The sequence below is a fragment of the Mucilaginibacter gossypii genome (assembly GCF_017569325.2).
In the GTDB taxonomy this organism is placed as follows: domain Bacteria; phylum Bacteroidota; class Bacteroidia; order Sphingobacteriales; family Sphingobacteriaceae; genus Mucilaginibacter; species Mucilaginibacter gossypii.
Map to the genome: position 1 here is coordinate 6972988 of NZ_CP071878.2, position 115343 is coordinate 7088330.

The 115343-nt window shown below is 42.5% G+C and carries 115 protein-coding genes and 1 tRNA gene (1 of these 116 running past the window's edge); 70 read left to right on the forward strand and 46 right to left on the reverse strand.

All coding sequences use genetic code 11. The annotated features are described in order from the left end of the window. The 6 genes from J3L18_RS30015 to J3L18_RS30040 form a co-directional block, all read right to left on the reverse strand. Positions 1-627, reverse strand: the 5' portion of a protein-coding gene (locus J3L18_RS30015) for a hypothetical protein (protein ID WP_091165277.1). 429 nt of this gene lie to the left of the window's left edge; 627 of the gene's 1056 nt are visible here — the first part of the coding sequence; the start codon lies at positions 625-627; its stop codon lies off the left edge, out of view. 132 nt (positions 628-759) lie between these two features. After that, the gene (locus tag J3L18_RS30020) at positions 760-1713 is read right to left on the reverse strand and encodes a bifunctional helix-turn-helix transcriptional regulator/GNAT family N-acetyltransferase (protein WP_129569193.1); all 954 of its coding nucleotides are present in this window, start codon (positions 1711-1713) and stop codon (positions 760-762) included. A gap of 302 nt (positions 1714-2015) precedes the next feature. Beyond that, positions 2016-4571, reverse strand: a complete 2556-nt coding sequence (locus tag J3L18_RS30025; protein ID WP_129569192.1) for a phosphocholine-specific phospholipase C — start codon at positions 4569-4571, stop codon at positions 2016-2018. A gap of 197 nt (positions 4572-4768) precedes the next feature. After that, positions 4769-5905, reverse strand: a complete 1137-nt coding sequence (locus J3L18_RS30030; protein WP_129569191.1) for a TIGR03364 family FAD-dependent oxidoreductase — start codon at positions 5903-5905, stop codon at positions 4769-4771. A gap of 53 nt (positions 5906-5958) precedes the next feature. Further along, on the reverse strand, positions 5959-7296 hold the full coding sequence (locus J3L18_RS30035) for a DUF5690 family protein (RefSeq protein ID WP_189549185.1): 1338 nt from the start codon (positions 7294-7296) through the stop codon (positions 5959-5961). Between the two features lie 3 nt (positions 7297-7299). Beyond that, positions 7300-7986, reverse strand: a complete 687-nt coding sequence (locus J3L18_RS30040) for an HAD hydrolase-like protein (RefSeq protein WP_129569190.1) — start codon at positions 7984-7986, stop codon at positions 7300-7302. Positions 7987-8240: 254 nt separating this feature from the next. Between J3L18_RS30040 and J3L18_RS30045 the strand changes: the two genes are divergently transcribed. Together J3L18_RS30045 and J3L18_RS30050 are read left to right on the forward strand one after the other, a co-directional pair. Next, a complete protein-coding gene (locus tag J3L18_RS30045) occupies positions 8241-9212 on the forward strand; it encodes an aldo/keto reductase (RefSeq protein WP_129569189.1) in 972 nt (323 codons plus the stop codon). 102 nt (positions 9213-9314) lie between these two features. After that, on the forward strand, positions 9315-10070 hold the full coding sequence (locus J3L18_RS30050; RefSeq protein WP_223266155.1) for a helix-turn-helix domain-containing protein: 756 nt from the start codon (positions 9315-9317) through the stop codon (positions 10068-10070). Positions 10071-10170: 100 nt separating this feature from the next. Here J3L18_RS30050 and J3L18_RS30055 read toward each other — a convergent pair whose 3' ends face one another. Beyond that, positions 10171-10749, reverse strand: coding sequence for a helix-turn-helix domain-containing protein (locus tag J3L18_RS30055; protein WP_129569187.1), 579 nt, complete (start codon positions 10747-10749; stop codon positions 10171-10173). A gap of 286 nt (positions 10750-11035) precedes the next feature. Here J3L18_RS30055 and J3L18_RS30060 point away from each other — a divergent pair, with 286 nt between their 5' ends. The 7 genes from J3L18_RS30060 (at position 11036) to J3L18_RS30090 (ending at position 20527) form a co-directional block, all read left to right on the forward strand. Further along, positions 11036-11620, forward strand: coding sequence for a phosphonate degradation HD-domain oxygenase (locus tag J3L18_RS30060; RefSeq protein WP_129569186.1), 585 nt, complete (start codon positions 11036-11038; stop codon positions 11618-11620). Positions 11621-11797: 177 nt separating this feature from the next. Next, a complete protein-coding gene (locus tag J3L18_RS30065; protein WP_129569185.1) occupies positions 11798-15076 on the forward strand; it encodes a SusC/RagA family TonB-linked outer membrane protein in 3279 nt (1092 codons plus the stop codon). 13 nt (positions 15077-15089) lie between these two features. Beyond that, a complete protein-coding gene (locus J3L18_RS30070) occupies positions 15090-16664 on the forward strand; it encodes a SusD/RagB family nutrient-binding outer membrane lipoprotein (protein WP_091166924.1) in 1575 nt (524 codons plus the stop codon). A 76-nt stretch (positions 16665-16740) separates the two neighbouring features. After that, positions 16741-17829, forward strand: a complete 1089-nt coding sequence (locus tag J3L18_RS30075) for an alkaline phosphatase family protein (RefSeq protein WP_189549183.1) — start codon at positions 16741-16743, stop codon at positions 17827-17829. 6 nt (positions 17830-17835) lie between these two features. After that, positions 17836-18657 (forward strand): glycerophosphodiester phosphodiesterase family protein, encoded by an 822-nt coding sequence (locus J3L18_RS30080; RefSeq protein ID WP_091165313.1) that lies wholly within the window; start codon positions 17836-17838, stop codon positions 18655-18657. Positions 18658-19019: 362 nt separating this feature from the next. Continuing rightward, the gene (locus J3L18_RS30085; RefSeq protein ID WP_129569183.1) at positions 19020-19586 is read left to right on the forward strand and encodes a cupin domain-containing protein; all 567 of its coding nucleotides are present in this window, start codon (positions 19020-19022) and stop codon (positions 19584-19586) included. Positions 19587-19681: 95 nt separating this feature from the next. Next, a complete protein-coding gene (locus J3L18_RS30090; protein ID WP_129569182.1) occupies positions 19682-20527 on the forward strand; it encodes a metallophosphoesterase family protein in 846 nt (281 codons plus the stop codon). Positions 20528-20638: 111 nt separating this feature from the next. Here the strand turns inward: J3L18_RS30090 and J3L18_RS30095 are convergent, their stop codons facing one another. The 5 genes from J3L18_RS30095 to J3L18_RS30115 all read right to left on the reverse strand — a co-directional run bounded on the left by J3L18_RS30095 (position 20639) and on the right by J3L18_RS30115 (position 25568). Beyond that, on the reverse strand, positions 20639-21604 hold the full coding sequence (locus J3L18_RS30095) for a Gfo/Idh/MocA family protein (protein WP_208102363.1): 966 nt from the start codon (positions 21602-21604) through the stop codon (positions 20639-20641). A gap of 266 nt (positions 21605-21870) precedes the next feature. Beyond that, the gene (locus tag J3L18_RS30100) at positions 21871-22944 is read right to left on the reverse strand and encodes a DUF4148 domain-containing protein (RefSeq protein ID WP_129569180.1); all 1074 of its coding nucleotides are present in this window, start codon (positions 22942-22944) and stop codon (positions 21871-21873) included. A gap of 120 nt (positions 22945-23064) precedes the next feature. After that, positions 23065-23955: a class I SAM-dependent methyltransferase gene (locus J3L18_RS30105; RefSeq protein ID WP_129569179.1), complete on the reverse strand. Its 891-nt coding sequence runs from the start codon at positions 23953-23955 to the stop codon at positions 23065-23067. A 132-nt stretch (positions 23956-24087) separates the two neighbouring features. Next, positions 24088-24840, reverse strand: coding sequence for an ABC transporter ATP-binding protein (locus J3L18_RS30110; protein WP_090529341.1), 753 nt, complete (start codon positions 24838-24840; stop codon positions 24088-24090). Beyond that, positions 24837-25568 carry an MlaE family ABC transporter permease gene (locus J3L18_RS30115; RefSeq protein ID WP_090529338.1) on the reverse strand — a complete coding sequence of 244 codons (732 nt, stop codon included), beginning with the start codon at positions 25566-25568 and terminating at the stop codon, positions 24837-24839. Before J3L18_RS30115 ends, J3L18_RS30110 begins: the two co-directional genes overlap by 4 nt. A 166-nt stretch (positions 25569-25734) precedes the next feature. On the opposite strand from J3L18_RS30115, the gene J3L18_RS30120 reads away from it, so the two are divergent. The 4 genes from J3L18_RS30120 (at position 25735) to J3L18_RS30135 (ending at position 28947) form a co-directional block, all read left to right on the forward strand. Further along, positions 25735-26439 carry an SDR family oxidoreductase gene (locus tag J3L18_RS30120; RefSeq protein ID WP_091165331.1) on the forward strand — a complete coding sequence of 235 codons (705 nt, stop codon included), beginning with the start codon at positions 25735-25737 and terminating at the stop codon, positions 26437-26439. A 33-nt stretch (positions 26440-26472) separates the two neighbouring features. Then, positions 26473-27072, forward strand: a complete 600-nt coding sequence (locus J3L18_RS30125) for a PspC domain-containing protein (RefSeq protein WP_129569178.1) — start codon at positions 26473-26475, stop codon at positions 27070-27072. Positions 27073-27076: 4 nt separating this feature from the next. Then, a complete protein-coding gene (locus J3L18_RS30130; protein WP_129569177.1) occupies positions 27077-28054 on the forward strand; it encodes a toast rack family protein in 978 nt (325 codons plus the stop codon). Positions 28055-28263: 209 nt separating this feature from the next. Then, on the forward strand, positions 28264-28947 hold the full coding sequence (locus tag J3L18_RS30135; RefSeq protein ID WP_091165341.1) for a carboxypeptidase-like regulatory domain-containing protein: 684 nt from the start codon (positions 28264-28266) through the stop codon (positions 28945-28947). A 68-nt stretch (positions 28948-29015) separates the two neighbouring features. On the opposite strand, the gene J3L18_RS30140 is transcribed toward J3L18_RS30135, so the two are convergent. After that, the gene (locus J3L18_RS30140; RefSeq protein WP_208102362.1) at positions 29016-29681 is read right to left on the reverse strand and encodes an NUDIX hydrolase; all 666 of its coding nucleotides are present in this window, start codon (positions 29679-29681) and stop codon (positions 29016-29018) included. Between the two features lie 138 nt (positions 29682-29819). Further along, positions 29820-30566 (reverse strand): hypothetical protein, encoded by a 747-nt coding sequence (locus J3L18_RS30145; RefSeq protein WP_129569176.1) that lies wholly within the window; start codon positions 30564-30566, stop codon positions 29820-29822. Positions 30567-30696: 130 nt separating this feature from the next. Here J3L18_RS30145 and J3L18_RS30150 point away from each other — a divergent pair, with 130 nt between their 5' ends. Beyond that, positions 30697-31956 (forward strand): prephenate dehydrogenase, encoded by a 1260-nt coding sequence (locus J3L18_RS30150; RefSeq protein WP_129569175.1) that lies wholly within the window; start codon positions 30697-30699, stop codon positions 31954-31956. A 273-nt stretch (positions 31957-32229) separates the two neighbouring features. Here J3L18_RS30150 and J3L18_RS30155 read toward each other — a convergent pair whose 3' ends face one another. Together J3L18_RS30155 and J3L18_RS30160 are read right to left on the reverse strand one after the other, a co-directional pair. Next, entirely contained in the window at positions 32230-32637 is a 408-nt protein-coding gene (locus J3L18_RS30155; RefSeq protein WP_129569174.1) for a hypothetical protein, read from the reverse strand. A 26-nt stretch (positions 32638-32663) separates the two neighbouring features. Next, a complete protein-coding gene (locus J3L18_RS30160) occupies positions 32664-33221 on the reverse strand; it encodes a hypothetical protein (protein WP_129569173.1) in 558 nt (185 codons plus the stop codon). 176 nt (positions 33222-33397) lie between these two features. Between J3L18_RS30160 and J3L18_RS30165 the strand changes: the two genes are divergently transcribed. Together J3L18_RS30165 and J3L18_RS30170 are read left to right on the forward strand one after the other, a co-directional pair. Then, positions 33398-33829, forward strand: a complete 432-nt coding sequence (locus J3L18_RS30165; protein ID WP_129569172.1) for a MarR family winged helix-turn-helix transcriptional regulator — start codon at positions 33398-33400, stop codon at positions 33827-33829. Between the two features lies 1 nt (position 33830). Then, complete coding sequence (locus tag J3L18_RS30170) at positions 33831-34799, forward strand: S41 family peptidase (protein ID WP_129569171.1); 969 nt, start codon at positions 33831-33833, stop codon at positions 34797-34799. Positions 34800-35178: 379 nt separating this feature from the next. Here J3L18_RS30170 and J3L18_RS30175 read toward each other — a convergent pair whose 3' ends face one another. Further along, positions 35179-35646, reverse strand: a complete 468-nt coding sequence (locus tag J3L18_RS30175) for an SRPBCC family protein (protein ID WP_129569170.1) — start codon at positions 35644-35646, stop codon at positions 35179-35181. A gap of 255 nt (positions 35647-35901) precedes the next feature. Here J3L18_RS30175 and J3L18_RS30180 point away from each other — a divergent pair, with 255 nt between their 5' ends. The 4 genes from J3L18_RS30180 (at position 35902) to J3L18_RS30195 (ending at position 41276) form a co-directional block, all read left to right on the forward strand. Then, positions 35902-37080 (forward strand): hypothetical protein, encoded by a 1179-nt coding sequence (locus J3L18_RS30180; RefSeq protein WP_129569169.1) that lies wholly within the window; start codon positions 35902-35904, stop codon positions 37078-37080. A gap of 205 nt (positions 37081-37285) precedes the next feature. Then, the gene (locus tag J3L18_RS30185; RefSeq protein WP_129569168.1) at positions 37286-37705 is read left to right on the forward strand and encodes an OsmC family protein; all 420 of its coding nucleotides are present in this window, start codon (positions 37286-37288) and stop codon (positions 37703-37705) included. Positions 37706-37980: 275 nt separating this feature from the next. Beyond that, a complete protein-coding gene (locus tag J3L18_RS30190; RefSeq protein ID WP_129569167.1) occupies positions 37981-39693 on the forward strand; it encodes a hypothetical protein in 1713 nt (570 codons plus the stop codon). Positions 39694-39809: 116 nt separating this feature from the next. After that, on the forward strand, positions 39810-41276 hold the full coding sequence (locus J3L18_RS30195; protein ID WP_129569166.1) for a hypothetical protein: 1467 nt from the start codon (positions 39810-39812) through the stop codon (positions 41274-41276). 157 nt (positions 41277-41433) lie between these two features. On the opposite strand, the gene J3L18_RS30200 is transcribed toward J3L18_RS30195, so the two are convergent. Next, a complete protein-coding gene (locus tag J3L18_RS30200) occupies positions 41434-41640 on the reverse strand; it encodes a hypothetical protein (RefSeq protein ID WP_129569165.1) in 207 nt (68 codons plus the stop codon). Between the two features lie 416 nt (positions 41641-42056). On the opposite strand from J3L18_RS30200, the gene rplC reads away from it, so the two are divergent. The 29 genes from rplC to rplQ all read left to right on the forward strand — a co-directional run bounded on the left by rplC (position 42057) and on the right by rplQ (position 57391). Beyond that, the gene (gene rplC / locus J3L18_RS30205; protein ID WP_090529696.1) at positions 42057-42674 is read left to right on the forward strand and encodes a 50S ribosomal protein L3; all 618 of its coding nucleotides are present in this window, start codon (positions 42057-42059) and stop codon (positions 42672-42674) included. 1 nt (position 42675) lies between these two features. Then, a complete protein-coding gene (gene rplD, locus J3L18_RS30210) occupies positions 42676-43308 on the forward strand; it encodes a 50S ribosomal protein L4 (RefSeq protein ID WP_090529285.1) in 633 nt (210 codons plus the stop codon). Between the two features lie 2 nt (positions 43309-43310). Further along, a complete protein-coding gene (rplW, locus tag J3L18_RS30215; protein ID WP_090529282.1) occupies positions 43311-43601 on the forward strand; it encodes a 50S ribosomal protein L23 in 291 nt (96 codons plus the stop codon). Positions 43602-43609: 8 nt separating this feature from the next. After that, positions 43610-44437, forward strand: coding sequence for a 50S ribosomal protein L2 (gene rplB, locus J3L18_RS30220; RefSeq protein WP_090529279.1), 828 nt, complete (start codon positions 43610-43612; stop codon positions 44435-44437). Continuing rightward, entirely contained in the window at positions 44437-44703 is a 267-nt protein-coding gene (gene rpsS / locus J3L18_RS30225; RefSeq protein ID WP_022832979.1) for a 30S ribosomal protein S19, read from the forward strand. The genes rplB and rpsS overlap by 1 nt, the downstream gene beginning before the upstream one ends. 6 nt (positions 44704-44709) lie before the next feature. Next, on the forward strand, positions 44710-45138 hold the full coding sequence (gene rplV / locus J3L18_RS30230) for a 50S ribosomal protein L22 (RefSeq protein ID WP_091165379.1): 429 nt from the start codon (positions 44710-44712) through the stop codon (positions 45136-45138). A 6-nt stretch (positions 45139-45144) separates the two neighbouring features. Continuing rightward, positions 45145-46017 (forward strand): 30S ribosomal protein S3, encoded by an 873-nt coding sequence (gene rpsC, locus J3L18_RS30235; RefSeq protein ID WP_090529273.1) that lies wholly within the window; start codon positions 45145-45147, stop codon positions 46015-46017. Between the two features lie 50 nt (positions 46018-46067). Beyond that, on the forward strand, positions 46068-46490 hold the full coding sequence (rplP, locus tag J3L18_RS30240; protein ID WP_090529269.1) for a 50S ribosomal protein L16: 423 nt from the start codon (positions 46068-46070) through the stop codon (positions 46488-46490). Positions 46491-46614: 124 nt separating this feature from the next. After that, the gene (rpmC, locus tag J3L18_RS30245; RefSeq protein ID WP_090529266.1) at positions 46615-46824 is read left to right on the forward strand and encodes a 50S ribosomal protein L29; all 210 of its coding nucleotides are present in this window, start codon (positions 46615-46617) and stop codon (positions 46822-46824) included. 25 nt (positions 46825-46849) lie between these two features. Further along, positions 46850-47104 (forward strand): 30S ribosomal protein S17, encoded by a 255-nt coding sequence (gene rpsQ, locus J3L18_RS30250; protein ID WP_091166929.1) that lies wholly within the window; start codon positions 46850-46852, stop codon positions 47102-47104. Between the two features lies 1 nt (position 47105). Further along, the gene (gene rplN / locus J3L18_RS30255) at positions 47106-47474 is read left to right on the forward strand and encodes a 50S ribosomal protein L14 (protein WP_090529260.1); all 369 of its coding nucleotides are present in this window, start codon (positions 47106-47108) and stop codon (positions 47472-47474) included. 1 nt (position 47475) lies between these two features. Next, a complete protein-coding gene (gene rplX / locus J3L18_RS30260; RefSeq protein ID WP_090529257.1) occupies positions 47476-47805 on the forward strand; it encodes a 50S ribosomal protein L24 in 330 nt (109 codons plus the stop codon). Beyond that, positions 47805-48368 (forward strand): 50S ribosomal protein L5, encoded by a 564-nt coding sequence (gene rplE / locus J3L18_RS30265; RefSeq protein ID WP_090529254.1) that lies wholly within the window; start codon positions 47805-47807, stop codon positions 48366-48368. The genes rplX and rplE overlap by 1 nt, the downstream gene beginning before the upstream one ends. Next, complete coding sequence (gene rpsN, locus J3L18_RS30270) at positions 48361-48630, forward strand: 30S ribosomal protein S14 (RefSeq protein ID WP_090529250.1); 270 nt, start codon at positions 48361-48363, stop codon at positions 48628-48630. The genes rplE and rpsN overlap by 8 nt, the downstream gene beginning before the upstream one ends. A 148-nt stretch (positions 48631-48778) precedes the next feature. Further along, entirely contained in the window at positions 48779-49177 is a 399-nt protein-coding gene (gene rpsH, locus J3L18_RS30275) for a 30S ribosomal protein S8 (protein ID WP_090529247.1), read from the forward strand. 17 nt (positions 49178-49194) lie between these two features. Beyond that, positions 49195-49752, forward strand: coding sequence for a 50S ribosomal protein L6 (gene rplF, locus J3L18_RS30280; RefSeq protein ID WP_090529244.1), 558 nt, complete (start codon positions 49195-49197; stop codon positions 49750-49752). A gap of 5 nt (positions 49753-49757) precedes the next feature. Continuing rightward, positions 49758-50108: a 50S ribosomal protein L18 gene (rplR, locus tag J3L18_RS30285; protein ID WP_090529241.1), complete on the forward strand. Its 351-nt coding sequence runs from the start codon at positions 49758-49760 to the stop codon at positions 50106-50108. Positions 50109-50120: 12 nt separating this feature from the next. After that, the gene (gene rpsE, locus J3L18_RS30290; RefSeq protein WP_090529238.1) at positions 50121-50639 is read left to right on the forward strand and encodes a 30S ribosomal protein S5; all 519 of its coding nucleotides are present in this window, start codon (positions 50121-50123) and stop codon (positions 50637-50639) included. A gap of 6 nt (positions 50640-50645) precedes the next feature. Further along, positions 50646-50825: a 50S ribosomal protein L30 gene (gene rpmD / locus J3L18_RS30295; protein WP_022833274.1), complete on the forward strand. Its 180-nt coding sequence runs from the start codon at positions 50646-50648 to the stop codon at positions 50823-50825. A 4-nt stretch (positions 50826-50829) separates the two neighbouring features. After that, positions 50830-51276, forward strand: coding sequence for a 50S ribosomal protein L15 (rplO, locus tag J3L18_RS30300; RefSeq protein ID WP_090529235.1), 447 nt, complete (start codon positions 50830-50832; stop codon positions 51274-51276). A 5-nt stretch (positions 51277-51281) separates the two neighbouring features. After that, positions 51282-52625: a preprotein translocase subunit SecY gene (secY, locus tag J3L18_RS30305; RefSeq protein WP_129569164.1), complete on the forward strand. Its 1344-nt coding sequence runs from the start codon at positions 51282-51284 to the stop codon at positions 52623-52625. A gap of 6 nt (positions 52626-52631) precedes the next feature. Beyond that, the gene (gene map / locus J3L18_RS30310) at positions 52632-53423 is read left to right on the forward strand and encodes a type I methionyl aminopeptidase (protein WP_129569163.1); all 792 of its coding nucleotides are present in this window, start codon (positions 52632-52634) and stop codon (positions 53421-53423) included. A 64-nt stretch (positions 53424-53487) separates the two neighbouring features. Continuing rightward, positions 53488-53706, forward strand: coding sequence for a translation initiation factor IF-1 (gene infA, locus J3L18_RS30315; RefSeq protein WP_022833270.1), 219 nt, complete (start codon positions 53488-53490; stop codon positions 53704-53706). 4 nt (positions 53707-53710) lie between these two features. Beyond that, a complete protein-coding gene (gene ykgO / locus J3L18_RS30320) occupies positions 53711-53827 on the forward strand; it encodes a type B 50S ribosomal protein L36 (RefSeq protein ID WP_022833269.1) in 117 nt (38 codons plus the stop codon). A gap of 99 nt (positions 53828-53926) precedes the next feature. Then, positions 53927-54304, forward strand: a complete 378-nt coding sequence (rpsM, locus tag J3L18_RS30325; protein ID WP_090529226.1) for a 30S ribosomal protein S13 — start codon at positions 53927-53929, stop codon at positions 54302-54304. A gap of 142 nt (positions 54305-54446) precedes the next feature. Next, complete coding sequence (rpsK, locus tag J3L18_RS30330) at positions 54447-54836, forward strand: 30S ribosomal protein S11 (RefSeq protein ID WP_090529224.1); 390 nt, start codon at positions 54447-54449, stop codon at positions 54834-54836. Positions 54837-54903: 67 nt separating this feature from the next. Continuing rightward, on the forward strand, positions 54904-55512 hold the full coding sequence (gene rpsD / locus J3L18_RS30335) for a 30S ribosomal protein S4 (RefSeq protein ID WP_090529221.1): 609 nt from the start codon (positions 54904-54906) through the stop codon (positions 55510-55512). Between the two features lie 178 nt (positions 55513-55690). Continuing rightward, positions 55691-56683, forward strand: coding sequence for a DNA-directed RNA polymerase subunit alpha (locus tag J3L18_RS30340; protein ID WP_090529218.1), 993 nt, complete (start codon positions 55691-55693; stop codon positions 56681-56683). A gap of 156 nt (positions 56684-56839) precedes the next feature. Continuing rightward, positions 56840-57391 (forward strand): 50S ribosomal protein L17, encoded by a 552-nt coding sequence (gene rplQ, locus J3L18_RS30345; protein ID WP_129569162.1) that lies wholly within the window; start codon positions 56840-56842, stop codon positions 57389-57391. A gap of 111 nt (positions 57392-57502) precedes the next feature. Here rplQ and J3L18_RS30350 read toward each other — a convergent pair whose 3' ends face one another. The 4 genes from J3L18_RS30350 to J3L18_RS30365 form a co-directional block, all read right to left on the reverse strand. Further along, entirely contained in the window at positions 57503-57997 is a 495-nt protein-coding gene (locus J3L18_RS30350; RefSeq protein WP_189549181.1) for a GNAT family N-acetyltransferase, read from the reverse strand. A gap of 398 nt (positions 57998-58395) precedes the next feature. Next, the gene (locus tag J3L18_RS30355) at positions 58396-58656 is read right to left on the reverse strand and encodes a Txe/YoeB family addiction module toxin (RefSeq protein WP_129569160.1); all 261 of its coding nucleotides are present in this window, start codon (positions 58654-58656) and stop codon (positions 58396-58398) included. Further along, positions 58644-58850, reverse strand: coding sequence for a DUF2683 family protein (locus J3L18_RS30360; RefSeq protein WP_091165417.1), 207 nt, complete (start codon positions 58848-58850; stop codon positions 58644-58646). Before J3L18_RS30360 ends, J3L18_RS30355 begins: the two co-directional genes overlap by 13 nt. Before the next feature lie 96 nt (positions 58851-58946). Then, the gene (locus tag J3L18_RS30365) at positions 58947-59237 is read right to left on the reverse strand and encodes a 6-fold beta flower protein (RefSeq protein ID WP_129569159.1); all 291 of its coding nucleotides are present in this window, start codon (positions 59235-59237) and stop codon (positions 58947-58949) included. Between the two features lie 259 nt (positions 59238-59496). Between J3L18_RS30365 and dnaK the strand changes: the two genes are divergently transcribed. From dnaK to J3L18_RS30385, 4 genes are all read left to right on the forward strand, one after another. Then, positions 59497-61398 (forward strand): molecular chaperone DnaK, encoded by a 1902-nt coding sequence (gene dnaK, locus J3L18_RS30370; protein WP_091165423.1) that lies wholly within the window; start codon positions 59497-59499, stop codon positions 61396-61398. A gap of 432 nt (positions 61399-61830) precedes the next feature. Further along, positions 61831-64635, forward strand: a complete 2805-nt coding sequence (gene leuS / locus J3L18_RS30375; protein ID WP_129569158.1) for a leucine--tRNA ligase — start codon at positions 61831-61833, stop codon at positions 64633-64635. A 319-nt stretch (positions 64636-64954) separates the two neighbouring features. Beyond that, positions 64955-65446, forward strand: coding sequence for a hypothetical protein (locus J3L18_RS30380; RefSeq protein WP_129569157.1), 492 nt, complete (start codon positions 64955-64957; stop codon positions 65444-65446). Between the two features lie 31 nt (positions 65447-65477). Next, on the forward strand, positions 65478-66410 hold the full coding sequence (locus J3L18_RS30385; RefSeq protein WP_091165434.1) for a bestrophin family protein: 933 nt from the start codon (positions 65478-65480) through the stop codon (positions 66408-66410). A 42-nt stretch (positions 66411-66452) separates the two neighbouring features. Here J3L18_RS30385 and J3L18_RS30390 read toward each other — a convergent pair whose 3' ends face one another. The 4 genes from J3L18_RS30390 to J3L18_RS30405 all read right to left on the reverse strand — a co-directional run bounded on the left by J3L18_RS30390 (position 66453) and on the right by J3L18_RS30405 (position 70524). Continuing rightward, positions 66453-66656: a helix-hairpin-helix domain-containing protein gene (locus tag J3L18_RS30390; protein WP_129569156.1), complete on the reverse strand. Its 204-nt coding sequence runs from the start codon at positions 66654-66656 to the stop codon at positions 66453-66455. Between the two features lie 295 nt (positions 66657-66951). Continuing rightward, complete coding sequence (locus J3L18_RS30395) at positions 66952-67905, reverse strand: acetyl-CoA carboxylase carboxyltransferase subunit alpha (protein WP_090529188.1); 954 nt, start codon at positions 67903-67905, stop codon at positions 66952-66954. Between the two features lie 47 nt (positions 67906-67952). Continuing rightward, complete coding sequence (locus tag J3L18_RS30400) at positions 67953-68456, reverse strand: hypothetical protein (protein WP_129569155.1); 504 nt, start codon at positions 68454-68456, stop codon at positions 67953-67955. A gap of 313 nt (positions 68457-68769) precedes the next feature. Next, positions 68770-70524, reverse strand: a complete 1755-nt coding sequence (locus J3L18_RS30405) for a family 43 glycosylhydrolase (protein WP_129569154.1) — start codon at positions 70522-70524, stop codon at positions 68770-68772. A 186-nt stretch (positions 70525-70710) separates the two neighbouring features. Between J3L18_RS30405 and J3L18_RS30410 the strand changes: the two genes are divergently transcribed. Further along, positions 70711-72795: a beta-galactosidase gene (locus tag J3L18_RS30410; protein WP_208102361.1), complete on the forward strand. Its 2085-nt coding sequence runs from the start codon at positions 70711-70713 to the stop codon at positions 72793-72795. Here J3L18_RS30410 and J3L18_RS30415 read toward each other — a convergent pair. The 3 genes from J3L18_RS30415 to J3L18_RS30425 all read right to left on the reverse strand — a co-directional run bounded on the left by J3L18_RS30415 (position 72792) and on the right by J3L18_RS30425 (position 75419). After that, complete coding sequence (locus J3L18_RS30415; RefSeq protein ID WP_129569153.1) at positions 72792-73163, reverse strand: hypothetical protein; 372 nt, start codon at positions 73161-73163, stop codon at positions 72792-72794. The genes J3L18_RS30410 and J3L18_RS30415 overlap by 4 nt on opposite strands. A gap of 204 nt (positions 73164-73367) precedes the next feature. Further along, positions 73368-74735: a HAMP domain-containing sensor histidine kinase gene (locus J3L18_RS30420; protein WP_129569152.1), complete on the reverse strand. Its 1368-nt coding sequence runs from the start codon at positions 74733-74735 to the stop codon at positions 73368-73370. Then, positions 74736-75419: a response regulator transcription factor gene (locus J3L18_RS30425; protein ID WP_091165466.1), complete on the reverse strand. Its 684-nt coding sequence runs from the start codon at positions 75417-75419 to the stop codon at positions 74736-74738. Positions 75420-75529: 110 nt separating this feature from the next. On the opposite strand from J3L18_RS30425, the gene J3L18_RS30430 reads away from it, so the two are divergent. Next, a complete protein-coding gene (locus tag J3L18_RS30430) occupies positions 75530-76648 on the forward strand; it encodes a hypothetical protein (protein ID WP_129569151.1) in 1119 nt (372 codons plus the stop codon). Positions 76649-76748: 100 nt separating this feature from the next. Here the strand turns inward: J3L18_RS30430 and J3L18_RS30435 are convergent, their stop codons facing one another. After that, the gene (locus tag J3L18_RS30435) at positions 76749-79886 is read right to left on the reverse strand and encodes a glycosyltransferase family 117 protein (RefSeq protein WP_129569150.1); all 3138 of its coding nucleotides are present in this window, start codon (positions 79884-79886) and stop codon (positions 76749-76751) included. Positions 79887-80099: 213 nt separating this feature from the next. On the opposite strand from J3L18_RS30435, the gene J3L18_RS30440 reads away from it, so the two are divergent. The 7 genes from J3L18_RS30440 (at position 80100) to J3L18_RS30470 (ending at position 88349) form a co-directional block, all read left to right on the forward strand. Next, a tRNA-Gln gene (locus tag J3L18_RS30440) sits at positions 80100-80170 on the forward strand. Positions 80171-80323: 153 nt separating this feature from the next. Then, entirely contained in the window at positions 80324-81268 is a 945-nt protein-coding gene (locus tag J3L18_RS30445; RefSeq protein ID WP_091166935.1) for a ribose-phosphate pyrophosphokinase, read from the forward strand. Positions 81269-81440: 172 nt separating this feature from the next. Next, positions 81441-82025 (forward strand): 50S ribosomal protein L25/general stress protein Ctc, encoded by a 585-nt coding sequence (locus J3L18_RS30450; protein ID WP_091165479.1) that lies wholly within the window; start codon positions 81441-81443, stop codon positions 82023-82025. 150 nt (positions 82026-82175) lie between these two features. Then, positions 82176-82736, forward strand: coding sequence for an aminoacyl-tRNA hydrolase (pth, locus tag J3L18_RS30455; protein WP_090529151.1), 561 nt, complete (start codon positions 82176-82178; stop codon positions 82734-82736). A gap of 104 nt (positions 82737-82840) precedes the next feature. Continuing rightward, positions 82841-85279 carry a TonB-dependent receptor domain-containing protein gene (locus tag J3L18_RS30460; RefSeq protein ID WP_129569149.1) on the forward strand — a complete coding sequence of 813 codons (2439 nt, stop codon included), beginning with the start codon at positions 82841-82843 and terminating at the stop codon, positions 85277-85279. Positions 85280-85394: 115 nt separating this feature from the next. Continuing rightward, positions 85395-87866, forward strand: coding sequence for a TonB-dependent receptor domain-containing protein (locus tag J3L18_RS30465; protein WP_189549179.1), 2472 nt, complete (start codon positions 85395-85397; stop codon positions 87864-87866). 132 nt (positions 87867-87998) lie between these two features. Then, positions 87999-88349 carry a Spx/MgsR family RNA polymerase-binding regulatory protein gene (locus tag J3L18_RS30470; RefSeq protein ID WP_129569147.1) on the forward strand — a complete coding sequence of 117 codons (351 nt, stop codon included), beginning with the start codon at positions 87999-88001 and terminating at the stop codon, positions 88347-88349. A gap of 133 nt (positions 88350-88482) precedes the next feature. Here J3L18_RS30470 and J3L18_RS30475 read toward each other — a convergent pair whose 3' ends face one another. Next, on the reverse strand, positions 88483-89445 hold the full coding sequence (locus J3L18_RS30475) for a phytanoyl-CoA dioxygenase family protein (protein ID WP_129569146.1): 963 nt from the start codon (positions 89443-89445) through the stop codon (positions 88483-88485). A 229-nt stretch (positions 89446-89674) separates the two neighbouring features. Here J3L18_RS30475 and J3L18_RS30480 point away from each other — a divergent pair, with 229 nt between their 5' ends. Next, positions 89675-91669 carry a M1 family metallopeptidase gene (locus J3L18_RS30480; protein ID WP_129569145.1) on the forward strand — a complete coding sequence of 665 codons (1995 nt, stop codon included), beginning with the start codon at positions 89675-89677 and terminating at the stop codon, positions 91667-91669. A gap of 142 nt (positions 91670-91811) precedes the next feature. On the opposite strand, the gene J3L18_RS30485 is transcribed toward J3L18_RS30480, so the two are convergent. Next, positions 91812-93020, reverse strand: coding sequence for an IPT/TIG domain-containing protein (locus tag J3L18_RS30485; protein ID WP_189549177.1), 1209 nt, complete (start codon positions 93018-93020; stop codon positions 91812-91814). Between the two features lie 176 nt (positions 93021-93196). Between J3L18_RS30485 and J3L18_RS30490 the strand changes: the two genes are divergently transcribed. The 3 genes from J3L18_RS30490 to J3L18_RS30500 all read left to right on the forward strand — a co-directional run bounded on the left by J3L18_RS30490 (position 93197) and on the right by J3L18_RS30500 (position 96007). Further along, on the forward strand, positions 93197-94039 hold the full coding sequence (locus tag J3L18_RS30490; RefSeq protein WP_129569143.1) for an oxidoreductase: 843 nt from the start codon (positions 93197-93199) through the stop codon (positions 94037-94039). 228 nt (positions 94040-94267) lie between these two features. Continuing rightward, entirely contained in the window at positions 94268-94585 is a 318-nt protein-coding gene (locus tag J3L18_RS30495) for an NIPSNAP family protein (protein ID WP_129569142.1), read from the forward strand. A 12-nt stretch (positions 94586-94597) separates the two neighbouring features. Then, positions 94598-96007, forward strand: a complete 1410-nt coding sequence (locus J3L18_RS30500; RefSeq protein WP_129569141.1) for an ATP-dependent DNA helicase — start codon at positions 94598-94600, stop codon at positions 96005-96007. Positions 96008-96210: 203 nt separating this feature from the next. Here the strand turns inward: J3L18_RS30500 and J3L18_RS30505 are convergent, their stop codons facing one another. Then, entirely contained in the window at positions 96211-96945 is a 735-nt protein-coding gene (locus J3L18_RS30505) for a LytR/AlgR family response regulator transcription factor (protein WP_129569140.1), read from the reverse strand. Then, positions 96942-98057 (reverse strand): sensor histidine kinase, encoded by a 1116-nt coding sequence (locus J3L18_RS30510; RefSeq protein ID WP_129569139.1) that lies wholly within the window; start codon positions 98055-98057, stop codon positions 96942-96944. Before J3L18_RS30510 ends, J3L18_RS30505 begins: the two co-directional genes overlap by 4 nt. Positions 98058-98293: 236 nt before the next feature. Between J3L18_RS30510 and J3L18_RS30515 the strand changes: the two genes are divergently transcribed. Further along, positions 98294-98605, forward strand: a complete 312-nt coding sequence (locus J3L18_RS30515; RefSeq protein ID WP_129569138.1) for a hypothetical protein — start codon at positions 98294-98296, stop codon at positions 98603-98605. A gap of 489 nt (positions 98606-99094) precedes the next feature. Here J3L18_RS30515 and J3L18_RS30520 read toward each other — a convergent pair whose 3' ends face one another. The 4 genes from J3L18_RS30520 to J3L18_RS30535 form a co-directional block, all read right to left on the reverse strand. Then, positions 99095-100093, reverse strand: coding sequence for an ABC transporter ATP-binding protein (locus tag J3L18_RS30520; RefSeq protein WP_129569137.1), 999 nt, complete (start codon positions 100091-100093; stop codon positions 99095-99097). Between the two features lie 124 nt (positions 100094-100217). Beyond that, positions 100218-101048 carry an outer membrane beta-barrel protein gene (locus J3L18_RS30525; RefSeq protein WP_091165522.1) on the reverse strand — a complete coding sequence of 277 codons (831 nt, stop codon included), beginning with the start codon at positions 101046-101048 and terminating at the stop codon, positions 100218-100220. Positions 101049-101080: 32 nt separating this feature from the next. Next, positions 101081-101869 (reverse strand): hypothetical protein, encoded by a 789-nt coding sequence (locus J3L18_RS30530; protein ID WP_208102360.1) that lies wholly within the window; start codon positions 101867-101869, stop codon positions 101081-101083. Continuing rightward, positions 101859-102431: an RNA polymerase sigma factor gene (locus J3L18_RS30535; RefSeq protein WP_375339173.1), complete on the reverse strand. Its 573-nt coding sequence runs from the start codon at positions 102429-102431 to the stop codon at positions 101859-101861. The genes J3L18_RS30530 and J3L18_RS30535 overlap by 11 nt, the downstream gene beginning before the upstream one ends. A 77-nt stretch (positions 102432-102508) precedes the next feature. On the opposite strand from J3L18_RS30535, the gene J3L18_RS30540 reads away from it, so the two are divergent. After that, the gene (locus J3L18_RS30540; protein ID WP_208102359.1) at positions 102509-102763 is read left to right on the forward strand and encodes a type II toxin-antitoxin system VapB family antitoxin; all 255 of its coding nucleotides are present in this window, start codon (positions 102509-102511) and stop codon (positions 102761-102763) included. Then, positions 102763-103167 (forward strand): type II toxin-antitoxin system VapC family toxin, encoded by a 405-nt coding sequence (gene vapC, locus J3L18_RS30545; protein WP_091165528.1) that lies wholly within the window; start codon positions 102763-102765, stop codon positions 103165-103167. The genes J3L18_RS30540 and vapC overlap by 1 nt, the downstream gene beginning before the upstream one ends. A 3-nt stretch (positions 103168-103170) precedes the next feature. On the opposite strand, the gene hemJ is transcribed toward vapC, so the two are convergent. The 8 genes from hemJ to hemC form a co-directional block, all read right to left on the reverse strand. Then, positions 103171-103704, reverse strand: coding sequence for a protoporphyrinogen oxidase HemJ (gene hemJ / locus J3L18_RS30550; protein ID WP_129569135.1), 534 nt, complete (start codon positions 103702-103704; stop codon positions 103171-103173). A gap of 112 nt (positions 103705-103816) precedes the next feature. Continuing rightward, complete coding sequence (hemE, locus tag J3L18_RS30555; protein WP_129569134.1) at positions 103817-104842, reverse strand: uroporphyrinogen decarboxylase; 1026 nt, start codon at positions 104840-104842, stop codon at positions 103817-103819. A gap of 200 nt (positions 104843-105042) precedes the next feature. Continuing rightward, positions 105043-105573 (reverse strand): hypothetical protein, encoded by a 531-nt coding sequence (locus J3L18_RS30560; protein ID WP_129569133.1) that lies wholly within the window; start codon positions 105571-105573, stop codon positions 105043-105045. Next, positions 105573-106280, reverse strand: coding sequence for a response regulator transcription factor (locus tag J3L18_RS30565; protein WP_091166941.1), 708 nt, complete (start codon positions 106278-106280; stop codon positions 105573-105575). Before J3L18_RS30565 ends, J3L18_RS30560 begins: the two co-directional genes overlap by 1 nt. A gap of 15 nt (positions 106281-106295) precedes the next feature. Beyond that, positions 106296-107171: a sensor histidine kinase gene (locus J3L18_RS30570; protein WP_090529091.1), complete on the reverse strand. Its 876-nt coding sequence runs from the start codon at positions 107169-107171 to the stop codon at positions 106296-106298. 87 nt (positions 107172-107258) lie between these two features. Then, a complete protein-coding gene (gene hemL, locus J3L18_RS30575) occupies positions 107259-108626 on the reverse strand; it encodes a glutamate-1-semialdehyde 2,1-aminomutase (protein WP_129569132.1) in 1368 nt (455 codons plus the stop codon). A gap of 275 nt (positions 108627-108901) precedes the next feature. Next, positions 108902-109873, reverse strand: a complete 972-nt coding sequence (gene hemB, locus J3L18_RS30580; protein ID WP_129569214.1) for a porphobilinogen synthase — start codon at positions 109871-109873, stop codon at positions 108902-108904. A gap of 129 nt (positions 109874-110002) precedes the next feature. Continuing rightward, positions 110003-111577 carry a hydroxymethylbilane synthase gene (gene hemC / locus J3L18_RS30585; RefSeq protein ID WP_129569131.1) on the reverse strand — a complete coding sequence of 525 codons (1575 nt, stop codon included), beginning with the start codon at positions 111575-111577 and terminating at the stop codon, positions 110003-110005. Positions 111578-112351: 774 nt separating this feature from the next. Between hemC and J3L18_RS30590 the strand changes: the two genes are divergently transcribed. Next, positions 112352-114721, forward strand: coding sequence for an ABC transporter permease (locus tag J3L18_RS30590; protein ID WP_129569130.1), 2370 nt, complete (start codon positions 112352-112354; stop codon positions 114719-114721). The last annotated feature ends 622 nt before the right edge of the window (positions 114722-115343 follow it).

A 115343-nucleotide genomic window follows, 5' to 3' on the forward strand; every position in this document is an offset into this window, starting at 1 on the left:
CGCACCGCCTTCCAACATTAACAGTTCATTAGCTGATAGTAGCCTGGTCGCGGTAAGCTTAATATCGGAGCCCATATCAACAAACCTGGTGCGTGCAATAATCGACCATAATAATATCTGGATGCTATGCTGGTCAACCTCGGGATGAGTTTCAGCATGTTTTAATATCAGTATCACCACATCGCGCTTTGGCCCAAGCACCGGGGCAAGCATATACCCATCGCCTGTACTGGGGCCACGGGTACCAGCATGCAGACAATAGCTTTTGCTGGTCATTTCATAAAAACCGGCGCAAAGCTTAAAACCGCCCCCGGGTGCTTTGGGCAAAAGGTATAAAGGCTCGGCTACCTGCCCTTCCATAAACGATGGTGGTTTGGAGCCTGCCTTGTTAACGTCATTAAAACTGGTGGTAATGGCCTGCGGCTGTTTCAGCAATTTATTAAGGCTGCCGCCCGATACCATATCGGCTCCTTTATCCAATATGGCTTTGCCAAAACCGCCAAACTGGGCTTGTACAGCAGTGCTGCAAAATAGGCAGATACCCAGACAAATGATAAGATGTTTTTTGAAGTTTTTTAAAGATAATAGGTATATTAGTGTAGGGAGCAGGAGTTTTTTATGTTTCATATAGATATAGTGTTTAAGTTTCAATTGCAAGGAACAAAAAATACTATAAACTGTTTGTTGAATTTATTCACAATTGTTATACAATAGTTAAAATATTTATTAATGGAAGCAATAAGCCCGTTAACTGGCTATTTATTTCAACTCAAGCTCCATTTGGATATTAGCACGTTCGTATGGTGAAGGCCTGCCTGCTACCTTAACAAAGCCCAATTTATGATACAGGCTGATGGCCGGCTTTAAAATGGTGTTACTCTCCAGGTAAAGTTTATGGCTGCCAAGGGCTTTGGCCTTTTCGATAATAGCCTGTCCGAGCAAAAAGCCTATATTTTTTCCCTGCGCCTTTGGCGAAACGGCCATTTTAGCAAGCTCATAGTCATAATCAGGGTCATCCATTTTTAAAAGGGCGCATACACCAACGGGCTCATCATTATAAAGGGCTATCAATATATGGCCTCCGTTGTTGATGATATAGCCGTCGGCATTATCAAGGGCTTTATAATCGGCCTCTTCCATTACAAAGTATTTGGAGATCCATTCTTCATTCAATGCTTTAAAAGCCTGCGCATAGCGCGGTTCATACGGCACTATCTGTACTTTATTGCTCTCCCTTATTTTTTGATGTGCCTGTACCCGGCGCAACAATGATTTTTGTTCCAGCAGGTATTCCCATTCTTCAATAGCCTTCCATAGGTCATGATTCGCCTGGGCTAAAAGTTCTTCAACGGCGTTAGTCACATCTGCATACTGGTCCTGGATTTTTTTTCCAACCTCAATCCCTTTAGCCGACAGGCTTACCATGTTGCGCCTGCCATCAGCCTTATCCTTTTTCTCAATAACAAAACCGTTCTTCACCATTTCGGCAATGATCTTACTTACAGAAGGGTGCGAGTGGCCGATCTCTCTGGCGATAGCAGTGATGGTAAATTCGCCACTATTCTGTAATACATAAAAAACCGGGAACCATTTAGGCTGAAAGTCGATATCATATAACTTGTAAATGCGTGCCGCGTCTTCGCTGATAGCTTCGGTTAGCATCCTTAATCTGCTACCTATGGCCATCTTACCTACTTTATTAAAAAATTCCATATTAATAAGTAATTAATTATGTAACTGATTACACAAATGTATAGTGTTGTTTTAATAAGTGCAATAGTGGGTTACAAAATCAATGTCATCGGCAATTCATAAAACCGGAGCTACTGGCGATTAAAAGAAGTTTTATCTGAACCGTTTCTGAAAGATTGCTTAAATTTTTTTCGAATGTAGAGACGCATAATTGCGTCTCCCGCTTGCAATTTACGGCGATTGGGGCACTTTTAAATCGACTTGTCCTCCGGGAGACGCAATTATGCGCCTCTACATTTTTTGTATTTTAGTAAGTTTAAATATTATACTAATGCTTTACCCATTAATGGATCGCTGAAGCTTGACCTTCCTGTTTCAACTCTGCCGGCAAAACGTTTCGCGAATTTCTCAAACCCGTCGACTTTTGCACTGAAGTCATACCAGTTATGGCTTTTGCTTAAGTTTAGCGCTATGGTTGCGTTGGCTCCTGCTTTTACAGCAACTTTATGGTCACCGGTTTTATAACCGTTATCTGTTACTGCAATGGTTTGGCCTTTATTGGTATGGTTTGTTATTTTCAGCGCGATATTACCTGTCAGCTTACCGGCAAGCTGCTCATATTCGCAAATAATATCAACTAACGGATCGGTTGCGTTACCCCGGTACTCGCGGAAGAAGCCGTTAGGGCCATAGGTGCGCAAATGGTATTCGCTGTTTTCAAACTCATGTAAAGGCCAAACATCCGCCAGGGTATCACCGGCTTTAACGGTATAGGCCCAGGTACGCAGGTCTTCCATTTTCTGCGGATCATTCATCGTAGCATATTTGCCGGGAGCATATACGTTAAATGGCGAGCCCAACGTTTTTGCACCAAAGGCTTTGTTACTCGCAGTAAATTTAATTTCGAATGATTTTTTATCTGCACTCAGTTTGCCATCTGCATAAAGCTGGTAAGGCAATGCGGATGATGGTTTGATCCCTTTTTCCTGTTGCGGCATGTACGGTGACAAGTGCGGATCTTTATTGATCTGCGCAATTTCATCGGGAGTCAGCAGCTTATAGTCCGAAGGGAGTTTTTTGAATTGAGCTTTATGAATACTCTCCAAAAATGCTTCCCTTGCAACAAATTCCGGATTCTCGATCTTCTCGCCATTATATGGACGGAAAACGCTTGAAAGATCACCGCAAACTGTACGGCGCCATTGGCTGATATTAGGTTCGGTTACTTTTTTACCGGTTTTGTGGCTTAAAAAGTTCTCTAAAAATTGCAGGGTTGAAGTATGGTCAAACACTTCCGAATTTACCCAGCCGCCGCGGCTCCATGGTGAAGCAATTACCAACGGCACACGGAAGCCTAAACCGATCGGGCTTTCACGATCAAATACTTCCGGGAAGTTATTGCGCGCTTTTTCCTGTTCTAAAGTAACGAATTCAACGCTTGGGTCGATACCTGCTGATACCTTGCCGGTACCCGGTTTATGCGGATTAGGCGCGGTGAAAGGAGGGACGTGGTCGAAGTAACCATCATTTTCATCATAAGCTAAAATGAAAACAGTCTTTTTCCAAACTTCGGGGTTTTGGGTGAGGATGTCCAGCACTTCAGATACGTACCATGCACCGTACCAGGCCGAACTTGGATGGTCAGAAAAATGCTCGGGCGCCGATAGCCAGCTTACGGTAGGTAATTGACCTCCTTTTACATCGGCACGGAACTGGTGTAATACATCTCCTTTAGGTACTAAAACTTCGCGTTCGGTGCCATCATCATTATATTTCAGCGGACTTAGAGTACGATAGTGCGGATCATTGGTATTGGTTACAAAACCTTTCTGGTGAAGGTTTTTTTCGCGCTGCGACAGGCTTGCAAACTTGTTAGGATCGAGGCTTGCCATGTCCTTTTTCGTATTCTCCAGGTCGCGCTGTTTTTGTTTAAGCTGTTTTTGCAGGTGATCAATATGGGCATCGCCTGCAGGCAAAGCAGCAATCTGTTTTTCAACGGCTGCTATTTCATCAGGCAAAACAGTTGACTTTTTTTGTAGATGGGCTATGTGTTTATCGTAAAGTTTGATGTTGTACTGGCCAAAAAACTCAAGTGGATTATCCTGGAAATTTGATAACCATGGATCTTCTTCGCCCTCTAAACCGGTATCAATAGCAATTTCGTTTTGGTAATGTTTCCATGATATATTATGATCCTCCAAACGCTCAGGGAAGGTAGCCCAGTTGAGGGTGCCATAATCCATATCGTCATTCCAAACGTGTGCAAGTGAATTTTCATGCTGCTCGGCACGGATAGTACCGCTCCAGAAATACAGCCTGTTTGGATTTGTACCTGTCAGGGATGAGCAAAAGTTCTGATCGCAAACGGTAAAGGCATCGGCCAGGGCATAGTAAAATGGGATATCCTCGCGATTGTGGAAACCCATAGTTAATGGCATGTTGGAATATTCCTTAATACCATTACGTTTAACGTTAAGCCATTGGTCAAACTTGCCATCGTTACGGGCATTAACCTGGTTGCTCCATGAATGCGGCAGCGAGCTCATCCAGGTTGCTTTGGTATTCTTGATATCAAGGTGGAAAGGGGCATAAGTTTCGCCTTTTTTGTTCGATTGCAGCCAAACCTTGTTTTTATTCGGCAAATCAATAGCCCGTGGGTCATTATAACCACGTACCCCTTTCAGCATCCCGTAGGTATGATCAAACGAGCGGTTTTCCTGCATCAGGATCACAATGTGCTCAGCATCCAGGTAAGTACTGCCCGGTGCGGGGTTAATGGCCATTGCTTTTTGAATAGATTGGGGTAAAACGCTGGCGAGGCCGGCTGCACTGGTTAATAGGGCTGCTTTTTTAAGAAAATCTCTTCTTGAATCAGACATAGTTTTATTTTTAGTCCATGGTCGATAGTCCATAGACCATGGTTTTTTGTTTTTAGTCTATGGTCGAAAGTTCATAGACCTGGTTATTGTTTTTGTCAATAGTTATAGCCAATAAGCTATGGTTGGCTTATTGAAAAACCAAGATATGTAGTTTTTTCAATCCATGGACTATCGACCATGGACTATGGTCTAAAAAACTAACCGTCCTTCCGGCTGGCAATCTGCTGCTCGCATAGGCCAAATGACAGGGTCATGCCGTTACCGCCGAGGCCATTGATAAGGGTTACCCCAGGCTCAATGTCGATTATAAGTTCGTACGCGCCGTTGGTCATTTTAGGGTAGATGCCGTGCCATGACTGCAGCATTTTCCAGTCTTTAAAATTGGCGAATGTATGTAAGTACTCAATTATCAAATTATTAATAAATTCTTTATCGAAGGGATCATGAACCAAACCATATTCGTGCGAATCGCCGATGGTAAGCTCGCCGCTGCCATTTTGGGATACCATTACGTGGATGCCCCATTTAAGGTGTGTGGCATATTGTTCTTCATAGCGTTTGCGCAAGGCTGGCAATGAAGCTGCGGCCTGGAACCCCGGGTAATGAATCATAGACAAGCCACCACATAACGACGGACCTATGCGCCATTCATCGGGCTGGGTAACTAAACGCATCATTTGCAGTTTGCATTTGGTGATCTGTGTTTGTGCGAATAGTTCCGGATATAAAGTTTCAAAATCGGCGCCGCTGCATACATAGATCTCGTCGGCTTCCCAGCTTTGGTTGCCCGAACTAACTTTGGGATGTTGGATACGGCTGATAGCAGTGTTCCAGTGAAATTCGACACCAAATTTTTCGGCAAGATAAGCTGCCACCTGCCCGATGGCTACCCGCGATTCAACAATCATTTCCTCGCCGCTCCACAGGGCGCCTTTCAAGCCATCGGTATTAATTGCCGGCGATTTTGAAACAGCTTCGCCCGGAGTTAGCACAGCGCAATCACGGTATTGCTTGTTTACATCTACATACTCTTCAATTACCTGCAGTTCATCATCATGATAAGCAAGGTGTAGCGAGCCAACCTCATTATGCCAGATCTTAGCCTCGGTACAAACTGTTTTCCAAATGCTTTTTGATAGCATGGCGCGCTCAAACATTGGTCCGGTAGCCTGTCCTATAGGCCATACCATACCAAAGTTCCGGATGGAAGCACCCACCGCGCGTTCGTTACGTTCAAATACGGTTACCTGATAGCCGCGAACGGCCAAAGCGCGGGCTGTAGCCAAACCTGCAATGCCTGCGCCTATGATTATTGCACTTTTGTTATTGTTCATTGGTTCAATAGTTCATTGGTTCATCGGTTTGAATTGTTCAAACCTCAATTGATTTAATTGGCTGGATTGAAAGTTAGAGTTTGTTGCTCATCAGTTTCATCTGCAATTATCTTTTTTTTATCACGGGCAGCGCTTTGCAAAAAGTAAATGAGCGATAAAATACCGCAAATTCCGCCAACAATGGCTACCGTCATTGCGCCTTCCCGAAAAAAGGCACCCCAGCTTATTGAGGGGCGACCAAGTTCTTTTACCAGCAAAACACTAACACTGCCAAGGTAGCCCATCGAATCGGCAATGTACATGATAAAGCCCACATTGCTTTTATAGTGGAACGATGCTATCATCCGTTCAAAAAATATAGCATTGTAAGGAACGTAGCCCATGTATAAGCCAAGGCCTACCAGGGTCATCCATAAGGTTGGGCTTATCATTTTAAAGGTAAACATGATGGTTGATATACCCACCAGTACACAACCGGCAATGATCATTAAATGAATAATACTAAAGGCACGGATATTTTTCCTGACAAGGATAAGCAAGCTCATGGCTACTAATACCACCAGCGAAATTTTTATATCCGTAGTGGTAAAAATGCTGTTATCCTTAATGCCCAGGCTTGCCCAAATCTCTACCTCGAAATTATCGCGTACGTCGCGCATAATAGTAAGTAGCACATAAACAATCAGGGTGAGGATAATACCCGGTAAAAAACGGATAACGAATTGTTTGCGCTCTGTGGCGTTCATGGGGGTACGTTCGGAGCGTAAACTTATGTCTTCGGCGGTAGGTGCTGGGATAAGCTCCATACAACCTACAAAAAATAACAGCGGCAATGCGAATACAGCACCTGTTAAAAAAGGCATGTAATATTCATTTACATGAAGACTGCTTATAAGTGTACGCCCTATTGTTTTTACAAAGCCCGATGCAAAGATGAGACTGATGGATAATACCGAAGCCATGAACTCAGTTGAGCGGCGGCCTTCCAGGTAACCAAAAACCAGGCCCCAGATAAGGCCCAGTGGGAAACCGTTGATGAAAAGGAACGCAATATTCCACGGGGCCGGTACAAAAGCAAAGGCCAGCAGCGCCGCCCAGGCAATGCCGATAAGGGTTAAAATATATCGTGCACGGGTTTTGCCGTTTACTTCGGCTATAAATTTTATGCCGTAAAACTTGCTGCTCATATAGCCGATAACCTGCGCTATAACCAGCCAAACCTTATAATCAACATGAAAGTACTCGTGACCAGTGAAAGTTGCCGCTGCAAATGCCTTACGGAAAGCATACATGGATGTATACGTTCCAAAAGCCGAAACCGCTGCCAAAACTGAAATCAGTGCATAAGGCCATTGGGCTACTTTTGCACGTAAACTTTCAATCAGCCTCATGTTTTATTGATTTATGATGTCAACTACTTGTGCAATATCGTCAATAATATGGGTAGGATTATAGGTTTCCAGCTCGGCCCGGGTAAAAATGCCGGTGGTTACGCCTATTGAATATTTGCAGCCGGTGTTTTGGCCCTCGCGTACATCAACCTCAGTATCACCTACTTTAGCAACTTCCAAAGCATCTGTTATGTCGGCCTCAAGCATCATTTTTTGGATCATGAAAGGATGCGGGCGGCCAAGTTCTACCTCGTCTGATCCAACAACGTAATCGATCAGCCCTTTCTCGTGCCATTGCAGGCGGTTAACAATGGTATCAGCTATATCGCGCGAGAAGCCGGTATTGATACCAACTTTAATACCCTGCTCATGCAGTTTTGCAAATGTTTCCTCTACGTTTGGCAGGGGTTCAATGCCAGGCTCAAACTGGTAAAAGTTAATCATTTGCTGTACAAATTCTTTATGGATAGTGGTTACGAGCTCATCGGTAATAACTGATTGATCGGCTTCATGTTCAACAAGCATTTTACGAATGGCCAGGGTTTTCTCATAGCCCATCAAAGGGTCTATTTTCTCCAGTTCAACCTCGTAACCAGACTTTTGCATGGCAGCTCTGAAAGCCTTGCTAACTTCATGATCATCTTTAACCGTAGTGCCGGCTATATCAAATACCACTAATTTTATGCTCATAATAACAAATATAATTGTTTAGCAATACTAAACTTTTTTTATTAAAATTAAACTAAATTAGTGTTAAAGTTTGGTTAAGGGGAGGTTTGTGGTTGGTTTTGTTCCCTTAATTTTCAAACGGGAAACGTATGTACGGGGTTTCTAAAAAAAAAATATCGTAAAAACTTGAGCCATACAGACAAGTAAATTGAGCCATGCAAGAAATTCCGTCATGAACAAGATGTCTGATATTTGTTTTAAATTAAATATCAACTATGGAGAACATAACGAAAATAAATTTGGGCAAAAACGGCCCGCTGGTTTCAAAACTGGGCCTGGGTTGTATGCGCATGTCATCAGTTTGGGGCAGCAAGGCCAATGATGAAAATGAAAGTATCGCTACCATACAGGCAGCTTTAGATAGTGGCATCAATTTTTTAAACACCGGCGATTTTTATGGTGCCGGTCATAATGAGTTATTGGTAGGCAAGGCCATCAAAGGCCGCAGGGACAACGCGTTTATCAGCGTTAAATTTGGCGCTATTTTTTATAATGGTCAATGGCTTGGCTTAGACCTTCGCCCTATAGCCATTAAAAACTTCATCAATTATTCGTTAGTGCGATTAGGTATCGACAATATCGACCTGTATCAGCCTTGTCGCCTGGATAACAGCGTACCGGTAGAGGATGTAATAGGTACCGTTGCCGACCTGATTAAGGAAGGAAAAGTACGCCACCTTGGTGTTTCTGAAATTACTGCGGAGCAATTGCGTAAAGCCAACAGCATACACCCGGTAACCGCGTTGGAAATTGGCTACTCATTAGCCGACAGGCAAATTGAAAACGATCTGCTGCCTACTGCTAAAGAACTGGGCATTGGCGTAGTAGCATTTGCCAATACCGCCGAAGGTTTACTTACGGGCGATATGAAAGCGCCGCTTCCGGCGGATAGTTATCATAATCACTTTTCACGTTTTCAGGGAGACAACCTGGTAAAGAACCTTGAAAAAGTTGAAGTATTAAAGCAAATGGCCAGCTACAAAGGCTACACGCCTACCCAACTTGCTATTGCATGGGTAAACGCCCAGGGCGATAACATTATGCCACTGGTGAGCATGAGCCGCAGATCGCGCCTGCCTGAAAATATACAGGCGATGCAAATTGAATTTAGTGCCGATGAAATGAATACACTTAAAACTGCTTTTACCCAGGGGGCAATATTAGGTGGTACATACCTGCAACGATAAATGGACGGGGCTGCATAAGCCCCTCCTATTTTATATATTTACATAGTGACCAATCCAACCGAAATAATTCCAGGCGTAATCTTTTATTCTTTTTTCTCGAGGATGAGAAAGGAAAAGGTAGGTTTTTTTGAGCATAGCACCCTGGTATTACAGGTTTCAGGGCAATTCAGCATCGAAACCGCTAATCAAAAAATTTCGATGAAAGGCGGCGAAATGATGTTGATCCGCAAAAATCAATTGGGCGAACTCGTCAAAATGCCCGTTGATGGCGGTGACTATCAAACCATCATCATTTGCCTGAAAGAAGATATGCTGCGGCAGCTTGCCCTGGAAGAACAGATAGAACCGGGACGGAAATACATTGGTCAACCCAATATCAGGATCCCCGAAAATGAATTTCTTCGGGGCTTTTTTCAATCAGTGATTCCTTATGTGCACCATCCCAACGAAAAAATAACCAAACAACTGGGCATGCTGAAAGTAAGGGAAGCCGTACACTTATTACTACATACTATGCCCGAGCTTAAAGATTTCCTGTTCGATTTTTCTGAGCCGCATAAAATCGACCTGGAAAAATTTATGCTGAGCAATTTTCATTTCAACGTACCTGTCGAGAAATTCGCGCAACTTACCGGCCGAAGCCTTGCGGGGTTTAAACGCGATTTTCAAAAAACTTTTGATACTTCGCCCCGGCATTGGCTGCAAACCAGGCGGCTTGCAGAGGCGCGCCATCTCATCGAAAACAAAAACCGTAAACCATCTGAAATTTACCTCGACTTAGGGTTTGAAAGCCTGGCCCATTTTTCTCATTCGTTTAAAAAAGAATTTGGCAGAGCACCTACAGAGTGGGCGCACTAACCGGATTTTTTTGTTGATAAGGATTGAATTTGTTATAGCCTCTGAAACAAAAGTGGCACCCTCCACTCAATTAACCATTCATTTGATCAACCCAATCAAACTACTTCTTCTCTTCAAAAAAGTATACCACCAGCATACTGGCCGTGGTATCGCCCATGTTTTTTGGGGTATGGGGGATGCGCCCGTCAAAGAGCATGCTATCGCCCTGGTTAAGAGTTACGGTATCGTCATTAAACTGGTAAGCAACCTGCCCGGAGAGGATATACTTATATTCAAACGCTTCGGTTTCAACAAGCGGACGGGTTGCATCGGGCTCAAGCTCCAATATCACAATATCAACAGTACTTTGACTTATCGATTGTGTAAAGATGCGCTGGTAATGAAAGCCATCGGCATATTCTTTTTCAAAATGATCGTATTCGTGTTTGCGCTTTACTAAAACTGGGAGATGATCGCTTTTTGAACGCATATCTTTAAAAAACTCGTTCAGGTCTATCTCCAGTGCTTTAATAATATCTATCAGTACGATAAGCGATGGGATAGTGCGGCTATTTTCAATTTGAGATATCAGGCCTTTGCTTACGTTAGCCCTCATGGCAAGTTCCTGTACGGTTATATTTTTTTCCCGGCGGCGTTCTTTTATGCGGTTACTGATCTGTATCAGTATGTCTTCTTCCATTTAATTAAAGCTGGTTATTTGGTGCGCAAAGTAATTAATCAGGCTATTTATCCAAAATGATTTTTTTGTTACGCTTTGAACAGCATAGTGTAAATGTTAACGGATATCTATGTAATATTGTTGTATTAGTTAAGTTTCAATAAACAGTAAGTGAGCTTTGAAATTGTCTGTCTAAGCGTTCTGTAAGAAATTAATGTTAAATATGGGTTCTGATAATATATTTCATGAATATTTAATAATTACCTAACCTGTATGCTGTTTATTTGCAACTAAAAATTTTAATAACATGGTACCATCTCATTATAATCCGAAAGCCGTAGTTGCTGAAGTGTTTTCTTTATACGAAAAATTTGGCGATGCCGATTATATAGGGGAGCCTGTTTCTCAACTGGAGCATATGTCGCAGGCGGCTTCGCTTGCTGAGGCTGAGGGCTATGACGATGAGGTTGTACTTGCTGCGTTTTTTCATGATATAGGGCATCTTTGTGCTGATGCTGAAGAAGCAGGAAGTATGGATGGCATGGGCAATGTTGACCATGAGCGCCTGGGTGCCGATTACCTGTTGGAGCGTGGGTTTTCTGAAAGGATTGCCAATCTGGTGCAGGGCCATGTAATTGCCAAAAGATATCTTACCTATAAATACCCCGAATATTATAACCGTTTATCGGATGCCAGTAAAGCTACCCTCGAATTTCAGGGAGGCGTGATGACTGAGGCCGAGGCTGCAGAATTTGAATTAAACCAGGATGCTGAACTTATCATCAGACTGCGGTACTGGGATGACATGGCCAAGGAAATGCATGTACCCGTAAATAACCTTGATCATTTAAAAGCTATTGCCCTGGCGCATCTGCAAGTGGTAAATGAATAATATAATATTAAGTTTTTGTGATTAATATATAATCTGCCTGTTACAAAAATCACCTGCTTAACACAGGGTGAACATCAAGTTAAGTATAGCTTAATACTAAATTAGTTTACTAATAATAAACAAAGTTTAGTATTGCTGCATGAAAAATTTGACTGTTTCACCCTTAAACTTTAGCAGATGAACAAGATTTACCAGAGATTAAAAACCGTAATAACGGTTTTGTTATTTTGCGTAGCTCCATCTATTTTATTCGGACAAACCAAAATAAGCGGTACTGTTACCGATGACAAACACTTGCCCCTGCCGGGCGTAAGTGTAAGAATTAAAGAGCAAAATAAAGGCACTGTTACCGATATTGATGGCCGTTATATAATAAACGCCAGCGCAGGTCAAACCCTTGTTTTTTCTTTTATTGGTTATACCTCGCAATCCGTTGTTGTAGGTGATAAACCAATTATAAACGTAAGCCTTACCGGCGATAATAAATCACTTAATGAAGTTGTTGTAACAGCTCTTGGTATCAAAAAAGAAACCAGGCGAGTTGGCTATGCAATTCAAACAGTGCAAGGCGACGCGTTGACCACTGCTCGCGATCCTAATCCTGTTACAGGTTTAATAGGTAAAGTTGCAGGTGTATCGGTAGGCCCATCAGCCGAATTATTGGGTAACCCTAATGTATTGATCAGGGGTAACCAGGTATCTTTATATGTTGTTGATGGTTTCCCTATTAATACAGATACTTATAACATCAGTCCTGATGATATTGAAACATATACAGTATTGAAAGGCCCGGCCGCCGCAGCCCTGTATGGCAGCCGCGCACAGTTTGGTGCTATATTGATCACCACCAAAAATGGTGCTAAAAACAAGAAAGGCTTAACCATTGATATAAACAGCAGCACGGTATTAAACACAGGTTTCCTTGCATTTCCTCGTATACAAAGTTCATTTGGTCCGGGCGAAAATACTTTTTACCAGTTTGTTGATGGTAAAGGCGGTGCACCTGGTGGTGTAGACGGCGACTACGACGTTTGGGGTCCTTACTTTAACGGACAGCTTATTCCCCAGTATGACAGCCCTGTTGTTAACGGCGTTCGCCAGGGAACACCGTGGGTTGCCCGAGGTAAAGACAACCTGAAGCGCTTTTTGCAAGTTGGTAGCCAAACCAACAATAACGTTTCTATTGGCGCTGTTGGCGATAATTATGTAACCCGTTTTTCGGTGTCGCAGCAACATCAAACAAGCTATATTCCTTCACAATATTTGAATATAGCTAACGCTAATCTTTACGCTTCGTTTACTCCAATTCCTAAATTAACTTTTGAAGGTAATATAGATTTCAACAGGCAGTCAACTGATAATTTCCCTGATGTTCAGTATGGCCCTAACAGTATCATCTATAATATTGCTGTTTGGACTGGGGCTGACTGGAATATCGACGCGCCTGATATTAAAGCGATCTGGCAGCCAGGTAAAGTCGGAGTTCAATCGGTATTTGCCGAATATCAACGTTACCATAACCCATACCTGTTAACAAAGGAGTGGACCCGTGGTCATTACAAAAACGACGTTTATGGCTATTTAGGTGCTACTTACAAATTCAATGATAACTTGAATTTGAGGTTACGTTCACAAATTGATACCTATGATCTGTTACGTACAGAAAAACTTCCTTTTAGTGCCCACCCTTACGGACGTGAAGGTAACCAGGGCGACTACCGCGAAGACCGCAGGAACTTATTTGATAACAACACGGAGTTGATCTTGAACTATAACTACACCATCAAGAAATTCTTAAATCTGTCGGGTTTAGTTGGTTCTAACTTACGTGAGATGTCATATAACTCAAGCTGGACATCAACAGATTATTTGAACGTACCTGAGGTTTATGCGTTCAGCAACTCAAAAAACCCTATTCAGGCAACCAGCTTCAACGCATCAGAGAGAGTATTTAGTATTTATGCTTCATTGGATATGTCATTTGGTAAATATGCTACCTTATCTGGTACTTACCGTCGTGACAGGTCAAGCGCTTTCCAAAACGCTACAACTTACACTTATCCAAGTGCTTCTTTGGCTACAGTAATTTCTGATTATGTTAAAATGCCGGAGTTCATTTCATTTTTGAAAGCGCGTGGTTCATATGCTAACGTAAAAGCAGATGCTTCAAGCTCAACTATAGGTCCTGCTCCATTTAGCTCGATCACTGCGTTTGGTGGTAGCACAGGTGCTTCGTTATTTAACAATCCGCTGGGGTATGGTTCAACTTATACTTCGCCATATAACGGACCGGATTATTCTTTAAATACATCCTATTCAACCAGCAAACCATACAATAATACAACTGCTGGTTATGCAACCAATTACTTATACATTAATAATATCAAAACTTCAACCCGTGTTAACTATGAGGAAGGCTTTGACATTAAATTCCTGCAAAACCGTTTAGGTTTAAGCGCTACAGCTTTCCAATACATCGATGGTCCGCGAATTTTAGCTAACCCAATTTCTACCGCTTCAGGTTACAGTATTCTTTATCTAAATGCCCTAAAAACTAAAAGGTCAGGTTATGAAGGAACTATCGAAGGTACTCCTATCAAAAACCTGGGTGGGTTTACCTGGAACGTGTTAGTAAACGTAGCTACAAATAAGGAGGTTTACAAAGAATTGCCTGCTGGTCAGAATACTTACAATACCTTCTTTAAAGTTGGCGACCGTACCGATAAATTATACGGATCGGCATTTGTAAGGACTCCTGATGGCCAGGTCATCAACGATGCTGCCGGCAAGCCTTTAGTTAAACCGGTTGCTCAATACCTGGGTAACGAGAATGCTAAATACACCTGGGCTGTATCTAACAAATTACGGTACAAAAACTTTACCATGGGTTTCCAGTTTGACGGTTCGGTTGGTGGTGTAATTATTGATTACATGCACAACAAAACCATGCGTGGCGGTGCAAACATCGAAACAGCTACCGGCGCCCTTGGCGATGCACGTTACCAGGATTGGAAAAACTTTGGCGTAACTGGTTACAATGGTACTTACGTTGGCCAGGGTGTGGTAGTATCTAACGGTACCGCTATCAACTACGATTCAAAAACAGGTGCAGTGTTAAATTACAACGCTCTGCAATATGCTCCTAACAAGCAAACTGCCTTTGTACAGGATTATGTTAGTAAATATTACGGTGTTGACGAATCAAACCTGATGAGCAAAACCTTTAGCAAATTGCGTGAAGTTAGCTTTGGCTTTGATTTTCCTAAAGCCTGGTTGCAGAAAAGCTTTATACAGAAAATATCTGCATCACTTTATGGCCGTAACTTATTGTACTTCTACGGTGACAAACGCTTTAAAGACGTGGATCTTGACCAATACAACGGTGCCCAGGCGCAAACCGTATTGCAATCACCAACAATTCGTAGCTACGGATTTAACCTGAATTTATCATTCTAATTAACAGATGGATATGAAAAAGATATTTTTAATTTACTTATTGCCGGTATTTATGATACTAACGGTAACGGGTTGCAAAAAAAGCTTCCAGGAGTTAACCGTTAACCCTAACGTACCTAATGCTGTGCCAGCGTCGTTGCTTTTCAATGGCATTTTAAACAGCATGGTCGATATGCCTGATGGCTCCGACGAAACTTATTCGCAATACTATATCAATAATTACGATTACTACGGAAATAACCGTTATGATTTTGGCAGCGGCGACAATTATTACAACGCCTTGAAAAATGTTGCGGCTATGGAAAACCAGGCTGTTAAAGGCGGAGCCAAAGCAGTTAACCCATATAGCGCCTTAGGCAAATTTTTCAGAGCTTATTTTTTTAGCAAAATGAGTATGGAAGAAGGCGATATCCCAATGACACAAGCTTTACAGGGATTAACTAATCTAACTCCTACTTATGATACTCAAAAAACAGTAATGACCCAGTCATTAAGCTGGTTGGAGAGCGCCAATGCTGATCTTACCACATTAATTGCCGCAGGCGACAATACGCTTGCCGGTGATATCTACCTTAGCAATAGCTTAACTGCGTGGCAAAAAGTGGTAAACACATTCAGGATCAGGTTGCTTGTACAGTTAAGCAAAAAAACTGCTGATATTGATGTTGTAAATCAATTCGCTACGATTTTGGGTAATCCAACAAAATACCCTTTAATGACCAGTGCGACTGACAACCTGCAATACACCTTTGTTTCGCCAACTAACTATTATCCGCAAACACCTGATAACTTTGGTCAGAGTGGTTCACGTAAAAACACCTCGGCTACTTACATCGGTTTATTAACAAGCTTAAAAGATCCGCGCGTGTTTGTAACGGCTGAGCCTGCGCGGTACAATGTTGACAACCTGAAAGAAAGTCCCACTGCATTTTCATCATTTATTGGTGCAGATCCGGGCCTGGATTTAGGTGTAATGTATAACAATGCAGGCTTGCAGAAATATTCTTTCCTTAACAGGAAACGTTATTACTCAACTTATACCGGCGAGCCTTCTATACAAATAGGCTACCCCGAGCTGATGTTTAACATAGCCGAAGGTATTAACAGAGGTTGGGCTACAGGCAATGCGGAAGACTATTATATCAAAGGAATACAGGCTTCGTTCGCTTTCTACAGTATCCCAACTGGTACAGGTACTTTCACCGCTTATTTTTACCGCCCTGGTTCAACCAACGTAGCTGCTTTATCTAACTACGATACTTACACCATCAACGTTGATTGGGCTACCTACTATTCGCAAAGCAGTGTTAAATATACTACCGGTACAACTGGTTTAACTAAAATATTGCAGCAAAAATACCTGGCGTTATTCCGTCACTCGGGTTTGGAATCATATTTTACATACCGTCGTACCGGTATACCAACCTTTACAACAGGGCCAGGTACTGGTAACGGTGGTCGTATAGCAACCCGTTTCCAATATCCGCAATCAGAGCGTACTTCAAATGCCGATAATTATAACAAAGCGTTAGCCAGTCAGTATGGCGGTAACGATGATATTAACGGTGTTATGTATATACTTAAATAACCTCAGCTTATACGTTTTAATTAATCTGCATAAAGGCCCCGCTAATCAGGGGCCTTTATCATTAAATACAAAAGCCATGAAAAAAGTTATCTTATTTGCATTATTCACTTTGTCGTTTTCGGCCTTAAGCGCCCAGCATAAAACCCAAAACGTAGTTATCGTCACTATCGATGGTTTACGCTGGCAGGAGGTTTTCCGTGGTGCCGATTCGGCCATTATCAACTCAAATGATACGCATGATAAGAATGATGTGCGTAAAAAATTCTGGACGGAGGCCGCAGCCGATCGTCGAAAACTGCTGATGCCTTTTTTTTGGAACACGGTAGTTGAAAAAGGACAACTGTATGGAAACCGTGATCTGGGCAGCAAGGATGAAGTAGCCAACCCGTATCATTTTTCATACCCGGGATACAATGAAATATTTACCGGTTTCCCCGATAAGCTGATGAACACCAACGATGGTATCTATAACCCAAACATGAATGTGCTTGAGTTTTTGAACAAACAAAAAGGTTTTGAAAACAAGGTGGCTGCATTTGCATCATGGGAGCGCTTTTCACAGATCCTGAGCCCTCAGCGTGCCGGTATTTTAGTTAACGCGGGTTTTATGCCTTTAGAAATTGCGGGGATGAATGACCGCCTGAAACACCTGAATGAACTGCAATTGGAAGCACCGCGTTATATCAGCGATTCAACCCGCATCGACTTCCTGACATTTGAGTTTGCCAAAAATTATATGATGCAATACAAGCCGCGTGCTTTATATGTATCGTTTGATGAACCGGATGATATGGCCCATGCAGGCAATTATAAGTTTTACCTTGACCGTATTAAACAGGAAGATGGCTTTATAAAACAACTTTGGGATTATATCCAGTCAGAGCCTGCTTATAAAAACAAAACTACCCTGATCATCACCTGCGACCATGGCAGGGGTGATGAGCCAATGAAAAAATGGCATGACCATGGGTCGGACGTGTTGCATTCAGAGCAAACCTGGTTTGCGGTAGTCGGCCCGGATACCCCGGCATCAGGAGAAATGAAACAAGGTGAAACAACTTATCATAAGCAACTGGCTCAAACCATAGCCAATTTATTGGGCTTTGATTTTAAAGCCAGTCATGAAGTGGGGGAGGCGATAAATAGTGTTACAGGTAAAAAATAAAATACGATGCGTTTTCAACTATTAACAATTTTAGGGTTACTATGGCTGCTGCCCGGTGATGGGTGGCAGGCCAACCCGGCTCCCGTTTCAAGGCATAAGTTTATAGTCGCTGCCCACCGCGGCGATCACGTCATTTATCCTGAAAATACACTTGAAGGATATAGAGAGGCTATAAAAAATGAGGCCGATTATGTAGAGATAGATTTGCGTACCACCAAAGATGGTGAACTGGTAAGTATGCATGACGGCAGTATCAACCGCATGACTGATGGTAAAGGGCAACTGAAGGATTTTACTCTTGCCGAGTTGCTGCAGTTAAAGGTTAAAAGCAAAGATACAGCAAGTAAACAGGCATTCCGGATCCCAACCTTTAAGCAGATTCTGCAATTGTGTAAAAACCGGATAGGCATCTACCTTGATTTTAAGGCTGCAGACCCCGAACAGGCTTATCAGATGATCAAAGAGTATGGTATGGAAAAACAGGTATTGGTTTATATCAACAGCGCGGCTCAGTTTACAGGCTGGCGTAAATCTGCACCGAAAATGCCGCTGATGCTGAGCCTGCCCGATAGTGTTAAAAATACTGCCGGCATGAAAAGCTTCATTGATCAGTATCACCCCGATATTCTTGACGGATCTTATAACCAATACACTGCTGATATGGTAGCCTTGGCCGGAGAATATCACATCCCGGTTTGGCCTGATATTCAAAGTGCAGGTGAAGGCCCTGCGGATTGGAGCAAAGCTCTTGCAGTGGGCCTGAAAGGTTTGCAAACTGATCATCCCGCGGCACTGGTGAAGTTTTTAAAAGAGAAGGGGTTGAGATAAATTGTCTGAATCAGAATTTAAGAATGTCCGGAATGTGATATGTTTAATTCTGAAAATTCAAGCATTCTGAAATTCTGATTCAGATAGTTTCTTAACTTTTATTTAACATCACAAGGCAACGTTTATAAATAAAATAATATCCTATGACCTCGCCCCCCGAGCTTTTCGGTATATGCCCATCTAACCAGTAAATGTTTGCGGGCAATATTAAAGCCCTCAAATATATATCAACTAAAACGGCACCCCAATTACCTAAGAATATTTAGGGATTAGCGTAACTGAATAATTATAACTACTTTTATATCAATAAGGTAAGATATTAACGAGTTTCTTTTTATAAACCGATATAAAAGCGCTTCGCCATGAAAAGAAATAATTTCATTACTGCCATGTTAGCTTTTGCTACAATGCCTTTAACATCCTTTTCTACAGGTGTAAAGAGATTTATGCGGGTAAACAAAGGATTTAAAATAAGTGCGGGAGAAGGCCGTATACATGGGCATATTAAATTAAAAGGGGTCAATTCAAATATAATGGATGTGAAAGTATCTGGCAGTGATACCGACGGCGACCTGGCTATTTTTGAACAAACAAGTTTATCGCAAGGCCGCGGTACTCCATTGCATGTGCATCCCTTGCAAGACGAGATATTTTATGTTTTAGACGGCGCCTACTACTTCCAGGTTGGTGAAGATAAGTTCCATTTAAGTACAGGCGATAGTGTTTTTTTACCCCGAAATGTACCACATGCATGGACGCAAGTATCTGAAAAAGGAAAAATGACGGTTATATTTCAACCTGCCGGTAAGCTTGAAGATTTTTTTGTAACAATGCAAGCGTTAGATCATGAACCAACAAAACAGGAACTCGCCAAAATTTTTAACGACCATGATATGCAACTTGTAGGTCCGCCGTTAAAACTGGAGTAAACTTCATACGGTCTATAACAGGGCACGTCAAATTAGGTGTTTTCTTAACTTTCATTTAACACCTCAAGCCTACCTTTGCCGTAAAATAATAGCCTATGACCTCGCGCCGCGAATTTTTTGGCACTGCCTTAACAGGTGTGGCCGCTTTAAGTCTTTTACCTGCTGTTAACAGTTTTGCTGCCGAAAATAACCAGTATAATCGTAGTACCGGTGCTAACCTTAAATTGCGGTTTGCTTTGGCCTCTGATATCCACTACGGTCAACCGGATACCGATTTTTCTTTACATACCGGCAATATGATTAAATGGCTAAACGAGGATCATAGCAAAAATCACCTTGATTTTGTTATCGTGAACGGCGACCTGGTACACAATCGCCCGGACCTGCTCCCGGAGATCAAAACAAAATACCTTGATAAATTAAATGTCCCCTACCATACCATCCCCGGCAATCATGATTTTGCGGATGCCACAGTTTGGAAGAATGCTTTTGGTTATGAAGATAAATACACGGTAGAGTTTGGCGATATAGGCTTCGTACTGGCCCACACTGCCGATGCCAAAGGTGTTTATACCTGCCCTAATAATGCTTTCCTCAAGGTGTCGTTAGATAAATTTGCCGACAAAAAAATTGTTTTTGTGATACTGCATATCCCGCCTACCAAATGGGTTAAGAATGATGTATTTGTTGATTGTCCTGAAACTATTCAATTGCTGCATGCTTATCCTAACGTTAAAGCTGTTTTTCACGGGCATGATCATTTGTTAGATGGCGTACGCTACACCGATAAGCTCCCGCATTTTTTTGATTCGCATATAGGCGGCGACTGGGGTACTGAATACAAAGGCTACCGCATAGTTGAAGTTGATGAGCAAAATGCTATCTACACCTACCAGGTAAACGCCAGTCAAAACCCCGTGCTTAATTCGGCTAAACTGTAATTAGCATACCGGATTTCGGAATTTTAATTTTGGGGTAAAACGATAAGATAAATTAAAAGCCCATGTCATTGCCGCACTTCGCTCAATGACATTTTTTGTTTACTATATATTTTACTTTTCCACCGGATATTTTAAACCTATTTGTGCCCTCGCCTGATCTATCATAGCTATCATTTGTCTCGACAGTTCGTGTGGCAGTATCGGGCTTTCGGTTTTGCGCTGCTTTATGAGTTCACAGAAATGGATGATCTCATAATTTAGCCCTCCGGCGATGAATGGTTCATTCAGTTCTACTGTGCGGCCATCAAGGTAGCTGATAGTTGCCTTTGCAGGGTTCCACCAGTTTTTGTGGATGGTAATATGTCCCAGCGTGCCCACTATTAGCGCGTCGCCTTTTCCATGCATATCAAAGCCACAATATAGTTGTGCGTAACCGTTTTGATGCAGTGTTTGAAAAATGGCAAACATATCGATTCCGGTTTCACCAAACCTGCCCATGGTTTGAATATCTTGCATGGGACCGAGCCAGTCGAGTGCTAAAAAAGCTTCGTAAATGGCAATGCCCATCAGACTACCGCCAACAAGTTCAAGATTATAATTTGGATGACCCGGCGGACAATCGGCCACGGCAGATCCGGCTCTTACATAACCCACCGGGCCGATAGGGTCATTGGCAATATGTTCTTTTAATTTGCCGTATAAAGGGTAGAAGGGCGGTTTCATTCCTTCCATAAAAAGTAAGCCGGTTTGTTTGGCAACGGCAAGTACATTATCCAACTCGGCAAGGTTTACGGTAACCGGTTTTTCGCAAAGCACATGTTTACCTGCTTTAAGCGCGGCAATGCTATAGGCGGCATGGCTGTCAGGCAGCGTAGCTATATAAACCGCATCGATATCACTGGCGAGTAATTCATCGATACTTCTACAAGCTATACCACCATATTGTGCAACAAAGGCATCAATAGTTTCGGCTCTACGCGAATAGGATGCTGCAAGTTCAACGCCATCAACAACTGCGAAACCCTGCATAAATCTGTGTGCAATACGCCCGCATCCAATAATGCCCCATTTTATCATAAGTATCTCTTTTGAGTTCATTTACGATCGTCATTGCGAGGAACGAAGACAACCAACCGAAGGGAGCTTATTAATACCTATAGAAAACAAATTATAGCTATTAATAATCCCCTCCTGGCAGAACCGCCCTGTATAGTTCGCGATTGCTTCGTTCCTCGCAATGACGTCTTTTTGCTTGTCGTCGAAAATATAGCTTTAAAAACAAAAGTCCTGAGTAAATAACGTTTTATTACCTACTCAGGACTTTCCGGCTTAAGACTTCCGACTTATTGATACTGGATATAAATCGGGTATGGTTTGTATCTTGATAAAACCTCCTCAGGGGTTAACATGTGGTGAGGTGGTTTTTTGATGTCGTTTTTGTAAAACAATTTAAAGCCTGTAAACTGTACCGGCTCCTGGTTAATGAAGTAGCGGTAAGTGCCGGTTTTCAGATCAGGTTCGCCCCAGCCATCCATGTTCATTACCAGTTGAATTTCCGGGTGCAATTTGATACTCTTGTAGTTGGTTACCATTTTTTTAGTAAAGCGGTGCACTACCAGGATCTTTGGCGGCAGGCCATTTTTCTTAACAATTTTGGCAAGATAGTCTGATACGTAGTTGATATCATCAGCATCATAAGTGCCAATCTTTTTACCTGGGTGGGTTCCGTCTTTCATCGAAAATTCAGGGTCCATACCAAAATGTACTTGTGGCAATTCCAGGTATTTTTCAAGTAGTGGTAATTCCGCGCGGATGTTGCTTAAAGCTACCTGTACATCTAAAAATACAATAGCATGGGCTTTTTTAGCCAGTACCAATACACTGTCGATCTGTTTAAATGGCATACGGTAACGGAATTTGCCATCTTTACCGCCATCGCCCTGGGCTACAACGGCAATGTAATGCAACGCAGGTTGAACAGGAGTTTTAGGATCTGCCTTTTCCCAGTGTTTTACTTCGGCTTTTAATTTGGCAAGCATTTCTTTTGGCGGCAATTCGCCCAAAATGCCCATTCTTTTTGAGTATAGGTTACCGTAATAAGCAACTACACGTTTGAATGGTAAAATAGCTCCACCAATTGGATAAGGTGTATTTTTTACTGGCCATCTGCCTGTAGTATCACCGTGCGCGTTGAATTTCATCAACGAATCGTACAACTTTTTATCGACAGGAGGGTAGGTAGATTTTTTAACGCTTAAGGTATCTGCTGTTTCAGCCTGGGCCGAATCACCTTTAACTGCAGCGGCGGTTTTTTTACCGTCGGTTTTGGCATTGCTGCCGTTTTGAGAGCAGCTGTTTAAAAGCAAAGCTGCCGATGCCACAAATGTAGCGGATAGTACAAGCGTTTTTAATTTCATTGTTTTAACGTTCAATATAATGCAGGTGTATGTAAGGCGTGTTTAATTAATTTAATTTCCAGCTACTTATAAAGCAGCAATTGTGTTGGTTTGGTCGCCGCCAAAGATAGATATTGGAAATTAATTACTTTTAATTTTATGAAACTTTCCAAAAACCCCTAAAGGTAGTTTTGGCCCGGCTGTTGCCTGCAGGTAAAGCTCGCCAATTTCGAGGTTTTGCACCTGCGGGAACGAGCTTTTAATGAGGTTTTCAACTATTACAGATGAAAATCCAAGAGAGTAAGTGTTCAGGATCAGGAAATGCTCTTCAGGGTCGAGCAGTTGGGTTACATCACGCATCATTTCGGTGATATTATCTTCCAGTTTCCATTTTTCGCCGTTTGGCCCATTGCCGTAAGCTGGCGGATCGAGAATGATGCCATTGTATTTTTTACCGCGTTTCAATTCGCGTTTAACAAACTTCAGGGCATCCTCAACAACCCAGCGTATGTCTTTAAGTCCTGAAATTTCCTGGTTTTCATTGGCCCAGGTAACTACTTGTTTAATGGAGTCAACGTGAGTGGTATCGGCACCTGCGGCGCGCGCAATTAATGAAGCACCGCCGGTATAGGCAAACAGGTTAAGTACTTTAGGATCTGGCGTTTTGAAGCGTTTAACGTTTTGGCTAATGTAATCCCAGTTTACAGCCTGTTCCGGGAAGATACCAACATGTTTAAACGAGGTAAGGCCCAGCCTGAATTTAATGGCGGCTTCCTTGTTTTTATATTCGATATGCCAGCGGTCGGGAGTTTTAGGATCTTTTTTTAACCACTCGCCTGATGTTGCCGAACGGCCTTTAAACTTGATATGGTACAAGCGCTGCCACTCTGAAGCGGGCAGGGTTTTGTTCCAAACGGCCTGCGGTTCGGGGCGGATGAGTATGATATTCCCAAAACGTTCCAGCTTTTCAAAGTCGCCGCAATCAATCAGTTCGTAATCTTTCCAGTGCGTTGGGGTAAGTAATTGGATCATTCTTATTCAGTTTGCAGTATGCTGTTGGCAGTTTGCATGCCCCAGTCAATAAATTGGTTGCAAATATAGTTATTATAAAAATACATGCAGATAACTCTGCACACACTGCTTACTGCCACTGAAAACCGTCAACTACAAAGTAGCCTTCGCTGCCCGCATAAACGGACTGGCAAATACAAATTCGTTGAGCTCTTTGTTGTCGGTTTTGGCTATCTCCTTATTCGATCCTTCCCACCATTTTTTACCCTGGTGAAGGAAAATGATGTGATCGCCAATCCCCATTACCGAGTTCATATCGTGGGTTACCACTACGGTAGTAATGCTGTACTCTGCCGTAAGTTCGGCAATCAGTTCATCTATCAGGATAGATGTTACCGGATCAAGACCCGAGTTAGGTTCGTCAACAAACAGATATTTAGGTTGCATGGAAATGGCGCGGGCGATACCCACACGTTTTTTCATACCTCCTGATAGTTCGGATGGATATAATTTGTTTTTGCCGGCAAGGTTAACCCTTTCGAGACAAAAGTTGGCGCGGTCAAGTTTTTCGCTTTTTGATTGATCGGTGAACAGGTTAAGCGGAAACATGATATTTTGCTCAACCGTCATGGAGTCAAAAAGGGCCGAGTTCTGAAAAAGCATCCCTATTTGAGTACGGATGGGCACGCGTTGCTCAAAATTCATATTGGTAAAATTCTCGCCATCAAAAATCACATCGCCCTTAGTAGGTTCATGCAGCCCAACAATGCATTTAAGCAAAGTGGTTTTACCAGAACCAGACCCACCGATGATCAGGTTGTTTTTTCCGGGATGGAAAATTGCAGTGATGCCCTTCAGTACTTCGTTTTCGCCGAAGCTTTTATATACGTCTTGTATTTCGATCATAGTAACAGGCGTGAAATGATAAGGTCACAAAACAGGATCATGATACAGCTCCACACCACCCCGCGTGTTGCAGATTGGCCAACCTCAAGTGATCCGCCGTTAACATAAAAGCCCTGGTATGAACATATGGAGGTAATTACGAAGCCGAATGATATCGCTTTAACGGCGCAAACGGTGACAATAACCGGGTTAAATCCGTCGGTCAGGCCTCTCAAATAATCGTTGGTTGATACATCATTTGATGCCCAACAGGCAATATAGCCGCCGGTTAATCCTAAACCTACAGAAACAATAACCAGTAAGGGGATCATGGTAACACCGGAAATGATTTTGGGCGATATCAAATAACCAGGGGCATTTACACCCATAATCTCCAGGGCGTCTATCTGTTCGGTAACGCGCATCGTGCCAATTTGCGATGCCATGGCCGAGCCTACACGGCCGGCCAAAACCAGTGCCGATATGGTTGGGCTAAACTCCAGGATAGTTGAATCGCGGGTAATACCGCCTACCACTGTTTTGGGGATAAAATCGCTTATAAGCTGGAAAGCCGTTTGGATGGTAGCTACCGCGCCAATAAAAAGCGAAATAATAGCAACAATGCCTAAAGAGCCAATACCCACCGAAACCATCTCACGCATGATCTCGGCCCAGTATACACTGAATTTTTCGGGTTTCCTGAAACTTAAACGCAGTAAGAGTATATATTTTCCTAAGCTATGAAACATGTAGATGCATAAAAAATCGGTTAAAAATACGCTTTTTACCTTTAAGCCTAAATGGTCAGGTGTTAAAACCAGTCATTTAAATTCAATTTTATAAGCGTTTCAATTACTCTGCTTACGTAAATTGCGGGCATAAAGCTTCACTAACTATAAAAATTAATTTAACAACATGAAAAACGTACTCATCACCGGTTCAACTAAAGGCATGGGCCGCTCAATTGCAATTGCTTTTGCTAATGAAGGATTAAACGTGGCAATTTGTTCGCGGAATGAGCAAGAATTATTAAATTTTAAAGATGAACTTGAACAGGTTGATGCAGGGGTAAAGGTTTTTGCTATGAAGGCCGATGGCAGCAAAAAAGCCGAACTGTTGAAGTTTGCTTCAGCTGCCGAGAACGAACTTGGTTTTATTGATGTTGTAGTAAATAACCTGGGCACGTTCATCCCCGCAAGTATATTGGATGATAATGAGGATACCCTTCCAATTCAGATGAATACCAACCTGATGCCGACCTATGAGTTGTACCGTTATTTTGGTAAAACTATGGCAAAGGCGCGTAACGGACACTTTTTTAATATATGTTCGGTAGCCGCAATAAACCCTGTACCACAAGCGGGGAGTTACAGTGTAACAAAGTATGCGTTGTTAGGTCTAACAAGAGTAATGAGGCTCGAGATGCAGGAGCATGGTGTAAAAGTTACCGCCGTAATTCCCGGATCAACGTTAACGGATTCATGGAAAGACGCGGTGGTTGACCCAAACACCATGGTGCTGCCCGAAGACATAGCATCGGCAATCATCAATATTTACAGGATGAGCCCCGGCGCCAATGTCGACGAAATCATCATCAAACCTGCGCCGGGCCAGTTATGATCAATCAACTTAAAACATAAACGAACATAAATTATGGAAAAGAAACTTCATCGCGATGAACACCGAAAGGTAATAGGCGGTGTTTGCGCGGGCCTTGCCGAGCATTTTGGCACGGATGTGGCAGTTGTCAGGGCTGCATTTTTAGTTGCCCTTATTTTAAAGGGCTTTAGCTTACCTATATATATAGTATTGTGGATAGTACTGCCCAAGAAAGGTTTTGACTTTACCCCCGGCGTTGATTACAGGGTACCTCCGCAGGACAACCCGTTTACAGGTGCCCCACAATCAGGGCCCTTTTACGACCCGAAATTTGCCGGCCGGCCTTTCAATTCTCCGCCATTTGTAAATCCTCCCAAAAAGCAGGCTTCAACAGTTGGGTTAATATTTGGCGTGGCGATGATATTTTTAGGGTCGATATTTCTGCTTAACGAGCTTGACCTGATGCCCGACTGGGATTTTGAAAGCCTTTGGCCCGTAATGCTGGTGGGCGCCGGTATTGCCCTGATAATTTCAGGAATAAAAAAACAGCCATGGGAAAAACAAAACTGGCATGCTAAGGAGGTAACGGACGCTCCGGAAGCCGAACCTGCAAAAGAAGAAACAGAAACAAAAGATACACCTCCAACTATATAATATTATGAGAAGCGATAAACTTGTTCCGGGCGCGATCCTGGTATTGTTGGGAGTGGTATTTCTGCTGGATAACTTCCACGTAATAAATTTCGACTGGATGAACCTCCTGTACCTATGGCCTATATTTTTAATAATGGGGGGTATCAGCCTGGTATTTGCAGGCAACCAGTCGCCATTAGCTACTATCCTGAAGCTGGCGGTTGTAGTAGGCTGCTTTGCATTGCTGGTATTTGGCAACTTTGGCAAGCGCTACCATTTTTGGCCAAACGCATGGACCTTCCACAGCGATGATTATAACAATGACGACGACAGCGATACCACCAACACCGATCAGGGTGTGGTTAAAATAGGCGGCGATAAAACTTTTAAACAGGAGTATACTGCGGATATTAAACATGCCCGCCTTAACATCAGCGGCGGCGGTACCATTTATAATTTAAGCGATAGTACTGCCGATTTGTTCAATGCCCAAACGCAGGAACTTTACGGTAAGTATACCTTTAACCATAGTAAGGATGATTCGGTATATGTGCTTAACCTTAATTTGAAAAATAATAAAGGTTTTCATTTTGACTCCGACGACCGCAAAAACAACAAGGCCGACATCAAATTAAACACCAATCCGGTTTGGGATATTGACGTAACTACAGGTGCAACAGATTTAAATTTTGATCTTTCAAAATTTAAAATAAAAAGCTTATCTTTAAAGGGCGGTGCAGCATCGTTTGATGTGAAGCTTGGAGCCCCTCTTGCCAATACTAATATAGAGGTTTCAACCGGTGCATCTGAGGTTACTATAAGGGTACCAAAAGGTGCTGCATGCCGTATCACCTCCAATACCGGCCTCTCATCAAACGAGTTTGAGGGCTTTAGTAAAAAGAGTGATAACGACTACGAAACCGATGGCTTTGATGCCGCAAAAAACAGGATCCTGATCCATATGAGTGGTGGGATCTCTGATTTTAAAGTTAACCGATATTAACCTAAATCCTGAGTAAAACGATACCGGGACATAATACAACAATAATGACTTGCCATCCGCTCCATCAATTTGATGGGGCGTTTTTTTTGCATTATATTATGGGCTGATTCAGTGTTTTGTCATTTAAGTTAGCGCAGCGGTGAAAAAGTGTTAAAATGAAAACCTTTGGAACAAAAAATAAGTTTAATTTACAGCACAAATAATCTGCTATGAAATACCCATACCTTATATTATCTGCCTTGCTATTTTGGGCTTATACCGTAAATGCTCAAACCACTGTAAAAGGGACTGTTGTTGAGTTGGGCAAAAACAATAAAATGAGCGATGTTTTTGTGCGAGACAACCAAAACAGGCAAATGACACTTACCGATAGTAAAGGTAATTTCACTATCCGTACAGAAACAGGGCACACCCTGATTTTTAGCTCTCCGGGTTATGTATCAGATACCTTATATGTAACCGATTTTACCAACAAGAAAATAGAGATGGTTGCCCAAACCATAGCCCTGAGGCAGGTTAATATCAGCGCCAAACGCGAAACATTTGACGCTCACAAAGAGTATCCCGAAGTGTATACCCGCGCTAAAGTTTATCCGCTATCACCTACATCGTGGTTTAGCAAGGAGGCAAAAGATGCCCGCCGCCTTAAAAAGTACTTTAAACACGAGGAGGAAGAACGCCATGTTGACGAAGTGTTTACCATGAATTACGTACAAAGCATTATCCCTCTGCGCGGACAGGAGCTGGAGAACTTCATGACTATTTACAGGCCTTCATACGAGTTTGTCAAAAATAACAACGGCCCTTCCATGGCGGTTTATATCAATGATTCGTACAAGAAGTATCTGGCACTACCGGCTGATAAACGTACGCTGCCTGATTTGAAGGAGTAGTTTTTTTGTAGCAGCGACAGTTGCAGTAACAGTTTGGGTTAGACATGAGTTGGCGCAGTTAGCATTAATCAATCTGCCCAAACGCTGATATCGTTAGTAATGATCTTTTGGTAGAGTAGTTCTATCTGGCTTTTCAGGATCCGGTCTTCAGATAGTGGGGGCAGATTGTTGATGTCAAAATACTGCACATCCAGCACATCAAAGCCTTTATTAATTTCTGTGGTTATGGCTTTACAGTAGAAAACCATTTTATATACATAAAAAGGCTGTGGCGGGTGTGGGTGCATTTTTTTATCAAATACGGCCAGCAGCCTGTCGGCAGTAACCTGCAAGCCGGTTTCCTCCCAAAACTCTTTTACTATGGTTTCCTTAGGTGTATAGCCTATATCGCCCCATCCACCGGGTAACGACCATTTTCCATCTCCACTCTCCCTGGCCAGCAAGATTTTATTATCCGGCGATAGCAGGATGCCGCGTAAATCAGCTTTGGCAGTAGGGTAATCCGTTGCCTGTGGAAATAGCAGGTTGATGGTTTCTGCACCATAGCCGCTTACCTCATCAAACATTTTAGTGCTCAGGTGTTGCAGTTCCTGGTAACGTTCAATATCGTATTCGTTTTTGGCGTATAGCAGACCTGTATCGGCAATGGAACGCAGTTGGGTTATAAGGGAAAGCAGGTTGGTGTTGGGCATAGTAGGCGTTAATATTTTGTTATGCTGAACATAGTGAATCATCTTCTTCGTCCTGTATAGCAGTTATGCAAAGTCAAGAAGATCTTTCGCTATCACTCAAGGTGACAAATAAAATCAATAAATGTTAAGTTGCCGATAAAAAATTCGAAATCGAAAATCTCAATTCCGAAATCAAAAAAATTACCCTCTGCCTAACAGTTCATCAAGCTTATTGCGTTCGGTTTGAAGTTCGCGGGCAAGTTTCTTTTCTTTTTCGTTGGCTTTAGCTTTATAGGCTTTGTATTCTTCGTCAAGCTCTTCGTAAAGCTTGATGCGGTATTTGGCTTCGCGGCTGTGTGCACCCGAGCGGGCTATCACGATAACGGCAACCACTCCAAAAACAATAACCAAGCCCCACATTACCAGGTTGTATGTTGCTTTAGTAAACGGAATGCCTAATAGGCTTATCTCATCGCGTTTGGCATTTGATTCATTAAGGGCTTGCTCCTTACTGCTTGCGTCAGATTTAAGGCTTTCAACATTTTTACCCTGTTCGGCAAGTTTGGCCCGGGCCTCTTTAAGCTGGCGGCGCTCGGTGTTGAGGGTATCCTTCATGTTTTTCCACAGGGCGGCAACCAGCGGCTGCTGATAGTGGTATAGTTTGCTGAGCAGGTATTTGTACTGGCCATTAAGGCTTTTATCTTTTTGCAGGGCCGAATCGGCAGCAGCACTGATTTTGGGCAGGGTATAAGCAGATTTAGCCGGTTGTTGCGGCGTTGCAGCCGGATTTTTAAGCGCTGCCGGGCTCGATCTTACAATGGGCGGAATAGCATTGGGCTTTAAGGTAGCGGTTTTTTTCCTGGTGCTGTCCTGTGCAAAAGTTGCCGCAACACTGCCCGTTATCATCGCTATTAAAACCGTTATCGTAAGTAGTAAATGCTTGTTCATCAAATGTAAAATTAGGTATATGCTATTAACAAAACAGGATGTTTACGGTTTTTATTATATACACCCTGCGTTTTTGAGGCTAAAATAAGCTTTCGTACGTAATTAACCTACTCATAGTTATATTAGCGGCATGAATATAGGTATTATTGGGTTAGGCGACATGGGCCGCCTTTACGCAAAGGCTTTCGCAAAGGCCGGTTACACCGTTTCGGGCTGCGACCTGCCGGCGAACCGTGAAAAGCTTGAAGAAGAGCTTACGCCCCACGGCATCACCGTTATGGATCACGGTAGCGATGTTGCCCGTATCAACGACCTCATCATCTATTCGGTTGAGGCCGATAGCATGGAGCGTGTGGTTGCTGAGTATGGCCCTTCAACCAAATACGGTGCCATTGTGGCCGGACAAACTTCGGTTAAGTCCCCGGAGATTGCCACCTTTGAAAAGCACCTGCCTGCCGATGCCCAGATAGTTACCTTTCATGGGATGCACGGCCCGGGGTTTGAACCCGCCGGGCAAACCCTCATCCTGATCCCGCACCGCTCAACGCCCGATGCCTACCAGCGCATGTATGACCTGTTTACAGCCATTGGCAGCAATATAGTTGAAATTGCCGACTACCACGAGCACGACCGCATCGTAGCCGATACCCAGGCCGTTACCCACGTTGGTTTTGAGAGCATGGGCACGGCCTGGAAATCGGCCGGATTTTTCCCCTGGGAAAACGCTTCATATATTGGGGGGATAGATAATGTGAAGATCCTGACCACCCTCCGCATCTTCAGCTATAAGGCCCACGTTTACGCCGGGTTGGCCATCCTCAACCCGTATGCCCGCCAGCAGGTGAAACGTTATGCAGAATCGGAGTCGGAGTTGTTTAAGTTGATGATCAAGGAAGAGGCCGATGCATTTAAGCAACGCCTTCATCGCGCACGCGACTTTGTTTTTCACGAAAGCCGCAAGCCTATTATGCTTAATGATACCGTGATGAAGGAGTTTTCGCTGTCACAGCATGCCGATCATCAAAAGCCAAACTCGCACCTCAGTATCCTGAGCATGGTTGATGCCTGGTACCACCTTGGCGTTAACCCCTATGATAACCTCATTTGCCAAACCCCTCCTTTCCGCCTGCGTTTGGGCATTGCCGAATACCTTTTCAAGAACGAAGAGCTGCTGGAAGAATCATTGGAAACAGCGCTGTACGATAAAACCATCCGCGGCGACGACCTGGAGTTTCACTCGGCGGTGAGGGAATGGTCGGCTATTATTGGATATGGGGATATGGAGGGGTATAAGAAACACTTTAATGATACGCAGGCATTCTTTAGCCACCGGCTTGAAGAGGGCAAAGCCCAGAGCGCGGAGCTGATCCGCAGGCTGATGATGGAGTAGTTTTTTGATTTGGGAATTCGGATGTTCGATTTCGGATTTAAGCTTGATTAGCAGGTGTTCAATTTTTTAAGGTGTGAACACTTGTTGTTTTTTGTAATTTGATTGTTGTTGATAATCAGTTGTTTATAAAGTCTGTAAAATCATCTATTCGCTGTTTTGAACAGATTTGTATTGATAATCAGTGGGTTGTAATTTTGGCTTGTAAAATGTTGAACACCCGTTTTTCAAAAATTGAACACTGACATTGGTTGTAAGCTTTCAGAAAAGCTAAGGTCATTTCAAATATTCTGATATTATATCAAATTGTTCAGAGACTGCGAAGACATCTCTTCTATCTTGGTTTTTGTCATGGAATGCATAGAATATCTCGATGCTTTCCTGATTCAAAAGTTTTTTAAGATAAAGCATTTCAAATCTTCGTTTTGATTGATAGATCTCATTATCATTAACCGAGAAGTAATTCAAAGTAAAGAAGTTATCTGATTTCCATTTTGAGGTACGGTGATATTTAACGAAATAAACTCTTTTAAAGGAAGGATCTTCTAAAATATTGTCGATAACACAATGGTCTGAAATTAAATGGTTTTCGAGGTATATAGAGCAAATCCATGGGCCGCCCATGTTAATGATCTGCTCTATATTCTCTATATTAAATTCTAAGCCACAAAGTTTTTTCTTCATTGTATCAAGGAATATATCGCCAATGGCTAACTATAGGATTCGAGAAACTCATCTATGGTATCTTCACTATCCATGTTCAGAATAGCATTTGCCAACTTTACTTGCCCCTTAGCTAATGCAATAGCTGTTAACGCCGTTGCTGCTAAATCCAAATCCCAATATTGATTCATAGCAAGCTTCGCAAGATCTGCTAGATCTTCAATCGCTTTATTGTAGTTTGGCTTTAAAGCACTTGTTAAAGGAGGATTGTCCTTATGCCTTTGTATTTCGATCACCGAAACCAGCCCAAGTATATTATAATCTACAATTTGTTTTTGTTTAGCTATTCTGACCAAATGAGGAACTGAATAATATGAGGCTAAACCAACGTCTCCCTGATGGTGTAGCTCGTTCCATAGTTCTTGATAGATTTGGTTAATAGTTTGTTTATTATCTGCAAGTTCAAGTTTCTTCAGGGCTATTGAAGCATCATATAATGTTCCTCTGTAACCCCCTTCTAAGGTCGACCATCTTGGGTCGTCAAGTTCCAATACTGGTTCATCTACTGATTTCTTAGGGAAGAAGTCGCCTAATTTTATTGTCATAAGGTTATTTGTTTCTCAAAGATATATAAACGGAGGAATTTTTTTTCCATCGAGATCGGTTGTATTCTAGGGCTGGAACATTTCCAAATAATATGTAAAAAACATTTTTATTAATAAGTCGAATTACTATTTGGATTTAATTGATATATCAATTATAATTGTATCAATTAAATAATATGGAAAAGCTAGATACCATACTTTTTTATTCTCTTGAAAAAGCTATTAAGAGTTACAGGCAATTTGCTCAACGAAACATGATGACAAATGGCTTTGATTTAACAATAGATCAGTGGCTCGTTTTAAAAGCAGTTAGTGACAATCCAGACTGGACGCAGCAGGAAATTGCTGAGGCTGCTTTTAAAGATTTTGCATCTGTAACGCGCATTGTCGAAATACTGGTAAAGAAACAATATCTCACTAGAGCCATCCATAGTAATGACCGAAGAAGGTTTAACCTTAGTCCGACTGATAAGGCAATAGCAAAATTACAGGCTATGCAGCCTATAACTGAAAGAAACCGAAAACAAGCACTTGATGGAATAAGCAAAGAGGAAGTAGCACATCTTCACAAATATTTAACCAAGATTATAGAAAATTGTAAATCCTAATATGAAAATCTTTAAAACATTGTTGCTAATCTCGATCTTTTCAACTGGAATGGTCTGTGCTCAGACAGTAAATCTGACGAAAAAAGTAAAATCCGAAACGGTTGAAAAAATATTCGCAAGCCTTAAAGCAAATTATATCTACTTGGATACAGCTATAAAGATGGGCAGTTTTATTCAGGACCAGCTTAAATCAGGCAGCTACGATACCATTCAAAACCCGGCTGCATTTGCTGCTAGACTTACTAGCGATCTCTTGTCTGTGTATCGCGACGGCCATTTATCCATTAGTTATGATCCTCTTTTCACGTCTGCAAATGGAAAAACTGATACAATCATGGAAAAAGAAAGAATGCTAAAGTTCAGAAAAAGGGTGAATTTCGGATTTGATAAAGCAGAGATTTTGCCCGGGAATATCGGCTATTTAAAAATTGGTGGGTTTTTTGAGCCGGATTCTGCCGCTAAAATAATGACGCTTGCTGCTTTTCGTTTTGTTAGTAATAGCGAATCATTAATTATCGATTTAAGGAACAATATGGGTGGTGATCCACGGATGGTGAGTTTCATTTGTGGTTTATTGTTTAACCAAAAAACGCATTTGAATGATTTGTATTCAAGAAAAGATAAGTCCACAACAGCATATTGGGCAACCCCAGATACAATTTTAAAGGGATTTCACAATATGCCTATTTATATTTTAACCAGTAAACGTACCTTTTCAGCTGGTGAAGAGCTAACCTACGACTTACAGACGCAAAAACGGGCTGTTATTATTGGTGAGACTACCGGCGGGGGCGCCCATCCGGTACAACCGTTTACCGTTGGTAACGGATTTGTAGCTAATGTGCCTTTTGCCCGCGCTATTAATCCTATCACAAAATCAGATTGGGAAACAGTGGGCGTAAAGCCCGATAAGGCTGTTCCAGCGGATAAAGCACTCGATTTTGCACTTAGGATGGTGAATCACAAATAGAACAGCTGTATGGCATGAAATTGATTTTAAGAGGCTCTTTGATAATTCTCAACGTACATTTCGCCTCTTTTTATTAGCGAGAACATTCTGAGGATTAGTTTGAATTTTACGTTGTTTAAAACAACCGGCCAGCATTTGTTTTTGTACTAATGATGGCCCTTACATGCAATGATCGGTAAGGCCAGTTAAGCTGAAAGCTTAACTCATTTTAGGACGAAGTTACGCTGTCGCTAAACTTCGACCAGTGGAGAACGCTATTTGATATCTGTTTAATGGGCTTATTGTATTGAAACCTTGACCAGCGAAAAAAGTTTAGAAGCAAAGTAATATCATACCTTGCTTCTAAGGATGGCTTTAGCCTATTTGTGCTGGTCACGCATTACTGCGCTGCTGACATTGTTTTGCTTGCCGTAGCTGTATTTATCCAGTTCAGCAACCGCTTCTGGATGTATTGTGTCCATGCCGGTGCGCAGGCGTGATAACATTCAAATTCTGGTACCAGTCCAACGTGGGTAAATACAATCTTTGTAGCATCGCCCTCGGCAGAAATATCAAAGCAAAGTTTGGTGCCGGTCCACTCGGTTTGGTTTTGTGTAAAAGTTAGCTTGCTATCGGTAATCAGCCAGGCTATTTTCTTGTTGGGGACCAATTCAACAAGTTTTTGTTTGGTGTAGTGCGCCCCGTCGCCGGCAAAGAATGAAAACTCGTCGCCAAGTTTTTCCGACTTGCCTTCAAATATTTCCGAATGTAAGCCTGACCACCATCCCCGGACATTTTTTAACGCATCAAAAACTTCTTCAGGGCTTTGGTTTACCAATAAGGTTGTTGTGAAATCTGTAGTTGTCATTTTTTTGATCTTTAAGTTGAATAATTCATTATTAAACAGGCCTTGTTAAAATGGGTAACTTTAAAGTTACGTAAATGTATAAGTAACTTCTGGGTTACGCAATTTTTTCTGGAAATTTTTTATTGTGTCGTTTTGAGGGTTTAGGTATGTGTCACGGCGACGCTACCGCGAGCGTTTCATAAATCAGAACAATTTTTTGCCTGTAATTTTTCGTTCAGTATATTTAAAACTTATTGATCACAACCTGAACTTTACATGCGCCAGTTCAAAGCCAAGTTTAAGTACATTTTTTTACCCTTTGTTTTTATAGGCCTTTGCACCATAATTATTTATACCTTTTTGCATTGGCTGCTGCTTATCAGGTTTAATGTTTTTACGCTGAAAGATAAAGATGCCGATTTTCTTATCCCCGGTATTGTAGGTCTTGTTTTGCCGCAGCTTTTGCTTTTTCCTAAGTTGAGGCAATTAAAGGCATATAAAGCAACCAGTCGTGATCCAATAACTATTTTGTTAATGGTAGGCGGTTTTACATTTGCTGTACCAATCTGTATCGCACAAAATTATTTGGAATCAGCTACCGGTAAGCTAACCCGGCTGGATAGCATAAGCGAGGTACATTATGTGCCGCAGACTAAGTATTATACCGTTAAACAGAAGTATCCTAACAAGCATATGGCCCACTTTAAGGTGATATTTTCTGTTAGTGATAAAAATAATGCAGATTTTAATATGGATGCTTATGCCGCGGTTCCGGTTTTTGACCGTGTTTTCCCCGATACCAGCAAGATAGCTGCTATGCGAAAAAGGGTAAACCCTAAAACACTGGTGATCATTAATGATACGCTGCGCAATATGTTGTTTTTAAAAAAAATACCTGCCGACTCGATAATGATGATGCGTTATGTCAATCCTACTATGGTAATGCCTAAATATGGGGATGCCGGTAAATACGGCGCGTTAGCGGTTGTAACCCAGAGTTATAAATTTAAGATAAAACCTATAATCCCGAAAACAGAGCCTGCCGCGTGGTTTGTTTTTAAATACCACAAAACTATCAGCAATAGTTTATCTGCGAGTGAAAAGAATTACTATTTCAGTCAGTTTGCAAAAGATTGCGACACCGCTTTTAAATACAAGCCGTTAAACAAATTTATATACCTGGCCCGCTTACCTAATGATGGTGAGGTATCCAACTACGAGGCGGCCATAAACTCGCGCGATGATGTTGCTGAAGGAGAGCAAACAATGCTTTCGCCTGTTTACGAGTCGTTTGAAAAACGGAATGGTAATAAGCTTGCATGGATTGGCGGATCATTTACCATCGGAGCAACGCTGTTTTTACTCCTGCTCGGGTTATTCAGGATTAAAGGTTTGAATAATTTTGAGAAGAGGATGTTTGAAAAATGGGAGAAAGACCTGATAAACAGGCGTTGAGTTTATAGAGCTGAATTTCGACGGAGGTAATGGTTTGATTACCAGCACTGTGATTTAGTGAGATAAATTGAACAACAAGCCACTTCAAAACACTTTACAATCCCCTGATAATCCTCCATTCCAATTTTAACCCAGGTTAAAATTTCATGCGATTGACAACAGTACTTTTGTTCTGTCGGAAGACACAACAACAAAAAACAAAATCATGAAACGTACAGCAAATGCACATTGGAACGGTACCTTACAGGATGGTAAGGGCGAGATCACTACTCAAAGCACCGTATTAAATAAAACACAATATTCTTTCAAAACCCGTTTTGCCGAGGGCGTAGGTACCAATCCTGAAGAACTGATTGCAGCGGCCCATGCCGGTTGTTTTACCATGGCGGTTGGCGCAGCATTAACACAGGCGGGTTATATCCCTGGGGATCTGACTACCGACGCCATTCTTGACCTGGATATGCAGGCATTAAGTATAACAGCTATAGCTTTAAACCTGAAAGCTACTGTTATTGAAGGCCTTAGTGAGCAACAGTTTAAAGACATTGCTGAAGGTGCAAAAGCAAATTGCATCATCTCCAAAGCTTTGAATGTGCCTATTTCACTGGATGTAATTTACGCTTAAGTAAATTTTGATTGGGTATGCTATTCAGAGGACCGGTGAAGCCGGTCCTTTGTTTTTATGATGGATGCCGTCATTTTTAATAGCCTTCACTGGTTGAGATTAGGAATAATATAAATTTAACCGCTACTTCTTAATTTACATTTATCTGCCTTTGGCTCAACAAAATAGACTATCCAGCCCAATTCAATTCCCTCATCCATTCCTGCCTATAATACCTTATATTAGTATAGGTTTTCATACCTGCCAATTATAGTCCTCATTTAAAAAAGTCGAACATGAAAAAGGTATCGCTGTTATTTGTGTTCCCTGTGGTGTTGTTTGCTACCTATTTGTTTGCGTTCCAGGGAAAAAAATTAAAAGTATCGGGCAAAACAAAACCGGTAATCCCGGTAATGTGCGGATCGGGTATAGTACAGGATGCAGATACGGCGGGGAACGGCAAATTTATACAGCGCTTACCCGGCTGGGGGCATCACAGCTATGCCATTGCTGCCCATAATGACAGCGCCCGGTTTTACTTTAACCAGGGCTTAACTATGTATTACAGCTACCACATGAAGGAAGCATTCGCGTCGTTTAAAGAAGCGTCGCGTTTTGACCCCTCGGCCGCTATGACTTACTGGGGGCAGGCTTTAAGCCTGGGCCCTTACTATAACGCCGGCGGACCTTATGTTGCTCCTGCCGGTTTGCCTGCTGTTTTGAAACAAATGAACGCGGTTGCCGGCAGCGCTCCCGAAAAGGAAAAAGCCTTGATAGCAGCGATGAACCTTCGTTACCCGCAGGGGGGCACCAACGCAAGCGACAATGAAGCTTATGCACAAGATCTGAAGAAACTGATGCAGGCTTACCCAACCGATGCCGACCTTAAGATGCTGTATATCGACGCGGTAATGCTCATTCACCCCTGGGATTTTTGGGCGCCCGACGGTACCGATAAACCCTGGACAGCCGAACTGGTTACCTTGTGCAAAGGTGTTTTAAATACCAATCCGGAGCACCCGGCGGCGCTGCATTATTATATCCACTTAACCGAGGCTTCGCGTAACCCCGGCGCCGCGCTGGCCAATGCAGGGGCTTTAAAAAGATTGTTCCCCGGCATCGGGCATATGGTGCATATGGCCAGTCATGTTTATCAGCGCAATGGTTTATATTTTCAGGGTGTTGATGTTAATGAAAAAGCAGCCAAATGTATTGTTACTTATGCCGCCCTGGCGCCCAATTTAAAGCTCACAAAAATAAACTCTCACTTTTACGCTGTCGAAACACTTTGTGCTTTTAACGGGGCTATGTACGAGCGGGGGATGGAAGCGGCTCAACGCTGCCGCAATGCTGTAAAACCTTCGGCAGGCGATACTTATTCGCAATACCTATACATGATGCCCGTATTTACCATGATGCGCCTTGGCAAATGGCACGAACTGCTGAAAGACAGCGTTGGCCCCAATAGCGACTGGGCCTATGCGCGGGTGTTATACCATTTTGCCCGGGGAATGGCATTTCTGTATACGGGCGGGCAGGATTCGGCCGTGGCCCAGCTTGCTTTATTGCGTGGCAGGCTTGATGATGCCTCTTTAAAACAGCGGCATATTCCTTTTAATATCGCGCTGGATGGCGCCACCATTGCCGAAAACATATTGGATGGTGCTATTTTGCTCGGCCGCAATAAGTTTGATGATGGTATGGCGGCATTAAAAAAAGCAGTGCAGACAGAGGATAACATGATTTACTCGGAGCCCGCCGAGTGGCCTATCCCGGCAAGGCAGTTTCTGGGGGCCTACCTGCTCAAAACCGATTATAACCCGCAGGCCGAAAAGGTTTTCCGCGAAGACCTGGAACGTAACCCGGGTAACGGCTGGTCGATGCTGGGCATGTACCAAAGTTTAAAGGCGCAAAACCGTACCGAAAAGTTGCCTTATTACAAGGCGGGCTTCACACGCTCGTTTTCGCATGCCGATGAGGTGCCTGCGAGTTCGGTGGTTATGAATTAGGGCAATGTTCCTGGCGTCACGGTGCGGTGCCGGTTTTTGTTGGTTAGCTTTCGGGGAAAAATCTAAATACTTTTGTAGTTTAGGCTCAAATCTAAAAGCCTTAACCCGAAATGTAAGTGAACAGATACCTAACCCAAAGATTTGTTTTATACGCCCTTTTTATAATCGCAATAATATTAGCGGGGATTCAATTTTTAAGCGACCGGGGCGTATGGCTTGATGAAGCTGTATTAACCCTTAATTTAATACACCGTAATGCTGTTGGTCTGTTCCGTCCCCTTGATTACAATGGGGTTGCGCCTGTGTTGTTCCTGCTTATTCAAAAAGCATTTATATCGCTGGTGCCCAAATCAGATTATGCGCTTAAGGTATTTCCCCTTATCTGCTATTTGGCGTTCCTGCCCCTGTTTGCCCGGATACTAAGCAGGCTTTTCAAAAGCATTTACAGCATTATTTTAGGATTGAGCCTGGTTGTTTTTAATCAAACCATAATTTATTACTCAAGCGAGACCAAACAGTATATTGTCGATCTTCTGGTAATTACCATATTCTATTACCTGTTGATTGAAGAGAATGCATTAAAGGGGTTTTACTATAAGCTTTTGGTACTGGGCTTAATCTGCATATATCTCTCCAACATCACACCAATTATCCTGCTTACGGTTGATGTATACCTGTTTTATAAATCGAGATCGGAAAATAGGCCCCTGGGCAGGCATTTTATAATCACCAATTTGTGTTGGGGTGTTTTCTTTGCTTTATATTATTTTGTGTTTATCTACAGCCATCCAACACAACATAAAATGGTTGGGTACTGGTCAAACGCGGGTGCTTTTATGCCCTTTGATTCGTCGTTTTGGGGGTGGATGGCAGGTCGCTTTCACGGCATTTTTTATTTTCTTTTTTACTTCGGGCAGCTTATCGGGAGCTGTATTATGGTATTATTCGGCCTGGGGCTCATACTGTTGGTTAGGTACAGAAGATACGATCTCATGATATTAACATTACTGCCGGTTTGCGTCCATCTTGTTTTATCCGGTCTTAAATTATATCCGTTCGAAACCCGCTTATATTTGTACTTAACCCCTGGCCTGGTCATTACGTGCGTATTCAGCTATGAGTTTTTAATCACCGGGCTATCTCATCTGAGATTTGGAAAAGCTATCGGTTTTATCTTTTTACTGCTTCCGGCATTAATGGCCAGGGTTGTATTTATACACCAACCGCCTTACACGCAGCATGATGATATTAAAAGGGGAATTGAAACCATCAATAAAAAATTTGAAAAAGGCGATGCCCTTTATACGGGCAACTTAACAGGCTTACCGGTAAAATACTATAAAGATTTAGGTGTTATAGATGGGCGGCTTGATGTAATCTATAAGGATAGCCTTTTAAATACGCATTGTCCCTATGCCGTTAAGCGTTTGTGGGTACTTACATATTCCGTTGAAGATCAACCCCGGAAACTTTCTGAACTGTTGAAAAGCAGGCAATTAATAAAAAAAGACAGTTTTGAAACCCGGGGCGGTGTACGCTTTAGCTTGTTTGCGCAAGGTAATGCACTTGTTCAAAAAAAATAGTTGCGATAAAATAGAACTGAATATTTATAAAAGCCTTAATAGAGACAGCAGGAAGATTTCATTTCTCGGAATGCTGGCTTATGGTTCAAGTGTCCGACTGTTAATTGTTTGCATTTAATATTGCTGCTCAGATAATCAATTATAGCGTTGCTATTAATCAAATATCCCATTTTTTACGGCTTTGTTTAATGTGTTCCTGGAGTTTCTCAGCATCAGCGATTGGTAATTTGCCAGCAAATTTATCTGATAACTTTATTTTAGGAGAGGAAGTGTTTTTGAGAACTTTGATCAAATGCAACTTTTCAAGCTCCCTGAGCAGGTTATATGCGTTTTGATTAGTTACTTCTATAAGTAAAGTATCCATTATCTGAAGTTTAAATTCAAATTTATGAAATTCCAATCATTAAATTTAAGAACTGATCATTAGGGTGGCAATTATTGTAGTTGGCATAGCGGCTATGGGCTATAGTAACCTTCCCCTTAATCCCCCCAATCTTTAAAAATTTCCCCGGCCCATCTTCAGTTTTACGCCGTCAACCGGGTGATGTGGTAACATACCTTCCAAAATGGCTGCGAAAAGTCAAAAAATCAAACCGGCTAATGCTTAGCCAAATACCTTTCAAACATATGTTAAAACGCGGATGCAAAAATTATAAAAAAATAACTTACTAACTATTTGATAATTAATACAAAGTTTCTATCTTTGCCGTCCCTTTCGGGGGAGAAATATGCCTTGAACGAAGCCCTACTGCTTCGATGGGCACAAAAACAATTAAAAAAATGTCAGGAATTATTGGTAAAAAAGTAGGAATGACCAGCATTTTCGACGAAACAGGGAAAAACATTCCCTGCACAGTAATCGAAGCTGGCCCTTGCGTGGTAACACAAGTTAAGTCTGTGGATACAGACGGATACGCTGCTGTTCAGTTAGCGTATGGCGACAAAAAGGAAAAAAACACTTCTGCCCCTCTAAAAGGACACTTCCAGAAAGCCGGTAGCGCTCCAAAGCGTAAACTGGTTGAATTCAAAACTTTCGAAGATCAAAAAGCATTAGGCGACACCGTTACTGTCGACATTTTTGCTGCGGGAGATTTTGTTGATGTGGTAGGTACCTCAAAAGGTAAGGGTTTTCAGGGTGTGGTAAAACGTCATGGTTTTGGCGGCGTGGGTATGCAAACTCACGGTCAGCACAACCGTTTACGTGCGCCAGGTTCTTTGGGTGCGTCATCATGGCCATCACGTGTATTTAAAGGTATGCGCATGGCAGGTCAAACCGGAAACGCCCGTGTTAAAATACAAAACCTTGAAGTAGTTAAGGTTTTCGCGGAGCAGAATCTGTTAGTAGTTAAAGGTTCCATCCCCGGAGCTAAGGGTTCATTCGTAATAGTGGATAAATAAGATGGAAGTTAACGTATTAAACGTATCAGGTAAAGAAACAGGTGCCAAGGTGCAGCTTCCTGAGTCGGTTTTCGGTATTGAGCCAAATGATCACGCTATCTATCTTGATGTTAAGCAATTTCTTGCTAACCAGCGTCAGGGTACACACAAATCAAAACAGCGTAATGAAATTGCAGGTTCAACCCGCAAATTATACAAACAAAAAGGTACAGGCGGTGCCCGTGCCGGTGGTATTAAATCACCATTATTTAACGGTGGTGGCCGTGTATTCGGTCCGCAGCCACGCGATTATAGCTTCAAATTAAACAAAAAGCTTAAATCACTGGCCCGTAAATCAGCTTTATCATACAAAGCAAAAGATAACAATATTTTAGTGTTAGAGGATTTTAGCTTTGATAGCATCAAAACTAAAAACTACATTAAGCTTGAGGCCGATCTGAATGTTACTAATGAAAAAACATTATTAGTAGTAGCATCTGCCGAAAATAACAATGTGTATTTATCAAGCAGGAACCTGAAGAAAAGCAAAGTAATTTCAGTTGAGCAGCTTAACACTTATGATGTGTTAAACGCAGGCAAGCTGTTGTTAACTACAGGTGCTGTTAAAACTTTGGAGGAAGCATTAGCTAAGTAATTATGGAAATTTTAAAACAACCCCTACTTACTGAAAAAGTTACTCAGTTAACTGACAAGCTTAACCGTTATGCTTTCAAAGTTGATCACAGGGCTAACAAAATTCAGATCAAGAGTGCCATTGAGGCAATGTACGGTGTAAACGTTACGGCGGTAAACACCATGAAATACGTCGGCAAACTTAAAACTCGCAATACTAAGGCAGGCGCCGTTCAGGGCCGTTCAGCTACTTACAAAAAAGCGATCATTACGTTAAAGGACGGAGAAGTAATAGATTTTTACAGCAATATATAATTATAGAAATGGCAGTAAAGAGATTTAAACCGGTTACCCCGGGTACCCGCTTCAGAGTTGATGTATCTAATTCAGATATCACAACAAACGTTCCTGAAAAATCGTTGGTTGTAGCATCAAACAAAAGATCGGGCGGTCGTAACAACAGCGGTAAAATGACTATGCGCTACTTAGGTGGTGGTCATAAACAAGCATACAGGTTAATTGATTTTAAACGTAATAAGTTTGATATCCCGGCAAAAGTTGCAACTATCGAGTACGATCCTAACCGTTCGGCACGTATAGCCCTGCTACACTTTGCTGATGGCGAGAAAAGGTACATGATTGCTCCGGAAGGCTTAACAGTTGGTACAATTGTAACAGCAGGCGAAACAGCAGCTCCCGAAGTAGGTAATACCTTACCATTAAAGAATATCCCTCTTGGTTCGATCATTCACAACATTGAGTTAAACCCTGGTCAGGGTGGTGTAATTGCCCGCAGCGCCGGTACTTACGCTCAATTATCAGCACGTGATGGCAAATATGCTATCATCAAATTGCCTTCAGGCGAAACCCGCATGATCCTGTCAACTTGTTTGGCAACTATCGGTACCGTTTCAAATGGCGAAAGAGCAAACGCTGTGTTAGGTAAAGCCGGCCGCAAACGCTGGTTAGGCCGCAGGCCAAGGGTACGTGGTGTAGCTATGAACCCGGTAGATCACCCTATGGGTGGTGGTGAAGGCCGTGCCTCAGGTGGTCACCCACGTTCACGTAAAGGTTTATTGGCTAAAGGCTACAAAACCCGTGACAAGAAGAAAACATCGGATCGTTACATCATTGAAAGAAGGAAGAAATAATGGCTCGTTCAATAAAAAAAGGACCTTACATCGATCATAACTTAGATAAGAAAGTTATGGTACTGAATGATGCAAATAAAAAATCAGTTGTAAAAACATGGTCACGTCGTTCCATGATCTCTCCTGATTTCGTTGGTCATACATTCGCAGTACACAACGGTAACAAGTTTATCCCTGTGTACGTAACAGAAAACATGGTTGGACACAAGCTGGGAGAGTTTGCCCCAACCCGTACATTCCGCGGACACGCAGAAAAGAAAAAATAACAGGCAATGGAAGCAACAACAAAAATTAAAAAGTCTGTACTGATCAGGCAACAAAAAGAAGCTGCGAAAGCTCTTGTAGGCGGCGCTTCTGTTGCTAAGTTACAGGACTGCCCAACTTCACCACGCAAAATGCGTTTGGTGGTTGACTTGATCCGCGGTGAAAACGTTGAGAAAGCGTTATACATATTGAAATTTACTAACAAAGAAGCTGCTATTCGTGTAGAGAAACTTTTGTTATCAGCTATCAAAAACTGGGAAGCAAAAAACGAAGGCAAACGTGTTGAAGACAGCAACCTTTTTGTTAAGGAAGTATCTGTAGGCGGTGGCCGTCAGTTAAAAAGGTTACGCCCTGCTCCGCAAGGAAGAGGATACCGTATCCGTAAACGCTCAAACCACGTAACACTTGTTGTGGATAGTAAAAACGAAAACAATTAATTTGAAATGGGACAGAAAGCACATCCAATAGGTAACAGGTTAGGAATCATCAGAGGTTGGGATTCTAACTGGTTCGGTGGCAACAACTACTCCGATAAATTAGTTGAAGACGAAAAAATCCGCAAATACCTTTCAGCTCGTATTGCTAAAGGTGGTGTATCTAAAGTAGTTATCGAGCGTACTTTAAAACGCATTACCGTAACTATCCACACTGCCCGTCCGGGTATTGTGATCGGTAAAGGCGGTCAGGAAGTTGACAAGATCAAAGAAGAGTTGAAAAAACTTACCAAGAAAGAAGTTCAGATCAACATTTTCGAGATCAAACGTCCTGAGCTTGATGCACAATTAGTAGCAGAAGGCATTGCAAAACAATTAGAAGCACGTATCTCTTTCCGTCGTGCCATGAAAACCACAATCGCTGCAACCATGCGTATGGGTGCCGAAGGTATCAAGGTAATGACTTCAGGCCGTTTAGGCGGCGCTGAGATGGCACGTAGCGAGCAATATAAAGAAGGCAGGATTCCTTTGCACACTTTCCGTGCTGACATTGACTACGCATTAGCAGAAGCATTAACTACCTATGGTAAAATAGGTGTTAAAGTTTGGATCTGCAAAGGCGAGGTTTATGGCAAACGCGATCTTTCTCCAAACATTGGCGGTACCAGCAGCGCAAGCGGTAAAGGTGGCAGGCCAGAGGGCGGTGCACCAGGCTTTGGTGGCCGTGGTAACGAAAGAGGCGGCGAGCGCGGCGGTGAGCGTCGTGGCGACAGGAAACCAGGTGGCGATCGTCGTGGCGGTGGTAACCGTCCGGGCGGACAAGGTGGAAACCGTCCGGGTGGACAAGGTGGAAACCGTCCGGGTGGCCCAGGTAAGAGATAATAATTAAAGTACAAGACAAATATCGAATAACGATATAAAAGCTTAAGAAAATGCTACAGCCAAAAAGAACGAAGTTCAGAAAGATGCAAAAAGGCAGGATGAAAGGTTTAGCCACCCGTGGTGCTGAACTTTCATTCGGATCTTTTGGTGTTAAATCACTCGAAGCGGCATGGATCACCAGCCGTCAGATCGAGGCTGCACGTATCGCTGTAACACGTTTTATGAAACGTGAAGGACAGGTTTGGATCAGGATATTTCCTGACAAACCTGTAACCAAGAAACCTGCAGAGGTACGTATGGGTAAAGGTAAAGGTGCTCCTGAATACTGGGTTGCGGTAGTACGCCCCGGAAGGATCATTTTTGAAGCCGAAGGCGTGCCTTTGGAAGTTGCTAAAGAGGCTTTACGCCTTGCAGCACAGAAATTACCGGTGCAAACTAAATTTATTGTACGTAGGGATTACGTAGAAGCATAAATTGAGGAGTTAGTTGAAGAGTTGTAAAGTTTTAATGTTGTGAAGTTAGATGCCGAATTTCACCATTCAAATAAAAACAATACAACGTTTAAACTTACCAACAGACAACAAATAACAAAGAAAAATGAAGAACTCAGAAATTTTGGGCCTATCAACTGAAGAGATTGTTGCTAAGATCAGCGAGGAAAGGGCTACCCTAACCAAATTGAAATTCGCTCATGCAGTTTCAGCTATTGAGAACCCGTCCCGTATAACTAAAGTACGCAAAGGAATTGCTCAGTTAAATACTGAATTAACAAAACGTAAAGCGGCGGCCGCTTCTGAAAAGAATTAATTTTTTAAACATTCAGACAATGGAATTGGAAAGAAATTTAAGAAAAACACGTACCGGCCTTGTAGTTAGCAACAAAATGGAGAAATCTATCGTTGTGGCCGTTGAACGTAAGGTGAAACACCCTATTTACGGTAAGTTCGTAAAAAAGACTACCAAATTTATGGCTCATGATGAAACCAATACTTGTGGCGTAGGCGATACAGTATTGATCATGGAAACCCGCCCGCTGAGCAAAACCAAAAACTGGCGATTAGTTGAAATTTTAGAAAGGGCTAAATAAGATGGTACAACAGGAATCAAGATTAACAGTAGCCGACAATAGCGGCGCTAAAGAAGTTTTAGTGATCCGTGTATTGGGTGGTACCGGTAAAAGGTATGCATCAATCGGCGATAAAATTGTGGTTACCGTAAAAAGCGCTTTACCATCAGGTAACGTTAAAAAAGGTACCGTATCAAAAGCCGTAGTTGTGCGTACTAAAAAAGAGATCCGCAGAAAAGACGGTTCATATATCCGTTTCGACGATAACGCAGCTGTGTTGTTAAACAACCAGGACGAGCCAAGAGGTACACGTATCTTTGGCCCTGTTGCAAGGGAACTGCGCGAGAAACAATTTATGAAAATTGTATCATTAGCACCGGAGGTATTGTAACATGGAAAAGAAAGTAAAATTAAAGATCCGTAAAGGCGACCTGGTTAAAGTTATCGCCGGCGATTCAAAAGGATCACAAGGCAAAATCGTTGAGGTTTTGGTAGATAAGAACAGGGCTATTGTGGAAGGGGCCAATATGGTATCAAAACATACAAAACCTAATGCTGCTAACCCTAACGGCGGAATTGTTAAACAAGAAGCTGCTATACATATTTCAAACCTAATGCTGGTTGATCCTAAAACAGGTAATACAACCCGTGTTGGCCGTCAAAAAAATGACGCCGGCAAATTAGTAAGGGTAGCAAAAAAATCAGGGGAGGAAATTAAGTAATGACTTACGTACCAAGATTAAAATCAAAATACAAGGACGAAATCCGCACCGCGCTGAAAGATAAATTTCAGTACAAAAGCGTAATGCAGGTTCCTAAATTGGAGAAAATTGCCATTAACCAGGGTGTAGGTGGTGCAACTACCGACAAGAAATTGATCGAAAACACCATCACTGAGTTAACTACCATCACTGGTCAGCAGGCAGTATCTTCAAAATCTAAAAAAGATATCTCAAACTTTAAATTGCGTAAAAATATGCCGGTTGGCGTACGTGTTACCCTGCGTGACAACACAATGTACGAGTTTTTGGATCGTTTAATCGCTGTAGCCCTGCCACGTATCCGTGACTTCAAAGGCATCAACGATAAAGGTTTTGATGGCCGCGGCAACTATACATTAGGTATTACTGAGCAAATTATCTTCCCTGAGATAAATATTGACAAAATCAATAAAATCCAAGGTATGGATATTACCTTTGTAACCTCCGCAACAAACGATGTTGAAGCATTGGAGTTGTTGAAACAATTTGGTTTACCATTTAAAAATCAAAATAGCAATGGCTAAAGAAGGTGTAAAAGCACGTGAAGTAAAGCGCGCAAAATTAGTAGCTAAATACGCTGAAAAAAGAGCTGCTTTAAAAGAAGCTGGCGATTACGCTGCTTTAGATAAATTACCAAAAGCATCATCACCGGTAAAACTGCACAACCGTTGCAAATTAACCGGCCGCCCTCGTGGTTATATGCGTCAGTTTGGCATCTCACGTGTTACATTCCGTGAAATGGCTCTTGAAGGCAAGATCCCGGGAGTGAAAAAAGCAAGCTGGTAAGCAAAAGCTGAAAGCAAAAGGCGAAAAGCGTAAGGCATAAAAGCTTTAGGCTTTTTGCTTTATGCATTGAGCTTAAAATGAATGAATTAACCGATGGAAGGTCGCCCGGGATGTTACCGGAAGGAAACCACCGTCATAACACAATAAAATGAATACAGATCCAATCGCAGATTATCTTACAAGAGTAAGGAATGCTATTAAAGCCAACCACCGGGTTGTTGAAATTCCTGCATCAAATCTGAAGAAGGAAATCACTAAGGTGCTTTTCGACAAAGGTTACATTGCAAATTATAAGTTTGAGGATAATGGTCCTCAGGGCACTATCAAAGTTGCTTTGAAATACCACCCGATAACTAAAATTTCTGCTATCCGCAGCATTTCGCGCATCAGCAAACCAGGTTTGAGGAAATACGCAGGTATGGAAAACATGCCACGTGTACTAAATGGTTTAGGTATCGCCATCCTGTCAACTTCTAAAGGCGTTATGTCTGATAAAGAAGCTCGTCAGCAAAATGTTGGTGGTGAGGTTTTATGCTACGTTTATTAACAGAAGAAATTTAAGCAATGTCAAGAGTAGGAAAAGCACCGATAGCACTGCCACAGGGAGTAACCATTACAGTTTCAGCAGATAATGTTGTTACCGTAAAAGGTCCTAAAGGCCAGTTGCAACAGGCAATTGATAGCGATATCACTATTGCACAGGAAGACGGTCAGTTACTGGTTCAACGCCCGTCTGATCAAAAACGTCATAAAGCGTTACATGGTTTATACCGCGCGCTTTTAAATAACATGGTAATTGGTGTAACTGAAGGTTACAAAGTAACCCAGGAATTAGTGGGTGTAGGTTACCGTGCCACCAATACCGGTAATACATTAGATTTAGTGTTGGGTTTCTCTCACCACTATGTATTTGAATTACCTCAAGAAATTAAAGTTACAACCACTGCTGATAAGGGTAAAAACCCAACCATCATCCTTGAATCAATTGACAAACAGTTAATTGGCCAGGTAGCAGCTAAAATCCGTTCATTACGTGCACCAGAGCCTTACAAAGGTAAAGGTATCAAGTTCCAGGGCGAGATTTTGAGAAGAAAAGCAGGTAAATCAGCATCTAAAAAATAATCGTCATGGGAGCTAAACTATCAAGAAGAGACAGGATTAAAAAAGGCATCAGGAAACGCCTTTCAGGGTCAACAGAACGTCCCCGCCTGTCAGTATTTAGAAGTAATAAAGGTATTTATGCGCAGATCATTGACGATGTAACCGGTAAAACTTTAGTTTCAGCATCATCTTTATCAAAAGATTTTGCCGCTGAAGGTACAAAATCAGATCAATCAGTAGCTGTAGGCAAACTGGTAGCTTCAAAAGCTATCGCTGCAGGTATTAAAGATGTGGTTTTCGACAGGAACGGTTACCTGTACCATGGCCGTGTTAAGTCATTGGCCGAAGGTGCACGTGAAGGTGGTTTAAACTTTTAATCGAAAAGAGAAATGTCAACAATCAACATAAAAAGAGTAAAAACAAGCGAGATCGAATTAAAAGACCGCTTGGTAAGCATACAGCGTGTTGCCAAAGTAACCAAAGGCGGCCGTACTTTCAGCTTCTCTGCTATCGTGGTAGTAGGTGATGAAAACGGTGTTGTAGGTTACGGTTTAGGTAAAGCTAAAGAGGTAACTGAAGCTATTGCTAAAGGCATTGATGATGCTAAAAAGAACCTGGTAAAAGTTCCAATTATTAACGGAACTGTACCTCATGAGCAAATTGGTAAATTTAGCGGTGGTTTTGTTTTCATTAAACCAGCTGCTAACGGTACCGGTGTAATTGCAGGTGGTGCTATGCGTGCCGTATTAGAGTCGGCAGGTGTACACAACGTATTGGCAAAATCAAAAGGTTCATCAAACCCGCACAACGTGGTAAAAGCAACCGTATCGGCATTAGCCCAGTTACGTGATGCAAATACAGTAGCACAACAGCGCGGAATTAGTTTAGGTAAAGTATTTAACGGATAATCAGTCATGGCTAAGATCAAAATAACACAGATTAAGAGCGTGATCGACAGAACGGAACGCCAGAAAAAAACAATCGAGGCTTTAGGCTTGCGTAAAATTAACCACAGTGTGGAAGTTGAGGCTACACCTGCTATAGTTGGGATGGTTAGGAAAGTGAACCACCTGGTAGCGGTTGAAAATATTTAATATCATGAATTTAAGTAATTTAAAACCTGCAGAAGGTTCAACCAAAAATAGAAAAAGAATTGGCCGTGGTACAGGTTCTGGCCGTGGCGGTACGTCAACCCGTGGCCACAAAGGCGCCGGTTCACGTTCAGGTACCAGCACCAAGGTAGGCTTTGAAGGCGGTCAGATGCCTTTACAGCGCCGTGTGCCTAAAGTGGGCTTTAAAAACCCTAACCGTGTTGAGTACACAGGTGTAAACCTTGACGTACTTCAGGAATTAGTAACAAAGTTTTCGCTTACTGCTGTTGATTTTGATACTTTGAAAGAGCACGGTTTGGTATCACGTAACGACCTGGTTAAGATCCTGGGCCGTGGTGAGCTTACTGCCAAATTAGAAGTTAAAGCACATGCATTTACTGCTACAGCTCAAAAAGCTATTGAAGCTGCAGGTGGTACCATAGTTAAGTTATAATTTCGATGAAGAAATTTTTCACCACATTATCCAATATCTGGAAAATCGAAGATTTGAGAGTGCGTATTACTAACACACTCTTATTTCTTTTAATATATCGTGTAGGCTCATTCGTGGTTTTGCCGGGCGTTAACGCCGCGGTAGCATCAACCCAAAAAGCAGAAGGATTAGTAGGATTGCTGAATATGTTTGCAGGAGGATCGTTTTCACGTTCCTCTATTTTCGCATTAGGTGTTATGCCTTACATTTCGGCTTCAATTGTGGTGCAACTGCTGGGTATTGCCGTTCCGTATTTTACCAAATTGCAAAAAGAAGGTGAAAGCGGTCGCAACAAGCTTAACCAATGGACCCGCTACCTGACAATAGGTATTACCTTTTTACAGGCTATAGGTTACCTTAAATCGCAGGTTGCTGCTGATGCAAGGACCATTGCCGATCCTTTTACCTTCATCTTCCTTAATACTTTTGTATTAACGGCAGGTACATTATTCGTAATGTGGTTAGGCGAAAAGATCACCGATAAAGGTATCGGTAACGGTATCTCACTTATTATCATGGTGGGTATCATTGCTCAGTTACCAGGCGCTTTTACAACCGAATTCATTTCGCGTAATGGCGGTGCCGGTGGTTTAATTGCTTTCATTGTGGAGATCGTAGGTCTTATTGGTGTGGTAATGTTTACTATACTGATAGTACAGGGGACACGTAAAATTTCGGTACAATACGCTAAACGTATTGTGGGTAACAAACAATATGGCGGTGTACGCCAGTACATACCTTTGAAGGTAAATGCTGCAGGTGTAATGCCAATCATATTTGCTCAGGCATTGATGTTTATCCCACAAACTGTATCGCAGTTTTTCCCTAATGTGTCATCAAGCGGTATATTGATAGCTTTGGCTAATTATAACTCATGGGAGCATAACCTGTTGTTTGGTATCCTGATTATCCTGTTCACTTACTTCTATACCGCCATTACGGTTAACCCTAACCAAATGGCCGATGATATGAAGAAGAATGGTGGCTTTATACCAGGCATTAAACCAGGCCGTACTACTGCTGAGTTTATTGATGGCGTAATTTCAAAGATCACTTTACCAGGATCAGTATTCCTGGCTATTATAGCAATCATCCCGGCATTGGCCAGTTTGGTTGGTGTATCTCCAATATTTGCAAGGTTCTTTGGCGGTACATCGCTGATCATCCTTGTAGGTGTTGTTTTGGATACATTACAGCAAATAGAAAGTCACCTGTTGATGCGCCATTATGATGGTTTAATGAAAACCGGACGGATTAAGGGACGTACAGCTATGCCTGCCGCTGCCGGTACCAGTCCGACAGCGATTTAATTAGCAATGTCAAAAATCAATTATAAGTCTGTCGAAGAGATAGAACTCATAAGAGAAAGTTCTTTACTTGTTTCAAAAACACTCGGAGAAATAGCTAAGGTTATTGCTCCGGGTGTTAAAACAATTGAACTGGATAAGCTTGCCGAAACCTTTATACGGGACAACGGCGGTGTTCCTGCCTTTTTAAACTATCACGGATTTCCTTATTCACTGTGTATCTCCCTGAATGACCAGGTTGTACACGGCTTCCCCGGATCGCATGTTTTAACTGAGGGCGACCTGGTATCAGTTGATTGCGGCGTTGTTTTAAATAAATACTACGGCGACTCGGCTTATACCTTTGCCATTGGTGAGGTTAACGACCAGGTTAAAAAGCTGATGCGTGTAACGCAGGAATGCTTAAAGCTGGGTGTTGAGAAAGCGGTTGTAGGGATGCGGGTAGGTGATATCGGATATGCGGTACAGGAGCATGCCGAAAAGAACGGCTTTGGTGTAGTAAAGGAACTTGTTGGCCATGGTGTAGGATTAAAGCTGCACGAAAAGCCCGAAGTACCTAACTATGGCAAACGCGGTGCCGGTATCAAACTGGAAGAAGGCATGGTGATAGCCATTGAGCCCATGATCAATGCCGGCCGTGCCGGTGTTAAGTTTTGGGATGATGGCTGGACAGTTTCAACATCTGACAAGAAACCTTCGGCACATTATGAGCATACAGTAGCGGTACGAAAAGGTACTCCAGACATTTTATCGACGTTTGATTACGTAGAAAATGTTTTAAAAGAAAAAAATAATAATTAAATAATTTTTTATTAATTTTGCATCCCGGTTTTAGGGCGGATAATTAAGTAATAATCAACAAAATATGGCTAAACAATCTTCGATTGAGCAAGACGGTACAATTAGAGAGGCATTGTCAAATGCAATGTTCAGAGTTGAACTTGAAAATGGTCATGAGATTATAGCGCACATATCGGGCAAAATGCGTATGCACTACATTAAAATTCTTCCTGGCGACAGGGTGAAGCTGGAAATGAGTCCATACGATTTAACAAAGGGTAGAATAACCTATAGATATAAATAAAAAGATGAAAGTTAGAGCATCCATCAAAAAGCGCAGCGCTGATTGCAAGATCATCCGCCGTAACGGGAAACTTTACGTTATTAACAAGAAGAACCCGAAGTTTAAACAACGCCAGGGCTAAGAAAAATTAATTTTGAATTAGTGAATTAGTGAGTTGTTGAATTTATCAGCATTTAAAACTCACCCAATCACTAAGTCACTAAATCACTAAATAAACAATATGGCAAGGATATCAGGTATTGATTTACCAAAGAATAAAAGAGGAGAAATCGGACTTACTTACATTTTCGGTATTGGCCGCTCAACAGCTCAAAGAATTTTGACTGAGGCTGGTATTGATTTTAATATCAAAGTACAAGACTGGACCGATGAGCAATTATCTTCTATACGCGGAATTATTAACGACCAAATTAAGGTTGAAGGTGCATTACGTTCAGAAGTGCAGCTTAACATTAAGCGTTTGATGGATATTGGTTGTTACCGCGGTACACGTCACCGTAAAGGTTTACCATTACGTGGTCAGCGTACTAAAAACAACTCACGTACCCGTAAAGGTAAACGTAAAACAGTTGCTAACAAGAAAAAAGCTACTAAATAGTGATTGGTGCTTAGAGGTTAGAGATTGGTTAATTGCCGCTTGATAACCTTTAAATCATCAGGAATACCTCATTTTGACAGTATAATTAATGGGTCCGGATTATTCGTTAATTCAGTAATTCATTAATTCAAAAATTAAAAAAATGGCTAAAGCTAAAAAAGTAACCAAGAAACGCATTGTGATTGTTGAGCCGGTTGGCGAAGCACACATCAATGCTACTTTCAACAACATCATCATCACCCTTACCAACAAAACCGGCCAGGCAGTTTCATGGTCATCAGCTGGTAAAATGGGTTTCAAAGGTTCAAAAAAGAATACTCCTTACGCTGCCTCACAAGCTGCTGCCGATTGCGGTAAAGTTGCTTATGACTTAGGTTTACGTAAAGTTGAAGTATTTGTAAAAGGCCCAGGTGCCGGTCGTGAGTCAGCTATCCGTACTTTGCAAACTGCAGGTATCGAAGTAACTACGATTAAAGATATTACACCGCTTCCACACAACGGTTGCCGTCCTTCAAAAAGAAGAAGAGTTTAATTAACATATTTTTTAAAGCTAAGATTCGGCAGCTGCAGGCTGCATGATACTTTAAGAACACACAAAAATGGCCAGATATACAGGACCAAAATCCAAAATTGCCCGTCGTTTCCGTGAGCCGATCTTCGGTCCGGACAAAGCGTTAGAACGTAAAAACTATCCTCCGGGCATGCACGGTGCTTCAAAACGCCGTGGAAAGCAATCAGAGTACTCTACTCAGTTGCAAGAGAAACAAAAAGTTAAATACACTTATGGTGTATTAGAGCGTCAGTTCGAAAACTTATTTCACCGTGCTTCAGCTAAAGAAGGTATCACAGGCGAAAACCTGTTGAAATTCCTGGAAGCTCGTTTAGATAACGCTGTTTTCCGTTTAGGTATTGCTCCTACACGTTCGGCAGCACGTCAATTGGTTAACCACAAACACATCACTGTTAACGGTGCTGTTGTGAACATCGCTTCATATGCATTGAAAGCTGGTGATGTGGTTGCAGTACGTGAAAAATCTAAATCATTAGAGGCTATCACTACTTCAGTAGCCGGTAGAAGAATCAACAAATACAGCTGGTTAGAGTGGGATGCGAACAACCTTACAGGTAAATTCCTTAACTATCCTAACCGCGATGAGATCCCTGAAAACATCAAGGAAAACCTGATCGTTGAGTTGTACTCTAAATAAGATATGAGATATCAGATGTGAGATTTGAGAGTTTTTTCAAATCTCATTTCTGGTTTTCGTATATATGCAAATCACAAACAAAAGATTTGAATAAGCGTTTGAACAGCAGAGTAAATCTCACATCTCAAATCCCATATCTCAAATCAATTATCAAGTAAACAATAAATAAAGGATATAAATGGCAATTTTAGCATTTCAAAAACCAGACAAGGTTATCATGCAAAAAGCAAATGATTTTGATGGTACGTTTGAATTTCGTCCGTTAGAACCAGGTTTTGGTGTAACCATTGGTAATGCTCTGCGTCGTATCTTACTTTCATCACTTGAAGGTTATGCAATTACTTCTGTTCGTTTTTCGGGAGTAACTCATGAATTTTCAACCATCAAAGGTGTTGTTGAAGACGTAACCGAGATCATCCTGAACCTTAAACAAGTTCGTTTTAAGAAAACAGGTGAATCTGGCGACAGCGAGAAAATATTTGTTATTGTAAATGGCCAGGATGCATTTAAAGCAGGAGATATCACCAAATTCTCTAACAACTTTACTGTATTAAATCCTGATTTGGTACTTTGCAATATGGATCCGGCTGTAACGCTTGAAGTTGAGCTTACTGTAGGCAAGGGCCGTGGTTACGTACCAAGCGAGGAAAATAAAAATCCTGACGCTAACGTAGGTGTGATCGCTATCGACTCGATCTATACGCCGATCAAAAACGTAAAATATACCATCGAAAACTATCGTGTTGAGCAAAAAACCGACTATGAGAAATTAGTATTGGATATTGCTACCGATGGTTCGATCCACCCTGAAGATGCTTTGAAAGAAGCAGCGAAAATCCTGATCCAGCACTTTATGCTGTTCAGCGATGAAAACATGATGCTTGAAGCACAAGCTAAAGAAGAAACCAAAGAAGTGGATGAAGAGATCCTGCATATGCGCAAGATCCTTAAAACCGAACTGGTTGATCTTGACCTTTCTGTACGTGCCCTTAACTGCCTTAAAGCTGCTGATATCCGCAGCCTTGCTGACCTGGTATCGTACGATGTTGCTGACATGTTAAAATTCAGGAACTTTGGTAAGAAATCGTTAACTGAAATCCAGGACCTGGTTAAGTCAAAAGGTTTATCTTTTGGCATGAACCTGTCTAAATTTAAGTTAGACGAAGAATAAGAAAGAAGCAAGACGGTGAGAAGCAAGAATCAGGAATTTTATATCTTGACTCTTGATTTCTTGGGTCTTGATTCTTGTTGCAAACATTAAGCGAAAGCATAATTCCGAGGGCTTGAGCCTATCGCCCAACGGTATGCACGTGAAATATATAAAACAATGAGACACGGAAACAAAAACAATCACTTAGGCCGTACTACCAGCCACCGCAAAGCGATGCTGGCTAACATGGCATCTTCGCTTATTTTACACAAGCGTATCACTACAACATTAGCAAAAGCAAAAGTTTTACGCGGTTATGTTGAGCCACTTTTAACAAAATCAAAAAACGATACTACGCACTCACGTCGTACAGTATTCAGCTACCTGCAGGATAAAGACGCTACATCAATCGTTTTCCGCGAAATCGCTGAAAAAATTGCTAACCGTCCGGGTGGTTACACCCGTATCATCAAGTTAGAAAACCGTTTAGGCGATAACGCTGAAATGGCAATCATCGAGCTTGTTGATTACAACACTGTTTACGGTGCTGACGCTGCTGCTCCTGCTAAGAAATCAACCCGTCGTCGTGGTGGTTCTGGTGCAAAAGCTAAAACTGCTGCTCCTGCAGCTGCAGAAGAAGCTGTAGTAGTTGAAGACGTTAAAGAAGAGCCGGCTGCTGAGGCACCTGCACCTTCTGAAAACGAAGAAAACGCTGAAAAAGGCGAATAATTAATTATTCGGTTTAACAGATACTAAAACGGCACTGATCTATGATCGGTGCCGTTTTTTTATGTAATTGACTGCCGTTTTAGGTAAAATCATGGTGATTCCCTGATCTGTTTACTCGCGGTTCAGGCTATAAGTCAATAAGCATTCAACTTCATTCATTAAAGTGAAACCGCACTTTTCCAATATCCTTCGTGATGGCAGGTTATCTGCATAGGTGCGCACTATGATAGCTTTTACAAATTCATGTGTAAATGCCCATTGCGAAAGTAATTGTAAAGCTTCTGTAGCATAACCTTTATTATGTTGGTTAGCGTCGATCATATAACCAATCTCCGCTTCGCCGGCATCATTAGGATAACCGGCAAAGCCCATGCCGCCAATGACAGTATTGGTGCTTTTAAGAACAATCTCCCAGCCGGTATACCATAGGTATTTATCAGGAAAGGCGAGCGTATTAGGCAGCCAGAAACTATCGAAGGCATCATCAATTTCTTTGATATATAACGGATCGATCAGCATAGCTGAAGGTGTTAAGCCTAATGATAGCTCCAGCAGCTTACGGTTTTGTTTAAGCAATAATAATTGCGCGTGTGTTAACGGTATCATCTTTAACCGTTGTGATTGGATAAAATACATTTAATGTTGGAATTAAATAACAATAAGAAACCAGTTCGCTTTTTTAAAGTGAAGGTACAGCCGTTAAATAAGGCTGTTTGTTATGCAATTCCAGGCAATGTAATAAGCCTGTTTGGGGTGTTAAGTAACAGAGGCGGTTTGTTTGATTAGGATAAATATAAGGGATTTTAGTTGAAAATCCACGGCATTTTATAAAACCGAGAAGTGCGTTAGGGATAGGAGCGGATACCAGCCGTGAGCGTAAGGCCTGCAGGCGTATGAGCATATAGCCAGGGCCGAAGGCAACGCCCATATCAGTTGGCACTTTTGAGTAGGCAGTTTGCAGTAGGTTGTTGATGAAGACAAATTATAGAGACATAATTAGATGATTAGGCGTAATGTCCTTTTAAGGAATAAATAATTATGTTATCGCCGATCACTTCGTAGATGATGCGGTGCTGGTTATCAATTCGCCTTGACCATTTACCCGAATATTCATGTTTTAACGGCTCTGGTTTGCCAATACCAATAAATGGTGATTCTTTTATAGCAATGAGTAGACGTTCAATTTTCTTTACTATAGAACTCTGGCCACTTTTTAAGAAAAATCTAATATCTTCTTTAGCAGTGTCGGTTATTACAAGTTCCATATATCGGCAGGTGTTATTTGTGTAGTTCTACCGGCCTTTAAATCATCTTCACTTTGCTTCATTTTATTTACAAAATCCTTATTATAGGCTTTTTCGCCTTTTTCGGTTTTGTAATCAACTTTAAGAGCTTTCATAATTGCTTTTAATGCAGCTAACTGCTCTTTATCCTTCGGCAGTACAATCAATGTCTCCATATACAAATTTACACTTTATTAAATACAAATTTTGAAAGTGATTGTTGAATAAAAAGTTAATTGATAAAATAAAACTTTGCTATGTAAACGCTATCCTCACTCATCAATATAAAACTTGATATCATTAAAGCGGCTGCGCCCTTCGCGTACAAAGTTGCCATCGATATTGTAGAGCACATCGCCAAAGAGACTACGGCCTTTCCTGATCAGGTTATCGTCAAGGTTACAAACCACATCGCCAAACATTCCCTGACCCTTTTTTACTATTTTGCCATCTATGGTATATAATATGTCGCCAAACCGGCCCTGACCTTTTCGCACATAGCTGCCATCGATGGTGTATAGAATGGTTCCGAATTTATTATTGCCCTCCCTGATATATTTCATAACGGTGTTATAATTACGTGTTTTAAGTTAAACTATATACTGCCAATTAGCAAACCACGCAATAACCTTTTGCCTTTTACCTTTCGCCTTTAACCTAAAACGGTCCTGCCAACCTGTCATCACAAAGTAAGCTATTCTGCCGCCTTGTTCATGAACTGACAATTACAGGCAATTTTTACTGCCATTGGCATATTGGCACAGGCATTGATAAACAGCAATGGTAAGTAAACAATAAATCAAAAAGAAAAAACAATCATATATGTCTAAAATAATTGGAATCGACTTAGGAACAACAAACTCCTGCGTTGCTGTAATGGAAGGTAACGAGCCTGTTGTTATAGCTAACAGCGAGGGTAAACGTACTACGCCGTCTGTAGTAGCTTTTATTGATAATGGCGAACGTAAAGTTGGTGATCCTGCAAAACGTCAGGCTATTACAAACCCTACAAAAACCATTTCGTCAATTAAACGCTTTATGGGTAACCAGTTTAACGAAGTTACAAGTGAAGCGGCACGTGTACCTTATAAAGTAGTTAAAGGCGACAATAACACTCCTCGTGTTGAAATTGGCGACCGTAAATATACCCCGCAAGAAATTTCTGCAATGATCCTTCAGAAAATGAAGAAAACTGCCGAAGATTTCTTAGGTACCGAAGTAACCGAAGCGGTTATTACCGTTCCTGCTTACTTTAATGACGCTCAGCGCCAGGCAACTAAAGAAGCCGGTGAAATTGCTGGTTTAAAAGTACGCCGTATCATTAACGAACCTACTGCTGCTGCATTAGCTTACGGTTTTGATAAAGCTCATAAAGATATGAAGATTGTTGTGTTTGACTGCGGTGGCGGTACTCATGACGTATCTGTATTGGAATTGGGCGACGGTGTATTTGAAGTAAAAGCTACCGATGGCGATACTCACTTAGGTGGTGACGACTTTGATCAGGTAATTATTGACTGGTTAGCCGACGAGTTTAAAAACGACGAAGGTTTAGACCTGCGTAAAGACCCAATGGCTTTACAACGTTTAAAAGAATCGGCTGAGAAAGCTAAAATTGAGTTATCAAGCTCTGCTCAAACTGAAGTTAACCTGCCATACATTACTGCAGTTGACGGTATGCCTAAGCACTTAGTTAAAACATTAACTCGTGCTAAATTTGAGCAATTAGCTGATAGCCTGATCAAACGTACTATTGAGCCTTGTAAATCAGCTTTGAAAAATGCCGGTTTAAGCACTTCTGATATCGACGAAGTGATTTTGGTAGGTGGTTCAACCCGTATCCCTGCTATCCAGGAAGCTGTACAAAAATTCTTTGGTAAAGCTCCTTCAAAAGGTGTTAACCCTGATGAAGTTGTTGCTATCGGTGCTGCTATCCAGGGTGGTGTATTAACCGGTGAGGTTAAAGATGTATTATTGCTTGACGTTACCCCGCTTTCATTAGGTATCGAAACAATGGGTGGTGTAATGACTAAATTAATTGAGTCGAACACTACTATCCCTACTAAAAAATCTGAAACGTTCTCAACCGCCAGCGACAGCCAGCCTTCAGTTGAGATCCACATATTACAGGGTGAGCGCCCAATGGCTGCGGGTAATCGTACTATAGGTCGTTTCCACCTGGATGGCATTCCGCCAGCACCTCGCGGTGTACCACAAATCGAAGTTACTTTCGATATTGATGCTAACGGTATCCTGCACGTATCTGCCAAAGATAAAGCTACAGGTAAAGAGCAAAAAATCCGTATCGAAGCTTCTTCAGGTTTAACTGATGCCGAGATCAAAAAGATGAAGGACGAAGCTGAGGCTAATGCTGATGCTGACAAAAAGGCAAAAGAAGAAGTTGAAAAACTGAATGCTGCTGATGCCCTGATCTTCTCGACTGAAAAACAATTGAAAGAGTACGGTGATAAGATCCCTGCTGATAAAAAAGCTCCTATCGAAGCTGGCTTAGCTAAATTGAAAGAGGCTTACTCAGCTAAAAACTTTGACGCTATCGAAGCTGCACAAACAGAGCTTAACACTGCCTGGACTGCTGCGTCTGAAGATATGTACAAAGCTTCTGCCGAAGGTGCTCAAGGTCAGCCAGGTGCCGGTGATAACGGTGCAGGCGCGCAAGACAACTCTGACACTGTAACAGATGTTGATTTTGAAGAAGTGAAATAATTAATTTTGTTTCGATAATAATTAAGCCCGGTTTGGTTAATTCCAGACCGGGCTTTTTTTGTGGGGAGATATTGGCTGGTTGCAGAGTAGGAGGGACCTGCGCAGCCATAACTGATCATAATATAAAGCAACGTAAGCCCCAGCTGCGCTACGTATTTATAGCCCCGTAAATATCTAAGAGCACTACACTAAAATCTGTAAACTTTTTTAGGACGAGACATAAAGAGCGGTTTTAACTGCGGAGATTCATCCTGTTGAAATTTTAGATTGATTAATTTGTGCCTTAACCTAAATATGCAAAAGCTCCTGATGGGACGAACACCAAAGCAAATTGTTTAAAAAGACGCCATTAACCCTCAACTAATCCATTAATAACTACTAAACTAATAGGGAAATGCTTAATTTCGCAACCTCATAAGCGTAAAACATAAAATGGACTACCAATTTAAAGAGATAGAGCAAAAGTGGCAGCAGTTTTGGGCACAAAACCAAACCTTCAAAGCCGAAGACAAAAGCAGTAAGCCCAAATATTATGTGCTGGATATGTTCCCTTATCCGTCTGGGGCCGGCCTGCACGTTGGGCATCCGCTGGGCTATATCGCTTCTGATATTTTTGCACGCTACAAACGCTTAAAAGGCTTTAACGTATTGCACCCTATGGGCTATGATAGCTTTGGCCTGCCGGCCGAGCAATACGCCATACAAACCGGGCAGCACCCTGCTATAACTACCGAAGATAATATTGCAACCTATCGTCGCCAGTTGGACCAGATCGGCTTTTCGTTCGACTGGAGCCGCGAGGTGCGTACCAGCTCTCCCGATTATTATAAATGGACCCAATGGATCTTCATGCAGTTGTTTAACAGCTGGTATAATAAAGATGCCGACAAAGCCCAGTCAATTGATCAGCTGGTTGCACATTTTGAAACAAAAGGTTCTGCCGGTATTAATGCCGTTTGTGATGATGAAATTTTAAGTTTTACTGCCGATGAGTGGAAAGCGTTCAGCAACCAGCAACAGCAGGACGAACTGTTAAAATACCGCCTTACCTACCTGCGCGAAAGTACCGTAAACTGGTGCCCTGCCCTTGGTACTGTATTGGCCAATGATGAGGTAAAAGACGGCTTTAGCGAGCGTGGCGGCTACCCCGTTGAACAAAAGAAAATGACCCAATGGAGCATGCGCATTACCGCATACGCCGAAAGGTTATTGCAAGGCCTTGATACTATCGACTGGCCAGAGCCTTTGAAAGAAATGCAAAGGAACTGGATTGGTAAAAGTACTGGTGCTTCAGTTAAATTCCCGATAGATAAATCAGGTCATAACGCTGCTCTGGGTACCGATTTTATCGAAGTGTTTACCACAAGGGTTGATACTATTTTCGGTGTCACCTTCTTGGTAATTGCTCCTGAGCATGAATTAGTTTCTGCATTAACCACACCTGAGCAAAAGGCAGAAATTGAAGCTTACATTACTCAAACCAAAAAGAAATCGGAGCTTGACAGGATGGCTGATGCCAAGACTGTATCAGGCGCATTTACCGGTAGCTATGTGCTTAACCCGCTGAACGGGCAGCAAATTCCAATCTGGATTGCTGATTATGTTTTGGCCGGATACGGAACAGGCGCGGTTATGGCCGTACCATCAGGCGATCAGCGCGATTACCTTTTCGCAAAGCATTTTAATTTGCCTGTAGTGCAGATTCTCGATATTCAAAACATTGAAACAGAAGCCGATCCAACCAAGGAAGGGACTTATATTAACTCTGATTTTATTAATGGCCTGGCTTACAAAGAAGCAACTGCCGCGGTGGTTGCCAAACTGGAAGAGATCAATGCCGGTAAAGCCAAAGTTAACTTCAGGATGCGCGATGCTATTTTCGGCCGCCAACGTTACTGGGGCGAGCCGGTGCCGGTTTACTTTAAAGAGGGTTTACCTCATTTAATTAATGAAAGCCACTTGCCATTACTATTGCCCGAAATTGATAAATATCTCCCCACCGAAACTGGCGAACCGCCGTTAGGTCGTGCAGAGGATTGGAAATATGAAGGTGGTTTGCCTTACGAGCTAAGCACCATGCCGGGCTGGGCTGGTTCAAGCTGGTACTGGTACCGTTATATGGATGCCAAAAACGATAAGGAGTTTGCATCGCGCGAGGCTATTGAATACTGGAAAGACGTTGATTTGTATATCGGTGGCAGTGAGCACGCAACCGGTCACCTGTTGTACAGCCGTTTCTGGAACAAATTTTTGAAGGATCTTGACCTTGTTGTTGAGGAAGAACCTTTCAAAAAATTAATCAACCAGGGCATGATCCAGGGCCGCAGTAATTTTGTTTACAGGCTGATTGACGAGGAAGGCAAAGGTACCAACACCTATGTATCGCACGGATTGATCAAAGAACATAAAACTACGCCCATACACGTTGATGTTAACATTGTTGAAAACGAAGTATTAAACATTGCCAAGTTTAAACAATGGCGGCCTGAATTTGCCGATGCTGAATTTATCCTGGAAAACGGCAAATACATCTGTGGCGTCGAAGTTGAAAAAATGTCAAAACGGTATTACAACGTTGTAAATCCGGATGATATAGCAACCCGTTTCGGTGCCGATACATTGCGTATGTATGAGATGTTCTTAGGTCCGCTGGAGCAAAGCAAACCGTGGAATACCAATGGTATTGAGGGTGTTTTCAAATTCCTGCGTAAATTCTGGAGGTTGTTCCATAATGATGCATGGGAGTTTGGTGTAAACAATGCCGCTCCGTCAAAAGCTGAGTTGAAATCATTGCATAAGATCATAAAAAAGGTTGAAGAAGATATCGAGCGTTTCTCGTTCAATACTTCGGTATCCAGCTTCATGATCGCTGTTAATGAATTAACCGATTTGAAATGCAATAACCGTGCGATATTGCAGGATATGGTGATCATCCTGTCGCCTTATGCGCCGCACATTTGCGAGGAGCTTTGGTCGTTATTGGGTAATGCTGATGGTACTTTATCATACGCACCATTCCCTAAATTTAACGCGGAATATTTGGTTGAAGATGAGTTTGCTTACCCAATCTCAATCAACGGTAAAATGAAAATGAACCTAAGCATCTCGTTAAGCCTTGATGTTAAAGAAATAGAAGCCTTTGTTTTGGCTAATGCCGATGTACAAAAATACCTGGATGGTAAAACCCCTAAAAAACTGATTGTAGTAAAAGGCAGGATTGTGAATATGGTGGTTTAAACCCTCTCCAGCCCTTAAGGGGGGACTTTTAGAAATCCCAACCCTGGTTTTGCAACGCAAGGCCAGGGCTTTTTTATTGCCTGAAATAAAGATGTCAAATCCGAAACACTTCGAAAGGCGGAAACGGGCGATGAAGGGGTAAGAAATGTTATCCGCCTTGTATAGCCTCTCTATCGCCCCAACGTACAAACATCCCGTGCTCCATCGATGACGTCCTGAAAATTCTAATCACATTCTAATTTCTTTCTTAAACCGTTTTAATGCCTGGTACCGACTATTGTATCAACAAACAATAGTAAACACAAAAAAAGGTATCATCATGAAAACATTAAACATTATCATCCCGTCTGATTTCACCTTATCATCATTAAACATTATACCTGTTTTAGCAGAGCGCTATCCGGATCAAAAGCTCAACATATCGTTCGTTCATTTCCTGCAATTGTCCGACTCTATATCCGATCTGTTATTATTATCCCGCAGGAGCAGGGAATACCAGCTCATCAGCGATGAATTTTACGCCGGTTGTACTTTGCTGAAGAATGACTATGCAGACCAGATTGAAAACATCACCCCCGACTTTTTTTATGGCAACACAGTGGCTGTATTTAAAAACTATCTCGAAGAAAAAGAGGCAAGCCTGATTGCCATGCCCGAAAGTCACAACTATGCAAGGTTAACACCAAACAGTTTTGACCCTACCATACTGATGCAACGGAGCGGGTATAAAATAATTACCCTTAAAGCTAAAGTTAAACAGCCTTTAACCATCGTCAATGCCGAAGCAGAGCATGAGCTGCTGGAGGTTTAATATTTACTAAAATCATTTAAAACAACTATCTATGTTACTAAAAGAAAATATCCCGGTAAAATATGTGGTGGGCAAAATAAAGCATGAATTGTTACTGGTTGCCGTGTATGCTGTAGCTATAGCTTTATTCCATCGCTTTTTGCCTGAGTACCGCATTTCAATCCCAATTGCTGTGCCAGCCATATTGGCTACAATCATATCCTTGTTGCTGGCATTTCGCTCAAACCAGGCCTACGATCGATGGTGGGAAGCCCGGAGCATTTGGGGAGCTATAGTGAACGATTCAAGATCGCTGGTTCGCGAGTTGATCACGTTTTTAGATGGCGATAACGCCGTATGTGAAGAAATAGAAGGTTTCAAAAAACGATTTGTTTACAGGCAGATAGCATGGTGCCATGGCTTAAGCCAATCATTACGTAAGCAAGATCCCTATGCTAAAAACGCCCACCTGCTGGTTGACGAAGAGGTGAAATTCACTCATCGTTTTACAAACATGCCCAACAGCTTGTTAAAACTGCACGGGCTTGACCTAAAACTGGCTTATAAAAATGGGTGGCTTAATGATTACCAGCAAGTGCAGATAGATGGCACGCTTAACCGCCTTTGCGATGCTATGGGCAAATGCGAGCGGATCAAGAACACGGTATTTCCGGTTACCTACAGCTTATATATCCACTTTTGCCTGTACCTGTTTATCATATTGCTGCCATTTGGCCTCATCGAATTCTTCGGCATGTTTGAAGTACCGCTGATCATCGCTATAGCAGCAGCATTTTTACTGGTAGAGAAAATGGCCATCCACCTGCAGGACCCATTTGAGAACAAACCAACAGACACCCCAACAACTGCCATATCGCAAACTATTGAACGCGACTTAAAGCAGATGCTTAACGATAAACATGAGAGTGAAAAGGCGCCGGTGCAAACTGCCGCCGCTAAAGCAAACGTATATTATATACTGTAAGCTTTATACCCCTGTGCGGGAAGGCACAGGGGTTCACTTATTTTATTCCCTAAAGCCTAAACCTTTTTCTTTCATCTTCTCCTTCACTATCGGCACCGAACTTTTGCCTACACCGTGCAAATGCAAAAACTCTTTCTCGGTAAGTTTTGATAATTCAAGCAATGACGTGATACCGGCATTAGCCAGCGCTCGCCGTGCAGGATTACCCAGTTTACCAAAAGGACTATTTGATTCTTCAGTCTTCATAATGAATGCTTTAATTGATGATCAAATTTAACATCAAACTACCTTTTGCGTGCGGGGCATTTGCGACTATTGAGGGGGTGGGATTCTTGAGCTTATTCCTTGCGCTCGTTTGCAACTTTATAAAACAGAGAAAACATGTCATTGCGAGCGCAGCGCGGCAATCGCACGGAAGCATAGCGGCCCTGTATAGCATGCGATTGCTTCGTCGTTCCTCCTCGCAATGACATGGAGTTGATGTAAAACAACAAGAGCCGCCTTTTCGGGCAGCTCTTGCTATCAACAAATGGATTGAATATTATTCATTAACCACACCCATTGAGCAGAATTTATCAATACGCTCGGCCACAAGCTCATCAATATTGCGCTCTTTAAGGGTTTTCAGGTCTTTTAATAATTGTTTTTTCAGAATACCGGCCATAGCAACCGGGTCTTGATGGGCACCACCAAGTGGTTCTTTGATCACCCCGTCAATCAGCTTGTTCTTAAACATTTCTGTCGAGGTTAGTTTAAGTACTTCGGCGGCACGCTCTTTATTTTCCCAGGTTTTCCAAAGAATGGTTGAGCAGTTTTCGGGAGAGATCACTGAATACCATGAGTTGTCCAGCATCAGTACCCTATCGCCAATACCAATACCCAATGCGCCGCCCGATGCACCTTCGCCAATAATAACACAGATCACCGGCACTTTCAGCACTGCCATTTCGAGCAGGTTACGGGCAATGGCTTCACCTTGTCCGCGCTCTTCGGCCTCTAAACCCGGATAAGCTCCCGGAGTATCAATTAAAGTAACAACGGGCTTGTTGAATTTTTCGGCCATTTTCATCAGCCTTAAGGCTTTACGATAACCTTCCGGATTAGCCATACCGAAGTTACGGTACTGGCGCTCCTTGGTGTTACGGCCCTTTTGATGGCCGATAAACATTACTGTTTGGCCATTCAGCGTACCAAAACCACCAATAATAGCTTTGTCATCGCCAACTGTACGGTCGCCATGCAGCTCGATGAAATCATCGCACATCAGCTCGATGTACTGTAAGGTGTAAGGCCTTTCGGGGTGACGTGAAATTTGTACTTTTTGCCAGCCTGTGAGGTTGCTGTATATATCTTTTTTGGCCTCTTCCAGCTTTCCTTCCAGCTCGGCAACAGTTGCCGACATGTCGAGTTTGTTTTTTTCCTCAACCTGCTTTACCTTCTCTATTTGCTGCTGTAACTCAGCCAGTGGTTTTTCAAAATCAAACGTAATCTTCATACACTTTATTTGGAGGCGCTAAATTAAGCAAATCAAACGGGATATTTTCAATTATGAGCAGTGAGTGTTTCCAACTTCGTGATTTGCTGCGGGGCCAATGCATTGCCGGTGCTTAAACAGGCCTGCAAAATGGCATTCCTGAGCTCTCCGTAATACAAACCCGAGCGGTTGGCGTAAAAGATAACGCTGCCATTATCCGTCCCTTTTCTCATCAGTTTATCAAGTGTGGTTTCGTTGGTAACTATAAAATTGCCCATTTCTACCCGTTTGCGGTGCAGTTCGGCAGCAATGGCCGTAATTTTGGTCAGCTGAACAGGGCTCAGGCTTAGTTCTTTTTTAAACTTCAGCGCTGCATCGGGCATGGGATAATGATTAAGCCGGGCAACCTGCTCAATATCGTCAAACAAATACTCACCGGTAATCAGTTGGGTAAACTTTTTGTCGCTCAGGGTTTTTATGGGCGATTTTTTCAGCGTACTGTCGGCTTGCTGGGCTTTGGCAGCAATGCTGAGTATTAAGGTTATAAGGAGGGGGAGGATGGTTTTTAGCATAAGGGGGATTCAGTATCTTATGTTTAAATAAAATATTCATTGCCGTTGGTTTTAACCAACGGTAAAAGAGCTAAAAGTTCCTGGCTTTAGCCAAACTATGTAAGCTGATTTGGGCTGAAGCCACTTTTGTGCTACCTATTATCCCGTTGGTTAAAACCAACGGCAATCAACTGTCTACCTGCAAACTGTATTTATCAAATTTAAAAATATTTTATGTAGAGGCACATAATTAACTCTCCAGTAAGATAAAACGCTTTGAATGAGTGTAGGGGAGACGCAATTATGCGTACCTACATTAAAAGGAATATTAACACTACTCTACCTTCACAACTTTTGTCCTCGCCGAAATTCCGTTTTCATTAAACGCTTCTATTTGAAAATAGTATGGCAGGCTTTTATCCATCCCATTAAAATAGTATTCGTTACGGCCGTAAACCATCATGTTGTTGTACAATTTATTGGGCGCTATGCCGAAGTAGATGGTGTAGCCGGTGGCATTATCGTTTGGCTTCCATTTAAGCCAGGCATTGCGGCGTTCGCTGTCGCCACGCAGTATAATCAGGTTTTGAACGGTATCGGGTTTTGCACCTGCACCTTTACCAAACACCCTTAATCCAGATATTGCAAATTTGCCTGTAGGCATGTGCAGATTAACCATTTTTATGTAACGCGCTTTGACAGGGTTTTTAAGCTCGATATAATCGTGCGGCACATCTTTACGGTTTTTGCTTTTGTCTATAAGGGGTTGCCATGTTTTGCCGTTAACCGACGAATAAACGATATACTGATGATACACACCTAATGACTTGCCCATAAACATGGCATCCTGATCGGCATAGTTAATTTGGATGGCATTTACAGTGCTGATCCCGCCGAGATCAGTTTTAAGCCATTCGCCTTTATTGGCTGTTTTGGCGCTCCAATAAGTTTTAATGTCTTCATCAACAGCATTATTGGCAGTATAAGCGCCCAGGGTTGATGAAACCTCTACAGGTTTATTATAATTAAGGATCATCCAGCCGGTAAAATTACTTTTCAGATGGTCTTCGGGGCCGCTGGATAAATAGTGCGGATAATCGCCATAAGCGGTATTGCTGTACAGTACGCCATCCTTATCAAACCCGGCAGGCCAGAAGCCAATGCGGCGTTCAAAGTTGTTTTTCACCGAGATGCCCATCGTGCTGATATGCCAGTAATTGCCATATTTATCGGCCCAGGTAGCGCCATGCCCTGCACCTTTGGCAAAGCCTCCCGGCTTGTATGAAAAAGGGTTATGCTTTTGATAGGTGAAAGGCCCCAGCGGATGATCGCCCACAAAAACACCGTCGCCATAGCCACTTTGCTCGGTACCTGGTGCGCCAAACTGCAAATAGTATTTGCCTTTATACTTGTTCATCCACGAGCCTTCTATAAATGGCAGCAGAAACACATTATCGTTATGCTCGCCAAAACGTTCCCAGCCATGCTCTTCGGGGTTAAGTCTTACCATTTCTTTTTTAGGTCCGATGGGTTCGAAGGTGTGCCTGTCAATCTCCTGCCCGTAAAGCGGCAGGGTATTGCTGGAGCCATGGTAAATATAAACCCGGCCGTCATCGTCAGCAAACATACCCGGGTCCCAGGCGCCAACTTTAAAATAGTCTTTGGCGGCTTTCCAATCATCATGCGTTGGGTTGGTGCTCATCCATAGGGTAAAATCTTTATTATAGGTCGATCCGATCACCAGCAGGGTATCGCCCAAAACCAGCGTGGCAGGAGCACAAAGTTCGTCTCCCTTTACTTCGTTATATGGGCGAACAAATTTGCGGTAAACAAAATTCCAGTTCAGCATGTCATCGCTCCACCAGTATCCGAATTGGTTGGTGGAGAACAAATAATACTTACCTTTAAACAACGTCATGGTCGGGTCGGCTGTGGCGCGGTGTTTACCCCAGCTCGCAAATGTTTCGAAGGGGGTGTAACCATAATCGAGGTTAAGCGGGTTACAGTAGGTAAGGCGTCTTTGTTGCGCATGGGCGCTCATTGCGCAGCAACATATCAGGATGAGCAGATAACGGGTAACTGTTTTCATAAGGAAATACTAACAGGTTATAATGGTATTACAAGGTGGGGCTAATATCAGTTTTTAAATGGCAATAAAAGTTTTGTGTACTACTACATCTGTTTCACATCATAAAATATTTTGTTATTGTGTGTTAAAAACACAATTAATTCGTACTTTCATCAGCACAAGCCAGTTGTCCTAAATATCGCTTTTATGAACAAGAAATTCCTGCTGCTCTTCGTGATGCAATTACTTTTTATTGCATCTGCTTTCGCGCAATATCCTAAAATGGATAAGCTGCTTTACGGTGTAGCTTATTATGACGAGTACATGCCTTACGAAAGACTGGATAAGGACGTGCAAATGATGAAAGCCTGCGGCATTAACGTGATACGCATTGCCGAATCGACCTGGAGTACGGAAGAGCCACAGGATGGCGTTTTCGATTTTACTCATATTGACAGGGTATTGAACGCTATGCAAAAAGCGGGGATCCATGTTATTATAGGCACGCCAACCTATGCTGTGCCTACCTGGATGGTAAAAAAACATCCCGAGATCTTAGCTATTACCCCATCGGGCCAAAACCAGTACGGGCCACGGCAAAACATGGATATCTCCAATAAAGATTACCGTTTTTATGCCGAACGTGTTATCCGCAAAATAATGGAGCATGTGAAAGATAACAAGGCGGTGATAGGTTACCAGGTAGATAACGAAACTAAATCGTACGGTACGGCGGGGCCAAACGTGCAGGCGCTGTTTGTTAACTACATGAAGGCTAAGTATAAAACACTTGATAACATCAACCATATTTTCGGGCTCGATTACTGGAGCAACCGCATCAATAACTGGGACGACTTTCCGTCGATGGTTAATACCATTAATGGCAGTCTTTCGTCGGAGTTCGCTAAATTTCAGCGGCAGCTGGTTACTGATTATTTAGCATGGCAGGCCGCCATAGTGCGCGAGTACAAACGTCCCGATCAGTTCATCACCCAAAACTTCGACCTGGAATGGCACGGCTATTCATTCGGTATCCAACCCGATGTTGATCATTTTGCAGCGGCAAAAGCTTTGGATATTGCGGGCATAGATATTTATCACCCCAGTCAGGATAAGCTTACCGGCGTGGAAATCTCCTTTGGGGGCGATGTGGCCAGATCAATGAAAGGCGGCAAAAACTACCTTACCATCGAAACCGAGGCACAGGGCTTTCCGCAATGGGTACCGTATCCTGGCCAGCTGAGGTTGCAGGCTTTTAGTCACCTGGCATCGGGTGCCAATATGGTGAGCTACTGGCCATGGCATTCCATCCATAACTCGGCCGAAACTTATTGGAAAGGTTTGTTAAGCCACGATTTTGAACCCAACCCGGTTTATGACGAGGCTAAAACCATCGGCAAAGATTTCGACAGGCTAAGCAGCAAGCTCATTAACCTGAAAAAGAAAAACGACGTAGCCATCCTGTTCAGCAACGAAGCCCTTACCGGCTTTAAAGCTTTTGGCTTTGGCTGGGGCGTGCGTACTGGCTATAATGATGTATTGCGCCAGTTTTACGATGGACTGTACCATATGAACGTAGGCTGTGATTTTGTTGACCCGACAAGTAAAAATATTGAAGATTATAAACTGCTGATAGTTCCCCTGCTATACGCGGCGCCGGATAGTTTGTTAAAGCGCTTAAACACTTATGTTAAAAACGGCGGGCACATCATTTATACCTTCAAAAGCGGTTTCGCCGACGAAAATGTGAAAGTACGCACCACCCATCAGCCGGGAATTATTGAAGAAGCCTGCGGAATTTACTACAGCCAGTTTACCGAACCCAGCAATGTATCATTAAAAGCCGATGACTGGAACCTGAAACCCGAAGATAAAAAGCTGAATACCTGGATGGAGCTCATTACCCCTACAACCGCTAAAGTATTAGCTTACTATGATCACCCGGTTTGGGGCAAGTACGCCGCCATTACCGAAAACACTTACGGCAAGGGCCTGGCAACATATATAGGCAGCTTAACCACCAGCGCCGTTACCGACAAATTATTGGCCGATGCCGTAAAAAAAGTTGGCCTCTGGGGTGCCGATCAGCAGATAGCCTGGCCGGTTATCACCAAACAGGGCGTAAATCAGGGCGGCAAAACGGTTCATTATTATTTTAATTATTCGGCAAAAGAAACCAATCTGACTTATCCGTATAATAATGGCAAAGAGTTATTATCAGGCGATAATGTCAGCAAAAACAGCGATTTAAAACTGGAGCCATGGGCAGTTAAGATCATTGAGGTTAATTAATTATGATTGGTCTTCCTGGTTCTCCGTAGAAGGATGAGCGCTATAAGACCGATAAAGCTGAATACCCCAAGGATCCAATACCCGCTTATCTGCGATGGGTTTACCGCTTTCTGATCGGTGCTTTGTTTTACACCGGCATCGCCGCTGGGCACGCTGGCTTTATCACTGTCCTGCAAAGTACCTGTTCCGGTACCGGATACTGTAGCCGCGCCCGGTGCACCCTGGCTCGACCCGTTCCCGGCGCCCGCCCCATTAGCCTTGGTAGTTGATGATGAAGTATCTTTAGATGATTGCGCCAGCAAAGGCGCTGTAGCGCCCAATGTTAATCCCAGTAACATGATGGCCAGTTTTATTTTAAAAGCTTTCATGGCGTTTAGTTTTGATACAGGTTGATTAAAACAATAGCTGTGCCAGTGATGGATTAATGCTAATAAAATACAATGTTGAAATAAATGGTAAACAAACGGTTGAGAGCTGGCGGGAAAAAGAAATCTCCTACGCCATGCTTAATTCGGTTTGCAAGGCCTATAAAACACACAATACCCTCAGGGGTACGTTCGTGGCAAAACGTGTTATTTGGTTTTATAAACCGGTAGCATTACCCTGATCTCGGTACCTTCGCCCTCTTTAGAAACGATACCGATATTGCCCTTATGCAGCCTTACAATGTTTAGTGCAAGAGGGAGGCCTACGCCGTGCCCCTCATATTTGCCGGTATTTGAAGCGCGGAAGAATGGCTCAAATATGTGTTGGACATCACTTTCCGGAATACCTATCCCCTGGTCCTTTACACTAAAAATGACGCTGTGATTTTCGGCATATACTTTAAGAATTACCGGCTTGTTTTCGGAATATTTACAGGCGTTAAGGCCAATATTACTTATGGCCAGTTTGAGCAGGTTGATGTTGCCCTGTGTAACCAGGCTATCCACATCATCGGGTAGCGATGAAAAATCAATGCTGAGGTTATTTGTCGGGATAATATGATCAACAGCTTCTTTAACCATAAACGCCAGCTCATCGGCTCTAATTTGTTCCCAGTTTTGTTTTTTACCGTCGAACCCGCTTTGTGCCAGTCCCAATAAGCTGGTAATAATATCCTGCAGGCTTTGTGTGCCGGTTAGGATCTCTTTGAGGTTTTTATGCAGATCGGCCCCCGGTTGATCCAGATTTTTGAGGGAAAGTTCGGCTTCGCCTTTAATGATGGCCAGGGGGGTGCGTAACTCGTGCGACGCGTTGCTGATAAAATTGTTCTGGGTTTCAAAGGCTGTTTCCAGCCTGTCGAGCATGTTGTTGAAAGTTTGGGTAAGCTCGGCTATTTCGTCTTTCCCGTTGTAATCCTCCAAACGCAAATGCAGGTTGCTGGCGGTAATGGTATTTACCTTTTTTATGATGCTGCGTACCGGCTTAAAGGTATGGTATGAAAACCGGCGACCAATAATATATACGATCAATATCGAGATCAGGAAACTGACTATCAGCACCTGCTCAAGATCATTAAGTTCACTAAGGCCCGATGGATTGGTTGCCGAAACCACAATGATAGCATCCCCCTCGGGAAAGTGGAAGATATTGCCGGCGTAAAATACATTATCGGCTTTAAATCTTGATTTTCCGTTGGCGATGATGTTATTTATTAGTTGGCGCGGAACGCCTTTCACCGTTTTGCCTTTTGTGTAAATATCAGGTTTAATGATGTATTGCTTTTCGGCTATGAGGCGTTCCAGATAGCGCTGGCGTATTTCACGGTACACGCCAAGGCTGTCGCGATCATTCAGGTGATGGATTTGGGAGGAGATGTTTACACGGGTCTCAAGCCGTTTATAAAAATCATCGAAGGTAAACTGGTGTACAAAATAGAAAATAGCGCTACTGAATATCAATATTACCGACACTGTTAGCACCAGGAACAGTAGCGCTACTTTTTTCTGGATGCTCATTTAAGCCGCGTTATTTTTTAAAATATAACCCATGCCAATAACTGTATGGATCAATTTGTTGTTAAAATCTTTATCCACCTTTTTGCGCAGGTAGTTAATGTATACATCAACCACGTTGGTGCCCATATTAAAATCAATGTTCCAAACGTGCTCTAATATCTCAATGCGACTGAGCATGTGGTTTTTATTTTTAGCCAGAAACTCCAGCAGGCGATATTCTGTAGCTGTCAGGTCGATGGTTTTATCACCGCGTTTAACTGATTTTTCGTCGCCGTTAATTACGAGGTCGGCAATTTGGATTAGGTTTGGTGGCTGTACAAGATTGGTATTGCGGCGGGCCAGGGTGCGGATGCGGGCATTGAGTTCGGCAAGGCTAAAGGGTTTAACCATGTAATCATCAGCACCGCTGTCGAGACCTACAACTACGTTTTCGGTAGTACCGAGTGCGGTAAGCATTAATATGGCGGCATTCTGGTTGGCCTGCCGTAAGCGGCGACAAACCTCAATGCCATTAATACCGGGTAGCATGATGTCAAGAATGATCAATTGAAAATCCATTTTCATAGCCATATCCAACCCGGTTGTACCATCAAGGGCAACGCTTATTTCGTGGCCTTCGGCAGTAAGGTCGCGCTGGATAATGGATACCAGTTTGGGTTCATCTTCTATGAGCAGGATCTTCATTGTGGCAAATATATATTACGCTTAATATAAACAATAAATAACGGCGATGTTTTAGTTAAACTCCACAGGAATATCATTAAATTAAAGCGATATTAATTGTAAGCCCGGTTATGCCTAATCCTTCCAAAATCATCTGCAAGGCAGCTTGCCTTATACTTATTTTAGGCGTATTGGGCTGCCATCATGAAAGCAAGCCAATAAATAAAAAGCGTCTTAAAAAAACGGTTAAGCCAAAAGCAAAAGAATATGTAGAGATCAAATATACAGAACCACAACTTGTTGCTTTTTTTGACAGTGTGGGTAAGCTACCTGTGCAGCCACTTGCCGATAAAGCTGCTTTTGTTGCCGATTCTGTTTATAGAAATCTAATAAAACCTGCAAATAGGAAATTGCAGCCAGCAGATTTTGCGTTATTAAAGCGCGCTACACGCATGGAAATGATAGAAGTACATGCTGCAAGAAAAATATTTGGCGAATTAAAAACTGATAGTACCTGCACAGCCAAGGGCTTGCTTGATTCTGTTAAAAAAGGGAATGTTTATTTGCAATACTATCCGTTTGACCGGGATAAAAATAAGTTTGACGAGTTTGCAATTAGAATTGGCGATATAAGACATTGTTCCGGCTCTGAGTTGTATTTTTTTAAAGGAGATAAAATTATTGCCAAACAAGATGGTTATGGCCGAGATGATGAAGATTTAGAATATTTTAAAAATACAGACGGCGAAGCTATCGTTTATCAATTATCTGAATTTGATAATGGTTCCGGTATTTGGTGGAACAATTACTTTTTTTATAAGTATGATGATGATAAACTAATTCCGGTATTAAACGAACCTGAAAGTTGTAATGCCCAGGCATTTTGGGAATTTCGGATTTTGTGGCTCGAATCCAAAATTCAGCAAACCAATCCGCTGACTATAAAAATGGTTTATCACCAACAGTTTTATAATGACAATAACGATGTTTATTTTAATTATGGGCCAATATTTTTGAATGATTCAACCAGTATTGAATATAGATGGGATGAAAGCTCGAAAACGCTGCGCGGGCGATACCAGCAATCTAAGCTAAACAAAGCCCAAATACTGTCATACTACCTTACTGATAACGACTATCTTTTCATTAATTCACATTATAAATTGTTAAAGGTTGTATTAGCGGATGAAAAACAAAGGCCGTGGTTATTGGATTATTTAAACAAAGTCAAAAATTATTATAATCACTAAAACTGGTCGAAGTTTAGCGACAGCGCAACTTCGACCAGCTATTTACTAAAACAAAAAATGCCCGCTCAACGGCGGGCATTTACAAATATCAAGGGTCAACTTATTTCTTCCCCGTCACCCCAAATTTCTTTTCAAAGCCACTCAGCTGTGTGCTGAATTTATTGAATAGTTGCGACTGCTTGTATTGCTTGCTAAACTCAACCAGGCCTCCTAAAATCTGCATTGAATATTGCAGGTCACGGTTTTCGAGGTTGGTTTCGCCTTTTTGGAATAGTGCGTAGCTGTAATCAAGCTGATTGCTTACATAATCGTCAACCAGATTAGCCAGTTTGTTGCCTAATGGAATATCGTTTAATCGATAAGCATTCTCTATCATGTAATATTTGCGCACCGCTATCTCTAACGAGTTAATAGTGGTTGGCATTACCTCGTCATACTTCTTAAGCACTTTGCGGGCCGAATCAGGCTTGCCTGCTTTGGCCAAATCATCGGCCAGGGTTGAGTAAAGCCGGGTGATGAGCGGGTAAAACATGGTCATTGATTCGTGATCAAGATAGCTGGCGTTTTTCATGTTGCCCCATTTGTATTTGGTCATCATGTTTTCATACATCTTACCGGTGTTGCTGGCCTCAAGCGGCCCAACGGCAGTATCCGGTTTTAATGGCAGTAAACGGTAAGCGAAGCCCTCGTTATACATATATTTATCCAGGCCGATCATATTACTGTTAGGTACAGTAACCGAAAAATAAATAGGCCGTTTCCAATTGTTATGGCTCAGGATATCCATCATTGCCAGTACGTCCTTGGTAACGTAACGACCGTTAAATGTCCAGTCCATTTCAGGCGCTATTTTATCCTTATCGGCTGCTGGTACGGAGCCTGTTTTAATAACCTCATCAGCGTTAACCGTTAGTTTGAATTTATTGGTTGGCAGATAATTGGCAACATCGCCGTTATTATACTCAACCATGGCTTCCTTTTTATCGGAAGTCATAAAGTCAAAAACATCTTTTAATTCGGTAGCGCCCGGAATTTTCTGATCGCTAAAATAGATCACATCACGTACGCCAGGTTTAAATTTATCATTTGTCATGCTGATCGGCAGCGGCTCCGACTCATTCATTTTGTTTTTCATACCGCGGATGTACCAGTCGGTGCCCAGCAAGCTCAGGTTCACGATACGCACATCGGGTCGTACATTTTCCACCTCCTGTATATACCAAAGCGGGTAAGTATCATTATCGCCATAGGTAAACAAAATAGCATTTGGCGCACATGAGTTCAGGTAGTTATAAGCCATATCATGCGGGGTGAGCTTGGTTGAGCGGTCATGATCGTCCCATTCCTGATTGGCCATTAGTAAAGGTGCAGCAACAAGGCAAATTACTGTAGAAATGATTGCGCTCACTCTTGCATTAAGCTTTTTGCTCAGCACATCAGCAATACCAATTACGCCAAGGCCTATCCATATTGCAAAAGCATAGAAAGAACCGGCATATGCATAGTCACGTTCGCGGGGCTGCAGCGGATCCTGGTTAAGGTAAAGCACGATGGCCAAACCGGTGCAAACAAACAGGATGGCAACAACACCGGCTTCGCGCTGATTGCGTGCAAAGTGAAACACCGCACCAAATAGACCTATGATAAGTGGTAAAAAGAACAGGCGGTTATAGCTTTTGCTTTGGGTAACCGAATAGGGCAGGGGCTTATTAAAATTCCATCCGCTAATCCATTCGCCGTCGGCGCCTGAATTTAAGCTTTGACCATCGAGGTCATTGGCACGCCCTGCAAAATTCCACAGGAAATAGCGGGTATACATTTGGTTGATCTGCCATTTGGCAAAAAAACTGATGTTTGAGCCAAAGGTTGGGTGTTCGCTTTCACCGAGACCAGTCCACTCACGGTAAAACTCCGGATGGCCGGGCTTATCGCTAAACATCCGCGGGAATATGGTATTACGGTCATAAACGGTATTCAATTTTTTACCGGCAACTTCGTATTTGGTTGCCCCGCGGCGGTAAATATTAGCCCCTTCGGTTTGAGCCGTAGCTTCCGAATCAAAAAACTGCCCGTATAATAACGGGGTATCGCCGTACTGATCGCGGTTAAGGTAGCTGTTTAAGGCAAAGGCATTTTCAGGGTCGCTATTATTCAGGTTAGGGTTAGCCTTTGCACGTACCACGATCATTACAAATGAGCTGTAGCCAAACAGGATAAACAGCAGGCAGATCAAAAAGCTGTTGAGCGCGAAGCGTTTTTCGCGGATCTTTACTACATACTCTAACAAGGCTAAAACTGCTCCGCTTACTATCAGGCCAATAATGCCACCGCTTATGCCTAATATCAATACAAAGCATACGGCCGCTAAAATAATGGCAGGTTTAACAGGATTTATAGTATAGTAAATGCCTGCAACAATGGTAATAATGAGTAGTACAAAAAACACTACTGCCCCGCTGCCAAAACCCATGCCCAGGGTGTTTACAAAAAGCAGGTCGGAAAAAGCCGCGCCTTTTACGGTGTATTGTATCACTCCCCAAAGTACAAAGGCCAGGGCCACCACGCTTGCCAAAAAGGTAAGCAACGTTCCCTTTGTAGTAACATTTTTTACCCTGCGGAAATAGATCACCAAACCGATAGCCGGGATCACCAGTAAGTTTAATAAGTGAATACCGATGGAAAGGCCCATTACATAGGCGATGAAAACTATCCACCTGTCGGCATGAGGCTCATCGGCATGGGCATCCCATTTTAATATCGCCCAAAATACTACTGCAGTACAAAGTGATGATTGTGCGTAAACTTCCGATTCAACCGCCGAAAACCAAAAGGTATCCGACCATGCATAGGCTAATGCGCCTACAAGGCCCGAACCTATGATCAGGACGAGGTTGGTAACATTAAGCTGTTCCTGTGTTTTAACCAATAGTTTTTTAGCAAGGGCTGTAATGGTCCAAAACAGGAACATGATGGTAGCGCCGCTGGCCAGGGCCGATGCCATATTGGCCCAATAAGCAACTTTGGTATTATCGCCCATAGATAGCAGGGTAAATACTTTGCCAATGATGGTAAACAGGGGCGCGCCGGGCTGGTGGGCTACCTGTAAACGGTAAATACAGGCTATAAATTCGCCGCAATCCCAAAAGCTTGATGATGGCTCAAGGGTTAAAATGTAGGTTACTGTGGCAATAATAAAGGCTACCCAGCCAAATATATTGTTGAGTTTTTTGTAATTCATGTTCGGATGCTATCTAAAAAACAGGTTTAAAGCAGCCGAAAATAATAAAACTATTGGGATGTTGCCATTAAAAGAGGCGTTTTGAGGCGCATTTGTATTTTATTTTACTGTGTTTGAGTTGATAATAAACTTTTTTAAAATTCTATTTTGAGAATCAAATATTCGCGCTATATTTGCATTCCTTTTCGGGGAGTAAAACAAACCAAAGGAGATTGCCTGATAGTATAATGGTAGTACGACGGTTTTTGGTACCGTTTGTCTAGGTTCGAATCCTGGTCGGGCAACAATAAAATTCGGATTTCGGATTTTCAATTTCGGATTTATTCTGATTGGAAAACTTGAAATCCGAATTGTGTTTTATAACGGTTGTATTTGTAAAAGATCAACGGTGGAAGACAGGTAAATCCGAAATCGAACATCCCAAATCCAAAATCAAAATGCCCTTACAATTTAACCCGGTTAAATTATTTTCAGGATCAGGTTCGCAGGAGCTTGCGCATCTTATAGCCGATGCTTATGGTCGTGAGTTAGGTGAAGTTGTGATATCGCGTTTTAGCGATGGCGAATACCAGCCGCATTTTAACGAATCTGTAAGGGGATGCGATGTTTTCCTGATCCAGTCTACCCACCAGCCTACCGATAATTTAATGGAGTTACTCATGATGATTGATGCCGCCCGCCGCGCTTCAGCACATTATGTAAACGCCGTTATACCTTATTTTGGTTTGGCCCGTCAGGACAGGAAAGATAAACCACGTGTTGCCATTGGTGCAAAACTGGTAGCCAACTTGTTAGTTGCAGCCGGCATTAACCGCATCATGACCATGGATTTGCACGCAGCGCAGATCCAGGGATTTTTTGATGTTCCGGTTGATCACCTGGATGCTTCTATCATTTTTGTACCTTATATCAAAAGCCTTGGTTTAGGTCACCTTACCATTGCATCGCCTGATATGGGCGGTTCATACAGGGCCCGGAGCTTTGCCAAGTTCTTTAATGCCGAAGTGGTAATTTGCGATAAACGACGTAAACGCGCTAACGAAATTGAAGCCATGACGCTGATAGGGGACGTTACCGATCAGGACATAGTACTGATTGATGACATTTGCGATACTGCAGGTACGTTAGCGAAAGCAGCCGGATTGATCATGGAGCGTGGTGCACGCAGCGTACGCGCGGTTTGTACACATCCGGTATTATCAGGTAAGGCTTATGAAACGATCGAAAACTCGGCATTAACCGAGCTGATAGTTACAGATACAATCCCGCTTAAACAAAGCAGCCCTAAAATAAGGGTGCTTTCAACCGCCGAACTGTTTGCAAAAGCGATAAGCAACGTAAACGAACACGGTTCGATTAGTACCTTGTTTAAGGTGGATTAGTTTTAAGTCCATAGTCGATGGTCGATAGTCCATGGCTGTGGTTGAATTAGTTTTAAGTCCGTAGGCAATGGTCGATAGTCCATGGTTATGAACTTGTAAATTGAATAAAAGCAAATCCATGGTCTATTGACTATCGACCATGGACTACAAATAAATAAACAAATAAATAAAAATGAAATCAATTGCTATTAGCGGTTCTCTAAGAGAGAACGTAGGGAAAAGAGACGCAAAAGAGCTGCGTTACAATGGCCAGGTGCCTGCAGTTCTTTATGGTGGTGCTACCCAGACCCACTTTTCTGTGTCCGCAGCTGATTTGAGAGCCGTAGTTTACACTCCGGTTGTTCATTTCATCGATCTGGAAATCGCCGGTGTTAAATCACAAGCTATCATCAAGGACATCCAGTTCCACCCACTAACTGAAAAAATCACTCACATTGACTTTTTATTGTTAGATGAGAAAAAACCTATCACCATCGAGATCCCAGTTAAATTAACCGGTACTTCTCCAGGTGTTAAAGTAGGTGGTAAGCTGGTTCAAAAATTAAGGAAACTGCGTATCAAAGCGCTTCCTAAAGATCATCTTGATGCTATTGAAGTAAGCATCGAATCTCTTGAAGTTGGTAAATCAGTAAAAGTATCTGATATTAAATTAGATAACTTAGTGATCACCAACGCTAAAGAAGATACCATTGTTTCTGTAACTACCTCACGTGCATTACGTCAGGCAGAGCAGGAAGCAGCTCAAGGTAAGAAATAAGCCCCCTAACCCCCTGAAGGGGGAAAAAGAGGTGAAATTAAAAACAGCGGTAGAGCAATTTCTATCGCTGTTTTTGTTTGAGCAATAAATAATATCTTCGCATAAAAATTTAAGCTAATCAAAAATTCCCCCTTTAGGGGGCCAGGGGGCATGAAATATTTAATAGTAGGTTTGGGGAATATTGGTCCGGAGTATGCAGATACACGGCATAATATAGGTTTTATGGTGTTGGATGAACTGGCCAGGCAAGAGGGAGCGAGGTTCCAAAACTCGCGGCTGGCTTATTATACCGAGGTATCGTTCAAAAGCCGTACGCTTTGCCTCATTAAACCTACTACCTATATGAACCTGAGCGGAAAAGCCCTGAGCTACTGGATGAAAGACCTGAAAATTCCGGTGGGGAATGTTTTAGTTATCGTGGATGACCTTGCCCTGCCGCTGGGTACCTTACGCTTAAAACCCAAAGGCAGTGCCGCCGGGCATAACGGCCTTAAAAATATTGAAGAGGTGCTTGGCAACAATAACTACGCACGCCTGCGTTTTGGCATTGGTGATAATTACCCCAAAGGCCGGCAGGTTGATTTTGTGCTGAGCCCGTTTGATAAAGACGAACAGCCCGAACTGCCTGCACTGATCGATCGTTCGATAGAGATGGTGAAGAGTTTTGCAACTATTGGAACCGAACTTACCATGACCCGTTATAATAAGTAACAACGTCGTTACAAACTAATATTTTAGTTAAAATTCCGTTCAAATCGTAATTCGTGTTGTAACGCACGGGTGTGTACTTACGTCTTGTAAACCTAAATAACCTTATGAAACAAATCCTGCTAACGGTACTTTGCTGTTGCTTTTCTACTTTCTTATTTGCTCAAACAAAAGCTCCCGTCGCTCCGGCAGTTCCTAATATTATTGTAAAAGGTATTATCATTGATTCGGCTAATAACAAACCTATGGGGTACGTTACTGTTGCGCTCCAGGATGCCGCAACCAAGGCCCCGGTAAAAAGTACGCTTGCTAAAGACGATGGCAGTTTTGAACTAAAAGCGCCAGAAGGTAAAACTTACCAGTTAGTTGCTGTTTTTATTGGTTACGCCACCAAAACTATCCCGGTAAAACTTACAAATAATACATTTAATGCAGGCCGGATCCTGCTTTCGGCATCGAGCAAACAATTGAAAGAAGTTACCGTTACCGCCGTTAGGCCGGTAATGAAACAGGAGGTCGACCGCCTGAGCTATGATGTAACTGCCGACCCGGAAAGTAAGTCTATCACCGCGCTGGATATGATCCGTAAAGTACCTTTGTTATCTGTTGATGGCAACGACGCTATCAAGCTACGGGGTAATGATAATTACAAGATCCTGATAAATGGAAAAGAATCGGCCATGATGGCCAAGAACCCATCGGACGTGTTGAAATCCATGCCCGCTGCCAATATTGAAAAAATAGAAGTAATCACCACGCCGCCCGCAAAATATGACGCGGAGGGTTTAGCGGGGATCATCAATATCATCACCAAAAAAAATGCCGACCAGGGTTATAATGTAAGTATCAACACCGGCTATAACAATGTTTTTGGAGAACGTGCCAATGTAAACGTAACTGTTAAACAAGGTAAATTCGGTTTCGCGGGTTACGCAGGCTACAACCACAGGCCCGTGCAAACTTCATCGTTTGAAAATATTACCAATTTTTATCATCCTAAATCGTCGCTTAACCAAACCGGGACAAGGGGCAATGGGGCTAACAATGTGTACGCCAGCGGTGAGCTGAGCTATGAGGTAGATACCCTGAACCTCATTACAGGTATGTATGATTTTTATAACGGTAAAGGTAAGCAGCAAAATAACCAGGTAACCAGTATTAGCGATAGTGTTGATGCTGTTACCCAGTTTTATCGCTTATTTAATTCGGGTAATAGTACATTTCATGGTGCAGACGCAGGCCTGAACTATCAGTTGGGATTTAAAAATCATAAAGATCAGTTGCTAACGGTATCATATAAATACAACAATAACAACAATGATCAAAATAACAATGCAACATCGGGTGCCGATAAAATTGGCGTTCCGCCTCCGGCAGATTATAAGCAGTACAATAATTCCGGTTCAAAGCAGCACGCTTTTCAGTTAGATTATATTCAGCCGGCAAAAATACTGACACTTGAAGCAGGCGGTAAAGTTATTCTGAGAAACAATTACAGTAATTTCCATACGGATACACTAACGCAGCCAGGTGTTTATCAAACTAATGACAGTCAAACTAACGATTTTACTTACAAGCAGAACGTTTACAGCTTGTATAACTCCTATTCGGTAAAGCTTGCCAAATGGGCCTTTAAGGGAGGCCTGCGTTTAGAACATACAACTGTTAATGCCGATTTTTCAACCACTAACAGCACCGTTCACCAGGATTATAACAATCTTATACCATCGGTATCTATCCAAAAAAGTTTAAAAAGCAGCAGCCTTACTTTAGGGTTCACCCAGCGCATCCAACGCCCGGGTATCTACCAGTTAAACCCATTTACTGATCGTACCAACCCGCAATATGTTAACATGGGTAACCCTAATTTGAAGGCCGCGGTTATCAATAACTTCGAGCTGGGGTATAGTAATTTTGCCAAAGGATCTATCAACCTGAGCACCAATTACTCGTTTGCCAATAATACAGTACAAAACCTGGCGCGGGTTGATTCGGCCGGGGTAACTACCAATACTTATGACAATGTGGGCTCTAACAAAAACTGGGGCTTTGATGCCAATATCAACTATCCTATCACCCCAAAACTAAATGTAAATGTCAATGCCGAACTTTTATTTGTTTGGCTTAAGGGCTACTATAACGGTTCGCTTTATAAAAACAGCGGTAACCAGGGACACATTTTTACTTATACCAGCTACAAATTTGGCGGCGGCTATCGCGCCGGCTTAAACATTGGGTATGACAGCCGTTACGTATTGCTGCAGGGGAAGGATAATTATTATTTCTTCAGCTCTATCAGCGGTACTAAAACCATGTTTAAAGAAAAGGCCACGCTATCAGTAAACATTAATAATCCTTTCAAAAAATTCAACAAACTCGACTTCTACACCAAAACGCCCGACTTTGATACTTACACCGCCAACAACAATTTTTATCGCACTATTAACGTGAGCCTGAGCTACAAGTTCGGCAGGCTTAACAGCAGCATAAAGAAAAATCAACGTGGTATTAACAATGATGATACCAGTAGCGGAAGCCGCAATTAACAACTTTAGTAACTAACCCGTTACCTGGCAGTGGCAAACGTTAAAAAGTGTTAAACGCATATTTTTTGGTGTCACGCCCGGGTATCTTAAACGTCTTATGACCAAAATCGCAATTATGAAACAATTTCTACTAACAGTGCTATGCTGTTTTGTCACGGGCATGGCTATGGCCCAGGCTGCCGCACCGGTTCCTGTTCAAAATATAACCGTTAAAGGTACCGTGATCGATTCGGCAACCAATAAGCCATTGGGGTATGGTACTGTTGCATTGCAGGATGCCGCCACTAAAACCCCGGTAAAAAGTACGCTTGCCAAAGATGACGGGAGCTTTGAACTGAAAGCCCCCGAAGGTAAAACCTATCAGCTCGTAGTAGCTTCAGTAGGATATGCAACCAAAGTGCTCCCTGTAAAAATGGATGGTAAAACGTTTGATGCGGGGCGGATCCTGGTAGCAGCATCAAGCAAACAGCTGAACGAGGTAACCATTACCGCTGTAAAGCCGGTTATGAAACAAGAGGTTGACCGCCTAAGCTACGATGTAACTGCCGACCCGGAAAGTAAAGCGGTATCTGCATTGGATATGATGCGGAAAGTACCGCTTTTGGCTGTGGATGGCGATGATAACATTAAATTAAAAGGCAGCGGTAAATACAAGATCCTGATCAATGGAAAAGAGTCGGCGCTGATGGCCAAAAACCCATCTGACGTGTTAAAGGCGATGCCGGCCACCAACATCGAAAAGATTGAGGTGATCACTACGCCGCCTGCAAAATACGATGCCGAGGGTTTAGCGGGTATTATCAATATCATTACTAAAAAGAACGCCGATCAGGGCTATAATGGCAGCGTCAACATGCGCTATAACAGTGTTTGGGGGCCGGGGTATAACCTGAACATGACTGCCAAGCAAGGTAAGTTCGGAGTTTCGGGTTATGCAGGTTTTGGTAACCAGAAGCGTAATACTAATACATCAACCACCAAACAAACTTTTTTTGATCCTGAATCAAGCATCCTGCAAACAGGAAATAATTCATTTGGCGGTAAATATCGCTATGCTAATGCAGAGCTGAGCTATGAGATTGATACGCTAAACCTGCTTACCGGTTCATTCGAGTTTTTTCATGGCGAATTTGATCAGGACGGCTTACAACGATCGGCCCAAACGAACGCGGCCGGTGATCTGACCCAGGGTTATAGGCTGTCGAGCAACGGTTACAATCATGATCAGGGTCTCGACGCGTCTATCAACTACCAGTTAGGCTTTAAAGGGCATAAAGATGAATTGCTAACATTATCCTACAAATACAGCTACGGACCGAGCAAAAATTTCACCGATAACCAGTTTTCGGAAAGGGTTAATTATTACAATGCCCTTCAACCTGATTTCAGGCAATATAATAATGCCGGTAACCGAGAGCATACCTTCCAGTTAGACTATGCCTATCCGTTAAAAAAGATCAGTATTGAGGCCGGCGGTAAAGTTATCCTGCGTAATAATTTCAGCGATTACAGGCGCGAAGACAAAGATTCAACCAGCTCGGTATATAATGTAAATGCAGGACAAACTGGTGCGTTTGATTACCATCAGGATGTGTATAGTGCTTATAACTCGTATCAGTTAAAGTTTGATAAATGGACAGGTAAGGCTGGTTTACGTTTGGAGCATACCCAGGTAAATGCCGTGTTTACAGGTACGCCGCTTGATAAAAGCTATAATAACTTTATTCCATCGGTATCTGTTCAGCGCTCTATGAAAAGCAGCAGCATCAGTTTGGGCTTTACCCAGCGCATTCAAAGGCCGGGCATTTACCAGTTAAATCCATTTATTGATAAATCGAACCCTAAATTCATCAGTACCGGTAATCCCGATCTGAAACCCGAGCTGAACAATACTTTTGAGTTGAACTATAGTAATTTCTCAAAAGGATCAATCAATGTTGGTTTGAGCTATGCGTTCTCCAACAATGCTATCCAAAACGTAACCAGCCTGATTCAAAACAACATGGGCGATCATATTGATACCGTTACGTTTACTACGTACCAAAATTTGGGCAGCAACCGATCACTTGGCTTAAACTTGAATACCAATTACTCAATCACTAAAAAGTTTACGGTTAATATCAACGGGCAAATTTCGCATGTGTGGTTAAAGGGAACTTATAACGGCCAGTTTTATAAAAATGACGGGTACACCGGCAACGCTTTTGCTAATATCGGTTACAAATTTGATGGGGGCTATCGCATTGGCCTCGATGCCGGCTTCTTTAGCGGAGATGTTACCTTACAGGGCAAGTCAAGCAATTTTATTTTTAACTCTTACGTACTCTCTAAAGAGTTCCTGAATAAAAAGCTGACCATATCTGCGGTAGCCAACAACCCATACAGTAGATACCGTACATTCAGATCGACCACACATACAGTTGATTTTGACCAGGAATCGTTGTATCATAACCGCTACAGGAATTTTGCTGTGAGGTTAAACTTTAAGTTTGGTAAATTGAATGGCGATATCAAAAAGAACCAGCGTGGCATTAATAACGATGATACCAAAGGCGGGGGCAAAAGCAATGGCGGCGGCAATGGTTAATTGCTGATAGATATTTGTTAGGAGAGGCGCGTAACGGCGCCTCTTTTTGTTTTTTATCGCCATATTATAAAACAACAGGCGAGTTGAAATAGTCCCTGCTCATGATATATCGAAATCCGTAAATTTACCCCCATGAAAGTTTACGGAATAACCAATTGCAATACAGTAAAAAAAGCCCTCGATTGGCTTAAAGAAAATAAGGTAGCTTACGATTTCCAGGATTTCAAAAAGCTGGGTGTAAGCGCCGAAAAATTGCAGGAATGGGATACCAAAGCAGGTTACGAAAAGTTTTTGAACAAACAAGGCCTCACATGGAAACAACTTGACCCTGCAGTTAAAGAAAGCATCAAAACCAACGCCGACGCGCTGCAATTATTACAGCAAAAAACCAGTATGATCAAACGCCCGGTTATTGAGGATAACGGTTTCCTTTTCTTCGGTTTTGATGAGAAGGTTTATGCCGATCATTTTTTGGGGAAGTAAGGGAGCCCTCAGGAGATATCCTAAATCCATTTCATTGCACTACTATTATGCAATGAAATGGATTTTTAAAATTGGTTTAGCAAAGTAGTATGTCACTTTAGTTTCAATATTAACAAGGCCGTTACTGCTTAAATTATCGTTTTTTCTTGAACAAAGCTTTGAATAATAACTTAATTAGGCCCTTTCTGTTGTCGGTGGTGTTAAATATATACTGGGTTTTATTAATCTTTAAATAGTTAAGTTTTTGGCCATTATAATTTGGTTCAGCTTTTTCGCCTGTTGCAATGTTGGTTAAATTATGTCTTAAGAAAAGTTCATCAGTAACCATATTGCTTAACATTGGTGTATAATAATAACAATCCTCAAAAAAGTAATGTGTTACCTGTGACCATCTTGATGAACCTGCTTTCAAAACCGGCATACCTCCATGTAATATATTGCTCGACCAAATTAAAACATCCCCCTTTTTTGCATGAAATATTTTCTTTTCAAATGAGCTTACTTCTATTACTTCTTCTATAAAGTCCTCATATTCTTTGTAGTCGCCATAGTTGTTGCTATCAGCACTTGCTTTGATTTGGGAAAAATTGTATTCGGGCAGCTGGTGGGAGCCAGGATAATAGAATAATGGACCATTTTCTTCTGTTATGTCCTCCAATGCAACCCATACACCGCACATGAATTTTGCAGGTAAGGAACTGAAGTGTATAGTATCCGAATGAGCCCTTTGTTGTGTTCCTACACTAAAATTTAATGTTTGAAACGGGATCGGTTTTCTGCCGTAAAACAATTCAAGTAGTTTAAGAACAGGAGGATAAGAAGCTAAGTCACGGCATGCCTCTGAAACCTCCCAAAAGTCCTGAACCCTTTGTTTATCACGATAATTTTTTAATGGAAAGTTGGCATCAAAGGCTTTTTTTTCTGTTTCTTGTTGAACTTTATCAATCAAGGTTGCAGGGAAAAAATTACTTAACGTTGTGAAGCCATTTTCATGATAATCGATGCACAATTTTTTTTCTTCAGCGGTTAGGTTTTTTGTTTCCAGGATCTTGTAAAAAAATGGGGACTCAATCCATGGGTAATTAGATGTTATCATAAATAAGGATGGTTATTTAATAAGCGGAGTTTTTCGTTTATTAATTCACAAACGTAAACATAAAACATAAATTATGTATTGGAATGCTGATATTTTTAATCTATCTGATATATAGCTTCTAAGCATGAATTTAATTATTTAATAAATCGGTAACAATCGTTTTACCAATCTTTTGCATCTCCCTAATTTGTAGTATACTTGTTCCTTTACGCAATTTATTTGACTGAACATGAAACTAAAACTGATGGCAGGTTGCAGCCTTGCCTTTATGTTGGCCGCAAGCGTGAGTTACGCCCAGCAGCCAGCGCCTAACACCACAACAGCCCCCGCCGGTTCTGTTTACGATTATCACGAAACTTTTGGTCCCGGTTTTTATACTAAAAATGGTACCGAGTTCCGCGCAGCGAGTGGCGAGCCAGGATATAAATACTGGCAAAACCGTGCAGACTACCAGCTGGCTGCCAAACTGAATGATCAAACCAACGAAATTACCGGCTCGGAAGTTTTAACGTATACCAATAACAGTCCGCAAACATTGGGCTTTATGTGGATGCAGTTGGATCAGAATCTGTTTAAGCTCGATTCAAGAGGTACAGCCATCGTTCCCCCGGCAGGTAGCCGTAACTGGGGCCGCGGCGAGGCGTTTGATGCCGGTTATAAAATTAAATCGGTAAAAGTTGCTGGTTTGAAAGGCGAATATGTCGACGTTAAATTCCTGATCACCGATACCAGGATGCAGGTTTTCCTTCCAAAAGAAATTGCCGCGAACGGCGGACAGGCTAAACTGAAAATTGAATACTCATTTGTGTCGCCAAATTATGGGTCGGACCGTATGGGCTATCTGCAAACCAAAAATGGTAAAGTTTATACTATTGCGCAATGGTATCCACGCGTATGTGTGTATGACGACGTAATGGGCTGGAACACCCTGCCGTATAGCGGCCCGGGTGAGTTTTACCTGGAATACGGTGATTTTGACCTGAACATCACTGCACCTGCCAACCATATTGTTGTAGCATCCGGCGAATTATTAAACCCGCAGGAAGTATATACCCCTGAGCAATTGAAACGCTGGGCAGCTGCCGAAAAAAGCGAAAGCACTGTCATCATCCGCTCGGCTGCTGAAGTTACCGATCCAAAATCGCGCCCTGCCGGTAAAACCCAGTTAACCTGGCACTTTAAAATCAAGAATGCCCGTGATGCTTCATGGGCTTCATCTGCAGCATTTATTATCGATGCTGCCAAAATGGACCTGCCAAGCGGTAAAAAATCAACTGCCATATCTGCCTACCCGGTTGAAAGCGACGGCAACGATGCCTGGGGCCGTTCAACAGAGTACGTTAAAAAATCTATTGAGTATAACTCATCAAAATGGTTCGAGTTCCCTTATCCTGCTGCTACTGCGGTTGCAGGTATAGTGGGTGGTATGGAATATCCAGGCATTGTTTTCTGCGGAGCGAAAGCTAAAAAGGCAAGTCTTTGGGGTGTAAACGATCATGAATTTGGTCATACCTGGTTCCCGATGATCGTAGGCTCAAACGAGCGCATGTACGGCTGGATGGACGAGGGTTTTAATACGTTTATCAATACGCTATCGACAACTAACTTTAATAACGGCGAATACAAAAATACCCGCGTGCCGGATATGCACACTATCGGTGCTTTCTTTACCAGGCCCGATCTTGAGCCTGTTATGAGCCAGCCGGCTAACTTAAAAGAGAGAAACACTGGTACCCTGCTTTACTCAAAGCCAAGTGCCGGTTTAGTATTGCTGCGCGAGCAGATCTTAGGCCCGGAGCGTTTTGATTTCGCCTTTAAAACCTACATTAACCGCTGGGCATTTAAACACCCAACTCCCGACGACTTTTTCCGCACGATGGAAAATGCAAGCGGCGAAAACCTGCAATGGTTTTGGAGAGGTTGGTTCCTGAACGACTGGCGTTTGGATGTTGCTGTAAGCGATGTAAAATATGTTGATAACGATCCAACCAAAGGCTCGCTGATCACTTTAGATAACCTGGGTAAAATGGCAATGCCGGTTATCCTGGAAGTTAAAACCAAAGGTGGTAAAGTTGACCGCGTAAAACTGCCGGTTGAAATTTGGGAGCGTTATGCGTCATGGACATTTAAATATCCATCAACCGAAGAAATTGAATCGGTTACTTACGATCCTGATAAAGTATTACCGGATTACAATCCTGAAAATAACGTTTGGAAAAAATAGCCTCTCTGGATCTCCCCCCTAAAAGGGGAAACAAAAAAACCGGCGATGAGCGTTAGTTCATCGCCGGTTTTCGTTTGATTATCTTTAATTCCAGACTTTACGAAACCTTATAGAAGCTTAAAGGCTGCAATACAAAACTTGTTTATTGCAATGATATCTTCAGGATTTTATTATTCCTTGTATCGGCTATAAAAATATTGCCGCTTTTATCAACTACATGGCCTTCGGCATCAGCCAAGCCGCCGGCCACTAAGTTAGTAACGTTATCCTTGTTAACTTTTATCAACGAGGAGTTTGCGCTAACGTATAAATTACCCGCGGCGTCTAAACTTATCGCGTCAATACCGTCAAAAGTGGTGTTACGTACACCGGTTGTTGCAACCGTTGTAACTACAGCAGCGGGAGTTATTTTCCGGATGCGTTGATTTAACAGGTCGGCAACAAAAACATTCCCGTTTTTATCTGTAGCCACACTTACCGGCAAATTGAAACTTGCCGCTGTTCCAGTACCATCTGTTAGTGCTGATATCGAGTTTCCGGCAAAAGTGCTTACCATACCGGTATTATCAATTTTCCTGATCACATTATTTTGCGGGTCGGCAACATAAAAATTGCCCAAGCCGTCTATACTGATCCCTGTGGGGTTTTTAAAAGTAGCCAATGTAAGCGAGCCATTTGTAAGGCCATAAGCACCGCTGCCGGCAAAAGTACTTACCGAGGCTGTAGGAGTAATTTTTCGTATTACGTGGTTTAATTCATCGGCAACATAAATGTTCCCTGCATTATCTATGGTTAATGCATCCGGGTGATTAAAGCAAGCTACTGCACCAATGCCGTTTACCAGCCCCGCAGTACCGCTTCCTGCAAAAGTGCTTACCGTTCCGGTGGTGCTTATTTTCCTGATCTTATTGTTTTTTGAATCGGCAACATATAAATTGCCATCATTGTCAATCACTATGCCAATTGGTCCATTAAAACTTGCCAAGGTACCATCTGCATCATTTGCTCCCGCTGTACCGCTGCCTGCAATTGTAGTTGTTACCGGTGTTAACAAATAGGTAAAAGAGGGGCCTACGATGGTTTTGCCATTTACAGTAACTTTTATAATTCCGCTTCCTGCTCCTACAGGTACAGTTGCGGTAAGTTTAGTTGCTGTCGCCGTTTTTACAATACCCTCTTTATCGTTAAAAAACACCTTGTCATCAGTTAAGGTTGTGCTGAAGCCGGTACCCGTAATTTCGACAAGGGTATTAAACGGGCCTTCATTTACATTGATCGAACTTACTATTAATGCAGGGGGATCTGTTTTAGGGGGCGTGGGATCTCCGCCGCTTTTAGAACACGAAGCCAAAATACATGTACTAACTAGAAAAGCAATTGAGAGAATTAATTTAGGGTTCAGGTGTAGCATTTTTATTAATTTGACATAAAAATAATTAATAATTGCCAGCTTATGCAACAATGAACTTCAACTGACAAACAATTGAATACAACACCGTTATTTTACAATATCAAACACAAACTATCATGAAAAATAAAGTATGGTTAATAACTGGTTGCTCAACCGGTTTTGGCAGGGAATTGGCAAAGCTTGTTTTGCAATTAGGTTATAGAGCCGGTGTTGCAGCGCGCAATACAGATGACATAAAAGATATCGTTGACGGTTATCCTGAAACAGCAATAGCTCTGAAGCTTGATGTGACAAAAGCTGATGAGATCAAATCGGCAGTTGAGACAATTACACAAAAATTTGGTACTGTTGATGTATTGGTTAACAATGCCGGCATCGGCTATTTTGGCGCTATTGAGGAGAGCGAAGAGGAGGAAGTAAGGCGTATGTTCGAGATTAACTTCTTCGGTCTTGCCAACATGACTAAAGCTGTTTTGCCGGTTATGCGTGCGCAGAAAAGCGGGCATGTGGTCAATGTAGCATCCATTGGTGGCCTGGTAGCATTCCCTGCAGTTGGGTTTTACAATGCAACTAAATTTGCTGTGGATGGCTATTCTGAGGCATTAGCTAAAGAAACCAAACACCTGGGTATTAAAGTTACGGTAATTGCGCCAAGCGGCTTCCGCACCGATTGGGCAGGCCGCTCTGCTAATAACAGTAAAATCGTTATCGACGATTATAAAGAAACCGCAGGTACCAACAAAAACAATATCCGTGGCTACAGCGGCAAACAACCCGGCGATCCGGAACGTGCTGCCAAAGCTATTGTTGATGCGGTGGAGGCAGAAAACCCGCCATTACGTTTGTTATTGGGCAAAGCAGCCCTAAGAGGTGCCCGAAATAAGCTGCAGGAACTGCAAAAGGATTTTGATACCTGGGAGGCAACTACCATAGGTGCTGATTTTCCCGAGGGGGAATAATATTGAAAGAAAAATTGTCATTTCGATTGAGCGGGGAGGTGGAGCGTTAGGGCGAAAGAGAAATCTTATACGCGATGCATGACGGACATGCAAGTTTGCTAAGGAGGGCGTGTAAGATTTCTCCCTACGGTCGAAATGACAGCTTTTTTTGATTACGTTTCAAAGGGTACAGCTATTTAAAAGCGGTAAAGTTTTTTTGTAAATTGCATTCACAATAAACGGAAGCCTATGGGACAGATTGTAATTGTTGCCTATAAACCCAAACCGGGCAAACAGGAGGCATTGAAGCAACTCATGAAAACGCATGTACCCCGCCTTAAACAGGAGGGGCTGGTAACCGATCGTGAATCAATCATCATGAAAGCAGCCGATGGCACCATTATTGAAGTTTTTGAATGGCTGAGTGCCGAAGCCATTGCAAATGCCCATCATAATAAAGCAGTGCAGCAAATGTGGGGCGAATATGCTGAAGTTTGTGATTATGTTCCGCTTAATACACTGAAGGAGGCCGGAAACATGTTTGCGGACTTTGTGCCTGTTGATTAAAGAAGAATCTCTGTGCCCATTACTTTAAATACAGATCAAAAAGCTGCTTTCAAGGCAATTCAAAAATTTCTTGATCATCCCGCTACAGATGTTTTTGTGTTGAAGGGTTATGCCGGTACCGGTAAAACTTTTTTGATGCAGCACATTGCACAATGGCTGAAAGAAAAGGAAAGGAAGTTTTGCATGCTGGCAGCCACAGGCAGGGCGGCCACCGTTTTAAGGGGTAAAACGGGTTTCTCCGCCTCAACAGTTCATGGCGAATTATATAATTTTGATAAGATAGATGGCCTTGACGAGGAAACACTGGCCGAAAGTTCGGCGCCACGTATGGCCGGACAAATGACCATGCAGTTTTCAACCCGCACTGCCGATGCCGAAACCACCATTTATATTGTTGATGAGGCTTCGATGCTTTCAGGCACGTTGACTGAAGGCAATGGCTTCGCGGTTTTTGGCTCGGGAATCCTGCTTCAGGATTTTTTCCAGGTAGCTAACAAGAGCAAGATTATTTTTGTCGGCGACCCCTGCCAGTTGCCACCCGTAGGGCAAAGCTTTAGCCCAGCGCTTGATACAGACTGGCTGGCTAAAAATCAGCGTTTCCCGGTATCTGTTAAACTCTCAAAAATAGAACGTAATAAAGATGACAATGATATTTTGGTTTTGGCAGGAGCTATCCGCACCATGAGCGAAAGCCGGGAGCGCATCAAATTTCCAAAGATCCCGGCATCAAATCTTAATAACGTAAAACTTCACCCTACAGATGATGTTATGTTTAACCTGTACGCGGCAAATTATAAGGCAGCCGGCCCCAATAGTTGCCTGGCCATAGCACGCAGCAATAAAAAAGTTCAAATGATAAACCGGGATATGCGACGCGAACTTTTTGGTTCGGGATATGTGCCCCTGCAGGTTGGTGATGTGTTGCTGGTAACACAAAATAATTATTCGGTACCGCTAACCAACGGCGATTTTGTAATTGTAAATGAGCTTGAAGAAACCGAACAAAAGCTGGGCATGAAATTTCAAAAAGTGTTGGTTACCGCGCTGGCTTCGGGGAAGGAGTTTAAGATGCTGCTTTCTTTAGATGCGCTTGAAAGCTTAAAGGGAAATCTCACTAACGATCAATCCAAAGCGCTGATCATCGATTTTAATGACCAGATGAAGGCAAAAGGCATTTCTCAAAAAAGTGAACAGTATAGGGAAGCCATGCGCGAAGACCCTTATCTCAACTGCCTTAAAGTTTCGTACGGCTATGCTGTAACCTGTCATAAAGCCCAGGGTGGCGAGTGGAACAATGTTTACCTCTTTTTAGATAAAAGCATGTACGGTTCACCATACTATGAACTTTGCAAATGGTGGTACACTGCCGTTACCCGTGCAAAAGATGAATTGAATTTGGTAAATGACTGGTGGGTTGCGTAGGAATAGCTGTTCAAAAGGAATAAGAAAAAGCGTGGGATTGGTGCGATTCCCTCCCCTGGGAGGGTGTAGGGAGGGGGTTCTTAAATAGTGCCTATTAAATAGCAAAGCGTATAAACCCCTCCCTGCCACTACGCTTACCAGCCGCACCCCTCCCGGGGGAGGGAATGAAAAAGAGCGAACATTTGTAATATTTTAAGGTTTTATCACCCCATCTGCAACCGTTCACTCTTTAGCTTTTTCTGTACATCCTGCTTATAATTACGCCCGATAGGCAGCTCATGCCCGGCAACATCCATACTATAGGCATAGAAAGAATCTATTTTGTTTAACGCCACTATAAACGACCGGTGGATGCGTACAAACCTGCTCTCAGGAAGCATTTCTTCGAGCAAGCTGATCTTTTGCCTGGTAATGTGAACCTGGTTATTTACGGCCACTACTTTAACATAATCGCGCAGGCTTTCTATCCATAAAATATCATTGATATTAACCTTAATTGTTTTGCGGTCTACTTTAAGATAAATGAACGTATGGGTATCACTTACAGGCTCTTCATGGGAAATCAGGAGTTTGCCCTTATGCTCGTTTAGCTGATAAATCTTGTCGACCGCCCGCAGGAAACGCTCAAAAGAGATAGGCTTTAAAAGGTAATCAACCGCGTTGAGCTCAAAACCATCAAGGGCGTATTCGCTGTAGGCGGTGGTGAAAATTACTTTAGGCGGGTTCTTGAAGCTTTTCAGCAGGTCGGTACCTTTTATTCCCGGCATCTGAATATCCAGGAACATCAAATCGATAGGTTTTTGTTGCAAGAGGCGAAATGCTTCAATACCATCATTGCAGGTAGCGGTAACCTCCATCTCGCTAAAGCGCGCAAGATAGTTTTTCAATACCTCAATGGCATGCGGCTCATCGTCGACTATAAGTGTGCGGATTTTCATGCGGTTACCATTTGTTGTACAGCAGATTGTTTTATGATTTTCAGGTCGAGGTCAAGCGCTACAAAAAAGGTATCTTCTTCGTTCACGATCTTCAGCCGTGAGGTATGAGGGTACAGCAGGTTGAGCCTTTTGGTTACGTTCTTTAGCCCGATATGCCCCGGTGTATAGCCTTCTTCAACAGGATGTTCGGGCTTGCTGTTGGCTACTTTTAACTTGAAGTGGTTTAGTGTAACACTTATATCAATATTGATCCAGGTAGCGCCTACCTGCTCGCTGGTGCCGTGTTTAAAAGCATTTTCGATAAAAGGTAAAATGAGCAGCGGGGCTATAGTTTTATCTTTCAAATTACCGGTAATGGTAAAGTTAATGTCGATGCGGTCTTCATAGCGAAGTTTTTCGAGCTTTACATATTGCTGCATCATAAATACTTCCTTCTCCAAAAGCACTTCGTTATCTGAGCATTCATAAAGCATATAGCGCAGCAGGTCCGACAGGCCAATTATGGCCTGCGGCGATTTGGGCGAATTGTTAAGACTTAACGAATAAAGGTTATTAAGTGTATTAAATAAAAAATGCGGATGTACCTGGGCTTTCAACGCGTTGAGTTCGGCTTCTAATGCCGCCTGCTTGCGCTCATACCACATTTTAAAAAGTTTAATAGCAAGTACAAACCCAGTAAACAGGTTAGTCCCTTTAAATGAATTTACCAGGCTTTGCCCATCTGTTAACTGCTCAAAAAACGGACGTTGGGTGGAGGCGATGTAACCGGCATCTGTAACATGCATTACCCGAATCAGATAAGGGGCAACAAAAAAGATCCCTATTGTACGGCTGATAAACATGCATGCAAAAACAAGCGGTATCAGCATCATGAAAAACATCACATATCGCTTTTCAAAAACGTATTTGGGCACCAGCCAGTAGGCAATGGCATAGTAATACGCAATTTGTATGGGCATGTACAAAAGGTTATTGCGTAAGGATACCCAAAAATTGGTCTGGAACGAATAAAGCGTCGTGATAAAAAACGATACAAATACCCAAAATATCACGTGCTGCCAAAAGCGCGGCAGCTTTATATTATTGAGCAGGAGATCGAAACCGGTATTCATATAGCTAATTTACTGTAAAACAGTTTAATTGGGCGGCTTTTAGGATAAAAGTGCGACAAACTGCAATCATTTGATGACGAACTACCTGGAGTAAGGCTACTTCGGTGCATTTTTCAGGTTGGATGTTTATTTGTCGTATTAAAATGCGGTTAATCGTAACTGGCGGGTTGTGTGCCTACGCTATTTTCATGCCATTTTACGGGCCCTTATTTTTAGTTTATATTAAAAATAACACCATGAAAAAGTTAATTATCACAGTTTGTATCCTGGCATTTGCAGCAGCTGCGGTGCAGGCTCAAAATAAAATAACAAACGTACGCGGTTTTTGGGTAGTTGAACACAATATTAATTTGCCCCGCGTGCAAACCATTAAGTTTTATAACGATAACAATGAGCTGATATACGAAGAAACAGTTTACAGTAAGCTCAACATTAAAAAGAAAAAGACCCGTATGGCGCTTGATCAGGTCCTTGACAGGTTGAACGAGCGCACTGCCTATGTTGAAAGTAAAAACCTGGTAATGTTGAGCCTTAATTTAAGGAATTAAGATTTTTTTAAATATACGTTTAAAAACCGGTTGTCAACGCGAGGTATGGCGCCGGTTTGTTTTTTTAAAATATGATGTTCTGCAGCTAAAGTTGGCAGAGGTAAAATGACTTCTCCTCCATGTTATTGCGAGGAACGAAGCAATCGCCCAGAGGCAGGTAACGGCTGTTGTTGTATTGAACTTACATCGTCGCGCTCCTGGCCGCGCGGCCCCAGTTACTTTTGTCGCCACAAAAGTAACCAAAAAGGCTTGCAGCAGAGAGGCTTCTTTGCGCTCTGCCGCGTGTATGTGCCCATTGCACGGCCTTCCCTGCAAAATGAGCAGAACCACGGGCTGCAATTATTTTGCCCCGGTTCGCACTCGCCCCGCTTCTGCAAAAACTTGCTATGCCCCTGCGGCCGCACTTACCAACATTGTTCTGCACGTTTTCGCCCGAAGCTGATCTGCTGCGGAAAACACTTTGGAAAGAAGATGTTTATGCTTTTGCCACTAATACTCCAAATACTTCTCTACCCTTACCGCTACCAAATCTCCCTCGGCATACTTTCCGGTTTCCTCGCTCAAAACCCGTAGGGTAATATCTTCATGCCTAAGGATCAGATCCTCATAAAAACCTTTAAATAACACCTGCTTAACAACCCAGCTTTTGGTTGCCGCTATCAATTTAATTTTGATTTGCTCAGGATAAACAACCGCATATTCTTTGGTTATGTCAATGCCGCAAAAACGGGCTTCATGAGCGGTTAGTACGTTGCAATTGGTGAGCAATTGGGCCGTATAAAGAGATTTGGGATGTTTGTATAGAGCCTTGGGATTGCCATGCTCAACAATTTCTCCTTTGTTTATAACAATGAGCTCATCTGCCATCGATAGTACTTCGGCCGGGTCATGGGATACCATGATCACAGTTAATCCAATTTCTTTAACTATCTGCCTGATATCATGCTGTAAACCTTCTCTGAATGAAGTATCAACCTGGTTAAAAGGCTCATCGAGCAGTAGTACCTGCGGATGGGTAATGATGGCCCTTGCAATGGCTACGCGTTGCTTTTCGCCGCCGCTCAGGTCGGCCACCCGCTTATCGGCCATGGCAAACATGTTGAGCTGTTTAAGCACCCTTTCAGTTTTCTCCTGTTTGGCTTTGAGATCTGTTGCCGGCAGCATAGCAGCCACGTTATCCCAAACTTTGGCAAACAGGTTAAGATCATCGGTATGCTGGGTTACCATTTTCATGGCATCATGACCGGGGATCAGCTTTTCTTCAGGGCCCCAAATGCGTTCACCTTTAAAGTAAACGGTGCCTTCATCGGGTGAGAGCAATCCATATAACAAGCGTAGTAAAGTGCTTTTACCGCTGCCACTTTCGCCAATAATGGCGGTGATTTTGCCCGGCTCAATAATGAGCCCGGTTTTTTTAACACCGGCCTGCTGCTTTCCCGGGAATATTTTACTTATGGCAACTGCCTGCAAAAAAGGAATCTCTGACATCAAGGGCAAAGATAAACGTTTGAACCATGATTCTGAACCATGATTTGCCTGATTTAAGGATTACAGGATGGCAAGTCATCCATCTATCATGGTCATCCTGTAATCCTTAAAATCAGGGTTCTGTTTAAAAGCCAAAAGTCAATCCAAACGAGAAGTTTCTCAAGCCTTTTTGATCCGGGCTGTTTTCAAACATATCGTTGAAGTAATACTTGGCATAAAGACCCATGATGCCGTACCCCATGCGTACAAACACGCCTTTGCGCAGTTTGGCAAAATGATAGTCGTCGTTAAATTTTTGCTTGCCATTTTCCTCACTGATTTGTTTTACGCGGCCGTTAAGCAAGATGCCAATCTCCGGACCGGCAACTAACCTGAAATAATTCCCCCGGTCATCTTCATGGCTGCGGTAATAGAACGATAGCGGTATGCGAAGGTAGGTTGATGAAAAACGGTTTTTGCTGAAGTGGATACTGTCCTGAACGTAGGTGAGCACCGGCGCGTTACGCTGTATGGTGATATCATTACGTAAGCGGATATGGGTCCAGTCGAAACCGCCGGATACATAGATTTTGAAAGCACTGTTAAAGCGATAACCAAATTGCAGTACGTCAAAGCCAAAGTTGCTTGTTTTCCACTGGCGGTAGCTTAAAAATTTGTTTTTGTCGGATAAAGTAAAGCTCCCGTTGTCAATCAGCGTAGCAAAACCAAGGTCGATCCTCGAAAAGGTTACCCCGAATGAAAAGCCCGGCGCTTTGTGTGCGTGATAGGTGGTATCAGGCTCATCATTATTAATGTTAACCTGGGTTACGTCATCGCCAAAGCCAAGTTTTACTTTAACATGCTTTTTATGTGTAGTGGTATCGGTGGTGTTTTGTGCAGAATCGGCAGGTGTGCTTTGAGCAAAACCAAAGCTTGCGGCAAGGCATATTGTGATGGTAAAAATAAGGCGTTTCATATGTTGTGGTATGTCTATAGTTCGCTAAGATATTATTTGTCTTTCTCTTTTTTAACTTTAATAAAGCCCAGGTTCAGGCCTGTAATAGTGGCATCGTCTTCATCGGTATTACTGAATTCAATTACTTTGTCTTTACGTTTATCAACAGCGGCTATCACAACGTTAAAAACATCGCCAAGGCTGCGGATGCGGTGCCTTTTTACAGATTTTGCTGTAGCAGGAACGGCATGCGGCGGTACCTGGGCTATCAATACCGGCTGAGTGTTGTCGCTGGCAATGATGGTTGATTTCGGGCTGATCCTGGCTGCTGTATCCGGGGCTGCGGCGTTAACAACAGGATAATCTGCGGCAGGGGCATTTGCTAATAATGGTTCATCTGTATGGGCGGTTACAGGTGAGGGGATAGGATTTACCGGCTGTGATACAGATGGTGTCAAATTGCTTTTTATTTTGGTTTTATTAAGTTGCGCTATAGTATTAACAGGTGCTATAACCGGATTTGCGGGTACTTTGTTTTGCGCCGGGGTTGGAGGTACCACAGGCTCAACTGTAACTGCAACGGATTGTTTTACCGGTTGATGGGTTTTAACTATTTCTGTTGGATGGTCATTATGTTTAACTCTTTGTTTAGGGATAAACAGGATACCTGCGGTGATCACTAATATAACACCTGCTGCTGCGCTTAGCAAAGGCAATAATATTCCTTTACGCCTGCCGGCGTTTAATTCGGCGTTGATGCCCTGCCATACATGGGCCGACGGTTGTATTTCCAGGTCATCAAGCTTTTGTTGAAACAGCCTGTCCAGTTCCTTATCCTGCATATCCATAACTTTTGCCCTCTATTTTAGCAATTTGTTCTTTCAATATTGTACGAGCCCTTGACAGCTGTGATTTAGAGGCACCCTCGGTAATGCCTACAATCTCCGCTATCTCTTTGTGCGAATAGCCTTCCAGCGCGTAAAGGTTAAATACTATCCGGTATCCTGGTGCCAGCTGCTGTATCATGCCCATCAGCACCTTTGCATCCAGGTTGGCCGCTGCTATTGGATTAACCGATGGCTCATGCCCTGCCTCGTCAATATCAATTATCTGCATCATTTTATGATGTTTGCGATAGTATTCAATTGAACTGTGAACCATGATGCGCCTAACCCAGCCCTCAAATGAACCATCGCCCCGGTAATCATCCATTTTGTGGAAAACCCTTATAAAGCCATTATGCAACATATCTTCGGCCTCCATGCGGTCGGTGGCATAGCGCATACACACCCCCAGCATTTTTGAGGCAAACTGTTTGTAAAGCAGTTCCTGCGCCTTCCGCTCGCCGGCCCGGCAGCGGTCTATCAGGTGGTGAATGGTATATTTAGGTTCCAAAAACATCATTTATAAGTAAGATGGCAGAGTGATGTAAATGGTTGCATGGTGATGGAAATATTTTGGTAATTAGTTTTAACGCAAGAATGAGGTATAAAGAGAATGTAAGAATAGATATTTTATTTGATGGTTTTTGTGTATATTTATTAAAATTTATGTGTATGAGAACGAATGTAGATATTAATGATGAGCTAATCGCTAAAGCTCAGAAATTGGGTAATATAAAAACAAAGAAAGCAGTAATTGAAGAAGCTTTGAAGTTATATGTTACAATTGAAAATCAAAAGAAGCTTGCTGAATTATGGGGGAAGGTTGAACTCGATGATAAGGCTTTTGAATAATGGATATTATTTTGGTAGATACATCCGTATGGGTCAATTTTTTCAAAGGAATTGAAACAGATTCAAGTAAATTTTTAAGGAATAATTTGGCAAATATGGTAGTGGCAACTTGTCCTACGATAATGCAAGAGATTTTACAAGGTGTAGTCTCAGAAGCCGAAGTAAAGAAGATTAAATCTTATTTTGATAGTATGACTAAACTAAAAGGAGATCCTTATGTAGCCGCTACTGAAGCCGCAAGCTTATACCGTGATTTAAGAAAAAGAGGCATTACTGTACGTAAACCAAACGATTGTCTCATTGCTGTTTACGCTATAAAAAATAAAGTAATCCTTTTAAATGACGATAGGGATTTTTATTTCATCGCAGCACATTCATCTTTAAAAGTAATGAACTTCACTTAAGAGTTACTTCTTCTCCCTATATCTTTTATAAATCTTAACCGCTATCATTAATATCACAGCCAGCGATACCAAGCCAACAACACCAAAGATCCAATTCAAAGCGCTCTTAAGCACCACAAGAAAAACAATGGCGAACAGAAAAATGGTAGCAACTTCATTCCACAAGCGGAGTTGAATGGATGTCCATTTGAATACGCCGTTACGCATCTGTTTTATTTTATTTTGGCAGATGAAATGATAGATCACTAAAGCCACAACAAAGGTCAGTTTGATATGCATCCATCCAAATTGAAGCCAAATTGGCTTGAGGATAAGCATCGTTGTGCCAGCTGCTATAGTAAGGTACATTGAGGGGATAGTTATGATATTCCACAACTTGCGTTCAATGATTTCGAATTGTTTAGACAATATAGTACGATCCGGCTCGGGCTTATCCTGGGCTTCAGTATGATAAATAAATAAACGTACGCTATAAAATAACCCCGCCATCCAGCAGACCACAAAAATGATATGTATAGCTTTTACGTAATCGTACATGTCAATTAATACATGTCATTGCGAGGAACGAAGCAATCGCGAACTTTACAGAGCGACTTGCATAGTTCGGGATTGCCACGCTATCGCTCGCAATGACATGTTGGCTTTATTATTAGTTTCTGTATTCTTTTATCACTTCTACCGCGTACTTCACGTTGTCAAACGGGATATCAGGCATAATGCCGTGACCCAGGTTAAAAATGAAGCCGTTTTCGCCTTTCATTCGGTCGAACAGGCGGTAGATGCGTTCTTTAATTACTTTTTTATCGGCATAAAGGATATGCGGATCAAGGTTACCCTGTACCGCAATACCTGCCGGTAAACGTTTTTTGATATCTAACAGATCAACATTCCAATCAATAGAAATTACATCCGGCTTAGCCTCTGCCATTAGCGGTGCAAAAACCGAGCTGCCTTTACAGAAAGAAATCACCGGGATATCTTTACGGTTTAGTTTGCTGATGATTTCCGCAATATAACGGTGACTAAATTCTTTATAATCATCCCATGCCAAAGCTTGCGCCCAACTGTCAAAGATTTGTACTGCGTTTACACCTGCTGCAATCTGCATGTTCAGATAATCTGCTGTGACAGTGGCAATTTTTGATAACAGTTGATGGGCCATTTCGGGCTCATTGTGCAGCATCAGTTTGGTACGTTTAAAATCTTTTGATGATCCGCCTTCAACCAGATAGCTCATTACGGTAAACGGTGCACCGGCAAAACCTATCAGCGGAATACGGCCGCCAAGGCGTTGTTGAATCACCTTAATAGCATCGGCAACATATTGCAGCTTATCAATAACATTAGTTTGCAGGTTATCGATATCGGCTTGGGTACGTACAGGGTTGGCAAACAGTGGACCAACACCTGCGTTGAAACTTAGGTCGCCGCCCATGGCTTCACCCGTTACCAGGATATCTGAAAATAAAATCGCACCGTCAATTCCTAACAGATCAACCGGTAGCATGGTAACATCGGCGGCTATCTCCGGTGTTTTGCACATTTCAAGGAACGAGTATTTATTTTTAATGTCCCAATACTCTTTCATAAAGCGGCCTGCCTGTCTCATCATCCAAACCGGCGGGCGTTCTGTTTGCTCCGAAAATGCCGCTTTTATTAATAACGAATCTCTCATATTTTATGTTAGAAGCAAGAAATCAAGAGTCAAGATGCAAGAAAAAAAGAATCAAGAAGCAAGAAATCAAGAAGAGAACCGTTCTCTTTTTTTTTATTTTCTCGCCTGATAGCTCTTTTTGTCTTGTCTCCTTACTCTTTCCTCTCGTCTCTTTATCTTATTTCTTGTAACTCGACTCTTATAGTCTTGATTCTTGTTCCTTACTGTCTTGATTCTTTCTGAAGCTCCTGCTGAAGGCGGCTTATCACTTCCCTCATTTTGGCTGTTACTTTTTCTTTATGCTGCTCGGTTAACTGCAGGTAAGCTTTCGCTTTTTCAAAATTACCACGCCTGATGCTGATATTGGCTACACTAACCAAAGCGGCTACGTGGTCATTAACCGAACGCAAAGGGTATTGTGCCGCTATTTCATAGTGCATTTCTGCCCCTTCAAAATCCTGCCTTTGCAGGCATAAACCGCCGTATATAAACTCATAATACCCCCTGCGGTTTTTGCTGAGCCATTCGGGTTTCATGATCTCGTTTAACGAAGCCGCGGTTTTATCATAATCCTTTACATGAAAATGTTTGGATGCTACAACCAACGTACCCTGTCTGAAATAATCCCAGATAAGCAGGATAATCATCATAGCTGCAACTGCCGCAAGCTCATAAATATGAAAATATACCAATATACCTAACGACAGCAGAAATATAAACGCAATAAATATACGTGTCCTGTTACTGAACATTAATGCTGGTTATCGGTAAATTTATACCCAACACCACGAATGGAGTGGAAATAAACCGGGTTTTTAGGATCTGGTTCAAAGTACTTACGGAAGGTTAGGATAAAGTTGTCGATAGTACGGGTTGACGGATAAACGTCATAATTCCAAACGGTTTCCAGGATCTGCTCGCGCGATACGGCGTCATTACGGCGCTCAATCAACAATTTAAGCAGCATGGTTTCCTTTTTGGTAAGGGCGGTAATGGAGCCATCTTCATTAACCAGCTCAAATGAGTTAAAATGGATGGTTTTATCGCCTATTTTATAGCTGTTAAACTCTTTCAGGTCTTCACCTTTCAGGCTGCGTTTCACCAGGTTGTTCACCCTTAAAATAAGCTCCTCGAGGTTAAACGGTTTGGTAAGATAATCATCAGCGCCTTTTTTTAAGCCCGAGATCTTGTCCTCGTTGGTGTTTTTAGCCGTAAGGAACATGATAGGTACTTCTGTATTTTCAAGCCTGATGGTTTCGGCAACAACAAAGCCGTCAATTTCGGGCATCATTACGTCCAATATCACCAGGTTAAAGCGTTCCTCTTTAAATAGCTGTAAAGCTTTTTTGCCGTTTTTGGCCGGAGAAACCTTGTACCCTTCCAGCTCAAGGTTAAGCTTAATTGCTTCTAACAAATGCTCTTCGTCTTCGGCCAATAAAATTCTTTTTTTGTTTGGCATATTCATGTCTTAAATTTAGGTTAGTCCAAATGTAACTTCAAAAATACTACCAGCAGGGCGGTTATCTTTAACCCTGATGCTGGCCTGGTGTTTATCCAACACCTCCTTAACAATATAAAGACCCAGTCCGGTGCCTTTGGTGTTACGGGTTTCTTCACTGCCTACGCGGTAAAAACGGTCAAAAATGCGGGTTTTCTCCTCGTCGGCTATGCCGATACCATGATCAGATACCTGCAAGTAAACTTTATCATCTTTCGAAAACAGCTTTACCCCAACGGATGAGCAGGGGCTCGAATATTTTACAGCGTTTTCTATCAAATTGGTTACTACTGATGTAAGGGCAAATTTATCGCCCACAATCTCCACCTTAGGCTCAATCTCGGCCTCTATGATCTGCTGGTTGCAATCGCATTTGGAGATCTGCAGGCGGTTAACAATGCTATCAACCAAAACCGAAAGGTTAAAGCTGGCCTTAGGGAAACTGTATGAGCGGTTTTCGATCTTAGATGCAAGCAGCATATTCTCAACCATGTCATCCAAACGCTCAACATCGTTCAATGATTTTTCAATAAAATCAAGCAGTTGTTCTTTGGTTAGATGGCGTTTCTGGATAGTTTGCAGCAGGATTTTGATAGATGCCAGCGGCGACTTCAGCTCATGCGTAACAGAAAGCAGGAAGTTCTTTTTCTGCTCCTGTAACCTCCGTTCTTTATTGAAAGAACGGTGCAGGTTAATGGCGCCAATTAAAAATACGGCCACAAACATGGCCCCTTCGCCCAGGATCATACCGGTACGGCGCGGTTGCAGCGTAACCAGCATATAGCCCCACCATACCAGTTCGGCAACGGCGTAGGTGATGAGCGCGTAAAAAATAACAAATGACTTTTTCATATCAACCTCCTCTAAATCTCCTCCAAAGGAGGAGACTTCAAGACTTTATTTTTTTTAGTCCTCCCCTTTGGGGAGGGTTGGGTGGGGTTATTTACCGTTAAATACTAAATCCAAACTATCAAATATAGCACGTTTTGTTTTCTCCAGATCGGTTTTGGTATGGGCCGATGATATAAAGCCAACCTCATACCCCGACGGGCCTAAATAAATGCCCCTGTTCAACAATTCGCGGTGGAACTTTTTGAATTTTTCCATGCTTGATGCATCAATATCTTCGGCTTTACGAATATACTCTTTATCTGTAAAAGCAAACCAAAATATGGAGCCTATGCCAAACACCTTAAACTTATAATTGCGGGCGGTAGCAAAACGCTGAATGGCTTCTACGAACTCTTCTGTTTTATTGTTAAGGTCGCGGTAAAAGCCCGTGCGCAGCAGTTCACTTAATTGGGCAATACCGGCACCCATGGCAACCGGGTTGCCTGATAAGGTACCCGCCTGGTAAACCGAACCTTCTGGTGAGATATTGCTCATGATTGCTGCCGATGATCCATAAGCGCCAACCGGCATACCGCCACCGATAATTTTACCGTAAGTGATGATATCTGGTTTGATTTGGTAATAACCGGCAGCGCCTTCAAAGCCAACGCGGAAACCGGAGATCACCTCATCAAATATCAGCATGGTGCCGTTTTGCGTACAGATGTCGCGCAGGTATTGCAAGTATTCTTTTTCCTGTAGCAGCAAACCGTTATTTGCCGGTACCGGCTCAATGATTACCGCGGCAATCTGGCCTTTAAATTCTTCAAAAGCTTTAGCTAATGCTTCTTTATCATTAAGTGCTACAACGATAGTTTCGTCGGCAACTGATTTAGGTACACCGGCTGATGAAGTTTCGCCGAAGGTAACCAGACCCGAACCGGCTTTCACCAGTAAAGCATCGGCATGGCCATGATAGCAGCCTTCAAATTTCAGAATCTTATCGCGTTTGGTATATCCCCTGGTCAACCTGATTGCCGACATTACAGCCTCAGTACCAGAGCTTACAAAGCGGATCTTTTCAATAAACTTATTGTTTTTCAGGATCAGTTCGGCCAGTTCATTTTCCAATGCAGTAGGTGCGCCGAAGCTCATGCCGTTTTGCATTACCTCGATAACTTTTTCCCTTACTTTTGCATTGTTGTGGCCAAGGATCAGTGGTCCCCATGAGCAGCAGTAATCGATAAATTCGTTACCGTCGGCATCCCAGATATGACTCCCATCACCTTTTTGAATAAACAGCGGCGTGCCATAAACAGATTTGAAAGCCCTTACCGGTGAGTTAACCCCACCCGGGAAATACGTTTGCGCCTTAGCATAAAGTTCAGCCGATTTTTCGCGACTGATATCGGGCTTGCCCGTAGTATTTACCGGTTCATCCTCTGCAGAAAACATCTTTTTTATTGAATCGAACATATATGTTGAAATTCTAAACTCTGATTTTATTTAACAATTAGTACCTGCTCCTGTAATTAGGTTAATTGTAGGTAAGGGGTATTAATTTTGCTTTTCGATTATGTTTTATTACTGTGGGCGTTGCCTGCGGCCCGGGCTTTTCGTTGCAAGTCCTCGCCTTGCCTCCCCTTAATCCCAGCCCGCGCTGTGGGATTTCCACTGCAATCCCTAACGCGCCCTATGCACTAACCTCTTATAACTGACTAATCTCTTATCTCCAACCTCTAATCACTACCCTATAACCACTTATTCTCCAAAACCTCTTTGGCATGGTAGGTTAAAATAGCAGTTGCACCGGCACGGCGGATACTGGTAAGTACCTCGGTAATGGCACGCTGCTCGTTTAACCAGCCGCGTTGTATGGCGGCTTTGATCATGGCATATTCGCCGCTTACGTTGTAGGCTGCAACAGGCAGTTCGGTATTATCTTTTATCAGTTTAATAACATCCAGGTAGGGTAGGGCCGGTTTTACCATCAGAAAGTCGGCGCCTTCTAATTCATCCAGTTCTGCCTCAATCAGGGCTTCGCGCTGGTTGGCGGGATTCATCTGGTAAGTTTTTTTATCGCCAAACTTTGGTGCCGAATTCAAGGCATCTCTGAACGGGCCATAAAAAGCGCTGGCGTATTTAGCCGAGTACGACATGATAGACACATTGGTAAAACCATTATCGTCCAATACATTGCGGATGTAACCCACGCGACCGTCCATCATATCCGAAGGGGCAATGATATCGGCGCCTGACTGTGCATGAGCCAAAGCCATTTTGCCTAAAATGTCAAGCGTTTCGTCGTTCAGGATCTCGCCGTTTTCCACAATGCCGTCGTGGCCGTCGCTGCTGTATGGATCCATAGCAACGTCGGTAATTACACAGGCTTCAGGGAAGTTTTTCTTTACCTCGCGGATAGCACGCAGATACAAACTTTCATCGCGGTAGCTTTCCGTAGCAAATTTGTCCTTCAACTCCTCGGCAATATTGGGGAACAGGTCGAAAGAGTTTAAGCCCAGTTTAAGGCAGCTTTCAATTTCGCGCAGCAGGTTATCAATAGAATAACGGAAAATGCCCGGCATTGACGCCACTTCGCTTTTCTGGTTTACGCCATCAATAATAAACAGCGGGAAAATCAGGTTAGCAGCGCTCACATGTGTTTCCTGCACCATCTGGCGGATCACTTCACTTTTGCGGTTCCTTCTTGGTCGTTGTAACATAACTTTTAGTTCATGGTTCATAATTGATGGTTCATGGTAATTCCAGCAACTATTGCCAATTATTGTTTATAGCTCACATTGACGATTTACAGATAGCTATGATCTATGAACCATCAACTATGAACTAACCTATAGTCCAAACACCGCCTCTGCCAGCCCAACTTCGTCGGGCGAGTAGGGGAGCGTGTATTTTACACCCATTTCGTCAAATTTTTTGCCTGTTGATTTACCTATGGCCACTACCTTTTGGTAAGGGTCCAGAAGATTATCGGCAAAGTAGGCTTCCACGTTCGATGGACTGGTAAACACCATCACATCTGCACCGCTGGCTTCCACATCTTCTTCCAGTACGGTTTCATACACCGGCAGGTCGATGATTTTGGTATCGGCAGATAAGCCTTGCTGGATACTCCTCATCGGACTTTCAGCTCCCGGGAATAGCACTATTTTTCCGTTTGCCAGTTTGGCAAATTCTTCGGCTACCTCGGCGGTATCTGTACCTTCGCCAACATAGTCGGTAAAGTGACCTTTGCGGCGCAGCATTTCTTCGCTGCCGCTGCCCATAACCCCAAATTTTACCTTTTTAGGGAACTGTGGGTTCAACTGGAAAAAGTATTCAACAGCGTTTTTGCTGGAGAAGAATACCCAGTCGATATTTTTTAATATGTATGAGTCAAAGCGGGTGATCACGGGCACAGTACGGATGAGCGAACGGTCTTCTATTGCAATGCCATGTTTTTCAAGCGCTTTGCGGAAATAGCTTTGTTCACCAAGCTCCCGCGAAATAAATACGCTTGACGGGTGCTTGCGGTCTTTTGCAAACTTGGCTACTACCTTCTCAGCCAAACCTTCGGTACTTGGCGCTTCTAAAAACAACCTGTCCGGAAACTCATCGCCTTCGTTAGCTTTAGAAGTAAACACCTGGAAAAGGCCATCCTCTTTACGGCAGTAACAGCCTAAAGGCAAGTGGCAACCACCGCCAAATAATTTCAATACGGTACGTTCAACAGCAAGCTCTTCGGCTACATCAGTATGGTGTAATGCCTGTAGTGCATTAAACAGCTCATGATCGGTTTCGCGAATCTGGATAGCTAATGCACCTTGAGCGGGAGCCGGGATCAGTTCAACCGGGGTGATCTCTTCTACATGAAATTCGCTCAGGTCGAGGCCTAAACGGCTAACGCCGGCTTTGGCCAGCATAATGGCGTCATATTTTTCATCGCGCAGCTTACCAATACGGGTAGGCACGTTACCGCGAAGTTCTTCAATTTCAAGATCGGGGCGATGAGCCAGCAATTGCGCTTTGCGGCGGTTTGACGAAGTGCCCACAATAGCACCGTATTTAACAGATAGCTTTTGGTGTACATCAACGCAATCTTTCAGGATCAACAACAGTTCGGCCGGGTCTTCCCGTTCTGAAACTGCTGCGATGATGAGTCCCGGAGGATTTTCGGTAGGCAGGTCCTTATGTGAATGCACGGCAATATCAATGGTGCCGGCAATTAATTCTTCTTCTAATTCTTTGGTAAAGAAACCCTTACCCTCCAGTTTGTCAAAACTGAGGTTCAGGATCCGGTCGCCCTGGGTTTTAATGATCTTTAACTCGGCGGTAATATTAATGGCAGCAAGGCTGTCTTTAACGAAATTGGCCTGCCATAAAGCCAATTCACTGCCACGGGTTCCTATAATCAGTTTTCTGTCCAAAAGAATGAATGTTTTCAGCTGCAAATTTAATTTTTTATGCCGATGATAAGGTACACCAACTTAATGAATTATTGTTAATTGCAACAAAATGACTGTAATGTGTGGGTTTTGATGGTTGAACAAATTTGCCTTGCATATCTCATACTTAGCATATTTACCACAAGGCACAGCCTTGCGGCCGCGGATGTAACTTTGTAACAAAGCGGGTGTCCCAATTTTTTGATTCCCCCCAAAAAAAATGAAGAAAGTCCGCCGTCTCTTTTCTTTAAAAATAGCCATGTTCCATTTTTTAAGGGTGAAACGATGAAACGGGTTAATGGCATTATTGATTGATAGTCAATAGTTTATGTTTTTATATGAAACATTGTTAAACTTTTGATTATCAGTATTTAAAACTTTATCGGGTATTTATTTAGTGTTTCACGCTTGCAGAAGGCAATGGTTAATTTTTGAACCGATTTTATCTATTTTTTCCATTTTTTTAGATAAGCCAGAACCGGTTGAATTTGATGGTGACAAAGTACCGCCACCATTGCTTAAGACGAGGATGCGTAACTTTGGGCTCTTTCTGTATATGACGAAGCGGAGCTTCGTCAGCCAGCTGCCATGATCAGGCAAAAGCGCACACTTGCTGTAACGTTTCCGAACGGTGTTATAAATAAAATATATGCAATTTGTTGTTTTTCAGTTGCTTAAATTGATGGCATGAGTTTTAGATTGTACCGGCATATTGGAAATGTTTTAAATTTAACAACTTCTGCAATCAACACATCCATGTTCAAAACATATTTTAAACTGGCTTACCGAAATATAATAAAAGATAAAGCCTATTCCATAATCAATATATCAGGTTTAGCGATAGGCCTTGCTTCAAGTATCCTGATTTTGCTTTGGGTGCAAAATGAATTGAGCTATGATAAGTTCCATAAAAATGCCGGGCAGATCTATCGAATCGACAGCGATTTTGGTGATTCTAAAACCGCGGCAAGTTCGGCCGGGATGCCTTTTGGATTAAAATCGGAGATCCCTGCGGTTAAAAATGTAGCCCGTTTATATCCCGGTTTTCCATCTGTTTTATTCGAAATAAGTAACCGGAAATTTCAGGAAGAACATGTGTTTTATGCCGATCCCAATTTTATGGACATGTTTTCATATCCATTAATAAAAGGCGACCGCGCTACTGCTTTAAATCAGGCAAATGGTGTTTTAATAACAGAAGATATCGCCACAAAATACTTCGGAAAAGAAGATCCCATAGGAAAAGTGATAAGGAAAGATAATAAGGAAAATCTGGTAGTAACAGGGGTTATGGCCAATATTCCTGCTAACTCCGATCTTCGGTTTGATATCCTGCTTCCGATGGCTTTAATAGCACAAACCAATAATGATCTAAAAAATAATATCTGGGATAATTTTAATTTTTTTGGTTACGTACAGTTCGATAAAAGTTTTGACCCTTCCGCCGTTAATATTGCCAAATTAGAAACACAAATAGGTCAGATTTTTCACAAACACAGTCCCGATACCAAGGCTGCCTTCAAATTACAGTCTCTAACCAAAATACACCTGGACCCCGAAAGATTGGGAGATTCGCCGGGACATGGGAATGCGCAGTACGTAAGTATCTTTTTTGTGATAGCCATATTGATACTCGTTGTAGCATGTATCAATTTCATGAACCTGGCTACCGCACGTTCGGCACGCAGGGCCAAAGAAATAGGCTTACGTAAAGTTGCCGGTGCTGTTCGCGGGCAATTGGTTATCCAGTTTTTAAGCGAGTCGGTATTTATCTCCTTTCTTTCCCTGTTACTTGCGCTTGTTATTGTTCGGATGTTTTTGCCAGTGTTTAATGATCTGGCCAACAGGAAACTTGTTATTGATCTGTCGGATGCCAGGCTTTGGTTAAGTCTTGCCGGTATTGCTTTAATAACTGGTCTTATCTCGGGAAGCTATCCTGCCTTATTTCTCTCTGGTTTTAATCCGGTTAAAGTGCTTAAGGGTAACGTGAAATCAATGGGAGGCAATTTGCTGTTCCGTAATGCTTTAGTTGTGGTTCAGTTTATGGTTTCCATTGTATTGTTAGTTGGTACGGTGGTGATCTATAATCAGCTTAAATTTATCAGGGACCGTAACCCCGGTTTCGAGAAAGCCAATCTTTTATACGTGCCAATGACGGGCGAGATCTGGCATAAGCAGGAGGCTTTGAAAAACATGTTAAGGCAAACCTCGCTGACGAGCGATTTTACAACGATTACAGATTTGCCAACTGAACTTGGCGGCTGGACACTTAATGTGCAGTGGAGCGGTAAAGACCCACGTTCGCAATTATCTATCCCGGTAATGTCTGCCGACGAAGATTTTACGCACACATTCAGAATGAAGTTAGCGGCCGGCCGAAGCTTTTCGGCGGCTTTTAAAACCGACTCGAATAATTACATGATCAACGAGAAAATGGCAAGTGTAATGGGCCTTACCGCCGGCACTGCCATAGGCAAGCCATTAGCGGTTTGGGGCAACAAGGGGATAATTGTTGGCGTTATAAAAGACTTTAATTTTAAGCCCGTTCAGCAAAGCATTGAGCCGTTGGTTATACCTTTCAATAAAATAGGCGGTTATGTGGTGATCAGGACCTTGCCCGGAAAAACCAATGCTACTATAAAAGCACTTTCAGCTATGAGCCAGGCGCTTAATCCGGCTTATCCCTTCAAATTTGATTTTATTGACCAGGAGTTATCTAAACTTTATAAAGGCGAACAGCAAATGGGCAATATTTTTAATCTTTTTGCCGGTTTGGGCATCTTTATTTCATGCCTGGGTTTATATGGCTTATCGGCATTTATGGCCGAGCAGCGTACCAAGGAGATTGGCGTACGCAAAGTGTTAGGGGCGTCGGTAGTAAATCTGGTTTACTTACTGTCATCAGGGATCACCAGGCTCATTTTGATTGCTATAGTTATCGCTATACCGCTTTCATGGTATGCGGTTAACAGCTGGCTGTCGGGTTTTGCTTATCATATCAATGCTGGCTGGCTGGTTTTCTTTATTGCCTCTGTAGCTGCATTGGGTATAGCGTGGGTTACGGTTAGTTATGAATCTGTAAAAGCCGCGACAGTTAACCCGATAAAGAGTTTGAGGACGGAATGATTGAACGTTTGTGTTACAAGGATAATAAGCCCCAATAAGAGCCAAATAGGTTTAATTAACGAAAAATACCCGCGTTAGGGATGGGAGCGGATACCGGCCAATGTCATTAAGTTAAGGAAAATCCCCCAGAGGGGGAACAGGTTTGTAGCAAAATACATATTCAAAATAACCGTGCCAGCGGTACGGAACACCGGAGTTGTGTACCGCTGGCACACCAAAAATCTATTTGAAATGGTTTCTACAAACCTTTTGCATCTCTGGTTCAGCCTGTCAATCTCTTACGAGGGAGGTAGCTATAAGTTTTTGTGGCAGCCATTACAACCTCGTTATTGATAGGCTGGTTCACGGTAGGTTACAAAGCTTTAAAAGCCGCGCTGGCAAACCCTGTAAAAAGTTTGAGGACAGAATGATTTGGGGATATAAGTAGAATAAAGGCCCATAATAGCCAAATTGGTTTTATTAACGAAAAATACCCGCGTTAACGTTCCACCAGGGTCTCTCGCAGAGGTCTTAGTGCAATGTAAATAATAAACTTCCTACATTAATGAATAAAACTAATGTTATAAAAACTGCTTATTTATTTATGGAATCTGCGTGGACTTTGCATCAATAAAGTAAAAAT

Bases quoted from the DNA above. Each gene is read 5' to 3' on its own strand.
- rpmC (WP_090529266.1), top strand. From the start codon at position 46,615: ATGAAGAACTCAGAAATTTTGGGCCTATCAACTGAAGAGATTGTTGCT.
- J3L18_RS30525 (WP_091165522.1), bottom strand. From the start codon at position 101,048: ATGAAACGCCTTATTTTTACCATCACAATATGCCTTGCCGCAAGCTTT.
- rplW (WP_090529282.1), top strand. From the start codon at position 43,311: ATGGAAATTTTAAAACAACCCCTACTTACTGAAAAAGTTACTCAGTTA.
- J3L18_RS30170 (WP_129569171.1), top strand. From the start codon at position 33,831: ATGAAAATCTTTAAAACATTGTTGCTAATCTCGATCTTTTCAACTGGA.
- J3L18_RS30465 (WP_189549179.1), top strand. From the start codon at position 85,395: ATGAAACAATTTCTACTAACAGTGCTATGCTGTTTTGTCACGGGCATG.
- rplF (WP_090529244.1), top strand. From the start codon at position 49,195: ATGTCAAGAGTAGGAAAAGCACCGATAGCACTGCCACAGGGAGTAACC.
- J3L18_RS30150 (WP_129569175.1), top strand. From the start codon at position 30,697: ATGAATATAGGTATTATTGGGTTAGGCGACATGGGCCGCCTTTACGCA.
- J3L18_RS30530 (WP_208102360.1), bottom strand. From the start codon at position 101,869: ATGCAGGATAAGGAACTGGACAGGCTGTTTCAACAAAAGCTTGATGAC.
- J3L18_RS30070 (WP_091166924.1), top strand. From the start codon at position 15,090: ATGAAAAAGATATTTTTAATTTACTTATTGCCGGTATTTATGATACTA.
- J3L18_RS30050 (WP_223266155.1), top strand. From the start codon at position 9,315: ATGAGAAAGGAAAAGGTAGGTTTTTTTGAGCATAGCACCCTGGTATTA.
- J3L18_RS30435 (WP_129569150.1), bottom strand. From the start codon at position 79,886: ATGAATTACAAAAAACTCAACAATATATTTGGCTGGGTAGCCTTTATT.
- J3L18_RS30475 (WP_129569146.1), bottom strand. From the start codon at position 89,445: ATGATAACATCTAATTACCCATGGATTGAGTCCCCATTTTTTTACAAG.
- J3L18_RS30490 (WP_129569143.1), top strand. From the start codon at position 93,197: ATGAAAAATAAAGTATGGTTAATAACTGGTTGCTCAACCGGTTTTGGC.
- J3L18_RS30520 (WP_129569137.1), bottom strand. From the start codon at position 100,093: ATGTCAGAGATTCCTTTTTTGCAGGCAGTTGCCATAAGTAAAATATTC.
- rplB (WP_090529279.1), top strand. From the start codon at position 43,610: ATGGCAGTAAAGAGATTTAAACCGGTTACCCCGGGTACCCGCTTCAGA.
- J3L18_RS30190 (WP_129569167.1), top strand. From the start codon at position 37,981: ATGAAAAAGGTATCGCTGTTATTTGTGTTCCCTGTGGTGTTGTTTGCT.
- rplP (WP_090529269.1), top strand. From the start codon at position 46,068: ATGCTACAGCCAAAAAGAACGAAGTTCAGAAAGATGCAAAAAGGCAGG.
- J3L18_RS30430 (WP_129569151.1), top strand. From the start codon at position 75,530: ATGCCTAATCCTTCCAAAATCATCTGCAAGGCAGCTTGCCTTATACTT.
- J3L18_RS30395 (WP_090529188.1), bottom strand. From the start codon at position 67,905: ATGAAGATTACGTTTGATTTTGAAAAACCACTGGCTGAGTTACAGCAG.
- rplE (WP_090529254.1), top strand. From the start codon at position 47,805: ATGACTTACGTACCAAGATTAAAATCAAAATACAAGGACGAAATCCGC.
- J3L18_RS30390 (WP_129569156.1), bottom strand. From the start codon at position 66,656: ATGAAGACTGAAGAATCAAATAGTCCTTTTGGTAAACTGGGTAATCCT.
- J3L18_RS30460 (WP_129569149.1), top strand. From the start codon at position 82,841: ATGAAACAAATCCTGCTAACGGTACTTTGCTGTTGCTTTTCTACTTTC.
- dnaK (WP_091165423.1), top strand. From the start codon at position 59,497: ATGTCTAAAATAATTGGAATCGACTTAGGAACAACAAACTCCTGCGTT.
- J3L18_RS30420 (WP_129569152.1), bottom strand. From the start codon at position 74,735: ATGAGCATCCAGAAAAAAGTAGCGCTACTGTTCCTGGTGCTAACAGTG.
- rplX (WP_090529257.1), top strand. From the start codon at position 47,476: ATGGAAAAGAAAGTAAAATTAAAGATCCGTAAAGGCGACCTGGTTAAA.
- rpsH (WP_090529247.1), top strand. From the start codon at position 48,779: ATGAATACAGATCCAATCGCAGATTATCTTACAAGAGTAAGGAATGCT.
- J3L18_RS30055 (WP_129569187.1), bottom strand. From the start codon at position 10,749: ATGGAAGAAGACATACTGATACAGATCAGTAACCGCATAAAAGAACGC.
- J3L18_RS30385 (WP_091165434.1), top strand. From the start codon at position 65,478: ATGTTACTAAAAGAAAATATCCCGGTAAAATATGTGGTGGGCAAAATA.
- rplO (WP_090529235.1), top strand. From the start codon at position 50,830: ATGAATTTAAGTAATTTAAAACCTGCAGAAGGTTCAACCAAAAATAGA.
- J3L18_RS30180 (WP_129569169.1), top strand. From the start codon at position 35,902: ATGCGCCAGTTCAAAGCCAAGTTTAAGTACATTTTTTTACCCTTTGTT.
- J3L18_RS30340 (WP_090529218.1), top strand. From the start codon at position 55,691: ATGGCAATTTTAGCATTTCAAAAACCAGACAAGGTTATCATGCAAAAA.
- J3L18_RS30200 (WP_129569165.1), bottom strand. From the start codon at position 41,640: ATGGATACTTTACTTATAGAAGTAACTAATCAAAACGCATATAACCTG.
- rpsN (WP_090529250.1), top strand. From the start codon at position 48,361: ATGGCTAAAGAAGGTGTAAAAGCACGTGAAGTAAAGCGCGCAAAATTA.
- J3L18_RS30405 (WP_129569154.1), bottom strand. From the start codon at position 70,524: ATGAAAACAGTTACCCGTTATCTGCTCATCCTGATATGTTGCTGCGCA.
- J3L18_RS30445 (WP_091166935.1), top strand. From the start codon at position 80,324: ATGCCCTTACAATTTAACCCGGTTAAATTATTTTCAGGATCAGGTTCG.
- leuS (WP_129569158.1), top strand. From the start codon at position 61,831: ATGGACTACCAATTTAAAGAGATAGAGCAAAAGTGGCAGCAGTTTTGG.
- ykgO (WP_022833269.1), top strand. From the start codon at position 53,711: ATGAAAGTTAGAGCATCCATCAAAAAGCGCAGCGCTGATTGCAAGATC.
- J3L18_RS30135 (WP_091165341.1), top strand. From the start codon at position 28,264: ATGAAATACCCATACCTTATATTATCTGCCTTGCTATTTTGGGCTTAT.
- J3L18_RS30505 (WP_129569140.1), bottom strand. From the start codon at position 96,945: ATGAAAATCCGCACACTTATAGTCGACGATGAGCCGCATGCCATTGAG.
- J3L18_RS30510 (WP_129569139.1), bottom strand. From the start codon at position 98,057: ATGAATACCGGTTTCGATCTCCTGCTCAATAATATAAAGCTGCCGCGC.
- J3L18_RS30025 (WP_129569192.1), bottom strand. From the start codon at position 4,571: ATGTCTGATTCAAGAAGAGATTTTCTTAAAAAAGCAGCCCTATTAACC.
- hemE (WP_129569134.1), bottom strand. From the start codon at position 104,842: ATGAGAGATTCGTTATTAATAAAAGCGGCATTTTCGGAGCAAACAGAA.
- infA (WP_022833270.1), top strand. From the start codon at position 53,488: ATGGCTAAACAATCTTCGATTGAGCAAGACGGTACAATTAGAGAGGCA.
- J3L18_RS30175 (WP_129569170.1), bottom strand. From the start codon at position 35,646: ATGACAACTACAGATTTCACAACAACCTTATTGGTAAACCAAAGCCCT.
- J3L18_RS30560 (WP_129569133.1), bottom strand. From the start codon at position 105,573: ATGTTCAGTAACAGGACACGTATATTTATTGCGTTTATATTTCTGCTG.
- J3L18_RS30160 (WP_129569173.1), bottom strand. From the start codon at position 33,221: ATGACAATAAAATTAGGCGACTTCTTCCCTAAGAAATCAGTAGATGAA.
- rpsK (WP_090529224.1), top strand. From the start codon at position 54,447: ATGGCTAAAGCTAAAAAAGTAACCAAGAAACGCATTGTGATTGTTGAG.
- J3L18_RS30355 (WP_129569160.1), bottom strand. From the start codon at position 58,656: ATGGAACTTGTAATAACCGACACTGCTAAAGAAGATATTAGATTTTTC.
- J3L18_RS30105 (WP_129569179.1), bottom strand. From the start codon at position 23,955: ATGATCCAATTACTTACCCCAACGCACTGGAAAGATTACGAACTGATT.
- J3L18_RS30125 (WP_129569178.1), top strand. From the start codon at position 26,473: ATGGAAAAGAAACTTCATCGCGATGAACACCGAAAGGTAATAGGCGGT.
- J3L18_RS30085 (WP_129569183.1), top strand. From the start codon at position 19,020: ATGAAAAGAAATAATTTCATTACTGCCATGTTAGCTTTTGCTACAATG.
- rplD (WP_090529285.1), top strand. From the start codon at position 42,676: ATGGAAGTTAACGTATTAAACGTATCAGGTAAAGAAACAGGTGCCAAG.
- J3L18_RS30095 (WP_208102363.1), bottom strand. From the start codon at position 21,604: ATGATAAAATGGGGCATTATTGGATGCGGGCGTATTGCACACAGATTT.
- J3L18_RS30165 (WP_129569172.1), top strand. From the start codon at position 33,398: ATGGAAAAGCTAGATACCATACTTTTTTATTCTCTTGAAAAAGCTATT.
- J3L18_RS30350 (WP_189549181.1), bottom strand. From the start codon at position 57,997: ATGATACCGTTAACACACGCGCAATTATTATTGCTTAAACAAAACCGT.
- J3L18_RS30100 (WP_129569180.1), bottom strand. From the start codon at position 22,944: ATGAAATTAAAAACGCTTGTACTATCCGCTACATTTGTGGCATCGGCA.
- J3L18_RS30045 (WP_129569189.1), top strand. From the start codon at position 8,241: ATGGAGAACATAACGAAAATAAATTTGGGCAAAAACGGCCCGCTGGTT.
- J3L18_RS30590 (WP_129569130.1), top strand. From the start codon at position 112,352: ATGTTCAAAACATATTTTAAACTGGCTTACCGAAATATAATAAAAGAT.
- rplQ (WP_129569162.1), top strand. From the start codon at position 56,840: ATGAGACACGGAAACAAAAACAATCACTTAGGCCGTACTACCAGCCAC.
- J3L18_RS30360 (WP_091165417.1), bottom strand. From the start codon at position 58,850: ATGGAGACATTGATTGTACTGCCGAAGGATAAAGAGCAGTTAGCTGCA.
- hemB (WP_129569214.1), bottom strand. From the start codon at position 109,873: ATGTTACAACGACCAAGAAGGAACCGCAAAAGTGAAGTGATCCGCCAG.
- hemJ (WP_129569135.1), bottom strand. From the start codon at position 103,704: ATGTACGATTACGTAAAAGCTATACATATCATTTTTGTGGTCTGCTGG.
- J3L18_RS30030 (WP_129569191.1), bottom strand. From the start codon at position 5,905: ATGAACAATAACAAAAGTGCAATAATCATAGGCGCAGGCATTGCAGGT.
- J3L18_RS30120 (WP_091165331.1), top strand. From the start codon at position 25,735: ATGAAAAACGTACTCATCACCGGTTCAACTAAAGGCATGGGCCGCTCA.
- J3L18_RS30020 (WP_129569193.1), bottom strand. From the start codon at position 1,713: ATGGAATTTTTTAATAAAGTAGGTAAGATGGCCATAGGTAGCAGATTA.
- J3L18_RS30380 (WP_129569157.1), top strand. From the start codon at position 64,955: ATGAAAACATTAAACATTATCATCCCGTCTGATTTCACCTTATCATCA.
- rpsM (WP_090529226.1), top strand. From the start codon at position 53,927: ATGGCAAGGATATCAGGTATTGATTTACCAAAGAATAAAAGAGGAGAA.
- J3L18_RS30080 (WP_091165313.1), top strand. From the start codon at position 17,836: ATGCGTTTTCAACTATTAACAATTTTAGGGTTACTATGGCTGCTGCCC.
- rpsD (WP_090529221.1), top strand. From the start codon at position 54,904: ATGGCCAGATATACAGGACCAAAATCCAAAATTGCCCGTCGTTTCCGT.
- rplR (WP_090529241.1), top strand. From the start codon at position 49,758: ATGGGAGCTAAACTATCAAGAAGAGACAGGATTAAAAAAGGCATCAGG.
- J3L18_RS30415 (WP_129569153.1), bottom strand. From the start codon at position 73,163: ATGAAAGCTTTTAAAATAAAACTGGCCATCATGTTACTGGGATTAACA.
- J3L18_RS30565 (WP_091166941.1), bottom strand. From the start codon at position 106,280: ATGCCAAACAAAAAAAGAATTTTATTGGCCGAAGACGAAGAGCATTTG.
- hemL (WP_129569132.1), bottom strand. From the start codon at position 108,626: ATGTTCGATTCAATAAAAAAGATGTTTTCTGCAGAGGATGAACCGGTA.
- rplV (WP_091165379.1), top strand. From the start codon at position 44,710: ATGGAAGCAACAACAAAAATTAAAAAGTCTGTACTGATCAGGCAACAA.
- J3L18_RS30110 (WP_090529341.1), bottom strand. From the start codon at position 24,840: ATGATCGAAATACAAGACGTATATAAAAGCTTCGGCGAAAACGAAGTA.
- J3L18_RS30365 (WP_129569159.1), bottom strand. From the start codon at position 59,237: ATGAAATATATCAGGGAGGGCAATAATAAATTCGGAACCATTCTATAC.
- J3L18_RS30185 (WP_129569168.1), top strand. From the start codon at position 37,286: ATGAAACGTACAGCAAATGCACATTGGAACGGTACCTTACAGGATGGT.
- J3L18_RS30425 (WP_091165466.1), bottom strand. From the start codon at position 75,419: ATGAAGATCCTGCTCATAGAAGATGAACCCAAACTGGTATCCATTATC.
- vapC (WP_091165528.1), top strand. From the start codon at position 102,763: ATGGATATTATTTTGGTAGATACATCCGTATGGGTCAATTTTTTCAAA.
- pth (WP_090529151.1), top strand. From the start codon at position 82,176: ATGAAATATTTAATAGTAGGTTTGGGGAATATTGGTCCGGAGTATGCA.
- secY (WP_129569164.1), top strand. From the start codon at position 51,282: ATGAAGAAATTTTTCACCACATTATCCAATATCTGGAAAATCGAAGAT.
- J3L18_RS30480 (WP_129569145.1), top strand. From the start codon at position 89,675: ATGAAACTAAAACTGATGGCAGGTTGCAGCCTTGCCTTTATGTTGGCC.
- J3L18_RS30495 (WP_129569142.1), top strand. From the start codon at position 94,268: ATGGGACAGATTGTAATTGTTGCCTATAAACCCAAACCGGGCAAACAG.
- J3L18_RS30450 (WP_091165479.1), top strand. From the start codon at position 81,441: ATGAAATCAATTGCTATTAGCGGTTCTCTAAGAGAGAACGTAGGGAAA.
- J3L18_RS30515 (WP_129569138.1), top strand. From the start codon at position 98,294: ATGAAAAAGTTAATTATCACAGTTTGTATCCTGGCATTTGCAGCAGCT.
- J3L18_RS30060 (WP_129569186.1), top strand. From the start codon at position 11,036: ATGGTACCATCTCATTATAATCCGAAAGCCGTAGTTGCTGAAGTGTTT.
- J3L18_RS30540 (WP_208102359.1), top strand. From the start codon at position 102,509: ATGAGGTATAAAGAGAATGTAAGAATAGATATTTTATTTGATGGTTTT.
- J3L18_RS30470 (WP_129569147.1), top strand. From the start codon at position 87,999: ATGAAAGTTTACGGAATAACCAATTGCAATACAGTAAAAAAAGCCCTC.
- J3L18_RS30535 (WP_375339173.1), bottom strand. From the start codon at position 102,431: ATGATGTTTTTGGAACCTAAATATACCATTCACCACCTGATAGACCGC.
- rpmD (WP_022833274.1), top strand. From the start codon at position 50,646: ATGGCTAAGATCAAAATAACACAGATTAAGAGCGTGATCGACAGAACG.
- J3L18_RS30400 (WP_129569155.1), bottom strand. From the start codon at position 68,456: ATGCTAAAAACCATCCTCCCCCTCCTTATAACCTTAATACTCAGCATT.
- rplC (WP_090529696.1), top strand. From the start codon at position 42,057: ATGTCAGGAATTATTGGTAAAAAAGTAGGAATGACCAGCATTTTCGAC.
- J3L18_RS30065 (WP_129569185.1), top strand. From the start codon at position 11,798: ATGAACAAGATTTACCAGAGATTAAAAACCGTAATAACGGTTTTGTTA.
- map (WP_129569163.1), top strand. From the start codon at position 52,632: ATGTCAAAAATCAATTATAAGTCTGTCGAAGAGATAGAACTCATAAGA.
- rpsC (WP_090529273.1), top strand. From the start codon at position 45,145: ATGGGACAGAAAGCACATCCAATAGGTAACAGGTTAGGAATCATCAGA.
- J3L18_RS30570 (WP_090529091.1), bottom strand. From the start codon at position 107,171: ATGAAAAAGTCATTTGTTATTTTTTACGCGCTCATCACCTACGCCGTT.
- rpsS (WP_022832979.1), top strand. From the start codon at position 44,437: ATGGCTCGTTCAATAAAAAAAGGACCTTACATCGATCATAACTTAGAT.
- J3L18_RS30140 (WP_208102362.1), bottom strand. From the start codon at position 29,681: ATGATTCACTATGTTCAGCATAACAAAATATTAACGCCTACTATGCCC.
- J3L18_RS30090 (WP_129569182.1), top strand. From the start codon at position 19,682: ATGACCTCGCGCCGCGAATTTTTTGGCACTGCCTTAACAGGTGTGGCC.
- J3L18_RS30155 (WP_129569174.1), bottom strand. From the start codon at position 32,637: ATGAAGAAAAAACTTTGTGGCTTAGAATTTAATATAGAGAATATAGAG.
- J3L18_RS30040 (WP_129569190.1), bottom strand. From the start codon at position 7,986: ATGAGCATAAAATTAGTGGTATTTGATATAGCCGGCACTACGGTTAAA.
- J3L18_RS30115 (WP_090529338.1), bottom strand. From the start codon at position 25,568: ATGTTTCATAGCTTAGGAAAATATATACTCTTACTGCGTTTAAGTTTC.
- rpsE (WP_090529238.1), top strand. From the start codon at position 50,121: ATGTCAACAATCAACATAAAAAGAGTAAAAACAAGCGAGATCGAATTA.
- J3L18_RS30035 (WP_189549185.1), bottom strand. From the start codon at position 7,296: ATGAGGCTGATTGAAAGTTTACGTGCAAAAGTAGCCCAATGGCCTTAT.
- J3L18_RS30130 (WP_129569177.1), top strand. From the start codon at position 27,077: ATGAGAAGCGATAAACTTGTTCCGGGCGCGATCCTGGTATTGTTGGGA.
- J3L18_RS30075 (WP_189549183.1), top strand. From the start codon at position 16,741: ATGAAAAAAGTTATCTTATTTGCATTATTCACTTTGTCGTTTTCGGCC.
- rplN (WP_090529260.1), top strand. From the start codon at position 47,106: ATGGTACAACAGGAATCAAGATTAACAGTAGCCGACAATAGCGGCGCT.
- J3L18_RS30410 (WP_208102361.1), top strand. From the start codon at position 70,711: ATGAACAAGAAATTCCTGCTGCTCTTCGTGATGCAATTACTTTTTATT.
- J3L18_RS30145 (WP_129569176.1), bottom strand. From the start codon at position 30,566: ATGAACAAGCATTTACTACTTACGATAACGGTTTTAATAGCGATGATA.